Origin of the sequence: Streptomyces diastaticus subsp. diastaticus (assembly GCF_011170125.1) — a bacterium.
GTDB lineage: Bacteria > Actinomycetota > Actinomycetes > Streptomycetales > Streptomycetaceae > Streptomyces > Streptomyces diastaticus.
Map to the genome: position 1 here is coordinate 1,539,863 of NZ_BLLN01000003.1, position 111,975 is coordinate 1,651,837.

At 73.6% G+C, this 111,975-nt stretch carries 100 protein-coding genes and 5 pseudogenes (2 of these 105 only partly in view); 51 read left to right on the top strand and 54 right to left on the bottom strand.

Annotated features, from left to right (window positions below):
• From Sdia_RS15320 to Sdia_RS15335, 4 genes are all read left to right on the top strand, one after another.
• Positions 1-174, top strand: the 3' portion of a protein-coding gene (locus Sdia_RS15320; protein WP_100455676.1) for a polyprenyl synthetase family protein. 1,116 nt of this gene lie to the left of the window's left edge; the window shows 174 of its 1,290 coding nt (coding positions 1,117-1,290); its start codon lies beyond the left edge, outside the window; it ends in the stop codon at positions 172-174.
• Positions 149-1,684 carry a phytoene desaturase family protein gene (gene crtI / locus Sdia_RS15325; RefSeq protein WP_124288293.1) on the top strand — a complete coding sequence of 512 codons (1,536 nt, stop codon included), beginning with the start codon at positions 149-151 and terminating at the stop codon, positions 1,682-1,684. The genes Sdia_RS15320 and crtI overlap by 26 nt, the downstream gene beginning before the upstream one ends.
• On the top strand, positions 1,681-2,643 hold the full coding sequence (locus Sdia_RS15330) for a phytoene/squalene synthase family protein (RefSeq protein ID WP_100455678.1): 963 nt from the start codon (positions 1,681-1,683) through the stop codon (positions 2,641-2,643). Before crtI ends, Sdia_RS15330 begins: the two co-directional genes overlap by 4 nt.
• Before the next feature lie 62 nt (positions 2,644-2,705).
• Entirely contained in the window at positions 2,706-3,653 is a 948-nt protein-coding gene (locus Sdia_RS15335) for a DUF5914 domain-containing protein (RefSeq protein ID WP_124288410.1), read from the top strand.
• A 343-nt stretch (positions 3,654-3,996) separates the two neighbouring features.
• Here Sdia_RS15335 and Sdia_RS15340 read toward each other — a convergent pair whose 3' ends face one another.
• Positions 3,997-5,556 carry an FAD-dependent oxidoreductase gene (locus tag Sdia_RS15340; RefSeq protein ID WP_115068340.1) on the bottom strand — a complete coding sequence of 520 codons (1,560 nt, stop codon included), beginning with the start codon at positions 5,554-5,556 and terminating at the stop codon, positions 3,997-3,999.
• The gene (locus tag Sdia_RS15345; RefSeq protein ID WP_124288294.1) at positions 5,553-6,761 is read right to left on the bottom strand and encodes a lycopene cyclase family protein; all 1,209 of its coding nucleotides are present in this window, start codon (positions 6,759-6,761) and stop codon (positions 5,553-5,555) included. Before Sdia_RS15345 ends, Sdia_RS15340 begins: the two co-directional genes overlap by 4 nt.
• Before the next feature lie 175 nt (positions 6,762-6,936).
• Here Sdia_RS15345 and Sdia_RS15350 point away from each other — a divergent pair, with 175 nt between their 5' ends.
• Positions 6,937-8,274 carry a vWA domain-containing protein gene (locus tag Sdia_RS15350; RefSeq protein WP_189500329.1) on the top strand — a complete coding sequence of 446 codons (1,338 nt, stop codon included), beginning with the start codon at positions 6,937-6,939 and terminating at the stop codon, positions 8,272-8,274.
• 137 nt (positions 8,275-8,411) lie between these two features.
• Positions 8,412-9,134: a flavodoxin family protein gene (locus Sdia_RS15355; RefSeq protein WP_100455682.1), complete on the top strand. Its 723-nt coding sequence runs from the start codon at positions 8,412-8,414 to the stop codon at positions 9,132-9,134.
• Positions 9,135-9,141: 7 nt separating this feature from the next.
• Here Sdia_RS15355 and rpsR read toward each other — a convergent pair whose 3' ends face one another.
• Genes rpsR through rpmG form a run of 4 tightly spaced genes read right to left on the bottom strand, consistent with a single transcriptional unit; the run spans position 9,142 to position 11,053 of the window.
• Positions 9,142-9,381, bottom strand: a complete 240-nt coding sequence (rpsR, locus tag Sdia_RS15360) for a 30S ribosomal protein S18 (protein ID WP_115068337.1) — start codon at positions 9,379-9,381, stop codon at positions 9,142-9,144.
• Positions 9,382-9,427: 46 nt separating this feature from the next.
• Entirely contained in the window at positions 9,428-10,564 is a 1,137-nt protein-coding gene (locus Sdia_RS15365; RefSeq protein WP_115068701.1) for a CobW family GTP-binding protein, read from the bottom strand.
• A gap of 26 nt (positions 10,565-10,590) precedes the next feature.
• Entirely contained in the window at positions 10,591-10,845 is a 255-nt protein-coding gene (locus tag Sdia_RS15370) for a type B 50S ribosomal protein L31 (RefSeq protein WP_100455684.1), read from the bottom strand.
• Positions 10,846-10,888: 43 nt separating this feature from the next.
• Positions 10,889-11,053, bottom strand: a complete 165-nt coding sequence (gene rpmG, locus Sdia_RS15375) for a 50S ribosomal protein L33 (RefSeq protein ID WP_100455685.1) — start codon at positions 11,051-11,053, stop codon at positions 10,889-10,891.
• A 315-nt stretch (positions 11,054-11,368) separates the two neighbouring features.
• Here rpmG and Sdia_RS15380 point away from each other — a divergent pair, with 315 nt between their 5' ends.
• The gene (locus Sdia_RS15380; RefSeq protein WP_100455686.1) at positions 11,369-11,728 is read left to right on the top strand and encodes a UBP-type zinc finger domain-containing protein; all 360 of its coding nucleotides are present in this window, start codon (positions 11,369-11,371) and stop codon (positions 11,726-11,728) included.
• Between the two features lie 21 nt (positions 11,729-11,749).
• Here the strand turns inward: Sdia_RS15380 and Sdia_RS15385 are convergent, their stop codons facing one another.
• Positions 11,750-12,835 (bottom strand): PP2C family protein-serine/threonine phosphatase, encoded by a 1,086-nt coding sequence (locus Sdia_RS15385; RefSeq protein WP_189500325.1) that lies wholly within the window; start codon positions 12,833-12,835, stop codon positions 11,750-11,752.
• 278 nt (positions 12,836-13,113) lie between these two features.
• Between Sdia_RS15385 and Sdia_RS15390 the strand changes: the two genes are divergently transcribed.
• Positions 13,114-14,145: a zinc-binding alcohol dehydrogenase family protein gene (locus Sdia_RS15390; protein WP_185393716.1), complete on the top strand. Its 1,032-nt coding sequence runs from the start codon at positions 13,114-13,116 to the stop codon at positions 14,143-14,145.
• Positions 14,146-14,165: 20 nt separating this feature from the next.
• Here the strand turns inward: Sdia_RS15390 and Sdia_RS15395 are convergent, their stop codons facing one another.
• The 5 genes from Sdia_RS15395 to Sdia_RS15415 all read right to left on the bottom strand — a co-directional run bounded on the left by Sdia_RS15395 (position 14,166) and on the right by Sdia_RS15415 (position 18,471).
• Positions 14,166-14,483 (bottom strand): cytochrome P450, encoded by a 318-nt coding sequence (locus Sdia_RS15395; protein WP_371874254.1) that lies wholly within the window; start codon positions 14,481-14,483, stop codon positions 14,166-14,168.
• On the bottom strand, positions 14,480-14,680 hold the full coding sequence (locus tag Sdia_RS15400) for a ferredoxin (RefSeq protein ID WP_100455689.1): 201 nt from the start codon (positions 14,678-14,680) through the stop codon (positions 14,480-14,482). The genes Sdia_RS15395 and Sdia_RS15400 overlap by 4 nt, the downstream gene beginning before the upstream one ends.
• Positions 14,664-15,359 carry a TetR/AcrR family transcriptional regulator gene (locus Sdia_RS15405; RefSeq protein ID WP_371874255.1) on the bottom strand — a complete coding sequence of 232 codons (696 nt, stop codon included), beginning with the start codon at positions 15,357-15,359 and terminating at the stop codon, positions 14,664-14,666. Before Sdia_RS15405 ends, Sdia_RS15400 begins: the two co-directional genes overlap by 17 nt.
• Positions 15,356-16,576 (bottom strand): cytochrome P450, encoded by a 1,221-nt coding sequence (locus Sdia_RS15410; protein WP_100455690.1) that lies wholly within the window; start codon positions 16,574-16,576, stop codon positions 15,356-15,358. The genes Sdia_RS15405 and Sdia_RS15410 overlap by 4 nt, the downstream gene beginning before the upstream one ends.
• A gap of 452 nt (positions 16,577-17,028) precedes the next feature.
• On the bottom strand, positions 17,029-18,471 hold the full coding sequence (locus Sdia_RS15415) for an MFS transporter (protein WP_100455691.1): 1,443 nt from the start codon (positions 18,469-18,471) through the stop codon (positions 17,029-17,031).
• Positions 18,472-18,637: 166 nt separating this feature from the next.
• On the opposite strand from Sdia_RS15415, the gene Sdia_RS15420 reads away from it, so the two are divergent.
• From Sdia_RS15420 to Sdia_RS15430, 3 genes are all read left to right on the top strand, one after another.
• Positions 18,638-19,093, top strand: coding sequence for a MarR family winged helix-turn-helix transcriptional regulator (locus Sdia_RS15420; RefSeq protein WP_124288298.1), 456 nt, complete (start codon positions 18,638-18,640; stop codon positions 19,091-19,093).
• Positions 19,094-19,437: 344 nt separating this feature from the next.
• Positions 19,438-20,613 carry a type 2 periplasmic-binding domain-containing protein gene (locus tag Sdia_RS15425; RefSeq protein WP_185392763.1) on the top strand — a complete coding sequence of 392 codons (1,176 nt, stop codon included), beginning with the start codon at positions 19,438-19,440 and terminating at the stop codon, positions 20,611-20,613.
• Positions 20,614-20,626: 13 nt separating this feature from the next.
• Complete coding sequence (locus Sdia_RS15430) at positions 20,627-21,307, top strand: DUF1796 family putative cysteine peptidase (protein ID WP_100455694.1); 681 nt, start codon at positions 20,627-20,629, stop codon at positions 21,305-21,307.
• Positions 21,308-21,487: 180 nt separating this feature from the next.
• On the opposite strand, the gene Sdia_RS15435 is transcribed toward Sdia_RS15430, so the two are convergent.
• Positions 21,488-22,705 (bottom strand): IS110 family RNA-guided transposase, encoded by a 1,218-nt coding sequence (locus Sdia_RS15435; protein ID WP_191835357.1) that lies wholly within the window; start codon positions 22,703-22,705, stop codon positions 21,488-21,490.
• Between the two features lie 329 nt (positions 22,706-23,034).
• A complete protein-coding gene (locus tag Sdia_RS15440; protein WP_115069522.1) occupies positions 23,035-24,252 on the bottom strand; it encodes an IS110 family RNA-guided transposase in 1,218 nt (405 codons plus the stop codon).
• A gap of 261 nt (positions 24,253-24,513) precedes the next feature.
• On the opposite strand from Sdia_RS15440, the pseudogene Sdia_RS30150 reads away from it, so the two are divergent.
• Positions 24,514-25,140, top strand: a pseudogene (locus Sdia_RS30150) (PIG-L deacetylase family protein); the annotation flags it as partial.
• Positions 25,141-25,419: 279 nt separating this feature from the next.
• Positions 25,420-26,216: pseudogene (locus Sdia_RS15445) on the top strand (VOC family protein).
• A gap of 10 nt (positions 26,217-26,226) precedes the next feature.
• On the opposite strand, the gene Sdia_RS15450 reads toward Sdia_RS15445, so the two are convergent.
• The 6 genes from Sdia_RS15450 to Sdia_RS15475 all read right to left on the bottom strand — a co-directional run bounded on the left by Sdia_RS15450 (position 26,227) and on the right by Sdia_RS15475 (position 32,351).
• Complete coding sequence (locus Sdia_RS15450) at positions 26,227-26,964, bottom strand: 4'-phosphopantetheinyl transferase family protein (protein WP_100455696.1); 738 nt, start codon at positions 26,962-26,964, stop codon at positions 26,227-26,229.
• A gap of 1 nt (position 26,965) precedes the next feature.
• Positions 26,966-27,820 carry a metallophosphoesterase family protein gene (locus Sdia_RS15455; RefSeq protein ID WP_100455697.1) on the bottom strand — a complete coding sequence of 285 codons (855 nt, stop codon included), beginning with the start codon at positions 27,818-27,820 and terminating at the stop codon, positions 26,966-26,968.
• A 120-nt stretch (positions 27,821-27,940) separates the two neighbouring features.
• Positions 27,941-29,155 (bottom strand): D-mannonate dehydratase ManD, encoded by a 1,215-nt coding sequence (manD, locus tag Sdia_RS15460; protein ID WP_189500987.1) that lies wholly within the window; start codon positions 29,153-29,155, stop codon positions 27,941-27,943.
• 45 nt (positions 29,156-29,200) lie between these two features.
• Complete coding sequence (locus Sdia_RS15465) at positions 29,201-30,064, bottom strand: carbohydrate ABC transporter permease (protein WP_115068329.1); 864 nt, start codon at positions 30,062-30,064, stop codon at positions 29,201-29,203.
• A complete protein-coding gene (locus Sdia_RS15470) occupies positions 30,061-31,023 on the bottom strand; it encodes a carbohydrate ABC transporter permease (protein ID WP_100455700.1) in 963 nt (320 codons plus the stop codon). The genes Sdia_RS15465 and Sdia_RS15470 overlap by 4 nt, the downstream gene beginning before the upstream one ends.
• Entirely contained in the window at positions 31,020-32,351 is a 1,332-nt protein-coding gene (locus Sdia_RS15475) for an ABC transporter substrate-binding protein (RefSeq protein ID WP_100455701.1), read from the bottom strand. Before Sdia_RS15475 ends, Sdia_RS15470 begins: the two co-directional genes overlap by 4 nt.
• A gap of 216 nt (positions 32,352-32,567) precedes the next feature.
• Here Sdia_RS15475 and Sdia_RS15480 point away from each other — a divergent pair, with 216 nt between their 5' ends.
• The gene (locus tag Sdia_RS15480) at positions 32,568-33,485 is read left to right on the top strand and encodes a DUF6891 domain-containing protein (RefSeq protein WP_100455702.1); all 918 of its coding nucleotides are present in this window, start codon (positions 32,568-32,570) and stop codon (positions 33,483-33,485) included.
• 54 nt (positions 33,486-33,539) lie between these two features.
• Here the strand turns inward: Sdia_RS15480 and Sdia_RS15485 are convergent, their stop codons facing one another.
• Entirely contained in the window at positions 33,540-34,328 is a 789-nt protein-coding gene (locus Sdia_RS15485; protein ID WP_189500989.1) for a FadR/GntR family transcriptional regulator, read from the bottom strand.
• Between the two features lie 112 nt (positions 34,329-34,440).
• Here Sdia_RS15485 and Sdia_RS15490 point away from each other — a divergent pair, with 112 nt between their 5' ends.
• Positions 34,441-35,925 carry a condensation domain-containing protein gene (locus Sdia_RS15490; protein WP_100455704.1) on the top strand — a complete coding sequence of 495 codons (1,485 nt, stop codon included), beginning with the start codon at positions 34,441-34,443 and terminating at the stop codon, positions 35,923-35,925.
• A 72-nt stretch (positions 35,926-35,997) separates the two neighbouring features.
• On the opposite strand, the pseudogene Sdia_RS30155 reads toward Sdia_RS15490, so the two are convergent.
• Positions 35,998-36,282, bottom strand: a pseudogene (locus Sdia_RS30155) (3-keto-alpha-glucoside-1,2-lyase-like domain-containing protein); the annotation flags it as partial.
• Between the two features lie 167 nt (positions 36,283-36,449).
• On the opposite strand from Sdia_RS30155, the gene Sdia_RS15495 reads away from it, so the two are divergent.
• Entirely contained in the window at positions 36,450-37,556 is a 1,107-nt protein-coding gene (locus tag Sdia_RS15495) for a saccharopine dehydrogenase family protein (RefSeq protein WP_100455705.1), read from the top strand.
• Positions 37,557-37,564: 8 nt separating this feature from the next.
• Here the strand turns inward: Sdia_RS15495 and Sdia_RS15500 are convergent, their stop codons facing one another.
• The gene (locus Sdia_RS15500) at positions 37,565-38,917 is read right to left on the bottom strand and encodes a PP2C family protein-serine/threonine phosphatase (protein ID WP_100455706.1); all 1,353 of its coding nucleotides are present in this window, start codon (positions 38,915-38,917) and stop codon (positions 37,565-37,567) included.
• A 262-nt stretch (positions 38,918-39,179) separates the two neighbouring features.
• On the opposite strand from Sdia_RS15500, the gene Sdia_RS15505 reads away from it, so the two are divergent.
• From Sdia_RS15505 to Sdia_RS30160, 5 genes are all read left to right on the top strand, one after another.
• Positions 39,180-41,141: an acyl-CoA dehydrogenase family protein gene (locus tag Sdia_RS15505; RefSeq protein ID WP_100455707.1), complete on the top strand. Its 1,962-nt coding sequence runs from the start codon at positions 39,180-39,182 to the stop codon at positions 41,139-41,141.
• Between the two features lie 220 nt (positions 41,142-41,361).
• The gene (locus Sdia_RS15510; RefSeq protein ID WP_124288303.1) at positions 41,362-41,682 is read left to right on the top strand and encodes an alpha-amylase inhibitor; all 321 of its coding nucleotides are present in this window, start codon (positions 41,362-41,364) and stop codon (positions 41,680-41,682) included.
• 218 nt (positions 41,683-41,900) lie between these two features.
• A complete protein-coding gene (locus Sdia_RS15515; protein WP_189500991.1) occupies positions 41,901-42,794 on the top strand; it encodes a Vgb family protein in 894 nt (297 codons plus the stop codon).
• 223 nt (positions 42,795-43,017) lie between these two features.
• Positions 43,018-44,082: an alpha/beta fold hydrolase gene (locus tag Sdia_RS15520; protein ID WP_308692868.1), complete on the top strand. Its 1,065-nt coding sequence runs from the start codon at positions 43,018-43,020 to the stop codon at positions 44,080-44,082.
• A gap of 527 nt (positions 44,083-44,609) precedes the next feature.
• Positions 44,610-45,158: a hypothetical protein gene (locus Sdia_RS30160; protein ID WP_242537558.1), complete on the top strand. Its 549-nt coding sequence runs from the start codon at positions 44,610-44,612 to the stop codon at positions 45,156-45,158.
• Positions 45,159-45,494: 336 nt separating this feature from the next.
• On the opposite strand, the gene Sdia_RS15530 is transcribed toward Sdia_RS30160, so the two are convergent.
• From Sdia_RS15530 to Sdia_RS15545, 4 genes are all read right to left on the bottom strand, one after another.
• The gene (locus Sdia_RS15530) at positions 45,495-46,532 is read right to left on the bottom strand and encodes an ABC transporter ATP-binding protein (protein ID WP_189500995.1); all 1,038 of its coding nucleotides are present in this window, start codon (positions 46,530-46,532) and stop codon (positions 45,495-45,497) included.
• Positions 46,529-48,505: a dipeptide/oligopeptide/nickel ABC transporter permease/ATP-binding protein gene (locus Sdia_RS15535; RefSeq protein ID WP_100455711.1), complete on the bottom strand. Its 1,977-nt coding sequence runs from the start codon at positions 48,503-48,505 to the stop codon at positions 46,529-46,531. Before Sdia_RS15535 ends, Sdia_RS15530 begins: the two co-directional genes overlap by 4 nt.
• Positions 48,505-49,455 carry an ABC transporter permease gene (locus Sdia_RS15540; RefSeq protein ID WP_115068324.1) on the bottom strand — a complete coding sequence of 317 codons (951 nt, stop codon included), beginning with the start codon at positions 49,453-49,455 and terminating at the stop codon, positions 48,505-48,507. Before Sdia_RS15540 ends, Sdia_RS15535 begins: the two co-directional genes overlap by 1 nt.
• A gap of 77 nt (positions 49,456-49,532) precedes the next feature.
• Complete coding sequence (locus Sdia_RS15545) at positions 49,533-51,086, bottom strand: ABC transporter substrate-binding protein (protein ID WP_100455804.1); 1,554 nt, start codon at positions 51,084-51,086, stop codon at positions 49,533-49,535.
• A 184-nt stretch (positions 51,087-51,270) separates the two neighbouring features.
• Here Sdia_RS15545 and Sdia_RS15550 point away from each other — a divergent pair, with 184 nt between their 5' ends.
• The 7 genes from Sdia_RS15550 (at position 51,271) to nagB (ending at position 58,408) form a co-directional block, all read left to right on the top strand.
• Positions 51,271-52,023 carry a FadR/GntR family transcriptional regulator gene (locus Sdia_RS15550; protein ID WP_115068322.1) on the top strand — a complete coding sequence of 251 codons (753 nt, stop codon included), beginning with the start codon at positions 51,271-51,273 and terminating at the stop codon, positions 52,021-52,023.
• A 254-nt stretch (positions 52,024-52,277) separates the two neighbouring features.
• A complete protein-coding gene (locus Sdia_RS15555) occupies positions 52,278-53,300 on the top strand; it encodes an acetylxylan esterase (protein WP_189500998.1) in 1,023 nt (340 codons plus the stop codon).
• A 26-nt stretch (positions 53,301-53,326) separates the two neighbouring features.
• Complete coding sequence (locus Sdia_RS15560; RefSeq protein WP_189501000.1) at positions 53,327-54,796, top strand: exo-alpha-sialidase; 1,470 nt, start codon at positions 53,327-53,329, stop codon at positions 54,794-54,796.
• A gap of 80 nt (positions 54,797-54,876) precedes the next feature.
• A complete protein-coding gene (locus tag Sdia_RS15565; RefSeq protein ID WP_189501003.1) occupies positions 54,877-55,836 on the top strand; it encodes a dihydrodipicolinate synthase family protein in 960 nt (319 codons plus the stop codon).
• The gene (locus Sdia_RS15570; RefSeq protein ID WP_115068321.1) at positions 55,833-56,780 is read left to right on the top strand and encodes an ROK family protein; all 948 of its coding nucleotides are present in this window, start codon (positions 55,833-55,835) and stop codon (positions 56,778-56,780) included. Before Sdia_RS15565 ends, Sdia_RS15570 begins: the two co-directional genes overlap by 4 nt.
• On the top strand, positions 56,777-57,463 hold the full coding sequence (locus Sdia_RS15575) for an N-acetylmannosamine-6-phosphate 2-epimerase (protein ID WP_100455718.1): 687 nt from the start codon (positions 56,777-56,779) through the stop codon (positions 57,461-57,463). The genes Sdia_RS15570 and Sdia_RS15575 overlap by 4 nt, the downstream gene beginning before the upstream one ends.
• A gap of 159 nt (positions 57,464-57,622) precedes the next feature.
• A complete protein-coding gene (gene nagB, locus Sdia_RS15580) occupies positions 57,623-58,408 on the top strand; it encodes a glucosamine-6-phosphate deaminase (protein ID WP_100455719.1) in 786 nt (261 codons plus the stop codon).
• Positions 58,409-58,744: 336 nt separating this feature from the next.
• Here nagB and Sdia_RS15585 read toward each other — a convergent pair whose 3' ends face one another.
• The 7 genes and pseudogenes from Sdia_RS15585 to Sdia_RS15610 all read right to left on the bottom strand — a co-directional run bounded on the left by Sdia_RS15585 (position 58,745) and on the right by Sdia_RS15610 (position 65,793).
• A complete protein-coding gene (locus tag Sdia_RS15585; RefSeq protein ID WP_100455720.1) occupies positions 58,745-59,248 on the bottom strand; it encodes a nucleoside deaminase in 504 nt (167 codons plus the stop codon).
• A gap of 64 nt (positions 59,249-59,312) precedes the next feature.
• Positions 59,313-61,628 carry a xanthine dehydrogenase subunit D gene (gene pucD / locus Sdia_RS15590; protein ID WP_189501005.1) on the bottom strand — a complete coding sequence of 772 codons (2,316 nt, stop codon included), beginning with the start codon at positions 61,626-61,628 and terminating at the stop codon, positions 59,313-59,315.
• Positions 61,629-61,858: 230 nt separating this feature from the next.
• Positions 61,859-62,232, bottom strand: a pseudogene (locus tag Sdia_RS15595) (VOC family protein).
• Between the two features lie 251 nt (positions 62,233-62,483).
• Positions 62,484-62,692 (bottom strand): annotated as a pseudogene (locus Sdia_RS30745) (hypothetical protein); the annotation flags it as partial.
• Positions 62,693-62,736: 44 nt separating this feature from the next.
• Positions 62,737-64,242, bottom strand: a complete 1,506-nt coding sequence (locus Sdia_RS15600) for a tripartite tricarboxylate transporter permease (protein ID WP_115068317.1) — start codon at positions 64,240-64,242, stop codon at positions 62,737-62,739.
• 1 nt (position 64,243) lies between these two features.
• Positions 64,244-64,813, bottom strand: coding sequence for a tripartite tricarboxylate transporter TctB family protein (locus Sdia_RS15605; RefSeq protein WP_370464567.1), 570 nt, complete (start codon positions 64,811-64,813; stop codon positions 64,244-64,246).
• The gene (locus Sdia_RS15610; RefSeq protein WP_181843999.1) at positions 64,810-65,793 is read right to left on the bottom strand and encodes a Bug family tripartite tricarboxylate transporter substrate binding protein; all 984 of its coding nucleotides are present in this window, start codon (positions 65,791-65,793) and stop codon (positions 64,810-64,812) included. Before Sdia_RS15610 ends, Sdia_RS15605 begins: the two co-directional genes overlap by 4 nt.
• A gap of 202 nt (positions 65,794-65,995) precedes the next feature.
• On the opposite strand from Sdia_RS15610, the gene Sdia_RS15615 reads away from it, so the two are divergent.
• The gene (locus tag Sdia_RS15615; RefSeq protein ID WP_100455805.1) at positions 65,996-66,685 is read left to right on the top strand and encodes a response regulator; all 690 of its coding nucleotides are present in this window, start codon (positions 65,996-65,998) and stop codon (positions 66,683-66,685) included.
• 57 nt (positions 66,686-66,742) lie between these two features.
• Here Sdia_RS15615 and Sdia_RS15620 read toward each other — a convergent pair whose 3' ends face one another.
• The 3 genes from Sdia_RS15620 to Sdia_RS15630 all read right to left on the bottom strand — a co-directional run bounded on the left by Sdia_RS15620 (position 66,743) and on the right by Sdia_RS15630 (position 70,288).
• On the bottom strand, positions 66,743-67,591 hold the full coding sequence (locus Sdia_RS15620; protein WP_189501013.1) for an SDR family oxidoreductase: 849 nt from the start codon (positions 67,589-67,591) through the stop codon (positions 66,743-66,745).
• A gap of 306 nt (positions 67,592-67,897) precedes the next feature.
• Complete coding sequence (gene glpK / locus Sdia_RS15625) at positions 67,898-69,415, bottom strand: glycerol kinase GlpK (RefSeq protein WP_100455726.1); 1,518 nt, start codon at positions 69,413-69,415, stop codon at positions 67,898-67,900.
• Positions 69,416-69,442: 27 nt separating this feature from the next.
• Positions 69,443-70,288: an MIP/aquaporin family protein gene (locus tag Sdia_RS15630; protein WP_100455727.1), complete on the bottom strand. Its 846-nt coding sequence runs from the start codon at positions 70,286-70,288 to the stop codon at positions 69,443-69,445.
• A gap of 647 nt (positions 70,289-70,935) precedes the next feature.
• Between Sdia_RS15630 and Sdia_RS15635 the strand changes: the two genes are divergently transcribed.
• The 5 genes from Sdia_RS15635 (at position 70,936) to Sdia_RS15655 (ending at position 75,747) form a co-directional block, all read left to right on the top strand.
• On the top strand, positions 70,936-71,406 hold the full coding sequence (locus tag Sdia_RS15635) for a BatC protein (RefSeq protein WP_115068312.1): 471 nt from the start codon (positions 70,936-70,938) through the stop codon (positions 71,404-71,406).
• Positions 71,403-72,617 (top strand): cupin domain-containing protein, encoded by a 1,215-nt coding sequence (locus Sdia_RS15640; RefSeq protein ID WP_189501015.1) that lies wholly within the window; start codon positions 71,403-71,405, stop codon positions 72,615-72,617. Before Sdia_RS15635 ends, Sdia_RS15640 begins: the two co-directional genes overlap by 4 nt.
• Positions 72,614-73,510 carry a ferredoxin family protein gene (locus Sdia_RS15645; RefSeq protein ID WP_100455730.1) on the top strand — a complete coding sequence of 299 codons (897 nt, stop codon included), beginning with the start codon at positions 72,614-72,616 and terminating at the stop codon, positions 73,508-73,510. The genes Sdia_RS15640 and Sdia_RS15645 overlap by 4 nt, the downstream gene beginning before the upstream one ends.
• A 177-nt stretch (positions 73,511-73,687) precedes the next feature.
• Positions 73,688-75,064 (top strand): PE-PGRS family protein, encoded by a 1,377-nt coding sequence (locus tag Sdia_RS15650; RefSeq protein WP_189501017.1) that lies wholly within the window; start codon positions 73,688-73,690, stop codon positions 75,062-75,064.
• Between the two features lie 68 nt (positions 75,065-75,132).
• Positions 75,133-75,747 carry a hypothetical protein gene (locus Sdia_RS15655; RefSeq protein WP_189501020.1) on the top strand — a complete coding sequence of 205 codons (615 nt, stop codon included), beginning with the start codon at positions 75,133-75,135 and terminating at the stop codon, positions 75,745-75,747.
• A gap of 473 nt (positions 75,748-76,220) precedes the next feature.
• Here Sdia_RS15655 and Sdia_RS15660 read toward each other — a convergent pair whose 3' ends face one another.
• The 3 genes from Sdia_RS15660 to Sdia_RS15670 all read right to left on the bottom strand — a co-directional run bounded on the left by Sdia_RS15660 (position 76,221) and on the right by Sdia_RS15670 (position 77,718).
• Positions 76,221-76,475: a hypothetical protein gene (locus tag Sdia_RS15660; protein ID WP_189501022.1), complete on the bottom strand. Its 255-nt coding sequence runs from the start codon at positions 76,473-76,475 to the stop codon at positions 76,221-76,223.
• Between the two features lie 76 nt (positions 76,476-76,551).
• Positions 76,552-77,316 (bottom strand): IS5 family transposase, encoded by a 765-nt coding sequence (locus Sdia_RS15665; protein WP_185393684.1) that lies wholly within the window; start codon positions 77,314-77,316, stop codon positions 76,552-76,554.
• A gap of 66 nt (positions 77,317-77,382) precedes the next feature.
• Positions 77,383-77,718 (bottom strand): hypothetical protein, encoded by a 336-nt coding sequence (locus Sdia_RS15670; RefSeq protein WP_189500586.1) that lies wholly within the window; start codon positions 77,716-77,718, stop codon positions 77,383-77,385.
• Positions 77,719-78,090: 372 nt separating this feature from the next.
• Here Sdia_RS15670 and Sdia_RS15675 point away from each other — a divergent pair, with 372 nt between their 5' ends.
• From Sdia_RS15675 to Sdia_RS15685, 3 genes are read left to right on the top strand one after another with little or no spacing between them, the layout of a single operon-like run.
• Positions 78,091-78,867 carry a LamB/YcsF family protein gene (locus tag Sdia_RS15675; protein WP_189500588.1) on the top strand — a complete coding sequence of 259 codons (777 nt, stop codon included), beginning with the start codon at positions 78,091-78,093 and terminating at the stop codon, positions 78,865-78,867.
• A gap of 1 nt (position 78,868) precedes the next feature.
• The gene (locus tag Sdia_RS15680) at positions 78,869-79,483 is read left to right on the top strand and encodes a 5-oxoprolinase subunit B family protein (protein WP_100455734.1); all 615 of its coding nucleotides are present in this window, start codon (positions 78,869-78,871) and stop codon (positions 79,481-79,483) included.
• A complete protein-coding gene (locus Sdia_RS15685; protein ID WP_115068307.1) occupies positions 79,480-80,343 on the top strand; it encodes a 5-oxoprolinase subunit C family protein in 864 nt (287 codons plus the stop codon). The genes Sdia_RS15680 and Sdia_RS15685 overlap by 4 nt, the downstream gene beginning before the upstream one ends.
• A gap of 213 nt (positions 80,344-80,556) precedes the next feature.
• Here Sdia_RS15685 and msrA read toward each other — a convergent pair whose 3' ends face one another.
• Complete coding sequence (gene msrA, locus Sdia_RS15690; RefSeq protein ID WP_115068306.1) at positions 80,557-81,072, bottom strand: peptide-methionine (S)-S-oxide reductase MsrA; 516 nt, start codon at positions 81,070-81,072, stop codon at positions 80,557-80,559.
• A gap of 391 nt (positions 81,073-81,463) precedes the next feature.
• Between msrA and Sdia_RS15695 the strand changes: the two genes are divergently transcribed.
• On the top strand, positions 81,464-82,024 hold the full coding sequence (locus Sdia_RS15695) for a sugar O-acetyltransferase (protein ID WP_100455737.1): 561 nt from the start codon (positions 81,464-81,466) through the stop codon (positions 82,022-82,024).
• A gap of 109 nt (positions 82,025-82,133) precedes the next feature.
• Here the strand turns inward: Sdia_RS15695 and Sdia_RS15700 are convergent, their stop codons facing one another.
• Together Sdia_RS15700 and Sdia_RS30170 are read right to left on the bottom strand one after the other, a co-directional pair.
• On the bottom strand, positions 82,134-83,243 hold the full coding sequence (locus Sdia_RS15700) for an AI-2E family transporter (protein WP_164380160.1): 1,110 nt from the start codon (positions 83,241-83,243) through the stop codon (positions 82,134-82,136).
• Positions 83,244-83,366: 123 nt separating this feature from the next.
• A complete protein-coding gene (locus Sdia_RS30170) occupies positions 83,367-83,741 on the bottom strand; it encodes a dihydrofolate reductase family protein (RefSeq protein ID WP_262417690.1) in 375 nt (124 codons plus the stop codon).
• 464 nt (positions 83,742-84,205) lie between these two features.
• Between Sdia_RS30170 and Sdia_RS15710 the strand changes: the two genes are divergently transcribed.
• On the top strand, positions 84,206-84,508 hold the full coding sequence (locus Sdia_RS15710) for a sulfurtransferase TusA family protein (RefSeq protein ID WP_100455739.1): 303 nt from the start codon (positions 84,206-84,208) through the stop codon (positions 84,506-84,508).
• A 136-nt stretch (positions 84,509-84,644) separates the two neighbouring features.
• Here Sdia_RS15710 and Sdia_RS15715 read toward each other — a convergent pair whose 3' ends face one another.
• The 7 genes from Sdia_RS15715 to Sdia_RS15750 all read right to left on the bottom strand — a co-directional run bounded on the left by Sdia_RS15715 (position 84,645) and on the right by Sdia_RS15750 (position 94,493).
• The gene (locus Sdia_RS15715; protein ID WP_115068304.1) at positions 84,645-85,109 is read right to left on the bottom strand and encodes an NUDIX hydrolase; all 465 of its coding nucleotides are present in this window, start codon (positions 85,107-85,109) and stop codon (positions 84,645-84,647) included.
• Between the two features lie 475 nt (positions 85,110-85,584).
• Entirely contained in the window at positions 85,585-88,509 is a 2,925-nt protein-coding gene (locus Sdia_RS15720; RefSeq protein ID WP_189500585.1) for an FAD-binding and (Fe-S)-binding domain-containing protein, read from the bottom strand.
• Between the two features lie 639 nt (positions 88,510-89,148).
• Positions 89,149-90,537, bottom strand: a complete 1,389-nt coding sequence (locus Sdia_RS15730; protein ID WP_115068302.1) for an MFS transporter — start codon at positions 90,535-90,537, stop codon at positions 89,149-89,151.
• A gap of 52 nt (positions 90,538-90,589) precedes the next feature.
• The gene (locus tag Sdia_RS15735; RefSeq protein ID WP_124288308.1) at positions 90,590-91,513 is read right to left on the bottom strand and encodes an amidohydrolase family protein; all 924 of its coding nucleotides are present in this window, start codon (positions 91,511-91,513) and stop codon (positions 90,590-90,592) included.
• Positions 91,514-91,533: 20 nt separating this feature from the next.
• Complete coding sequence (gene ligK / locus Sdia_RS15740) at positions 91,534-92,217, bottom strand: 4-carboxy-4-hydroxy-2-oxoadipate aldolase/oxaloacetate decarboxylase (protein WP_100455744.1); 684 nt, start codon at positions 92,215-92,217, stop codon at positions 91,534-91,536.
• Positions 92,218-92,283: 66 nt separating this feature from the next.
• Positions 92,284-93,309 carry an amidohydrolase family protein gene (locus Sdia_RS15745; RefSeq protein WP_100455745.1) on the bottom strand — a complete coding sequence of 342 codons (1,026 nt, stop codon included), beginning with the start codon at positions 93,307-93,309 and terminating at the stop codon, positions 92,284-92,286.
• On the bottom strand, positions 93,306-94,493 hold the full coding sequence (locus tag Sdia_RS15750; RefSeq protein ID WP_189500584.1) for a 4-oxalomesaconate tautomerase: 1,188 nt from the start codon (positions 94,491-94,493) through the stop codon (positions 93,306-93,308). Before Sdia_RS15750 ends, Sdia_RS15745 begins: the two co-directional genes overlap by 4 nt.
• A 187-nt stretch (positions 94,494-94,680) precedes the next feature.
• Between Sdia_RS15750 and Sdia_RS15760 the strand changes: the two genes are divergently transcribed.
• Entirely contained in the window at positions 94,681-95,343 is a 663-nt protein-coding gene (locus Sdia_RS15760; RefSeq protein WP_100455747.1) for a GntR family transcriptional regulator, read from the top strand.
• A gap of 749 nt (positions 95,344-96,092) precedes the next feature.
• Here the strand turns inward: Sdia_RS15760 and Sdia_RS15765 are convergent.
• From Sdia_RS15765 to Sdia_RS15775, 3 genes are all read right to left on the bottom strand, one after another.
• Positions 96,093-97,058: a pirin family protein gene (locus Sdia_RS15765; protein WP_189500583.1), complete on the bottom strand. Its 966-nt coding sequence runs from the start codon at positions 97,056-97,058 to the stop codon at positions 96,093-96,095.
• A 48-nt stretch (positions 97,059-97,106) separates the two neighbouring features.
• A complete protein-coding gene (locus tag Sdia_RS15770; protein ID WP_100455749.1) occupies positions 97,107-98,204 on the bottom strand; it encodes a type III polyketide synthase in 1,098 nt (365 codons plus the stop codon).
• 87 nt (positions 98,205-98,291) lie between these two features.
• A complete protein-coding gene (locus Sdia_RS15775; RefSeq protein WP_100455750.1) occupies positions 98,292-99,506 on the bottom strand; it encodes a cytochrome P450 in 1,215 nt (404 codons plus the stop codon).
• Between the two features lie 340 nt (positions 99,507-99,846).
• Here Sdia_RS15775 and Sdia_RS15780 point away from each other — a divergent pair, with 340 nt between their 5' ends.
• The 3 genes from Sdia_RS15780 to Sdia_RS15790 are packed head-to-tail and all read left to right on the top strand — an operon-like array spanning position 99,847 to position 102,142.
• Positions 99,847-100,530 carry an ABC transporter permease gene (locus Sdia_RS15780; protein ID WP_100455751.1) on the top strand — a complete coding sequence of 228 codons (684 nt, stop codon included), beginning with the start codon at positions 99,847-99,849 and terminating at the stop codon, positions 100,528-100,530.
• Positions 100,527-101,198, top strand: coding sequence for an ABC transporter permease (locus tag Sdia_RS15785; protein WP_100455752.1), 672 nt, complete (start codon positions 100,527-100,529; stop codon positions 101,196-101,198). Before Sdia_RS15780 ends, Sdia_RS15785 begins: the two co-directional genes overlap by 4 nt.
• Complete coding sequence (locus Sdia_RS15790; RefSeq protein WP_100455753.1) at positions 101,198-102,142, top strand: ABC transporter substrate-binding protein; 945 nt, start codon at positions 101,198-101,200, stop codon at positions 102,140-102,142. The genes Sdia_RS15785 and Sdia_RS15790 overlap by 1 nt, the downstream gene beginning before the upstream one ends.
• Positions 102,143-102,150: 8 nt before the next feature.
• On the opposite strand, the gene Sdia_RS15795 is transcribed toward Sdia_RS15790, so the two are convergent.
• Positions 102,151-103,314 (bottom strand): betaine/proline/choline family ABC transporter ATP-binding protein, encoded by a 1,164-nt coding sequence (locus tag Sdia_RS15795; protein ID WP_100455754.1) that lies wholly within the window; start codon positions 103,312-103,314, stop codon positions 102,151-102,153.
• Between the two features lie 129 nt (positions 103,315-103,443).
• Between Sdia_RS15795 and Sdia_RS15800 the strand changes: the two genes are divergently transcribed.
• The 8 genes from Sdia_RS15800 to Sdia_RS15835 form a co-directional block, all read left to right on the top strand.
• A complete protein-coding gene (locus tag Sdia_RS15800; protein ID WP_100455755.1) occupies positions 103,444-104,757 on the top strand; it encodes an alpha/beta fold hydrolase in 1,314 nt (437 codons plus the stop codon).
• 55 nt (positions 104,758-104,812) lie between these two features.
• Positions 104,813-105,544 carry a PIG-L deacetylase family protein gene (locus Sdia_RS15805; protein ID WP_100455756.1) on the top strand — a complete coding sequence of 244 codons (732 nt, stop codon included), beginning with the start codon at positions 104,813-104,815 and terminating at the stop codon, positions 105,542-105,544.
• 67 nt (positions 105,545-105,611) lie between these two features.
• On the top strand, positions 105,612-106,247 hold the full coding sequence (locus tag Sdia_RS15810) for a helix-turn-helix domain-containing protein (protein ID WP_100455807.1): 636 nt from the start codon (positions 105,612-105,614) through the stop codon (positions 106,245-106,247).
• Between the two features lie 226 nt (positions 106,248-106,473).
• On the top strand, positions 106,474-107,442 hold the full coding sequence (locus Sdia_RS15815; RefSeq protein WP_100455757.1) for an NADPH:quinone oxidoreductase family protein: 969 nt from the start codon (positions 106,474-106,476) through the stop codon (positions 107,440-107,442).
• A complete protein-coding gene (locus tag Sdia_RS15820) occupies positions 107,439-108,623 on the top strand; it encodes an acyl-CoA dehydrogenase family protein (protein WP_100455758.1) in 1,185 nt (394 codons plus the stop codon). The genes Sdia_RS15815 and Sdia_RS15820 overlap by 4 nt, the downstream gene beginning before the upstream one ends.
• On the top strand, positions 108,620-109,741 hold the full coding sequence (locus Sdia_RS15825) for an acyl-CoA dehydrogenase family protein (protein WP_189500582.1): 1,122 nt from the start codon (positions 108,620-108,622) through the stop codon (positions 109,739-109,741). The genes Sdia_RS15820 and Sdia_RS15825 overlap by 4 nt, the downstream gene beginning before the upstream one ends.
• Positions 109,742-109,897: 156 nt before the next feature.
• Complete coding sequence (locus Sdia_RS15830) at positions 109,898-111,505, top strand: ABC transporter substrate-binding protein (protein WP_100455760.1); 1,608 nt, start codon at positions 109,898-109,900, stop codon at positions 111,503-111,505.
• 32 nt (positions 111,506-111,537) lie between these two features.
• Positions 111,538-111,975, top strand: partial view of an ABC transporter permease gene (locus Sdia_RS15835; RefSeq protein ID WP_189500587.1) — the beginning only. Its footprint extends 528 nt past the window's final position; 438 of the gene's 966 nt are visible here — the first part of the coding sequence; the start codon lies at positions 111,538-111,540; its stop codon lies beyond the right edge, outside the window.

Genomic DNA, 111,975 nt, shown 5'->3' on the forward strand with positions numbered 1-111,975 from the left:
CGCATCGACCGGCTGGCCGCCCGCGCCCTCGCCCGGCTGGACACCCTCGCCCTGGACGCGGCGGCGGGGGAGCGGCTGCGCGGTCTGCTCCGGCTCGTCGCGGGCACGCCGCGGCCCGGGCCCCACCACCCCGACCGAGAGGCTGGACATGCGGACACTGCACGGCCCCACTGACCACGTGGTCGTCGTCGGCGCCGGGCTCGCGGGCCTGTCCGCCGCCCTGCACCTGCTCGGAGCCGGCCGCCGGGTGACCCTCGTCGAACGTGCCGGGCAGCCCGGCGGCCGGGCCGGCCGCGGCGACCTCGGCGGTTACCGGATCGACACCGGGCCGACCGTCCTCACCATGCCGCACCTGGTCGAGGAGGCGTTCGCCGCCGTCGGCGCGCGTATGGCCGACCACCTCCGCCTCACCGAGCTGCACCCCGCCTACCGGGCCCGGTTCGCCGACGGCAGCCGCCTCGACGTCCACACCCGGCCCGCGCCGATGGAGGAGGAGATCCGCCGCTTCGCCTCCGACCGCGAGGCGGCCGGGTACCGGCGGCTGCGCACCTGGCTGGAGAAGCTGTACGCCCTCCAGATGCGCCGCTTCATCGACACCAACTTCGACTCCCCGCTCGCCCTGCTCACCCCCGACCTCGCCCGGCTCGCCGCCCTCGGCGGCCTCGGCCGGATGGACGCCCAGGTCGGCCGGTTCATCGCGGACGAACGGCTGCGCCGCGTCTTCACCTTCCAGGCCCTCTACGCGGGTGTCCCCCCGGCCCGTGCGCTGGCCGCCTACGCCGTGATCGCCCACATGGACACCATGGCGGGCGTCCACTTCCCGCACGGCGGCATGCACGCCCTGCCCCGCGCCCTGGCCGAGGCCGCCACCGCGGCGGGCGCCGAGATCCACTACCACCACACCGTCGAGGCGCTGGAACGCGCCGGCGAGCGGATCACCGCCGTCCGTACCGACCACGCCCGCATCCCCTGCGACGCCGTCGTCCTCACCCCCGACTTGCTGACCGCCTACCGGCTGCTCGGCCGCGCCCCGCGCCGCGTCGTCCCGCTGCGCCACTCCCCCTCGGCGGTCGTCCTGCACGCCGGGACCGACCGCACCTGGCCCGGACTGGGCCACCACACGCTCTCCTTCGGCCACGCCTGGCACACCACCTTCGACGAACTCACCCGCCTCGGCCGTCCGATGAGTGACCCCTCGCTGCTCATCTCCCGGCCCACCGCCACCGACCCCTCCCTGGCCCCGCCCGGGCGCCACCTGCACTACGTCCTCGCGCCCTGCCCCAACACCGACCTCGGCCCCGGCACACGGGAGTGGACCGCGCTCGCCCCCGCCTACCGCGACCACCTCCTGCGCGTCCTGGAACAACGCGGTCTGGACGGCCTCGGTGCCGCGGTCGAGGCGGAGGCGCTGGTCACCCCCGTCGACTGGACCGCCCAGGGCCACGCGGCGGGCAGCCCCTTCTCGGCCGCCCACACCTTCGCCCAGACCGGCCCGTTCCGCCCCCGCAACCTGGTGCGCGGCACCGCCAACGCCGTACTGGCGGGCTGCGGCACGACGCCCGGCGTCGGCATCCCCACCGTGCTGATCTCCGGCAAGCTCGCCGCCGCCCGCGTCACCGGACTCCCCGGCGGCCCGGCCCGGCCCCGCCGCGCCGCCGCCGCGACCACCGGAGGTACCCGATGAGCTCCCGCGAACTCGACGCCGCCGGTATCACCGACCCTGCCCTGCGCGCCGCCTACCGCTCCTGCCGCGCCCTCAACGCCCGCCACGGCAGGACGTACTTCCTCGCCACCAGGCTGCTCCCCGCCGAGCGGCGCCCTGCCGTCCACAGCCTCTACGGCTTCGCCCGCCACGCCGACGACATCGTCGACGACCTCGGCTCCACCGCCACCACCGGCGAACGGGCCGCCGCCCTCGACCACCTCGACCAGCGGCTGGCCGCCGGACTGCGCGAAGGCGCCAGCGAGGAGCCGGTGGTGCACGCCCTCGCCGACACCGTCCGCCGGTACGCCATCGACCACCGGCACTTCCACGACTTCATGGCCTCCATGCGCAGCGACCTCACCGTCACCGACTACCCGGACCTCGCCGCGCTGAGCCGCTACACGCACGGCTCCGCCGCCGTCATCGGCCTCCAGATGCTGCCCGTGCTCGGCACCGTCGTCCCCCGGGAGCAGGCCGCCCCGCACGCCGCCGCGCTCGGCGTCGCCTTCCAGCTCACCAACTTCCTCCGCGACGTCGGCGAGGACCTCGACCGGGGCCGTGTCTACCTGCCCGCCGACCTCCTCGCCGCCCACGGCGTCGACCGGGCGCTGCTGTGCTGGAGCCGCACCACCGGCCACCGCGATCCGCGCGTCACCCGCGCCCTGCGCGAGGCCGCCGCCGTCACCCGCGAGATCTACCACCGAGCCGCTCCGGGCATCGCCCTGCTCGATCCCGTCGCCCGCCCCTGCATCCGCACCGCGCACATCCTCTACGGCTCCATCCTCGACGCCCTCGCCGCCGACGGGTACGCCGCCCTCCACCGCAGGGCGGTCGTACCGCGCAGACGCCGCGCGGCCGTCGCCGCCGACGGCCTCGCCCGCCTGGCCGCCGCCCGGTGCCGCCACCGGCGCGACCGCACCCGGGAGGTTCCCGCGTGAGCACCGCCCGCGGGAACCCCCTCCCGCTCCGCCTGCGCCGCCGCCCCGTCCCCTGGGACCGGATGCGCCCCACCTGGCGCGAGGCCCGGCCCCGGCTCATCGCCGCCGCGCTCGCCCGGGCCCAGGCCGCCCCCAGCGGCAACTGGTACGTCATCGGCGCCTCCCGCGCGCTGCCCGAGGGCGGCGAACGCCCGCTCGGCCGTACCGTCGCCGGAACCGAGGTGGTCGCCTGGCGCGCCGCCGACGGCACCCTGGTCGCGGGCCCGGGCGCCTGCCCGCACCTCGGTGCGCCCCTGCGGGAGAGCCCGGTGCGGTGCGGCACCCTGATCTGCCGCTGGCACGGACTGCCCCTGGACGGCGCCCCGTCCGCCGGCTGGCGGCCCTATCCCGCCTACGACGACGGGGTGCTGCTCTGGGTGCGGCTCGACGAGGCCGGCGGCGAGACCCCGCTGGAGCGGCCGGTCGTCCCGGCCCGCCCGGACCCGCGTACCGCCGTCGACGCCGTCTACACCGCCGTCGGCCGGTGCGAGCCCGAGGACGTCGTCGCCAACCGCCTCGACCCCTGGCACGGGGCGTGGCTCCACCCGTACTCCTTCGTGGACCTGCGGGTCCTCGACGCCCCCGACCCGTCGGCCGAGGCGCCGGAGGACGGGTTCACCGTCGAGGTCTCCTTCAAGGTGGCGGGCCGCGCCGTCGTCCCCGTCCAGGCCGTCTTCACCGCGCCCGATCCGCGCACCGTCGTCATGCACATCACCGGCGGGGAGGGCACCGGCTCCGTCGTGGAGACCCACGCGACGCCGCTCAGCCCCGACCCGGCCGGCCGCCCCCGCACCGCAGTCGTGGAGGCCGTCGTCGCCGCCTCCGACCGCCCCGGCTTCGCCGCCGCCCGCCTGGCCGCCCCGCTCCTGCGCCCCCTGATGCGCGCCACCGCCGCCCGCCTGTGGCGCGACGACCTGGCCTACGCCGAACGGCGCTGGGCGCTGCGCGCGACGGGCCGCTTCCCGGGGTAGAGCTCGTCGCCCCGGCCCCTGCTCCATCTCCTCGTGGCGGGTCCGCACGGCGCCCCTGGCCGCCTGGCCCGCGGCGGAGGCGCAGGCGGCGCCGTCGTCCAGGCGTTCGCCGGACCGGGGGTCGCCCACGACCGGCCCGGCCCCGTCGCCGGTGGTCGTGCCGACCGGCCGTCGCCCCCCCCAGGAGCGAGGTGGCGGCCCTCCCCGGCGGCCGGCGGCGGTGGACCCGCCGCACCGAGGTCGGCAACGGGCCTGCCCGGCCGCACCGCCCACCCGCGGCTACCGCCCGCCTCGGCCACGGGCTGATCAGCCGCCTCGACGTCGTCCCCCGCGGGCGGGGCGCCTACCCCTCGCCGCGTCGCGCCAGCGCCCTCGTCAGTGCCGACCGTCCCCGGTTGGGCACCGTCCACAGCCGCTGCCCGCGCACCCCCCACCGCTGGAGCAGCGCGTTCGAGGCGAGGAAGCCGGAGGTCGCCGCGCGCTCCATCAGCGCCACCGGCAGCCCGGTGCGGACCAGGTCGCCCGCGACGACCACCGAAGGGTCCGGGGTGCCCACGGTGGGGCGGCCCGCGTACCCGCCGACCGGGAAGTGCGGGCAGTCCTCGAACCACAGGTCGCGCCGGTCGAGCACGAGCGCGTCCCGGGTCTCCGGGTAGACCCGTGCCAGCTCCTCGGTCAGACGCGCCTGTTCGGCCTTCCGGTCGCAGCCCGGAGTGGTGGCGTACGCGTGCAGTTCCACCACCGAGCCGCCGGTGCGGGCCGCCCAGCGCGCCGCCTCGCCCTCCCAGCGCTCCAGCACGCTGACGTTGTCCAGCGGCCCGTACCCGCTGGTGCCGAGGAAGCCGGGGCGGCCGGCCGCGACCGGGCGGTCCAGCCACAGACGGCTGACCAGGAACGGGGGCGCGGTCCGCAGCTCCGCCACTCGCCGCCGCCACCGAGCGTCGGCCAGGTCGGGCGAGGTGGCCGCCAGCCGGCGCAGCCCGCCGGTGTCCAGCGCCAGCACCACCGCGTCGACCGGCACCGTCTCCCGGCCGGCGCTCACCCGCAGCCGCCCGCCGCCCGCGGGCTGCACCCGCTCGACCTCGGTCCCGGTGCGGAACCGGACGCCGAGCCGGGTGAGGTAGGCGGCCAGCGGGTCCCAGAGCGCCTGCGGGTAGGGCTCGTCGGGGACGTCGAAGAGGAGGCCCTCACCGGAGCCGAGGAAGTAGATGTGGAACATCAACGCCAGCTCGGCGGCGGAGAGTTCGGCCGGGTCGACGAAGAAGCTGCGGGAGAACACCTCGAACGCCAGGTGCCGTGCCCGCTCGGGGAACCGCACCCGGTCCAGGAAGTCGGCCGCGCTCGTCCCGTCGAGCCGGGCGTACACCTCGGGAACCCGGACGTCGAGGAGCGGCAGCGCGGCCGACGGGTTCATCCCGGCCAGGTCCCGCACCCCGAAGCTCGGGCTGAGCGCGGCGAAGCCGAGGGCACTGAGCGGCGGGGTGCGCGGCACGTGGCGGAAGCTGTCGCGGGTGCCGTCACGGCCCAGCAGCGGGTAGTCGGGCAGACCACGCAGCATCTTGAGGGCGGGGTCGGCCCGGCGGAGCAGTCCCCGCAGGTTGTAGTACTGCCGGAAGAAGGCGTGGAACCCGCGGCTCATCGTCACCGGCGTGCCGTCGGACAGGGTGTCGGCCCACCCCGCGAGCCGTCCGCCGAGCCGCTCGCCGCGCTCCAGCAGCGTGACGCGGACACCGCGTTCGGCCAGGCCGGTGGCGGCGGCGAGCCCGGCGATCCCGCCGCCGATCACCGCGACCCGGGGCGCGTCGGCGCCGAACCAGGGTCGGCCCGGCCCTCCCGGCAGGGTCTCGGCCCGGCGGTCGCGGCCCCGGCGGGGCGCCTCGCGGCGTGCGGAACGCGTACTCATTTCTCTCCTCGGTGGGGCGGGGCGCCCGCCGGGCGGCGGCGCAGGAAGGGCAGTTCGAGGGCGGTGCGGGTCATCGGCCACCAGGGCACGTGACAACCGATCGCCAGGTCCTCGCGGAGCCCCGTGCCGCCGTCGAGGAACGTCAGGACCCGTTCCGGTGGCAGCGTGGCGAAGAGGCGGGCGAAGAACGCGGCACCGTCGACCCGCCCCCGGTCCAGGGCGCGCAGCAGCACCGCGTCCATCGCCCGCGACCGGCGCGAGTGGGGAGCCGGCGGCACCGGGGGCAGCCCCCGCCGGTACCGGTCGGCGACGTGGCGGGCCTGCCGCTGCACCGCCGCGAAGGTGTAACCGGTCGACGGCCGGGTGGCGCCCCCCGCCGTGCCGACGCGGAAGACGCCCGGCGCGCCGGTACGGGGGAAGCGGGCGTCGGTCATCGGGATGACGCCCTGTTCGGTACCGGTCACCTCGAACGCCCCGAGCCGCAGCACCTCCCCGGTGTACCCCCGCAGGGCCGCCTCGTACCCGGCGTCGTCCAGCGGGGCACGGGAGAACTCCGTGTACTCCACCAGCGCCCGGCACGGGCCGAGCGGCAGGACGTAGCCGAAGGAGAGGCCGTGCGCGGGCTGCGGCGTGCGGAAGTCCATCAGGTCCGCGCACCCGGTGTCGAAGCGCGGCTCGGCGGTGCGCACGAACCAGCCGCGGAAGTGCTGGAGGAGCGTGGTCCGGGCCGGCGGCAGCGCGTCCGGCGGGCGTGAGTCGAAGACCCACCGCGCCGTGCGCCGGTACGGCCGGCCGTGCGCGTCCCGCCCCTCGACCACCGCCCCGCCCGGCCCGCCGGCCACCCCGGTGACGGTGGCCGTCTCCCGGACGAAGCCGGCCCGGCCGCCCAGCCCGTCGAGCACGAACCGCTCGAACACGTCGGAGCGCAGCATCTTGTACCGCAGCCCGCGCGGCACGCCGACGGACGCGCGGCCCGCGCGGTCGCGCACCCGCAGCCGGTCCCACGAGGCGGTCAGCACCGCGTCGTACGGGCCGTCCGGCGGACCCCAGTGGCACCAGGTCCGCACGGCCGGGGACCGCGGGCCGGGCGGGGGCTCCACGAGCGCCACCGACGGGGCACGGGCGCCCGGCGGCGGTGCGCAGAGATGATGGGCGAGGGAGAGGCCGGCGGCACCCGCGCCGACGATCACGATCTCCGCGTCCACCGCCGCACTCCGCCCCGTACCGGTCCTCCCGATGCCCTGACGCTCAGCATCGTCACCCTCCCCGCGCCCGCTCGGCCGGACCACCGGCGGCGTGTCGCCTCCTTACGCCCGGCCGCACCGAGCGGCGGCCGCCCGGCAGCGCCCTGGCAGACTGGCCTCCGTGAGGACGATGAGCATGGGCGCCAACCTGCCGGTCGACGCCGACCGGGTCAGGCTCGAACTCGGCCGCGCCGGCGGCCCAGCGGTGAGCGCCGCAGCGCTGCTGCTGACCGGTGCCGGCCGGGTGCGCTCCGGCGCCGACCTCGTCGCCCGCGACCAGCCCGGCGCCCCCGGCGACGCCGTCCGCCACCTCGGCACACCGGACGGCGCCGAGTCCGTCGAGGTCGACCTGGCGGCACTCGCCGGGGGGACCGAGCGGGTGGCGCTCTGCGTCTGGACGGGTTCCGGCACCCTCGGCCAGGTGACGGGCCTCCACCTGCGGCTGGTCGAGGCCGCCTCTGGCGCCGTGCTGGCCCACTTCGACATGGCCCCGAGCAGTGAGACCGCCCTGGTCGCGGGCGAGCTCTACCGCCGCTCCGGGAGCTGGCGGTTCCGCGCCGTCGGCCAGGGTTACGACCACGGATTCGCGGGCCTCGCCGCCGACTTCGGTCTCACCCGAGCCCCGGCACGCCCCACCGCCCCGACGCCGCGGCCCGCGCCCGCTCCCCGCCCGGGCCCGTCCGCCCCCACCGCCTCGGCCGGCGGGCGGCGCGGCCGCGGCGAGGAACTCCTCCCCGCCGACATGGGCGAACGCCTCTCGCTGCGCAAGGAGCAGGTCGCGACGAGCCTGCGCAAGGGCGGCCTCACCGGCGTCACCGCCCGGGTCATCCTCGTCCTGGACGCCTCCGGGTCGATGAGCGCTCTCTACGCCAGGGGCACCGTCGCCCGGGTCGCCGAGCGGATGGCCGCCGTCGCCGCCCTGCTCGACGACGACGGCACCATGCAGGCGTGGACCTTCGGCTCCCGGCCCGCCCGCCTCCCCGACCTGCACCTCGGTGAACTGCCCGAGTGGCTGCTGCTGCACGTGCGGGTCGGCCAGCTCGGCGTCATCGGCCGGAAGAAGCGCCCCAAGTCCCGCGCGGACGGCCAGGTCGACATGCGCACCGTCGGCATCCAGAACGAGGAGCAGAAGGTCATCGCCGACGTGCGTTCCTACGTCCGCGACCACCCGATCGCCCTGCCGACGCTCGTGCTCTTCTTCTCCGACGGCGGCGTCTACCGCAGCAGGGAGATCGAGCGCGAGCTGCGTGCCGCCGCCGACGAACCGGTCTTCTGGCAGTTCGTGGGCCTCGGCCGGTCCCACTACGGCGTCCTGGAGTACTTCGACACGCTGCCCGGCCGCACCGTCGACAACGTCGGCTTCTTCGCCGTGGACGACGTCGACCAGGTGGCCGACCCTGAACTGTACGACCGGCTGCTCTCGAAGTTCCCCCTGTGGCTCGGCGCCGCCCGCGAGGCCGGCGTGCTCCGCTGACCGGCGCCGCGCCCGCCGGGGGCCGGGTCGTCCGGCCGCGTCAGCCGGGGCGTACCGCGTTCGCCGCGCAGTGGTGGCCGCACGCTCCCCGGTGCACCAGGCTCGTGGCACCAGCCGCCGCGAAAGGGACCTGAGCCATGCCGTCCGGTGACCCGCCCCGCTACGACGATCTGAGCGCCCTCTACCTGAACTGCACCCTGAAGCCGTCACCCGCGACCAGCAACACCGAAGGGCTGATCGAGCGCAGCACCGCGGTGATGCGCGCCGGGGGAGTGCGCACCGAGGTGATCCGTCCCGTCGACTGGGACCTCGCCGTCGGCGTCCAGCCCGACATGACCGAGCACGGCGCGGCCCGCGACGCCTGGCCCGAGTTGTACGCCAAGGTGATGGCCGCCGACATCCTGGTGCTCTGCGGCCCGATCTGGCTCGGCGACAACAGCTCCGTCGCGAAGCACGTCGTCGAACGGCTCTACTCCAACTCGGCCGAACTGAACGAGGCCGGCCAGTCCGCCTACTACGGGAGGGTCGGCGGCTGCCTGATCACCGGGAACGAGGACGGTCTCAAGCACTGCGCCATGAACCTCCTCTACAGCCTCCAGCACATCGGTTTCGCCATCCCGCCGCAGGCAGACGCGGGCTGGATCGGCGAGGCGGGGCCAGGACCCAGCTACCTCGAACCGGGCTCGGGCGGCCCCGACAACGACTTCACCAACCGGAACACCACCTTCGCCGCCTGGAACCTCATGCATCTCGCCGCCCTCCTCAAACGGTCCGGCGGCATCCCGCCGTACGGCAACCAGCGCCCCGAGTGGGACGCCGGCTGCCGTTTCGACGCGGCCAACCCGGAGCACCGGAGCTGACGCGCGCTCACCGCCCCGGGTACGGCAGCAGGGCCATCGCGCGGGCGTTGCGGACGGCACGGGCCGGTTGCCGCTGCTGCTGCGCGGTGACCCGGGTGACGCGGCGGCCGCGGATCCTTCCCCGGTCGGAGAGGAACTTGCGCAGCAGCTCGGTGTCCTTGTGGTCGACGTAGGTGACGCCGGCCGCGGTCAGCGGGTCGGGGCGGGGCGTGACCGGCTTTCGGCCGGTGCCGGAACGACGTGCCACAGCACGCTCCTCACTGGTTGAAGGGGAAGGGGGGATGGGCGCCGTCTCAACGGGCCGGGTCGAGGAACCGGGCGAACGGGTCGGGCAGCTCACGCCACCGTTCCCGTCCGGCCCGGTACTCCTGCTCGGTCAGCAGGCAGGAGTCCAGCAGCCGGACCAGGCCTTCGCTGTCGAGGCCCGGCGAGGTGAAGACCAGGTGCTGGCAGCGGTCGCCGTGCGCGGGGTGCCAGTCCAGCGCGGCCGCCGCCCGGCGGACCGGAGGCACCATCTCCCAGGCCGCGTCCGGCAGCGCGGCCAGCCAGGGACCCGCCTCCTCGACGCAGAGCGCTCCGCCAGCGCAGTCCCAGACCAGCAGGGTGTCCGGCCGGTCCGCGAGCCAGAACCGGCCCCGGCTGCGGGCCGCCGCACATGCCAGGTCCTCCAGCGCCGCGAAGAGCCGTCCCGGGTGGAAGGGCAGGTCGCGGTGCCACACCGTGGTGGCGACGCCCGCCTCGTCCGCCTCCTGCGGCAGCAGGGCGCAGGCGGGGTGCTGGGCGACGGAAGCCGCCTCCGGGTCGAACCCGGCGAAGACGGCGCGGGCCAACCGGCCCGCACCGATCGGCACCTGGCGTGCCGTCGGGTGGAGCTGGGCCAGCAGGGACCGGTCCTCGTCGTCGGCCTCGTCGCTCTCGGCGACGGCGAGCACCGGGGCGTACTCCAGTTGGCGCGCCCAGGTGTCGGCGACGGTGCGCTGGTCCGTACGGGCCGCGGCCAGGCCCGACTCGGCGAGGTCGTCGCCGTTGCCCAGGCAGGGCAGGACCAGGGCGGGGTCGACGGCGGTCAGGACGGCGGTGAGCGCCAGGTCCTCGCCACCGTGTGCGGCGACCACCTCGGCCATCGCCCGCGGTTCGACCGAGTCCCAGAGTTCCACCACCGCGAGCCGCGTCCGCCCGTCGCCGGCCAGCCGCCGCAGTTCGGGGACGAGGTCCTCGCGCAGGGCGCAGCAGGCGCAGTCGTCGACCAGCGGGGTGTCCGCCGTACCGAGACCGCCGGAGCCGTCGCGCACGGTGCGCCGCACGGTGCCGGTGGCCGCCGTGGAGAGGTCGTGGTGGAGGGCGACGCTCCCCTCGACGGTGCGCAGCAGTTCCTCGACGGCCTCGCGGCGGGCGTCGGCGTGCAGTCCGGCGACGATCGCGACCGGCATGGCGGCCGGGCGGGGGTGCGCGCCGGTCACCCTTCGGCCCGCCGCCCGTAGCGGCGTTCGAACCGCTCGACGCGGCCCGCGGTGTCCAGCACCCGCGCCTTGCCGGTGTAGAAGGGGTGGCTCGCCGAGGAGATCTCGACGTCGACCACCGGGTACGTGCGGCCGTCCTCCCACTCGACGGTGCGGTCGCTGGTGAGGGTGGAGCGGGTGAGGAAGGCGAAGTCGGCGGCCCGGTCGCGGAAGACGACGGGGCGGTAGGCCGGGTGGATTCCGGGCTTCATCGGATCTCCTTCGGAATGGGGAGGCGGGACGGTCAGGTGGCGGTCAGCGTTCCTCGCGGAAGTCGACGTGCCGCCGGGCGACGGGGTCGTACTTGCGCAGGACCAGCCGGTCCGGGTCGTTGCGGCGGTTCTTGCGGGTGACGTAGGTGAATCCGGTGCCGGCGGTGGAGCGGAGCTTGATCACGGGGCGTACTTCGTCGCGAGCCATGCGGACAGTATATGGAAATGGTTTTCATCTTCAAATCGAGGGTCCGCCCGGCTTCGTCAGCTCCGTCCCGCACCCGCACCGGCCCACCTCGCGCCGCTCCCGGCCTCCGCCGTCGGGCCCGTCCCGGCCGGCAGCCCGGACCGACACGCTGTCCGCCTCACCCTCAGCGGCGGCGGGCCCCGCCGGAGCCGGCCCCGGCCGCCGCGTTCCCCCGCTGGCGTCCCTCCCCGGCGGGGCGCAGCCTGGAGGCAGGGCGCCCGCCCCGCCGCCGCGCGGCCGTGCCGTCCGGCGCCGACCGAGCGAGGAGCGTCACCGATGGCTGAGCGAGAGATCCCCGGTATCGACCCGCAGGCCGCCCCGAGCGGGCCCGGCTGCGCCGACTGCCTGGCGGGGGACGGCCCCGGCTGGTGGTTCCACCTGCGGCGGTGCGCCGCCTGCGGGAACATCGGCTGCTGCGACTCCTCTCCCTCCCAGCACGGCACCAAGCACTCCCGGGCGGCCGGCCACCCCTTCATCACCAGCTACGAACCGGGCGAGGACTGGTTCTACGACAACGAGACCCAGCAGTTCCACGAGGGGCCGCCGCTCGCCCCGCCCACCTCGCACCCCGCCGACCAGCCCGTACCGGGCCCGGCCGGCGCGGTGCCGGCGGACTGGCAGCGGCGGCTGCGCTGACCGGGCCGTCCCGGCCGCGGCTCACCCGGCGGACCGCGGCCGGGACGGGAGCGTGACCGCCAGGACAGCCATGTCGTCGCTGAGCTTTCCACCGCTCCACGCGGTGACCTCACCGACCACGGCGTCCACCAGTTCCTGCGGCTCGTCGAAGGAGCGCCCCGCCAGCCCGGACACCGGATCGTAGAAGACCCCGTGCCGGTCGCGGGCCTCGGTGACGCCGTCCGTGGTCAGCAGCAGCGAGGCGCCGGGCGGCAGCGGGAAGCTGTCGGGCTCGGCGTCGTCGGTGCCCAGGCCCGCGCCCAGGGGAGTGCCGGGCGTGCCGCGGATCAGCGGCACCACCCGCCCGTCCGCCACCAGGTACGGCGGGAGGTGGCCCCGGCTCAACAGGTGGACCCGGTCGCCGCCGGGCGGGATCTCCGCGAACAGCGCGGTGGTGAACTCCTCTCCCAGGTCGGTGTCCTCCCCCTCGGCCCGTTCGGCCGCGACGTCCAGCCGCCGCGCCAGCTCCCGGAGGCTCGGCGCCTGCCGGGCGTTCTCCCGGAACGCCCCCACCACCACGGACATCGCGGAGACCGCGGGCAGCCCGTGACCCCGGACGTCCCCCATCATCAGCCGCACGCCGTACGGCGTCTCCTGCACCGCGAAGAAGTCGCCGCCGATCCGCGCGCCCTCGTGGGCCCCCTGGTACCGGGTGGCCACCAGCAGCGGGCCGACCCGGCGCGGGGGCTGGGGGAGGACCGCGAGCTGGGCGGCTTCGGCGATGTCCCTGGTCAGAGTCAGGCTGCGGTTGCGGCTGTCCATGAGCCGCCTGAGCCACACCCCGATCAGCGAGATGACCAGTACGTCCGCCACGTCCACCACCAGAGCGGTGGCCGGGCGGCCGAGAGCGAGATCGACGGCGACCGCGGCGACCACGCTGAGCACCGCCACGACGACCGCGCTCCGCAAGGAGAGCACGATGCAGGCGGCGAGCGGGGCCGCGGCCAGCAGGGGCAGCCCGGTGTAGGGCTGCGGACCCAGGACGTCGGCGAGGACACCGCCGACGATGAGCGCCGGAGGCAGCAGGGCCAGCGGATTCCCGCCCGCCCGCGTGGCCTCGCCGCTCATCGTTCCTCCCGTGGGCCGTCCGCCGCGCCTGCCGTGCCTCTTTGCCCCGCCCCGTCGGCCGGGACTCCCCGTCGACTCCAGCATGCCCACGGAGGGGGAGAGCGGCCAACGCGGCCGCCCGCCCGGAGCAGCCCGTCGTACTGTCCGCCCCCACCGATTGCGTCCGTGCCGCCGCGCTCGCACGCTGGCCGGAGGGGAGCGAGCGGCCCGGTGGGCGGAGAAACCGACGGGCCCGCACCGGGCCGGGAGGTGAGGTGAGCGGCGCCATGGACGTGACGATGCGCGCGTGGGAGGTCGGCGAACCGGGCCCCATCGAGGGGCGGCCCCTGCGGTACGTGGAGAAACCCGTCCCGGTCCCGGGCCACGGCGAACTCCTGGTGCACGTCCGCGCCTGCGGCGTCTGCCGCACCGACCTGCACATCGCCGAGGGCGACCTGCCGGTGCGCCGGCCGCACGTCACCCCGGGACACGAGGTGGTCGGTGTAGTCGCCGCCACCGGCCCCGGCGTGGAGGGCCACACCGTCGGCGACCGGGTCGGGGTCGCCTGGCTCCGCTCGACCGACGGCACCTGCGCCTACTGCCGGCGCGGCGACGAGAACCTCTGCCCGGCCTCCCGCCACACCGGCTGGGACGCCGACGGCGGCTACGCGGAGTACACCACCGTCCCGGCCGCCTTCGCCTACCCGCTGCCCGGCGGCGTGGGTGACACCGCCCTGTCCCCACTGCTCTGCGCGGGCATCATCGGCTACCGCGCCCTGCTGCGCACCTCGCTGCCCGCCGGCGGCCGTCTCGGCCTCTACGGTTTCGGTGGCAGTGCCCACCTCTGCGCCCAGCTCGCCCTCGCCCAGGGCGCCCGGGTGCACGTCCTGACGCGTGGCGCCGCCTCCCGGCGTCTCGCCCTCGACCTGGGAGCCGCCTCGGCGGGCGGCGCCGACGGCACCCCGCCCGAACCGCTGGACGGCGCCGTCCTCTTCGCCCCGGCGGGCGAACTGGTCCCGGTGGCACTGCGGGCCCTGGACCGCGGCGGCGTCCTCGCCGTCGCCGGGATCCACCTTTCCGACATCCCGCCGCTCCACTACCAGCGTGACCTCTTCCTTGAGCGGGAGCTGCGCAGCGTCACCTCCAACACCCGGCGCGACGGCCGCGAGTTCCTCGCCCTGGCCGAGTACCACCGGGTCCGGGCCACCACGCACCCCTACCCCCTCTCGCGGGCCCAGGACGCGCTGCGGGACCTGAAGGCCGGGCGGTTCGACGGGGCCGCGGTGCTGGTCAACGATCTGGCGCCGCGGGGGCCCGCGCCGCCTTCCTGAACCGTGGCACCCGCGCGGCGCTACCAGGTGACGGGCAGCGCGTGCAGCCCGTCGATCAGCGCGTCGTAATTGAACGGGATCCGGTCCAGCTCCTCGGCCGGGCGCAGGGCCGGAATCCGCCGGAACAGCGCGGGGAGGACGACCTGGAGTCCCAGGCGGGCGAGCGGCCGGCCCACGCAGTGGTGCGGACCCCCGCCGAACGCCTGGTGGTGGCGGGCGGCACGGGCCAGGTCCAGGCGGTCCGGGTCGGGGAAGACGGCGGGGTCGCGGTTGGCCAGTTCGCCCGGGAGGATCCCCCCGTCACCGGCGCGCACCAGGACACGGCCGGGCGGGTTCACGTGTCCTGCGTCACCTGGATCGCCGCGGCCGGGCACACCTCGGCCGCCTCGCGGACGCCGTCGTGCTGTCCGGCGGGGGGTGTGGCGTCGAGGAGGGCGACGATGCCGTCCTCGTCCCGCTGGTCGAAGACCTCGGGCGCGATCAGCACGCACTGGCCGGCGCCGCAGCACTTCTCCTCGTCAACGGTGATCTTCATGGTCCGTTCCCTTCCGGTCGCTTACGGGTGTGGTGACGGGGGCGGCGAGCAGGCCGGTGATCGCGTCGCAGAGGGCGGCCGCGAGCGCGTCCCACGAGGGGTGCAGCGGGGCCGTGTGCTCGGCGAGTGCCCGTTCGCGCTCCGCGCAGGTGTGGACGATCAGGTGGCGGGCCATGTCGCCGCGCGCGGCGCGCACCGGGGCGGGCAGCGTCGCCAGGCGGCGGCCCAGGCCCTCCACGGTGCGCCGCAGGTGCGGTCTGACCAGTGCTTCCCCGGTGGTGAGGGCGCGCGTGCGAGGGTCGGTCAGGACCTGCACGGTGAAGCGGGCGTGCCAGGAGGGCACGCCGAGCGAGCCCAGGTACTCGGGCACCGGGCGCACCAGGCAGTCGACCCAGGCGCGCAGCCCGTCGTCGTCCGTGAGTCGCTCCAGGTGCCGTTCGCGGATCTGGTCGACACGCGTCCCGTGGGCGTTCATGATCGCCTGGACCAGCCCGTCCCTGCCGCTGAAGTGGTAGGCGACGGCGGACACGTTGCCCTGTCCGGCCGCCTCGCTGATCTGCCGGTTGGAGACGGCGGACAGCCCGTGCCCGGCGTAGAGCCGCTCGGCCGCCGCCATGATGGCCTCGCGCGTCCCGACGACCCGCCCGGACCGCGACCCGGCGCGCGCGGTGCCGGTCACCAGGTGACGGGGAGTTCGCGCAGCGGGGTGGTGAGCAGCCCTTCGTGACGGCGCAGCTCCCGGGGGCCCACGGCGAGGTCCAGAGTGGGCAGCTCCCGCAGCAGCACGGTGAGAACCGCCTGCAACTCCGTGCGGGCGAGCGGCTGCCCGAGGCAGGAGTGCGGGCCGACGCCGAAGGCCAGGTGCGGGTTGGGGGAGCGGCCGAGGTCCATGGCCTCCGCGTCCTGCCAGGCGTGCTCGTCCCGGTTGGCGGCGGCCATGCTGCACACCACGGTGGTGCCGCGCGGGACGGTGCCGCCGGAGAACTCGGTGTCCTCGTGGACGTAACGCAGCATGCCGAAGCCGCTGCCGTTCGGGTCGAAGCGCAGCAGCTCCTCGACCGACCGGCGCACCAGCGACGGGTCGGCCACCAGGCGCTCCCAGCGGGAGCGGTCGGAGAGCAGATGGGCCGTCATCATGGCGATGAACCCGGCCGTGGTCTCGTGGCCCGCCAGGAGCAGGGCCTGCCCCGTGGCGACCAGCCCGGCCCGCGACATCGGCCGGCCCTCCGGGTCGGCCCCGGCCAGCAGGTGGCTCAGCAGATCGTCCCCCGGCACCGCCCGCTTCGCCTCGACCAGCTCACTCATGTACGCGGCGAAGTCGCGGTGGGCCGCCTCGGTCTGGGCCCTGGTGTACCGCGTCGTGTTCAGGAACGTGTCCGACCAGCCCTTGAAGGCCTCGCGGTCGCTCTCCGGCACGCCCAGCATGGAACAGATCACCAGGACGGGGAGGGGGAAGGCGAGGTGGGTGACGAGATCGGCGGGGCTGCCGTGCTCCCGCATCCGGCCGATGAGTTCACCGGCGAGTTGTTCCATGCCGGGCCGCAGGGCGGACATCCGGCGCGCGGTGAACCACCGGCCCACCATGCGCCGCCACCGCTCGTGGCCCTCGTCGTTGAGTGCCCGCGCCATCGGGCTGGCGAAGATGCCGTCCGTGTCACCGGCGGAGACCCGCGCCGCGTCCGGCCGCGCCAGGCCCTCCCGGCTCAGCCGGGGGTCGGAGAGTGCCGTCCTGACGTCGTCGTAGCGGGTGAGCAGGGTGGCCTCGTCACCGCTGGGCAGCGTGATCCGGGCGACCGGGCAGCGCTCCCGCAGCCCCGCCCACTCGGCGGGCGGCTCCAGGGCCGTGGCGGAGGTGAGGGGATAGCTCAGGGGCGGGGTCTCGGTGGGTCGCGCCATGCGGGGCCTCCTCGATGGGTGCGGACGCGGGCGCCGGGCGAAGGCTTCGCCGAAGTGCGCCGGAGGCCGAGTAAAGCAGGTGACTTAACTCTTCGGGGCTCTTACCGGCCATTCGTCCGGCGGGTCTCGGGTGGGCGCACGCATTTCCACCTGCGGGGAGAGGTGGCGCACTGGCCAGGGTTTTCTCGGTCACTCCCGAGGTGGTTCGTATCGACGCACGCACGGATGTGCGACGGTCCTGTGGAGAAAGTGACGCGTTCACGTCCTCGGCAGTGGTGAGGGTTTCGTTCATTCGGCTGGTAATCGACGCGTGCGATCGCGTGGGAGGGGCTGGGAAAGCGCTCCGAACGGGGCGTGGAAAAAAGAAACGGCCTGGTGGGCGGTGCTTCGAGGCACCGTTCACCAGGCCGTTCGCGCCGCGTGAATTCCCGGTCGTGAAGCCGGGGTCCGTCTCACACTCCGGCGGGTGACCTCTGCGCCGCCGGTGCCGCCTCGTCCCGGATGCCACGCATCGCGGGAATGGCTGAGGCGACGGCCGCGGAAACGAGCGCGACACCGCAGCCGATCAGCAGCCCGGTACGGAATCCGCTCTCGGAGGTCAGAGCGGTGCCGCCCGTTTCCACCGTCATCTGGGAGAGGACCACCCCCATCACCGCGGCCCCCACGGATGTGCCGAGCGAACGCATCAGGGTGTTGAAACTGTTGGCCGCGGCGGTCTCGGAGAGCGGTACGGAACTCATGATGAGGGCGGGCATCGAGCCGTAGGCGAGACCGACCCCACTGTTGATCACCATGATGGCGAGCATGACGCCCCACGCCGAGCCCATCAGGGCGACCGAGAGCCCGTAACCGGCGGCGATCACCAGGACGCCGGTGATCAGGGTGAACTTCGGGCCGCGCGCGTTGGTGAGCTTCCCGCCGTACGGCGAGACCACCATCATCATGATGCCGCCCGGGGCCATCCAGAGCCCCGCCGCGAGGATCGACTGACCCAGGCCGTACCCGGTGGCCTCGGGGAACTGGAGCAGCTGGGGCATCACCAGCATGCTCGCGTACATGGCGAAGCCGACGAAGACCGAGGCGAGGTTGGTGAGCAGGACGCGCGGCCGCCCTGCCGTGCGCAGGTCCACCAGGGGATCGGTGATCCGTAGTTCCCACGCCCCCCAGCTCAGCAGGATCAGGACGGCGGCCGTGAACAGGCCCAGCGTGGTGGCCGAACCCCATCCCCACTCGGCTCCCTTGGAGACGGCGAGCAGGAGGCAGACCAGGCCCGCGCCCAGGCCGGCCGCGCCCACCCCGTCGAACCGCTGGCCCTTGGCGGAGGCGGGCACGCTCGGGACGAGGAACCAGATCAGCGCCGCGATCACCGCGGCCAGGGCGGCCGAACCCCAGAAGAGCGCCCGCCAGTCGGCGTACTGGGCGACGGCCGCGGCGAGCGGCAGGCCCAGTCCGCCGCCGATCCCCATGGAGGCGCTGACCAGGGCGATCGAGGAGCTGAGTCGTTCCTTGGGCACCACGTCGCGCAGCAGGGCGATGCCGAGCGGCACCATCCCCATGCCCATCCCCTGCAAGCCCCGGCCGACGATCATCGGCACCACCGAGTCGGCGAGCGCGCAGACCACGGACCCGGCCATCAGCGGCACCGAACAGGCCAGCAGCATCCGGCGCTTGCCCAGCAGGTCGCCGAGGCGGCCGACGACCGGCACGCACACCGCGGAGACCAGGAGGGTCACCGTGATCACCCAGGTCGCGTCGGAGACCGACGTGGAGAGGATGCGGGGCAACTCCGCGATGAGCGGGGTGACCAGCGTCTGCATGATCGCGGCCGTGGTCCCGGCGAACGCCAGAGTGGCGACGACCGCGCCGGGCCGGGTGGTGGGCTGCGGGGCGGCCATGGGCGGAGCTCCTGGGGGTGGGGAGGGGTCGGGCGGCGATGTGCATCGTACACATCGAATGTGTCGCGCATGCCGCATGTGCCCTGCACGTCCGTGAGACGATGCCCGCAGGGGACGGGGCGGGGTACGGCGAGGCTCACGGGGGTGAAGGAAGGCGGCAGGGCGGATGGGCAAGGCGACGCACGAGGTCGAGTACGAGCAGATGCTGCTGAGCCGCCACTCCTTCCTTCACCAGCGAGGTGGGCGGCGCCGGGACGGCGCGCTGGAGCGCAGTGCCTACGTCCTGCTCAGCCGGCTCGAGGTGCAGGGCCCGATGTCCATCGGTGAACTGAGTGAGGCGTTCGGTCTGGACGCCTCCACCGTCAACCGGCAGACGGCCGCCGTGCTGCGCGCCGGACACGTCGAGCGCATCCCCGACCCCGAGGGCGGCATGGCCCGCAAGTTCCGCCTGACCGAGGCCGGGGCGCGCGCCCTGCGGGAGGAGCGCGAGGGCATCGTGTCCTCCCTGGAGCGGGTGATGGGCGACTGGGCGGAGGAGGACATCGCCGCCTTCGCCGCCTACCTGCGCCGCTTCAACACGGGGATCGAGCGGCTCGGCGCCCGCCCGTGGCCGCGGCCCTGAACCGCGGGCCCCGGCCCGGCGGCGGTCCGGCGACCGGCACCCCTTAGCGCCTGACGCCCTCCCTCCGCCACGCCCCACCGGCCGGAACGAGCCATCCGGCGCGGGCTCGTCCGGGGCGGCCGCCGCCGGTCAGGCGTGTGGCGGTTTTCTCCGTCCGGCACCGGCCAGGAAGGCCAACGGCCGGGCCGGGGTGCGGATCGGACCGGAAAACACGCCAACCCCGGGGTGCCGCCCGGTCACCGTGATAGGTCTAGTCCTGTTGGCGGAGACCGCCGAAGCTCGTCCCGCTCGCGCCCCCGGGCCTTCTCCCCGACCGGTCGGCGCACGCGACAGACAGGACTGCCGTGATCGATGTCTTGGTGTGCGTCCGTGTCGAGGACGCCGTACTCGAATTCCTCACCGTACTGAGCCGGGAACCGCGCGACGAGGCCGTGGTGGTGCTGGCCGATCCCGACCTCACCGTCACCCTTCCCGCCCGCGCGGGCACCGCCGAACGGCTCGCCCTGCTCGCGCCGCACCTGCGTCCCCCCGTGCAGCCGCCCTCCTCAGGGCCCCGGCACCTCGCCGAGCGCGTCCGTGCCGCGACCGCCGGACGCGAGGCGACGGTGTGGACGCATTCCCCCGCCGACAACCGGGAGGCGCGCGCCCGGCTGGGGCGGGACACCGTCCGTGCCGCGCACGGCCTGCCGGTGCGCCACGCGGTCGGCCACTCGCCGTACCTTCAGGTGGTCAGCGACGAGGACGTACCACTCACGCCGGAACTCGCCGAGGCGAAAAGGGAGTTCGTCAATCATCACGGGCAGTCCCTGCTCGCCTCCGGCTCCCCGCAGTACCGGGTCGACACCGCGCGTGTCCCGGCCTCCGAGCGCTTCTTCCGCTCGGACCCCGCCGAGGCCGTCCGCCTGTACGCGCTCCTGGCCAGCCTGGGAGAGGACGCCGCGGAGGTCGACGACCCGTGGGAGTTCGCTGCCTCGCCGTACGAACGCGCCCGGCTGGACGCCACCCTCGCCTGGACCGGGCGCCACTGCACGCCGGGGACGGAGCCGCTGATCGAGGTCGGCGCCTGCGAGGGCGCTCTGACCCGCCGTCTGCTCGCGGCCGGTCACCGGGTGCACGCCACCGAACCCAACGACCGCTTCCGGCGCCGCCTGACCGCCGCCCTCGCCGCGGCCAAGCGCGTGCGGGTCTCGGCAGCGGGGCTGAAGGAGCTGGCCGACGGCGCCGGACCACACGGCCCCCACCTCTTGATCGAGATGCTCTACTACGGCCAGGAGCCGGCCCTCATCGACCGGCTCCCGGCCGACCTCGTCCTCCTCGCCCTCGAACCCGAGGCCCTGCGCGCCACCGTCCGGCCCTGGCTCGCCGTCTCCCCGCACTGGGAGGTGACCGACGAGACCGTCCTGGTGCCGCCCCGCCTCGAAGCGGTCTGCGGTGGCCGCGCCTACCTCACCAAGCGCGGCAGCCACGGCCTGGCCCTGCGCCGGACCAGTCCGCCCACCGCCGGCCACGCGCCCCGCTGACGACGGCGCCACCGTGGACCCCCACCGCACCCACGTACCGGCCGGCCCCGGCGACCGCCCCTTCGACGCCTGCGTCGGCCTCGGCTACCACTGCGAGACCACCTACCAACTCCGCCGCATCACCGGCGTGGACCGCGCCCACTTCTTCGACTGGCTCGACCTCGACCTGGACGCGGTCACCGAAGCCGTGCGGGGCGACTTCCGTGACGTCCTGCGCCCCGGCGCCGTCGAACCCTTCGGCGACGGACGGTGCGCACTGGACCGGGGCAGCGACATCCGCTTCTTCCACGACTTCAGCCCGAGCGACGGAGAGCGGCTCACCCAGGCCGACATCGACACCCAACTCCCGGGCGTGCGAGCCAAATTCGCTGCCCTCGCGGAACGCTGGCGAGAACTGGCGGCCTCCCCGGCACACGTCCTCCACGTCCACCTCGACGCCTTCGACGAGGCGAGCGCCGACGACGTGCGGCGGCTGCGCGCGGTCCTCGCCGCCCACCACCCCGGCCACGCCTGCACCCTCCTGTGGCTGCGCCGGACCCCGCCCGCCGACGCGGACGCCCTGCCGCCCGGCATCCTCCCGCGCACCGTCGCCGCCGCCCCGGGCCGCTGGCAGGGCGACGACCACGCCTGGGACGCCGTCTTCGGCGGCCTGCGCGTCCCCCGCCCCGCCCTCCCCGAAGCAGGTGACGTATGACCCCGCCCTGGCGCACCGTCGTCCTCTCCCCCCACTTCGACGACGCCGCCCTCTCCGTCGCGGCCCTCGTCCGCCGGCTGGAGCGCCCGCTCGCCGTCGTCACCGTCTTCGGGGGGGGTGCCTCTATGTCCTTCGTCAAGGCGTCCCTGTCAGGTTTGGGGTGGTTCAGGGTTGCTGCGGTTATGCGGCGAGCTCGACGTCGTTCGGTGTCCGGGATTGGTAGAAGGTGCCGTCGCGGAGCATGGCGAACAGGACGCTGACGCGTTGGCGGGCGAGGCGGAGGAGGGCCTGGGTATGGGTCTTGCCGCGGGCTCGTTGCTTGTCGTAGTAGGCACGGGAGGCGGGATCGGCGTTCATGCAGGCGAAGGCGGACAGGAACATCGCCCGTTTGAGTTGCCGGTTGCCGCCTCGGGGTGCGTGTTCGCCGTGGATGGAGGTTCCCGACTGTTTCGTGGTGGGGGCGAGGCCGGCGTAGGAGGCCAGGTGGGCGGCGGTGGGGTAGCTGGTGCCGTCGCCGACGGTGGTCAGCAGGACGGCGGCGGTCCTGACGCCGACGCCGGGCATCGAGGTCAGGACCGGGGAAAGAGGGTGGGCCTCCAGCAGCGTGTTGATCTGGGCTTCCATCGCCCTGCGCTGGGTGTGCACGGCGGTCAGGGAAGCGGCCAGGGAGGGGACGACGATGTCCAGGGTGCCGGTGCCCGGGACGACGACGGTCTGCTCGTCGAGCGCGTCGAAGACGTCATCGATCAGTCGGGCGGCCATGCGCGGGGCCTTCGGGCGGATCAGTTCCACGAGCCGGCGGCGGCCGGCCTTGCGCAGGGCGGCCGGGGAGCCATAGCGCTCCAGGAGCCAGGTGATTGCCTGGTGGTCCAGACGTGGTCCGAGGACGCGTTCCAGGCTGGGGTGGAACTGGGTGAGCAGGCCGCGTATCCGGTTGCTGGTGCGGGTGGCCTCGGCGGCGAGGTCCTGGTCGAAGCCGACCAGGACGGTCAGCTCGGCAGTGATCTCGTCGGTCAGTTCCAGGGAGCGCAGGGTGTGCGGCATCGTCCGTGCGGCGTCCGCGATGACGGCCGCGTCCTTGGCGTCGGTCTTGGCCTCTCCGGGGTAGAGGTCGGCGATGCGGCGCATGGCCAGGCCGGGCAGGTAGGCGACGCGGCAGCCCGCGTCGCGGGCGACGGTCAACGGCAGGGCGCCGATGGAGGCGGGCTGGTCCACGATCACCAACACGGTGCCGAACTTCGCGGTCAGCTTGTCGAAGACGGCCCGCAGTTTCGGCTCGCTGTTGGGCAGCGGCTTGTCGAAGACCTTTTTGCCCGCCAGGGTGAGCCCGTGGCCGTGGTGAGCGGACTTGCCAACGTCCAAACCGAGGAACACGCCCACGTCTTCGATCTCGAACATCGTGCCCCTTCCAGGGGTGTTGACGGTGCCGGCCTCGGCTCGGGTGTCGTGCTCGCGCATCCACGTTATGCAGACCTGCCGCCCGCGAACTGCCCGGCATTGCACCGGACCGGACGGTGGCCGGACCTCTGATCAGCGTCTCCGACGAACACCCCCGGACCCGGTGACACCACCCCCCAGGTCATTCCTTCGACAGGGGGACACAGTCATGCCGAACCCGGAGGCCAGCGGCCCTCTTGCAGGACCGCGAAGAACATAACGGGGGGGTGCCTCTATGTCCTTCGTCAAGGCGTCCCTGTCAGGTTTGGGGTGGTTCAGGGTTGCTGCGGTTATGCGGCGAGCTCGACGTCGTTCGGTGTCCTGGATTGGTAGAAGGTGCCGTCGCGGAGCATGGCGAACAGGACGCTGACGCGTTGGCGGGCGAGGCGGAGGAGGGCCTGGGTATGGGTCTTGCCGCGGGCTCGTTGCTTGTCGTAGTAGGCACGGGAGGCGGGATCGGCGTTCATGCAGGCGAAGGCGGACAGGAACATCGCCCGTTTGAGTTGCCGGTTGCCGCCTCGGGGTGCGTGTTCGCCGTGGATGGAGGTTCCCGACTGCTTCGTGGTGGGGGCGAGGCCAGCGTAGGAGGCCAGGTGGGCAGCGGTGGGGTAGCTGGTGCCGTCGCCGACGGTGACCAGCAGGACGGCGGCGGTCCTGACGCCGACGCCGGGCATCGAGGTCAGGACCGGGGAAAGAGGGTGGGCCTCCAGCAGCGTGTTGATCTGGGCTTCCATCGCCCTGCGCTGGGTGTGCACGGCGGTCAGGGAAGCGGCCAGGGAGGGGACGACGATGTCCAGGGTGCCGGTGCCCGGGACGACGACGGTCTGCTCGTCGAGCGCGTCGAAGACGTCATCGATCAGTCGGGCGGCCATGCGCGGGGCCTTCGGGCGGATCAGTTCCACGAGCCGGCGGCGGCCGGCCTTGCGCAGGGCGGCCGGGGAGCCATAGCGCTCCAGGAGCCAGGTGATTGCCTGGTGGTCCAGACGTGGTCCGAGGACGCGTTCCAGGCTGGGGTGGAACTGGGTGAGCAGGCCGCGTATCCGGTTGCTGGTGCGGGTGGCCTCGGCGGCGAGGTCCTGGTCGAAGCCGACCAGGACGGTCAGCTCGGCAGTGATCTCGTCGGTCAGTTCCAGGGAGCGCAGGGTGTGCGGCATCGTCCGTGCGGCGTCCGCGATGACGGCCGCGTCCTTGGCGTCGGTCTTGGCCTCTCCGGGGTAGAGGTCGGCGATGCGGCGCATGGCCAGGCCGGGCAGGTAGGCGACGCGGCAGCCCGCGTCGCGGGCGACGGTCAACGGCAGGGCGCCGATGGAGGCGGGCTGGTCCACGATCACCAACACGGTGCCGAACTTCGCGGTCAGCTTGTCGAAGACGGCCCGCAGTTTCGGCTCGCTGTTGGGCAGCGGCTTGTCGAAGACCTTTTTGCCCGCCAGGGTGAGCCCGTGGCCGTGGTGAGCGGACTTGCCAACGTCCAAACCGAGGAACACGCCCACGTCTTCGATCTCGAACATCGTGCCCCTTCCAGGGGTGTTGACGGTGCCGGCCTCGGCTCGGGTGTCGTGCTCGCGCATCCACGTTATGCAGACCTGCCGCCCGCGAACTGCCCGGCATTGCACCGGACCGGACGGTGGCCGGACCTCTGATCAGCGTCTCCGACGAACACCCCCGGACCCGGTGACACCACCCCCCAGGTCATTCCTTCGACAGGGGGACACAGTCATGCCGGGCCCAGAGGCCAGCGGCCCTCTTGCAGGACCGCGAAGAACATAACGGGGCCACCGCCCGACGGCAGCCCCGTCTCCTGGTGGGACGCCACCTGCGGCTTCTCCTCGCCCGCCGAGGCGTACGCCTGCCGCCGCGCCGAGGACGCCCGCGCCTGCGCCCTGCTCGAGGCCGAGCAGACGCTGCTGCCGAACCCGGACGGCCCCTACGGCACGGGCGGGCCACTCGACGGACTGGACGCCCTGCTGGCCGGACTCACCCCGGACACCACGGTCCTGGTCCCGCTCGGCACCAACCAGCCCGACCACGAGCGGGTACGCCACCAGGCCCTGGCCGCCCTCGACAGGGCCGACGCCCCGCACGCCCTCGTCTACGCCGACCTGCCCTACACCGGGCACCTCGCCGCATGGGCCACCGACGGCGCGTCCACCGCCCTGGCCACCAGCCGGAAATGGGGTCTCGCCCACCAGCAGCTGACCCGTGAGCGCCCCTGCACCGTCGCCCACGACATACGCCTCGACGACGAGGAGTGGGCCCGCAAACGCGCCGCCGTCCTCTGCCACGCCTCCCAACTCGCCCCGCTCGCCGCCGACCACGGCAGTCTGGTGGCCCGCTCGGGCCCGCTGCGCGCGGAGCTGGCCTGGGCGGTCGGCAGACGCGGGGCGCCCGGCGCGTAGGCGGCAGGCCCCCGCCGGGCCGGGCGCCGCAGGAACGTCAGGCGGCCTTTGGGCCCGGCGCCGGCGCGCTGCCAGAGCCGGCTGCGCCCCCTGCCGTCGGCACGGGCTCGGTCACGGCCCCGTCCGCCCGTTCACGCAGGTCGCGGACGAGTGCGCGAGAGCCGGTCGGTGCCGTCGGCTGCTCCCGCCCGGGCGACTCGCGGGCCCGGAAGTGCGGCGGCCGTCCGAGGCGCGCCATCATCGAGACCGCCCGGTACCTCACCGACCCACGGAGGACACATGCCCCCGCCGCCGTCGGCACCGCCGCCCGCGATCCGCTGGACCCACGTCTTCGCCGACCGCCCCCGGCCGCGGGAGGAGGCCGTCCGCGCCTTCTGGGCAGCCGTCACCGGGAGCACCGCCTCCCCGGCGCGCGGGGAGCGCGGGGAGTTCGCCACCTTCCTGCCGCCCGGTACGGCGGGTCCCTCCGTCAAGCACCGGACGGTCGCCGACGGTTCGGGCTGGGCCCACGTCGACCTGTGCGTCGAGGGCGTTCCGGGCTTCGTACGGCACGCTGTGCGGGCCGGTGCCGAAGTGGTGTCCGAGGAACGCGGTCTCAGCGTGCTGCGCTCGCCCGCCGGGCTCGGCCTCCGCGTCGTCCGGTGGGCGGGGGAGCGGACGCCTCCGCCTGTCGTCGACGACGAGCGCCTGGACCAGATCTGCCTGGACATCGGCCCCGCCGCCCACGACCGGGAACTCGCCTTCTGGGCCGCGGTGACCGGCTGGCGGGCGGCGCCCACCACCCAGCCCGAGTTCCACCGGCTCCGGCCGCCCCCGGACTGCCCGTGCGGTTCCTCGTGCAGCGGCTCGACGACGAGCAGCCGGCCCGCGCCCACCTCGACCTGGCCGTGCTGAGCCCGGCCTCGGCCCGGGCGCGGCACGAGGCGCTCGGCGCGCGGTTCGTGGCCAGAGGCAAGGAGTGGACCGTCATGCGCGACCCGGCGGGCGCGGTCCACTGCCTCACCGACCGGGACCCGCGGGTCCCCACCGGCGGGGACGAACCGGCCGGCGGGGCCCGCGGCGTCTTCGGCCGCTGAGCGCGCGCCGCTACGGCTGGGGCGGCGTCGTCGGCGCGGCGGAGGACGGGCCCCGGCGGGGAACCGGGGGCTTGCTCCGCGCGGGCGCGGGGACGGCGATCGCCGTGCAGACCACGCCCGCCTCCACCCGCCACCGGCCGGAGAACCCGGTGAGCGCCTCACCGGACGTGGTGTGACCCGGTACCAGCAACCGGACGGCGAAGCTTCCGGTGGGACCCGTCCCCGGCTCGACGACGATGTCGGCCTCCGAGAAGTCCAGCCAGCGCCCCGTCAGAGGGAACCACGCCTTGTACACGCTCTCCTTGGCGCTGAACAGCAGCCGGTCCCAGTGCACTTCGGGGCGGTCGTGGCACAGGGCCGTGTGCCGCTCGCGCTCGGCGGGCAGGGCGATCATGTCGAGGACGCCTTCGGGCAGCGTGTCGTGGGGCTCCGCGTCGACCCCCACCGAGCGGAACCGGGAGGCCAGGCCGACCACCGCCGCCCGGTAGCCGGCACAGTGCGTCATGCTGCCCACCACTCCGCCCGGCCACCGCGGAGCCCCACGCTCGCCGGGGAGCAACGGCGCCGGAGGCAGCCCCAGTTCCGCCATGGCCCGGCGCGCGCAGTGGCGCACCGTGGCGAACTCGGCCCGCCGCTTGTGCACGGCGCGGGCGACGACAGCCGCCTCCTCCGGGTACAGCGTGGCCTCCGGGGCCTCCTCGCGGGTCTCCACCACGCTCAGCCCTTCGGGCAGGATCGTCCCGAGCATGTCAGCGCTCCTTCCCGGCCGGGGCGGGCAGGATGGTCCGCAGGCGCCCCGGTGGGGTCGGGCGGCGCCGCCATTCGCGCGGGTAGCCGACGGAGACCTCCTCGAAGCGGACTCCGTCGTGCCAGGTGGTCCGGGGGATGTGCAGGTGTCCGTAGACCATGGCGGCGGCCTCGTACCGCAGGTGCCAGTCGGCGGTGAGCTCGGTTCCGCACCACTGGGCGAACTCCGGGTAGTGCAGGACGCGGGTGGGCTCGCGCACCAGCGGATAGTGGTTCACCAGGACGGTCGGGCGGCCCGCCCGCTCGGCGTCGAGCCGCCGTTCGGTGAGGGCGACTCGGGCCCGGCACCAGTCGTCCCGCCCCGGATACGGGTCCGGATGCAGCAGCACCTCGTCGGTGCAGACCACTCCGGTCTCGTGCGCGTAGGCGAGGGCCTGCTCCTTGGTGTGGGTCCCGGCCGGCCGCCAGGTGTAGTCGTAGCCGAGGAAGAGCGGGACGATCAGCGTGGACGTGCCGTCCGCGCCCTCCCAGACCGGGTACGGGTCCTCCGGGGTGACCACGCCGAGGCGGCGGCAGAGGGCGACCAGATGCTGGTAGCGGGCCTCGCCGCGGAGTTGGACCCTGTCGTCGCGCGGCGTCCACAGCTCGTGGTTGCCGGGCGTCCAGATCACCTTGGCGAAGTGCCGGCTGAGCACTTCGAGGGTCCACTCCACGTCGTGGACGAACTCGCCGATGTCCCCGGCGACCAGCAGCCAGTCGTCCTCGCCCGTCGGGCGGAGCCCTTCTACGATCTCGCGGTTCTCCGCGTACCCGATGTGGAGGTCGCTGATCGCGACCAGCCGCCTGCTCACGGACATCCGCACCCCTGCGCTCGCTCCCCAGGGGCGTGGCGACGCCCGCCCCCCGTCGGGGCAGAGCCTACGGAGCCGGACCGGCGGCGTACACCCCGGTCCGGCCCGGTCCGGGCACGGCCGTGCTCACCAGTCGTGCAGGGTGCCGTCCTGGAGGCGGTTGACCGGCAGGTACGCCGCCTCGTAGGGGTGGGCGGCGGCCAGTTCCTCGTCGAGCCGGACACCCAGGCCGGGGGCGTCACCGGGGTGGAGGTGGCCGTCGGTGAAGGTGTAGGCGTGCGGGAAGACCTCGTGGGTGAGCGGGGTGTGGCCGGAGTACTCCTGGATGCCGAAGTTGTGGACGGCCAGGTCCAGGTGGAGGGCGGCCGCCATGCCCACGGGCGAGATGTCCTCGGGTCCGTGGATCGCGGACTTGACCTGGTACTGGGCGGCGAAGTCGAAGAGTTTGCGGAGCGGGGTGACGCCGCCGAAGTGGGTGACGGCCGAGCGGGCGTAGTCGATGAGCTGCTCGGTGATGAGGGTCTGGTAGTCGTGGACGGTGTTGAACACCTCGCCGACCGCCAGCGGTGTGGTGGTGTGGTGGCGGACCAGGCACAGCGCCTCCTGGTTCTCCGCCGGGGTGCAGTCCTCCAGCCAGAACGGCCGGTACGGCTCCAGGTCCCTGCCGAGACGGGCCGCCTGGATCGGCGTGAGCCGGTGATGGGCGTCGTGCAGCAGCGGCAGCTCGGGGCCGAACTCCGCGCGGACCGCCTCGAAGACGGCCGGCAGGTGGCGCAGGTACGCGTCGGTGTCCCAGTCCTCCACCAGCGGGCGGGCCTGCTGGTGGAGGACGGCCGAGCCGTCGCCGTCGGTGGTGTGGACGCCGTACACGGCCCGCAGGCCCGGGACGCCGGTCTGGACGCGGACCGCGGGGTAGCCCTCGGCGAGCCGGGCGCGGACGGAGTCGAGCAGTTCGGGGATGTCGCGGCCGTTGGCGTGGCCGTAGGTGCCGATCCGGTCGCGGCTGGCGCCGCCCAGGAGCTGGTACAGGGGGAGTCCGGCGGCCTGTGCCTTGATGTCCCACAGGGCGACGTCGACGGCGGCGACGGCGGCCATGGTGACGGGGCCGCGCCGCCAGTACGCGCCCCGGTACAGGTACTGCCAGGTGTCCTCGATCCGGTGCGCGTCCAGGCCGGTCAGCAGCGGCGCGACATGGTCCGTCAGGTAGCTGGCGACGGCCAGTTCGCGCCCGTTCAAGGTGGCGTCACCGAGTCCCGTCAGGCCGTCGTCGGTCGTCAGCTTGAGCGTGACGAAGTTGCGTCCGGGGCTGGTGACGACGACCTTGGCGTCGACGATCTTCATGCGGTGGGTGCTCTTTCCGTGTGGGGCGGTGCGAGGGGAGGCCGGTCAGCCCTTGGAGGCACCGGAGGTGAGTCCGGCGACGAGGTACTTCTGGCCCAGCAGGGCGGCCAGGACCACGGGCACGGTGATCAGGGTCGTGGCGGCCATGAGCCCGCCCCAGTCGGTGCTGGCGTAGGAGATGAAGTTGAAGAGGGTCACCGGCACCGTCTGGGTGCTGTCGTCGGCGAAGACCAGGGCGAACATGAAGTTGTTCCAGCTGAAGACGAAGGCCAGCAGGGAGGCGGTGGCCGTGCCGGGTGCCGCGAGGGGCAGCGTGATCCGCCAGAAGGCACCGAAGGCGCTCAGGCCGTCCACCTGTGCCGCCTCCTCCAGCTCCACCGGCAGTCCGGCGAAGAAGCTGATCATGATCCACATGATGAGCGGCACGGAGACGAACATGTGGCTCAGCACGAGCGCCGTGTAGGAGCCGACGAGGCCCAGTTGCGCGAACAGGTAGTACCAGGGCACCAGCAGCGAGATGGCCGGGACGATGCGGGCGACCAGGATCACCGAGGCCGTGCGGTGCATCGCGAAGCGGCCCACCGCCCAGGCGGCGGGAACGGCGATCACCGCGGACAGGACCGTGGAGACCACGCCGACCAGCAGCGAGTTGCCCATCGAGCGGACGATCTGCCCGGCCTCGAAGACGGCCCGGAAGTTCTCCAGCGTCGGGGTGAACCACAGGCCCACTGACGGGTCGGTGACCTGCACGTTGGTCTTGAACGCGGCGGCGAACATCCACACCATCGGCAGGGCGAGGACGAGCACCACCAGGACGACGGCGGTCAGCCGGGCGGCGGAGGCGGCCCGGCGGCGCCGGTCGCGGGCCGTGGCGGTGGGCGCCGGAACGGGTCCGGTTGCAGTGGTCATGCGTTCTTCCCTCCGCCCCGGCGGCGCATGAGGACGACGACACCGATGATGAACAGCGTGAACAGCACCAGGACGGCGGCGGCGAGGCCGTACTCCTGGTAGTCGAAGGTGAGGCCGTAGGCGTAGACGTTGAGCGTCTCCGCCTCGAAGTCGGAGCCGCCGCCCGGCCCCTTCGTCGCGTACAGCAGGTCGAAGGTCTTCAGCGCGTCGACGGCACGCAGGACGAGAGCGGTGGCCAGGGTGGGCGCGAGCATGGGCAGCACCACGTACCGGAAGCGCTGCCAGGGGCCGGCGCCGTCCACCAGGGCGGCCTCCTCCGGCTCCTGGGGGAGCGTGGTGAGCCCGGCGAGGAGCAGCAGCGTCATCATCGGTGTCCACTGCCAGACGTCGATCAGCATGAGGGTCGGCAGGGACTGCCCGACCGAGCCGAGGAACTCCTGACGGGGCAGGCCGACGGAGGCCAGCAGGTGGTTGGCGATGCCGTTGGTCGGGTCCAGGATCAGCAGCCACAGAATGCCGATCGCGACCGGAGCCGCGAGCAGCGGCACGATCAGGACGGTGCGCACCCAGCGCATCCCGCGGAACGGCTTGCGCAGCAGCATCGCCAGCGCGAGACCGAGCACGGTCTCCAGCAGCACGGCGCCGACGGTGAAGGAGACGGTACGGCCGACGGCCGGCCAGAACCGCCGGGTGTCACCGAGCGCGTCGGTGAAGTTGGTCAGTCCGGTGTACCCCTTGCCCGCGTTCACCGCGCCGAAGGCGTCACTGGCGCTCAGGTCCAGGGTGAAGACCAGCGGAAAGATGATCATGGCGCCGACGAACAGCAGGGCGGGCGCGAGCATGGCCCACTTCAGCCGCCGGTTGGCCTGCTCGAAGGTGCGGGTGCCCCGCGGCGGGGCCGGGCGCGGCGCCGGCGGGGTGGCCTCGGCCGGAGCCGGGGCGAGTCCGGTGGTGCTCATCGGGACTCCTTGTGGCGGTTGTCGCGGACCAGGAAGTCGGCGAACTCGGCATCGGCGTCACGCGCGGCCGGTCCGACCGGCTCGCCGAGGATGCCCGCGACGAGCGGGCGGCCGATGATGTCCCGGGCCCGGCCCACCTGGAGGACGCGGGGCCGGTCGTAGCCGAGACCGCGCCGGGCGTTGACCCGCATCGACTCGGCCAGTTCGGCGGGGAACTTCTTGAGGGAGCGCGGGTCGGACCAGACCGACGCGCGCGCTCCGGGTATCCCCGCCTCCTGGAGCTTCCGGGACTGCTCGACCCCGGCCGCCCACCGGATGAACTCCCAGGACTCGTCCCGCAGGCGGGAGAAGGCGTTGATGCCCAGGCTCCAGGAGGGGATGTTGTGCGGCCGGGCCCCGGCGGGTCCGGCGGGGAACGGGGCGAACCCGACCGACTCACGGACCTGCTCGGTGGCCACCTTCGGGTCCAGGAAGCTGCTGTAGACGGCGTCGGCGTCGATGTAGAAGGCGGCCCTGCCCTGCGCGAAGACCGGCATGGCCTGCTCCAGGCTCATGTTGGTCGCCCCCGGCGGACCGGTGCGGCCCAGCAGCCGCCCGTAGTACGTGTACGCCGCGAGCGCCTCCCTGCTGCCGATGCCCGAGGCGCCGTCGACCACGAAGTCGCCGCCGTGCGAGTAGAGGAAGCTCGACCACTGGGAGACGGCGCCGCTGCGCTGGCCGCGTCCGACGAACCCGTACCGCCCCCGGCGCCTGTCCGCCGCCTCCAGCGAGGCGGCCATCAACGCGTCGAGGGTGCCGGGGACGCCGCCCAGTTCCTCGGCGAGATCCTTCCGGTAGTACAGGACAGGCCGTTCCGTGACCACGGGCACGCTCAGCACCTTGCCCCTGGTCGCCGAGGCGGCACGCGGGGCGTCCTGGAAGTCGGACCAGTCGAAGCGCGCGTCACCCTTGACGCGGTCGGTCAGGTCCACCAGCCAGCCGTTGTGCGCGAACAGCGTCTGCTCCTGGAGGGCGCGCACCATCATGACGTCCACGTCCGAACCGGAGGCGTTCAGCTTGACGTTGTAGCTGCTGGCGAGCTGGTCGGCGGTCAGCAGTGTCATGGAGACCCGGCGCCCGGCCAGCTCCTCGAACTCGCCCAGTCGCCGCTTGACCGCCTGCGACCACACGTGGTTGATCGCCATGATGCGCAGCGGCGTGCCGGACGACGCCCCGCCCTTCCCCGGACCGCAGGCGCCGAGCGCCGTGGTGCCGACCGCGGCCGCCGCCGAAGCGGCGGCGAACCGGCCGAAGGAGCGCCGGCTCAGAAGGTGGCTGCTCGTGGACATCGCCGTCCCTTGCCTCTCTGCACGAACGTACGCGACCCTTCGGACCACGTGGTCCAACTGGTAGGACCAGTTGGGTCGTGCAGAAACGTAACAGGCGGAAACGTCGCCGCGACACCCCTCAGGCAGAGAATCTCGCCGGCCGGACCGCGAGGAGAGGCCCGGCCGGGGGAAGCGGACCGGCGTACGGCGGTCGGAGGGGTGTGCCAAAGTCTGAACATGCTCGAGATCGTGGTGATGACGGAGAACGGGGAGCGGCACGTCCGCGTCTCCGCCGGGGGGCTGGCGGGGCTGGTCCGGCGGATCGGCGGTGACGGCGACCGGTTCCTGGTGGCCCAGCGGATACCCGACCTGCCTGATGTCTTCACCCAGGTGTGGCACGAGGCCGGTGGCGACTACACGCTGGAGTACCGCGACGGTGCCGCCGGCCGGCAGTTCCAGGCGAGGGTCGGCGAGCCCGAGGCCGTGATCGCGGCAATGACCGGCTGGGCACGCCAGGAGGCCGGATGGGACGGTGGTCCGGCCTGGTCGCTGCTGGACCTCGGCCCGGCCCGCGAGGTGCCGCCGCTCAGCCTCGGCGAGGACGAGCGTGAGAAGTTGGAGAAGCAGGTCCGGGAGACGCTGGCCGGCGGCTACGTCTCCCGCGCCGAACTGGCCGAAGTCGCCGAGGAGTACCTGGTCACCGAAGACCGCCGGCCCGTCTCGCGCGAGCAGGCGCGGGCGCTGGCCGACCGCTTGTGGCTGGAGCGGGTCGCGGAGACGGCCACGTGGCAGGGCGAGACGGACCCTGAGCGGGTGACGCGGGCGTTCACCGCCCTGGCGGACACCGGTATCACGGCCCGCGAGAACTTCACCTGCTGCCGTGGCTGCGGCCACTCCGAGATCGGCGGCGAGGGGGAATCCGACGCGCGCGGCTTCGTCTACTTCCACAGCCAGTGCACGGACTCCGCCGTGGCCGGCCACGGCCTGACACTTTTCCACGGCGGCTTCGACGGCTCCTCCGCGACCGCCGCGGCCATCGGTCACGAGGTCGTCGCCGCGCTCCAAGCGGTCGGTCTCCACACCGAGTGGGACGGTACCCCCGGCCAGGCCATCACCGTCGCCCCGCTGGACTGGCGCCGCCGCCTGATCGGCTGAAGGTGCCTCCACCCCGGCCGTGACCCACTGGTCAGGGCCGCCGCGAAGACGCCCTCAAGCCCGGTCGCCCTGTCCGAGCAGGGCCTCGATGTGGTTGCGCGCCATGAGGTCCACCTGGACGTCCAGGTCGGCGCCGTAGGTCCGCAGGCCCAGCATCAGGTGCTCCCGCATCCGCTCGGTGGCCAGCTCCTCGTCGCGGGCCTCCAGCGCCTCGAAGATCTCCGGATGGTGCGGCACGCCCGGCGCGCCGATCGACGGGTCGGAGTTGGAGCGGAGCATCAGCTCGAACATCATCCCGCTGATCGACGAGAGCATGATCCGCAGCACGGGGTTCTTGCTGGCCACCGCGATGGCGTCGTGGAAGGCGAGGTCCGCCCGCGCCTTGTCGACCACGTCGTTCGCTCCCTCCAGGTCGTCGCGCGCCGTACGCAGCGCCAGGAAATCCTCGTCGGTGGCGCGTCGGGCGGCCAGCCGCACCATCTCCGTCTCCATCGGGATACGCGCCTCGATGAGCTGGCGGACCGTGGGCCGGCCCGCCCGGTACAACGCGTCGTAGTCCCGGGCCTGCCCGGAGGTCTGCTCGCGGACGAACGATCCCCGGCCCGGCGCCACCTCGATCAGGTGCTGGGCCTCCAGCCGCCGCAACACCTCGCGCACGACGCCGCGGCTCGCCTCGAACTCGGCGGCCAGCTCGCGCTCCGAGGGCAGCTTCTGGCCGACCGCGATCCGCCCCGAACGGATGTCGTGTTCCAGCTGCCGGGCGATCCGCTCCTTCAACAACCCGTGCTGCGCCGGGCCCGACGGCGGGACGGAGGAGGGGGACGAGTGACCGGAGGACCGCATGCGGGCAATCCTACTGGCTGCCGCCGTCCGGCCAGGGGGCCAGCGCGGGCGTGACGTGGCGGGGACGGCTTCGTTGAGCACGGGTCGGCTCTGAGCGGAAAGGCGAACCGATATGCGGCAGTTCCCCCTGGAGACGCTCCGAGTGGCCCCGGGCAGGCTCGTCGAGTGGCGGCTGCGCTCGCCGGACGCACGGCAGGCGCCGGACGGCGGCCCCGGGAGCGCCCGGCGGGCCTCCTCCAACCAGGACAAGCACTTCACCTCCGCCGAACAGAGCCGGGGATCGGACGACCAGGTGGCGTCCTGGGTCGCGGTCACCTTCGAACTGTCCGGTCCGCTGGACCGCACGGCGCTGGAGGCGGCGCTGCTCGCCTTCGTCCGCCGGCACGAGGTCCTGCGGTGCGCGTTCCAGCGCCTCGCCGGTGACCTGTCCTGCGCCTCCTACCCGCCCGAGAACCTGGCCCTGGACACCGCCGAACTGGGCGAGTTCACCACCACGGAGGCGGTCCGCTCCTTCCTCGCCGACCGGTTCCGCGCCACCATCGACACCCTCGGCTGGCCCCTTTTCACGATGGGTGCCGTGGTCCGCGACGCCTCCAGCACCGTGTACCTGGCCTTCGACCACATCGTCTGCGACGGCGTGTCGATGCCCAACGTCGTCCACGACATCGCCCGGGCCTACACCGCCGCCCTGGACGGCCGGGAGCCCGAACTGCCGCCGACCGGCAGCTACCTGGACTTCGCGGACACCCAGCGCCGCCGCTTCCTCGCGCTGACCGCCGAGGACGCCGGCCTGGACCACTGGCGCGCGTACACGGAGCGGGCCGGGGCCTTCTTCCCGCCCTTCCCGCTGGACCTGGGGGTCGAGCCGGGCCGGATGTACCCGATCGTCAACGAGGCCTGCACCCTGCTGGACGCGGCCGGAGCGGCGGCGTTCGACCAGGTGTGCCGGGACGCCGGGGGGAAGCCCTTCATGGGCGTGATGGCCGCGCTCGCCCGGTCGCTGCGCGAGGCCGGCGGACCGGAGGTCTACCGCGCCCTCATGCCCGTCAGCGAACGGGGCGACGGGCCCTGGCGGCACGCCGTCGGCTGGTTCGTCAACACCATGCCCATCGAGTTCCCGGTCACACCAGGTACGGACCTCCCGGAGCTGATGGCGCACGTGAAGGCCGCCTTCACGGAGATGATCCGCCACGTCGACGTGCCCTTCGTCCGCGCCTGGGAACTGCTCGCCCCCGAACACTTCGCCGCCCCCGCGTGGCCCTACCCGGTGAACTTCTTCTCCTACATCGACATGCGCCGGTGCCCCGGCGCGGACCACCACGAGGTGTGGCGCCCCACCACCCACGTCTGGTCCTCCCGCGCCAACGGGGCCTGCCTCTGGTTCCAGCGGGACGACGAGGGACTGCACATGAACGTCATCCACGTCGACACGCCGCAGGCCCGCCGGACCATGACCGGCCTGGAGCAGATCCTGTCCCGCACCGTCCTGGAGATCTCGGGCACCGTCGTGGCACGCCGGCCCTCCGTGTCGACCCTGGCCACCCTGGGCACGCTGCGCCAGCAGGCCGGCGTCGCCCCGGTGGGCGCGGCCCGTTAGGCAGCCGCCGGCTCCGGCGCGGCAGGCGTGTGCCGCCCCGGAGCCGGGGTGCCCCTCGTGTCCCCGCCGGGTTCAACCAGGCTGTTCCACCCACACGTTCCGGTAGGGGATCCCGCAGCCGGGGGCCTGGAGGCGGATCGCCCCGGCCGCCGGGCCCTCGGCCGCCCCGCCGCCCGCCCGTCGGGCCGTCGACGGCCACGTCGTCGTGGACGGTGACGCCGCTCCACACCACGGTGATCCTCGCGTCCTCCGGCTTCTTCCCCGAGGCGTCGTACCGGGCCGCGCGGAACGTGATGCCGTACGTCTGCCGGGGCCCGGGAGCGTGGCGGCGTTCACGTCCGGAGCGTTCTTGCTGTGGGCCGAGACCAAGGCCGGCCAGAGGCGAACGCGGTCCGGGCGGGACCGACGTGCGGGCCTGGACGGCGCACCTGCCATCCTCGGCACAGCCGCCGCGACCGCCGGTGGCCCGCACCCGTCCGCGTCACGAGGGGCGGCGCGGACCCGGAAGAAGGAGCCGTCCACCGATGTCCAGCCGCGTCATCCTCCTCGGCGCCACCGGCTACACCGGCGGCCTCGTCCTCGACGCCCTGCTGCGCCGCGGCCACGATCCGACCGTGGCCGGACGCGACCGGGCCGCACTGACGGCGCTCGCCCAGCGCTCCGGCGGCCTCGACCACCTGGTCGTCGACGCCGCCGACCCGGCCCCACTCCGCGCCCACCTGGACCGTGGGGACGTGCTGGTCACCACCGTCGGCCCCTTCGAACGCTTCGGCCACCCCGTCGCCCAGGCCGCCGCCGAGGCCGGCGCCCACTACGTCGACTCCACCGGCGAGGTCGGGTTCGTCCGCGCCCTGCGCGCCCGGCACCACGAGCGTGCCCGGGAGAGGGGCGCGGTGATGCTGCCCGCCTTCGGCTACGACTACGTCCCCGGTCTCCTCGCCGGAGCACTCGCCGCCCGGGAGGGCGGCGACACGGTACGGACGCTGGACATCGGCTACTTCGCGGCCGGCCCGTTGCGGCGCGGCATCAGCCAGGGCACCCGCGCCACCATGCGTGACGGCCTGACCCTGCCCTCGCCCCGCCTGCACCGGCGGCGGCTCGTCGACGAGCGGACCGCCTCCCGCGTCCGCCGCTTCACCGTCGGCGGGCGCCGCGGCTCCGCCTTCCTGGTCTCCGGCACCGAAGTGCTGTTCCTGCCCGACACCCTCCCCGACCTGGCCGACATCACCGTCCACAACGGCTGGTTCGCCGCCCTGAGCCGCCCCGTCTCCCTCTTCTCGGCCCTGGCCAACACCCTCGTCCGCCTCCCCAAGGGCGCACCGGTGGCGGCCGCGCTCACCCGCCCCCTCCTCTTCGGCCCGCCCGGCGGCCCCGACGCCGCGCTGCGCGCCCGCATCACCTCGCACGTCGTCGCCGTCGCCTCGACCGGCACCGCGGGCGACCCGCCGGCCGCCGAGGTACACCTCGCCGGCCCCGACCCGTACGGCCTCACCGGTGAGCTCATGGCCTGGGCCGCCGACCGGCTCGCCAACGGTTCCGGCGCCACGCCCGGGGTCGTCGGCGCCCTCGAAGCCTTCGGCCTCGACCCCCTCCGCGACGCCTGCGCCGGCATCGGTCTGCGCGCCGTCTGAGCCGAGCCCTACGGATGCTCCGGCGTACGCAGGAGCAGCACGGCCATGTCGTCGTGGCCGTCGCCCGGCCGGTCGGCCACCAGGGCGTCGCGGAGCTGGTCGAGAGAGCCCCCGGCATGGCGGGCGACGGTCGTGGCCAGTGCCTCCAGGCCCCGGTCCAGCGGCTCGTCGCGGCGTTCCACCAGCCCGTCGGTGTAGAAGACGACGGTGCTCCCGCCCGGCAGCGCGCAGGTGTGGTCGGGGCGGGCGGCGTCCGGGTCGACGCCGAGCGGCAGACCCGGTTCGGCGTCGAGGTACCGCGTGGTGGCGTCCGGGAGGACCAGGAGGGGCGGCGGGTGTCCCGCGTTCGACCAACGGAGCGTCCAGCCGCCCTCCCCGGCAGGTTCGAACCGTGCCACGCAGGCGGTGGTGAAGAGCCGCTCGTCGGTCATGTGGGCGATCCGGTCGAGCCCGGTGAGGGCGTAACTGGGCGACGTGCTCTCCCCGAAGGACAGGGCCCGGAGCATGCCCCGGATCTGGGACATGGCCGCCGCCGCGTTCAGGTCGTGACCGACCACGTCCCCGATGATGGCGGAGCAGGATCCGTCGGGCAGTTTGACCGCGTCGTACCAGTCGCCGCCCAGGTGGCCGGGTGAGGCGGCGGGACGGTAGATCGTGCGTGCCTCGAAAGGGCTCACCTCCAGCAGGCGGGGCAGCAGCAGGCGCTGGAAGTGCTCGGCGCCGGCGCGCTCCTGCTGGTACAGCCGGGCGTTCTCGATCGCGACGCCCGCGGTGCCGGCGAGCGCAAGGATCACTCCCTCGTCGTGGTGGTCGAAGGGCCGGCCGTCCTCACGGTCGCACAGGTAGATGTTGCCGTAGACCCGGCCCCGGACGGAGATGGCGACGCCGAGCAGGGAATGCATCGGGGGGTGGCCGGGCGGGAAGCCGGCGGACTGCGGGTGGTCGGCGATCTCGGCGACGCGCAGCGGCTCCGGGTGGTGGATGAGGTGGCCCAGCAGCCCCCGGCCGCGCGGCAGCTCCACCCCTGAGAGGTTGGCCAGCTCCTGAGAGTTCAGCCCGAGCGGGACGAACTCGGCGAGGAACTCGCCCTCCTCGTCGAGCACGCCGAGGGCGCCGTAGCGCGCGCCGGACAGGTCCATGGCGGTCCGTACGATCCGCCGCAGCACCGCCGGCAGCTCCAGCTCACCGGTGATGCTGAGTACGGCCTCCAGCAGCCCCTGCAACCGGAGCTGGGCCTGGGCCAGGGCGTGCATCTGCTCAGCGATCCGGTCCAGATCGGAACTGAGCGGGAGATTGAGCAGTGACATGTACGGCACCTCGGCCGATCCGTCGCCGGCGCCGCCCGGCGGTTCCCGCGTCACCCGTCCGCTTCCTCCCGTCGCCGGCACGTCCGCGCGGCTTCGGCCTTCCGCCCGCTCCGCGACGCTCCTCGCCGGCCCTTTCGTGGCCAGAGGAGAGACAATCACGTATCGGCAGGGGGACGGGGCAGGCCGCCCGGTGCGTCGGCGGAGTCGCCTCGTCGGGAGCCGGCGAGGCGACTCGGACGCGGGACGGCCCGCTTGGGGCGGGCCCGTCGCCCGATCGGCCTCGGTTGATCGTCTCCGGGCCGGGTAGCGGAGTGTCATGGTCAACGACGACACGTCCACCGGGCCGAGCGGGTACGTGCAGCCCCGGATCGACGTCCCCGCCCTGACGGCACTGCTCGACGGCGAGTACGCCGAGATCCGCGACCTGGTCCGGACCAACCTCGCGGCCCACGCCTCCGTCCTCGACGAGGCCGACGAGCTCGGCGTCGACGCGTTCCGCGAGCGGGTGCGGGAGGTCGTGGTCGAGATGGCCGCGACGGGCCAGACCGGCATGGGGTTCCCTCCTGAGTACGGTGGGGGAGGCGACGTCGGGGCCTCGATCGCCGCGTTCGAGACGCTGGCCTTCGGCGACCTCTCGGTGCTGGTGAAGGTCGGGGTGCAGTTCGGCCTCTTCGGCGGAGCCATCCTGCAACTGGGCACCGAACGCCACCATGACGCCTACCTCCCCGACCTGGTCACCGGGAAGCTGATGGGCTGCTTCGCGATGACCGAGACCGGCCACGGCTCCAACGTCCAGGCGCTCGGCACCGTCGCGACGTACGACCCGCGGAGCCAGGAGTTCGTCGTCACCACCCACGGCGAGCAGGCCCGCAAGGACTACATCGGCAACGCCGCCCGCCACGGCGAGGTGGCCGTCGTCTTCGCCCAGCTGGAGGTGGGTGGCAGGTCCGAGGGCGTGCACGCCCTCGTCGTACCCGTCCGGGTCGGGGGCGAGCCGGCCCCCGGCGTCCGGATCGAGGACGACGGCCGCAAGATGGGGCTCAACGGCGTCGACAACGGCCGCATCCACTTCGACGGAGTGCGGGTGCCCCGCGAGGCGCTGCTCAACCGGTTCGCCGACGTCACTCCCGAAGGCGTGTACGAGAGCCCCATCGCCCATCCCAACCGCCGCTTCTTCACCATGCTCGGCACCCTCGTGCAGGGCCGGGTCAGCGTCGGCGGCGCCGGGGTCAACGCCGCCAAGGTGGCCCTGACCATCGCCACGCGCTACGCCGACCGGCGCAGGCAGTTCGAGGCGGCTCCCGGCGCCCAGGAGCAACTGCTCCTCGACTACGGCCTGCACCAGCGGCGGCTGCTGCCGCTCATCGCCCGGACGTACGCGCTGCACTTCGCACAGGACGTCGTGCGTGGCCAGCTCCACGAGGTGTTCTCCGGCCCCGGGACCGACGACCAGGCGCGGCGCCGCCTGGAGTCGCGGGCCGCGGGTACCAAGGCGCTCGGCACCTGGCACGCGACCCGCACGATCCAGGAGTGCCGCGAGGCGTGCGGCGGCGCCGGCTACCTCAGCGTCAACCGGTTCGCCGCCCTCAAGAGCGACAGTGACATCTTCACCACCTTCGAGGGCGACAACCACGTACTGCTCCAACTGGTGGCCAAGGGGCTGCTCACCGACTACGCGAGCGACTTCGAGGACCTGGACCAGCTCGGCATGGTCCGCCACGTCGCGGGCCTCGCCGTCGAGACCGTCCTGGAGAAGACCTCGGCCCACAAGCTGCTGGAGCGGGTCCGCGACCTGCTCCCCGGCGGCGACGAGTGGGACCAGGAGGCCGGTCTGCTCGACTCGGACTACCAGCTCGCCATGGTCCGCCACCGGGAGGAGCACATGCTCGCCGGAGCGGCCCGGCGGCTCAAGCGCGGCGTCGACCAGAAGCGCGACCCGGGCACCGTCTTCTCCCAGGTGCAGGACCACGTCATCGCCGTCGCCCGCGCGCACGTCGAGCGGCTGGTGCTGGAGGCGTTCGTCGAGAAGGTGCGCGGGCTGCCCGAGGGCGGCGAGAAGGTCGCGCTGGGACTGCTGTGCGACCTGTTCGCGCTGTCGACGATCGAGGCGGACCGCGCCTGGTTCATGGAGCACGGGCGGCTGACCGTGCAGCGTTCCAAGGCGATCAGCCGCGAGGTGAACGACCTCTGCCGCAAGATCCGCCCGCTCGCGGTCGACCTCGTCGACGCCTGGGGCGTCCCGCCGGAGATGCTGCGGGCGCCGGACCTCGCGGGCTGAGCCGGCCGTGCTCCGTCCCAGCGTCCCACCGTCCCGCCGAGCGGTGGGTCGCCGCAGGTCGGCGGCTGGGACGGTCCGACTCCTCCGGGGACGGCAGACAGCTCACCGGGGTGCGTGCCCTACTGGAGACGTGCGGCGACGGGCCCGGTGACGGCACCTCAGGTGCCGGTGGCCCGTGCACGCCGCAGACCACATCGTCGAGCAATCGAAGGGGAGCATCATGACCTCACGTAGGTCCCTCACAGGCACTCTCACGGCAGTCGCGGTCCTCGGTGCCGGGCTGGCCGGCATCGCCACCCCCGCCCAGGCCGCCCCGGTGGAGGCGGCCGGCAAGAAGGTGGCGAGCTGCGTCAAGACCAAGACCTTCAACCAGGCGAGCGTCTACACCGTGCAGGTGCGCAACACCTGTAAGTCCGCGGTCAAGGTGAAGATCGTCATGCGGCTCGGCAAGGACAGCCCGTGCACGACGATCAAGAAGGGCGGCTACTACCACCGCAACACCAAGGGGCTCGCCACCTGGAAGGCCACGGTGAAGTGCTGACGTAGCGGCACCCGGGACCGGCGGGACGCGGCAGCGCCGACGCTCCACGGCCCGCCGGCCCGCCGGCGGTCGGGGGTGCTGCCGAACGGGGAGGCCGCGAGGTCCGGCCGGGAAAGCAGTGGCGGCCGGTGCGCGGGTGTGGTTCCCTCCCACCGCCCACAGGCTTCCGTGACCATGGACGCGGAGGCCGTCCGTGCCGACCGCCACGAGGAGCCGCCATGCCCCCGTCCGACACCCCCGCCGTCCGCGAGATCCCCGTGACGGACGACAAGGCGGGGCCGTACGGCATCACGGCCGGACCTGACGGGGCGCTGTGGCTCACCCTCGTGCACAGCGGAGGCATCGCGCGCCTCACCCTGGACGGCGAACGCGCCGTCCACCCGCTGGACCCGTCCGGCTGCCGACCCACGGTCATCGCTCCGGGGCCGGACGGGGCGCTGTGGTTCACCCGGTACCTGGACCACAGGATCGGCCGGATCACCACCGGCGGAGCGGTGACGTCGTTCGCCGTTCCGACCCCGGACAGCGGCCCCTTCGGCATCACCGCCGGGCCGGACGGTGTCATGTGGTTCGCGCAGATGAACAGCGACCGCATCGGCCGGGTCACCGGGGACGGCCAGATCACCGAGTTCCCGCTGCCCGTCACGGGCGGCCTGCCCTCGGCCATCACGGCGGGCCCGGACGGAGCCCTGTGGTTCACCCTCAACCAGGCGAACGCCGTCGGCCGCATCACCGTGGACGGGGACGTGGTGACGTACCCGCTGCCCACCCCCGGCGCGGCACCCGTGGGCATCGCGAGCGACGGGGACGTTCTGTGGTTCGTGGAGATCGCGGCCGGGCAGGTCGGCCGCGTCTCGGTGGACGGCCGGATCGAGGAGTTCCCCCTGCCGGACCGCGCGGCCGGACCGCACGCCATCGTCGCCGCCTGCGCCGGAGAGTGCTGGTTCACCGAATGGCGAGCCAACCGCGTCGGCCGCGTCACCGCCGGCGGCGAGATCACCGAGTACGAGCTGCCGTCGCCGTCGTCCGAACCGCACGGCATCACGCTGGGCCCCGACGGCGCTCTCTGGGTGGCCCTGGAGACGGGCGGGGTCGCGCGGGTGGAACGGTAGGGGGTGTCCTCGCGGTGCGGTGCGGTGTCCGCGTGTCCGGTGCGGGCTCCCGGCGCGCCTGCCGCAGCCCTCGACATGACGCCGTCGAGGTGCCCGAACCGGGCCGCGCCGTGGGCATGGTCCTGCGCGGCCCGGCCGTCGCCCGCCACGCCGACCGCTGGTCGCCGTCCGCGCCGGCCCGGAGGTGGCCGGCGGCCCGTCCAGCACCGTCCTCGCGACCGACTTGATCCGCGCGTCGTACGGCGCCGAGACGGAGATCCTCACCGCCTCGTCCGGCGGCGACCCCGTGGCCGTCCCGACGGGCCGGACCCCGGCGGCGACCTCACACAGGCGAACCGGAGAGCGCGGCACGGGCCTGAGCCACCCGATATCTCCTGGCGGTGAGCGCGGTGAGGGCGTCACGATGGTGGCCATGGACTACGGCGTGACGGATCCCGCGCGGCTCGGACAGACCCGGATGCCGGACGGCCGACTCCTCGGCTGGGCGGAGTGGGGGCCGGCCGACGGCACCCCGGTGCTGCTGTGCCCCGGGGCGGCGACCAGTCGGTGGCTCGGTTTCGGCGGTGGCGTCGTCGACTCGGCCGGGGCCCGGCTCATCAGCGTGGACCGCCCGGGACTCGGCGCCTCGGACCCGGACCCCGGCCGCACGCTGAGCAGTTGGGCGGCGGACATCGGGCAGCTCGTCCAGGAGCGGGCCCTGCACGCTCCGGCGGCGGTGGGGTTCTCCCAGGGCGCTCCGTTCGCCCTCGCCCTGGCGGCGGGAGGGCTGGTGGACGCGGTGGCGGTGGTGTCCGGCAGCGACGAACTCGCCCACCCCCGCTTCGCCCGCTCGTTGGCGCCCCGGGTGCGGGAGATGGTGGCCGCGGTCGCGGCCGACTCCCTCGGCGCCGAGGAAGCGTTCGCCGGCCACGGCGGCCCCGAGGCGCTGTGGGAGCTGATCGTCACGACGAGTGCCGAGGCCGACCTCAGGGTCTACACCGATCCTGTCTTCCGGCCGGCCTTCCGGCGTGCGTCGCAGGAGGCGTTCAGCCGAGGTCCGGCAGGCTACGCCCGCGACACCGTACTGGCCATGGGCCGCTGGCCGTTCGACCCGGCCGGCATCGCCGTACCGGTCGATCTCTGGTACGGGCAGCGGGACACCAGTCCGGTCCACTCACCGGACCTGGGCGCCTCACTGGCCCGAATGATCCCGGGAGCGACCCGGCACGTGCTGCCGACCGCCGGGGGTTCCCTGCTGTGGACGCACGGGGGCACCGTCCTCCGTACCGTGCTGGGCCACGTCCGCTGACCGTGCGTCGGGGCGGCCCACAGCCTCCTCGCCGGACCGCGCGTCCCCGGACAGGAGATGCCGGCGGGTCCGGACGCGCCGGCACCACGACCACCGCGTGCGACGACAGAGAAGGCCCGAGCGCCCTGGCGAGCGAGTACGGACCGAAGCGGTGCTTCGACGGCGAGGCGGCCCGTCTCCTCGGCGGCCGGATCCGCGCCCGGCATCCCGGGTTCGACGTCGAGGGGTACGCCGCCGAGGCCGAGCGACGCGTTCCCGGAAAGGAGCTCAAGGGCCGGGTGCCGGCCCTGGCCGGGGGACTGCGCCCCGGCTCCCCGAGGGCCACCCCGCCGCCGTGCCGCTCCTCCTGGCCACCCTCGGTGATGAACTCGCCAGGAGCGACGGCTCGTTCACCGCGAGCTGGTTCCTCATGCCGGTGGCCATGTTCGTGGAGGAGCACGGACTCGACCCACCCGGAGCTGCACCTCGACGCCATCGAGGCGATCACCCGCCGCCACACCGGTGAGTACGCCGTCCGGCCCCACCTCGTGCAGCACCGTGCCCGGACGCTGAAGCGCGTCGCCGAGTCGGCGCGCAGCCCGAGCCACAACGTGCGGCGTCTGGCGAGCGAGGGGATCCGCCCGCCTGCCGTGGGCCCGCACCCTCGACACCCACGTCCAGGACTCGGCGCCGGCCTGGACATCCGCGGACCGCTGCGCAGCGACCCTTCGGAGCACGTCCGCAAGTCCGTCGCGAACAACCTCGACGACATCGCCGGGGACCACCCGGGCGCCGTCCTCGCCACCGCGCTGCGCCGGCTGGAGAAGAGCCCCACCCCTGAGACCGGGTGGACCGCCAAGCACGGTCTGCGCACCCTGGTCAAGAAGGGCGACCGGCAGGCGCCGGCCCTCCTCGGCGCGAGCGGCGGCGAGCACGTCGAGGTCTCCCGGCTGCCGGTCACCCGCGCGGTGGCCGTCGGAGAGACCGTCGTCATCGACCTGGTCGACACCGACGAGCGGTCCCACCGCGTCACTGCCGACCACGTCGTCCACCACGTGCGGAGGAACGGCCGCGGCGCCCCGAGGTCTTCAAGCTGACGACGCTCGGACCCGCCCCCGGGGAGCGGCGGAACCCGCGCAGGTCACACCCGGTCGGGCAGGTCCGACCCGCGCGTACCACCCCGGCGAGCATGTCGTCGACATCCAGGCCGACGGCCTGGCCAAGGCCACGGAGAGGTTCGACCTGCGCACCTGAGCAGCCTGCCCGGAGCCCGTCCGGAAGGCTCAGGGCGCGCCCTTGCGCGCCGCAGTCCGGCGCCCTCGACCGGCCGGGTGCGCTCCACGGCGACGAGGCCCGAACTCCTGGCTGCCCGCGCCCGGCCCCGAGGGCCGGGCGCGGGCACGCGGGAAGCAAGGCCGGAGGGGACCTCCGGGTCAGCCGTCGGCCGCCGTGCCCACCACCGCTTCCCGTGCGGCCGCCTTCGCGGCCGGCTCCGGGTGGACGCAGTGCCAGCGGTGCCCCGCCGTGTCCTCGGTGGCCGTCGGGAAGGCGGTGGCACAGGCGTCGTCCGCCTTCCAGCAGCGGGTGCGGAAGGGACAGCCCGAGGGCGGGTTGGTGGCGGAGGGGACCGGGCCGTGCAGCACGATCCGCTCGGGCCGCTCCAGCAGGCTCGGGGTGGCCGAGAGCAGGGCCTCGGTGTAGGGGTGGCGGGAGTCGGCGGTGACCTGGGAGGCGGCTCCCTCCTCGACGACGCGGCCCAGGTACAGCACCGCGACGCGGTCGGCGAGGTAGCGGACCGTCTGTACGTCGTGGGAGATGAACACCATGCCCAGGCCGAGGCGTTCGCGCAGGTCCACCAGGAGGTTGAGGATCTGGGCACGCACCGACACGTCCAGGGCGCTGGTGGGTTCGTCGGCGACGATCAGCTCGGGGTCGAGCGCGAGCGCGCGGGCGATGGCCACCCGTTGGCGCTGGCCGCCGGAGAGCTGCCCGGGCAGCGCCTCCAGCGTGTGGCCGGGCAGGCCGACCAGGTCGAGGAGCTCCCTGACCCGCGCCTCACGTTCCTGGGGTGTGCCGCGCCGGTGCACGTCCAGCGGGTCGCGGATGACGCGGCGTACGGAGAGCCGGGGGTTGAGCGCGGTGGACGGGTCCTGGAAGACGACGCCGACCGCCGGGCCGAACTGCTCGCGCCGCTGGGCGGGGCTCAGGCTCCACAGGTCCTGCCCCCGGAAGCGCACCTGCCCTTCCGTCGGACGCTGGAGGCCGGTGACGACACGCGCGAGGGTGGATTTCCCGCAGCCCGACTCGCCGACCAGGCCGAGGATCTCGCCCCGGCGGATCTCCAGCGAGGCGTCGGTCAGCGCGTGCACCGCGTCCCTGCGGAACAGACCGCCGCTGCGCGCCTTGTGGCGTACGTGGACGTGGTCCAGCCGGATGAGGGAGTCCATCGAGGCGTCCTTCGGTGCGGTCATCGGGCGTTCTCCAGTCGCTTGGCCGGCGGGTCGGCGGGCGCCGGGTGGTGACAGGCGAAGTGATGGTCCGGCGTTCCCTCGCGGGCGGCCGGCGCCGGCGGCGTGGTGGCGCACAGTTCGGTGGCGGCGGCACAGCGGGAGGCGAAGCGGCAGCCGGTCCCGAACGCCTTGGGCGCGGGCACCACGCCGCGGATCTGGTGCAGCCGTTCGGCGCCGGACTCCAGCGAGACCACCGACCCGAGCAGGCCCCGGCTGTAGTGGTGGGCGGGGTCGGTCAGCAGGGCACGGGTGCCGCCGGCCTCGGCGACCTGCCCGGCGTACATCACCGCGACGCGGTGGGCGAGGTCGCCCACCAGGGCCAGGTCGTGGGAGACGAGGACCATGGCGAAGCCGAGTTCGTCCCGGAGCCTGATCAGCAGCTCCACCACCTGGGCCTGCACGGTGACGTCGAGCGCGGTGGTCGGCTCGTCGGCGATGAGCAGGCGGGGGCTGCGGGAGAGGGCCATGGCGATCAGGACGCGCTGGCGCTGGCCGCCGGAGAGTTCGTGCGGGTAGCTGCGCAGGGTCCGCTCGGGGGAGAGGCCGACCAGTTCGAGCAGTTCGGCGGGGGTGCGGGTGCCGCCCCGGGAGGTGAGCCGCCTGAGCTGGGTGCCGATCAGGACGGAGGGGTTCAGGGAGGACATGGCGTCCTGGTAGACCATCGCGATCTCCGGCCCCATCAGGGCGCGGCGCTCCTTCGCGGTCATCCCCAGCAGGTCGCGCCCCCGGTAGCGGATCTCCCCCTCGACCTGGGCGTTGCGGGCCAGCAGGCCCATGATCGCGAGGCTCGTCACCGACTTGCCGCAGCCCGACTCGCCGACCAGGCCGAGGGTCTCCCCCTCGCGGACGGTGAGGTCGATGCCGTCCACGACGCGGGTGTCGCCGTAGCGGTCCGGGAAGCGGATGGTGAGGTTGCGTACGGTGAGGAGTTCGGGGGCGTCCTCGGGCAGGGGCGTGACGGCCGGCCCGGTGGCCCTCAGCCGGGTGGCGAGCGCCGTGAGGGCGACGTCCACCCGCGCGTCGTGCGCGGCCGGAGCGACCGCGGCGAGCTCCTGCCCGGTGTCGTCGCCGCCGGTACGGGAGGTGTCGGGCGAGGCCGCGGCGTCCGTCATGCCCTCCGAGAGGACGTTCAGCGCGAGCACCGTGACGAGCAGGCAGAGACCGGGGAAGAGGGTCGCCCACCAGCCGCCCGACAGCAGGAGCTGCCGGCCGTAGGCGAGGACGCTGCCCCAGCTGGGGTCGGGGTCCTGCACACCGGCGCCGATGAAGGAGAGGCTCGCCTCGAAGATGATGGAGTCGGCGACCATCACGGTGGCGAACACCAGGACGGGAGCGGCGCAGTTGACGGCGACGTGCCGCGCCACGATGTAACCGCGGCGGGCGCCGATGACCTGCTCGGCCGCCACGTAGTCCTCGCCGTACTGCTCCAGCACATTGGCCCGGACGACGCGGGCGAGTGAGGGCGCGTACACGAACGCGATGGTGAAGATGATGACCGGCACGCTGGGCCCGAAGACGGCGACCAGCACGGCGGCCAGCGCGATCGGCGGGAACGACATGACGATGTCGAGGGTGCGCATGACACCCTCGTCGGCGAGCCTGCGCGAGGTCGCGGCCAGCGCGCCCAGCAGCGACCCGATGACCAGGGCGAGCAGGGTCGCGCCGAGGCCGATGACGAGGGAGTACCGGGCGCCGTGCACCACCCGGGCGAAGACGTCGCGGCCGGCCCGGTCGGTGCCGAACCAGTGGTCGGCGCCTGGCGCCTGGGCGGGTACGCCGGTGGCGAGCGGGTCCTGGGTGAGCAGCGGCGCGAAGACCGCGCCCAGCACGACCACCACGAGGACGGCGAGAGCGATGCGGGAGGGCACGGGCAGGCGGCGCAGGCGGACGCCGGGCCGGGCCAGCCGCGCGGCGAGGGAACTGGGGGCGAACATCACACCGTCCTGATGCGCGGGTTGACGAGCAGGTAGAGCAGGTCGACGACGACGTTGACCACGAGGAAGGCGACCGCGATGGTGAGCACGGTGCCCTGCACGAGCCCGACGTCGCCCCCGGTGACGCCTTCGAGGATCAGCTTGCCCATGCCGGGCAGGTCGAAGATGGCCTCGATGACGACGGCGCCACTGAGCATGTAGCCGACCTTGACACCGAGCACGGTCAACGGCGTGACCAGGGCGTTGCGGAGTACGGACCGGATGATCAGGAAGGGCGGCAGACCGCTGCCGCGCGCGGTGCGCACGTAGTCCCGGTCGAGTTCGGAGACCATCGAGGTGCGCACCAGCCGGGCCAGGGAGGCGGCGACCGGGAGGGCCAGCGCCACGGCGGGCAGGGTCATGCTCTCCAGCCAGCCGGAGAAGGAGTCCGCCGGGTTGACGTAGCCACCGGTCGGAAAGAGGTCCATGGTGAGGGCGAACTGCTGGATGAGGAGCACGCCGAGCCAGAACGAGGGCAGGGCGACCCCGGCCATCGACAGGACGCGGAAGACCTGGTCGGGCCAGCGGTCCCGGTACATCGCGCTGAGGACGCCCGCGGTCAGGGCCAGGGCGACGGCCAGCGCGAGGCCGAGCACCGTGAGCTGGAGGGTCAGCGGGAACGCGGTGGCGATACGGTCGGCGACGGGCTGGCTCGGCGGCACGGTGACGCCGAGATCGCCGCGCAGCAGATCACCCAGGAAGGCGAAGTACCGGACGAACATCGGGTCGTTGAGGCCGTGCGCCTCGGCGAACGCGGCGCGCGCCGCGGGGCTGGCGGAGTCGCCGAGCGCGTTGTACGCGGGGTCGGCCGGCGAGAACTGGAGGACCACGAAGACCAGCAGCGTGATGCCGAGGACCATCACCGGCATGATCGCGACGCGGCGCAGCGCGAGCCGGAGGAAAGCAACCATCCTGGTTTCCTAGGGATTGGGGCGAGGGCCGCCGCCGCGGCGAGGCGGCGGCGGCCGACGGACCGGGGCGGTGCGGCTCAGGAGCGGCCGACGTCGACGAAGGACAGCCCGGTGGTGGGCAGCGGCTTGAACCCGGTGAGCGCTCCGCCCTGCCAGGCGGTGGGCAGCTTGCGGTGCAGTACCGGGTAGAGGGCGGCCTCGTCGGCGACCAGGTCGGTCACCTCGGCCCACAGCTCCTTGCGCCGGTCCGCGTCCGCCTCCCTCGCCGCGCGGTCCAGGAGCGACTTGGTCTTCTTGTAGACGGGCGAGCCGGCCCAGCCGTACCGCTTCTCCGGCCAGAACCCGTAGTAGAACCAGCGCAGCAGCAGGTCCGCGTCGTTGCCGAAGACGGAGGGGTCGCCCGGGGCCGCCAGCACGTCGAAGTCGCCCTTGTCGACCTTGGCGTACTGGGCGGGGGACTGGGCGATGTCGAGGCGGGCCTCGATGCCGGCCGCCGCCCAGCTCTCCTTGAGCAGCGGGGCGATGTCCTTGACCCAGCCGGTGTCGGTGACCAGCAGGGTGAAGGAGAGCTTCGTCGCGCCCGCCTCGGCCAGGAGCTTCTTGGCCTTCGCCACATCGTGCCGGTAGACGGTGGCGGCCTTGTGGTAGTCGGGGTGGGTGGGCGGCACGTAGCCGCTGGCGGCCTCGGCGTTGCCCAGCAGCGCCGTCGAGATGATCTTCTCGGTGTCGAGGGCGTAGTGCAGGGCCTGGCGCACCCGCTTGTCCTCGAAGCGCTTGTCCGAGCAGTTGAACATGAGGAAGAGCAGCCCGAACGACTGGACCGACTCGACCTTGTTGTCGCCGGTGAACCCCTTGACGTCGATGTAGGGGACGTCCTCGATCGCCTGCACCCGGCCCGACTCCAGGGCGCTGACCCGCGCGGACGGGTCGGACATCAGCCGCCAGATCATCTTCTTGGCCTTGGCGGGATGCGGCCCGTTGTACTTGTCGTACGCCTCCATGACGATCTTGTCCTCGCGGACCGCCTGGACGAAGCGGTACGGGCCCGAGCCGACGGGCTTGGCGTCGAACGCCTTGGGGTCGGCGCCCGCGATCTTCTTCGGCACCACCCGCACCACGGAGATGCGGGAGGGGAAGAGGGCGAAGGGGTGCTTCAGCTTGAACTCGACGGTCGACGCGTCGACGGCGTCGACCTGGTCGATGAACGGCACGAACTGGGCCATCAGGGAGGCGTTCTCCGGGTCCAGGACCCGTTCGAAGCTGAAGACCACGTCCTCCGCGCGGACCGGCGAGCCGTCGTGGAAGGTCGCGCCCTCGCGGAGGGTGGCCCGGTAGGTGGTCGCGTTGATCTTCTTCGGCATCTCGGTCGCCAGCGCGGGCCGCGCGACGAGCGTGGCCGGGTCGAGGTCCACCAGCCCTTCGAAGATGTGCATGTTCGCGGCGTACGGGGTGGCGCCGGAGGTGATCATCGGGTCGAAACCCGTGGAGAGCGGATACGAGAGGCCGGCTTCGATAGTGTCGCCGCCGGAACCCGCACCGCCGGCGCCTCCTCCGCTGGAGGCCGGCCCGCCGCAGGCCGTCAGGCCCGTGGTGGCCGCGGCCGCGACGCCGATGGCACCGGTGAGTCTCATGAAGGTGCGGCGATCCACGCCGGCTGCGCTGCGCGAGGGCAAGGGGTCCTCCAGAAGGAAGATGAGGGATGGTCGAACGGAGAGGAGGCGAGACGGTCGGCGCTCCACCACGGCACATCAGACGTCTGATGTATGATGCTCAATAACAGGGGAACGTAGCTTGCTGAGTGAAAGGGGTCAAGAGGTGGCGGTGGGACAGGAGGCGGCAGGGCATACGGTCCCTGGGCCCAAGCCGGCGCGACAGTCACTGCGGCAAGAGGTCGTGGACGGCGTCAAGGGCTACATTCTGCGCAACCAGCTACGCCCCGGTGACCCCCTGCCGAGCGAGTCCGCCCTGTGCGAGGCGCTCGGAGCGAGCCGGTCCAGCGTCCGCGAGGCGATCAAGATCCTGGCCGCGCTCGACATCGTCGAAGTGCGGCACGGGCACGGCACGTACGTCGGCCGGCTCAGCCTCTCCGCGCTGGTGGAGAGCCTGACCTTCCGTGGACTGCTCAGCCCCGACGACGACTTCCAGGTCATGTCCGACCTCGTCGAGGTGCGCGAGCTGTTCGAGCGGGGCATGGCCGAACAGCTCGTCGCCGCCCCCGACCAGGGGCAGATCGACCAGCTCGCCTCCCTGGTCGAGGAGATGCGCAAGGCGGGCGGCGGCAAGGGTGACGGCTTCGTCGAGGCGGACCGCGCCTTCCACGCCCTGCTCGTCGCCCCGCTCGGCAACGACCTCATCGGCCAGTTGTCCATGGCCTTCTGGGACGTCTACGTGATCGTCGCCCCGCACCTCGACGTCTTCACGCACGAGCACGAGGAGGCGACCATCGCCAATCACCAGCGCATCGTCGACGCCGTGCGCGACCGCGACCCGGCCGAATTCGCCACCGCGCTGACCGAGCACTACGCGCCGGTGCGGAAGCGGATCGCGGAGGCCCGCGCCCGCCGCTGACCGGCTCCCGCGCTCGGACGAAGGCACCCCTCGGGCAGGGGTGCCTTCGTCGTGCCCGAAGAGGGCGGTCGCGGGGGCGGGGGTCGGGCGGCCGGGCGGGCGGGGGCACTTGACGGTCGCCGCCGGGATCTCTAGTGTCCCGGAAACAAGGACATCAGACGTCTGATTTCCCTGGCCGGTTGTCGGCTCGGCCGACTCCGCCACCCCCACCCCAGCGGCGCGCCACGCGCCCGCCTCACCCACCGGGCCCCCTCATGCCACTGACGGACCTCACCCTCGCCGAGTGCCTCGCGCTCCGCCCCGACCTCGAAGAGCCCGCCGACCTGGACGCCTTCTGGGACAGCACCCTGGACACGGCACGCGCCCACGGGACGCCCCCGCGGTACACCCTCGTGGACACCGGACTGGTCCAGGTGGCCACCTACGACGCGGTCCTCCCCGGCTTCGCGGGCGAACCCGTCCGCGGCTGGCTGCACCTGCCCGCCGACGCGCGGGAACCGCTCGGCTGCGTGGTGGAGTTCCTCGGCTACGGACGCGGGCGCGGCCTGGCGCACGAGCAGGTGCTGTGGGCCAACGCGGGCTACGCGCACTTCATCATGGACACGCGCGGCCAGGGCTGGTCCACCGCCGCCGGGGACACCCCCGACACCGCCCCGCTCGCCGGCAGCGTGCCCGGCTTCCTGACCCGGGGCGTCGAGAACCCCCGGGACCACTACTACCGACGGGTCTTCACCGACGCCGTGCGCTGCGTGGAGGCCGTCCGCGCCCACCCGGCCGTCGACCCGGAGAAGGTCGTGGTGACCGGCGTCAGCCAGGGCGGCGGCATCGCCCTGGCGGTGGCCGCGCTCACCCCCGGCCTCGCGGGCGTCATGCCCGACGTCCCGTTCCTGTGCGACATCCGGCGGGCCGTACGCGTCGCGGGCCTGCCGCCCTACACCGAGGTCGCGGAGTACCTGAGCCTGCACCGCGACCGTACCGGGACCGTGCTCACCACCCTCTCCTACCTCGACGCGGCGCTCCTGGCAGCGCGCGCCACCGCCCCGGCCCTCTTCTCCATCGCCATGATGGACGAGGTCTGCCCGCCCTCCACCTGCTTCGCCGCCTACCACCGGTACGGCGGCCCCAAGGACCTTCGCGTCTACGAGTTCAACGGACACGAGGGCGGCGGCGGCCACCACCGGCGCGAACAGCTCACCTGGGTACGGGAGCTGCTCACCACCCCGCGCCCGACGGACGCCGACGCTCCCCCCACCCCGCACGCCCCCCAACTCGCCTGATCCGCCCACCGAGAAGAGGTCCGACCATGCAGCGCCGCACCGTTCTGGCCGTCGTCCCCGCGACCCTCGCCCTCCTCACCGCCACCGTTCCCGCCGCCCACGGCGCCACCGTCCAAACCACCGCCGGCTTCACCTCCCAGGACATCGCCACCGCGGGCACCGGCTCCCCCCACTACCGCATCCCCGCCCTGACCAGGACCACCAAGGGCACCCTGCTCGCCGCGTACGACGCCCGTCCCACCCTCGCCGACCTGCCCGGCAACCTCGGCATCGTCCTGCGGCGCAGCACCGACGGCGGCGCCACCTGGCAGCCCCAGCAGGTCGTCCGCAAGGACGCCGCGCCCAAGGGGTACGGCGACCCCAGCCTCCTCGTCGACCGGGAGACCGGAAGGATCTTCGTCTTCTACGCGGCCTCCGTGAACCAGGGCTTCTTCGGCTCCGCCACCGGCAACGACGAGAACGACCCCGACGTCCTCCAGGCCGACTACAGCTACTCCGACGACGACGGCCTCACCTGGAAGCACGAACGGATCACCGCCGACATCAAGAACCCCGCCTGGGCCGGCATGTTCGCCGCCTCCGGCGAGGGCATCCAACTGCGGCACGGCGCCCACAAGGGCCGCCTGATCCAGCAGTACGCCATCCGGCACAACGGCGCCAACTACGCCGTCAGCGCCTACAGCGACGACCACGGCGCCACCTGGAAGATGGGTACCCCGGTCGGACCGGGCGGCGACGAGAACAAGACCGTGGAGCTCTCCGACGGCCGCGTCCTCCTCAACAACCGCTCCGCGCCCTACCGCACGGTGGCCTACTCCACCGACGGCGGCGTCACCTACACACCCTTCCAGCAGGACACCGAACTGCCCGACCCCGCCAACAACGGCTCCATCGCGCGGTTCGCCCCGGACGTCCCCGCCTCCCATCCGCGCTCCTCGTGGCTGCTGTTCAGCAACACGGCCACCACCGGCAGCCGCAGCAACCTCACCGTCCGCCTCTCCTGCGACAACGGCGAGAACTGGCCGGTGCGCAAGACCGTCGAGGCCGGCTCCGCCGCCTACTCCACGCTCACCCCGCTCAGCGACGGCACCGGCGCCAACCCCCGCGTGGGCCTCCTGTGGGAACGCGCCGATTACCAGCACATCACCTACTCCTCCTTCGACCTGGCCTCGCTCGGAGGAGTCTGCGCCCCCGTCACCGTCACCCCGCCCACCGCTCTGCCCGCCGGCGCCACCACCGACGTCACCGTCCGCGTCGTCAGCCAGAACGACGTGGACCTGCCCGCGGGCAAGGTCTCCCTCTCCGTCCCCGAGGGCTGGAGCGCCCCCGCGGTCACCATGCCCGCGCTCAAGCCCGGCCAGGGCGCCAACGTCAAGATCCCCGTCACCGTCCCCGCGGGCACCGACGCGGGCGGCGTCCAGGCCACCGCCACCTACCAGGTACGCGGCTCCCAGCACGCCTACGGCGACACGACGCTCACCGTCACCGCCCCCTGACCGGCCACGGCCCGCCCGTCCCGACCCGGTACGGGCGGGCCGTCCACCCGTACCACCCTTCGCACAGCCCAGGAGTCCTCATGTCCCCGTCCCAGCCCCTCCGCGGTGTCGTGCCGCCCGTCTGCACCCCCCTCGACGCGTCGGGTGAGGTCGACACCGCCTCGCTCGCCCGGCTCGTCGAGCACCTCGTCGGCGGGGGAGTGCACGGGCTCTTCGCCCTGGGCTCCAGCAGCGAGGTCGCCTTCCTGACCGACCCGCAGCGGGAGGTGGCCCTGCGAACGGTGGTCGAGGCCGCCGCCGGCCGCGTGCCCGTCCTCGCCGGTGCCATCGACATGACCACCCCCCGGGTGCTGGCCCACGCCGAGGCGGCGCGCAAGGCGGGCGCGGACGCCCTGGTGGCCACCGCCCCCTTCTACGCCCGCACCCATCCCCGGGAGATCGCCCGCCACTTCCGCACCGTCCGCGACCGCGTCGACCTGCCGCTCTACGCCTACGACCTCCCCGTCTCCGTCCACAGCAAGCTGTCCTCGGCCCTGGTGCGCGAACTGGCCGAGGACGGCACGCTCGCCGGTCTCAAGGACAGCAGCGGCGACGAGGGCTCCCTGCGCCGGCTCATCGTCGAACTCGGCGGCCGCGACGGCCGCGCCGAGGGACCGGCCCCCGCCTTCAGCATCCTCACCGGCTCCGAACTCACCGTCGACGCCGCCCTGCTCGCCGGGGCGGACGGCGTCGTCCCCGGCCTCGGCAACGTCGACCCCGCCGGATACGTGCGCCTGTACGACGCCGTGCGCGCCGGTGAGCTGGACCGTGCCGTGGCGGAGCAGGAGCGGCTGGTCGCCCTCTTCGGCCTGGTCGACGCCGGGCCGGAGAGCGAGATGGGCCGCAACTCCTCCGCGATCGGCGCGTTCAAGCACGCGCTGAGGCTGCTCGGGGTGTTCACGCACGGCGCCACCGCGGTCCCCCAGATCCCGCTCGACGAGACGTCGGTCGCCCATGTCGAGCGGCGGCTGCGCGCGGCCGGCCTGCTGCCCGTCCGATGACGGCCCGGCACGGCGCGCGGCCGGTGATCGGCCTCGACCTCGGCGGCACCAAGATCGCCGCCGCCCTGGTCGGGCCCGACGGCACCGTCCTCGCCCGGCACACCGGTCCCACCCCGGCCACGCGGGGCGCCGAAGCGGTGCTCGACGCGCTCGCGGCCGCCGCGCAGGCGGTCGGTGCCGACGCGGCGGGCGCGATCGGCGTCGCCGCCGCCGGGGTGATCGACCCGGTCTCCGGGACGGTCGTCAGCGCCACCGACACGATCCGCGGCTGGGCGGGGACCGCACTGGGCCCCGGCCTCACCGCCCGCACCGGGCTCCCCGTCGCCTGCGACAACGACGTCCGGGCCGCCGCCGCGACGGAACTGGCGACCCTCTCCGACGACGCCGTCCTGCTCTACGCCGCCGTCGGCACCGGGGTGGGCGGCGCCGTCGCGGTCTCGGGACGGCTGCTCCACGGCACCGCAGGGGTCGCCGGACACCTCGGGCACCTCCCCAGCCCCGAGGCGGAAGGACTGCCCTGCACCTGCGGCGCCACCGGTCACCTGGAGGCGATCGCGGCGGGGCCCGCCATCACCGCGTACTACCGGCGGATCAGCGGCGAGTCCGCCGACAGCCTGCACACCGTCGCCGAGCGCGCGGCCCGCGGCGACGGGCTCGCCCGGTCCGCCGTCGTCCACGGCGCCCGCGCCGCCGGCCGGACGCTGGGCGGCCTCGCCAACGTGCTCGCCCCGCACCGCGTCGTCGTCGCCGGCGGCGTGCCGCGCATCGGCGCCCTGTACCGGGACGCCCTGTGCGACGCCTTCGCCGCCGAACTCATGCCGCCGCTGCGCGGACTGCGCCCGGCCGCACCGCTCGGCGGCGCCGACGCCGCGGTCCTCGGGGCGGCCGCCCTGGCGCGCACCCTCTCCCCGCGACCCGCCCACACCACCGGAGCCCAGCCATGACACCCCCGCCATCCGCCTCCCCGCTCGCGGCCCTGACAGGCCGTCTGATCGTCTCCTGCCAGGCCCCGCCCGGTGACCCCATGCGCCACAGCGACACACTGGTCCGCATGGCCCGGTCCGCGCAGGCCGGCGGCGCGGCGGCCGTACGGGTCAACGAACCGGAGGTCGTCGCGGCCACCGTCGCGGCCGTCGACGTACCGGTCATCGGCCTCTGGAAGGACGGCGACACCGGCGTCTACATCACCCCGAGCGTCCGTCACGCCCTCGCCCTCGTGGACGCCGGGGCGGCCATCGTCGCGGCGGACGCCACCGGGCGCCCGCGCCCGGACGGCAGCACCTTCGCCGACCTCGTCGCCGCCGTCCACGCCGCCGGCGCCCACGTCATGGCCGACGTCGCGACCCTGGACGAGGGACGCGAGGCAGCCGCCCAGGGCGCCGACCTCGTGTCGACGACCCTCTCCGGCTACGCACCGGGCTCCCCGCGCCAGACCCTGCCCGACCTGCGACTGGTCACCGACCTCGCCGGAGCCGTCGACGTACCGGTGGTGGCGGAGGGCCGCGTCGCCACTCCGGAGCAGGCGGCCGCGGCACTTGCCGCCGGCGCCTCGAGTGTGGTGGTGGGCACCGCGATCACCGCGCCCACCGCCCTGACCCGGCTGTTCGTGGCGGGCCTCGCGTCCTGACACGGCACCCGGGACGAAGGGAGGGGAGCGCGCGGGCCCCACACCGCCGCTTCCCTCCCTCTCGCGGGCGGCATCGGACGCCCCCGCGCCTCCCCAGCCCTCCGGTGCCGCCCCGGCTCCGGTGCGGCGGCGCCCCTTCCCCGAATCGGTTGGACCAGCATGGAAGTTGTCATCGTCGAGGACGCTGCTAAGGGCGGCGCCCTCGTCGCCCAGGCCATCGCCCGACTGCTCGCCGGCAGACCCGACGCCCTGATCGGCGTGGCCACCGGCTCGACCCCGGTCCCCGTGTACGAGGCGCTCGCGGCCCTCGCCCGGCGCGGCGAGGCGGACCTCTCCCGCGCCCGGGTCGCCCAACTGGACGAGTACGTCGGGCTCCCCCCGGGCCACCCCGAGTCCTACCGGTCCGTCCTCGCCCGCCAGGTGCTGGAGCCCCTGGGTATCCCCGAGGGGTCCTTCCTCGGTCCCGACGGGACGGCCGGCGACATCAGGGCCGCCTGCGAGGCGTACGACCGCGCGCTCGCCGCGGCAGGCGGGGTGGACCTGCAACTGCTGGGGATCGGCACGGACGGGCACATCGGCTTCAACGAGCCGTGCTCCTCGCTGACGTCCCGCACCCGGATCAAGACGCTCACCGAGCGGACCCGCGCCGACAACGCCCGGTTCTTCGGCCACGACGTCGGCCAGGTGCCGCGCCATGTGATCACCCAGGGCGTCGGCACCATCCTGGAGGCGCGCCACGTGGTCCTCCTCGCCACCGGCGAGGCCAAGGCCGAGGCGGTGGCGGCGACCGTCGAGGGGCCGCTCTCCGCGAGATGCCCGTCCTCCGCCCTCCAGCTCCACCCGCACGCCACCGTCGTCGCCGACGAGGCGGCGGCCTCCCGGCTGGAGCTGGCCGGCTACTTCCGCCGCACCTTCGCGGGCAAGCCGCCGTGGCAGGGCATCTGACCGGCGCCCGGACCCGTCGGCGGCGCGGCGGCGGACCCGTGGCACGCGCACCAGCCGCTTCCTGCCGCGAGGCGCGTTCTGCTGTGGACCGGTCGGCAACGAGAGCCGTTCGCGGGGGCGTGGAACACCTCGCGTAGGTGTTGACCCGGCGGCGCGGGAGGACGGGGCGGCGCTTCTCGTGCCCCTCGCCGCCGTCCCGCGTCCCCGGCCGGGGAGCTTGTCCCCGAGACGGGCCGCCGTGCGGGTGCGGCCGGGCCCGGTGCGCCCGGGAGCGTCATGTCCGGCCCGGTACGGACGGGAGGGCTGCCGGGGGCACTTCGGCAGCCCTCCCGTCCGTCAGTAGGCGACGCGGTCGCTCTTGGCCAGCCAGGTGTCGAACGGCCGGGTGCGTGCGGGCAGGTCCAGGTGCTCGACCGCCAGCGGCCAGCTCGCCCGCGGCTTCTTCTCGAACAGGTCGTAGAACTCGCGGTCGTCGAAGCCGGCCACGGCGGCGTCGTGCCGGTCGGCGCAGTACACGACCCGGTCGACGCGGGCCCACAGGGCGGTCGAGAGGCACATCGGGCACGGCTCGCAGGAGGTGACCAGCACGCAGCCGTCGAGGGAGAAGGTGTTCAGCTCCCGGCAGGCCGCGCGGACCGCGCCGACCTCGGCGTGCGCGGAGGGGTCCAGCGCGGCGGTGACCTGGTTGCGGCCGGTGGCGACGACCCGGTCGTCCTTGGCGATCAGCGCGCCGAACGGGCCGCCCCCGCTGCTCGCGCTGGTGGTGGCCAGGTCGATCGCCTGCTCCATCCAGACGCGTTCGAGGGGGTGGACGCCGTCTTCCTGGGCACGGGTGGTCATCGTTCTTCCTTCGGGAGTTCGGGAGTCCGGGAGCGCGGGGAGCGGGCCCCGGAGACGGGCGCGCTCAGGAGCCGCAGAGCTGCTCGGGGGAGACCGGGGTGTGGGTGAGGTTCAGGCCGGTGGCGTCGCGGATGGCGTTGACGACGGCGGGGGTGGCCGAGATGGTGGGCGGTTCGCCTACGCCGCGGACGCCGTACGGCGAGTGGGGGTCGGCGCGTTCGAGGACGTCGATCCGCATGGGCGGGGTGTCGAGGATCGTCGGGATCAGATAGTCGGTGAAGGAGGGGTTGCGGATCTTGCCCTCCCGCACCTTGATCTCCTCCATGACGGCGAGTCCGAGACCCTGCGTCGACCCGCCCTGGATCTGCCCGACGACGGCGTCCGGGTTGACGGCCTTGCCGACGTCCTGGGCGCAGTCGAGCTGGACGACCTTGACCAGGCCGAGACCGGTGTCGACCTCCACGACGGCGCGGTGTGCGGCGTAGGCGTGCTGGACGTGCACCCGGCGGCTCTGGCCGGTGACCGGGTCCATCTTGTACGTCCGGAGGTGGTGGTACTCGCGGGTCTCCTCGATCGCCTCCTCACCCAGGACCTCCACGAGGTCGAGGACGGCGCCGGTGGCGGAGACGACCTTGCCGCCGGTGAGGGTCAGCCCGGCAGAGTCCTCACAGAAGCGTCGCGCCACCCGATCGAAGACCGCCTGCCGCACGGCCGCGCAGGCGTCGCGGACGGCGCCGCCGGTGATGTACGTCTGGCGCGAGGCCGAACTCGACCCGGCGTCCCCGACTTGGGTGTCGGCCGGGTGGATGGTCACCCGTTCCACGCCGAGTTCGCTGCGGGCGATCTGCTGGTGCACGGTGATCAGACCCTGGCCGACCTCGGCCGCCGCGGTGTGCACCAGCGCGACCGGCGCGCCCCCGATGACCTCCAGACGCACGCGCGCCGTGGAGTAGTCGTCCACGCCCTCGGCGTACGAGACGTTCTTGATGATCACGCTGTAACCGACACCCCGGACGACGCCCTCGCCGTGCGAGGTGTTGGAGAGCCCGCCGGGCAGCGTGCGGACGTCCCGGGGCGTGGTGGTGTCCTCCGGCGGAAGCGGCATCCGCGCCAGGCGTTCCAGGAGCTCGGCGACCGGGGCGGGGGAGTCCAGCACCTGCCCGGTGTGCAGCGACGCGCCCTCCCGCACCGCGTTGATCTGCCGCAGCCGGACGGGGTCCATGCCGAGGGCGCCGGCCAGCTTGTCCATCTGGAGTTCGTAGGCGAAGGCCGGCTGCACGGCACCGAGGCCGCGCATCGCGCCGCAGGGCGGGTTGTTGGTGTACACGCCCCACCCCTCGATCCTGACGTTGGGCACGACGTAGGGACCGGTACCGAGCGAGGTGGCGTTGGAGACGACGACGGGGGTCTTGGAGGCGTACGCACCGCCGTCGAAGTACATCCGCGCCTTCACGTAGACGAGCTTGCCGTCCTTGGTGGCGCCGTGCTCGTAGTACATCTTCGCGGGGTGGCGGTGGACGTGGCCGTAGAAGGACTCCAGCCGGTTGTAGACCATCTTCACCGGCTTGCCCGTGTGCAGGGCCAGCATGCAGCAGTGGATCTGCATCGACAGATCCTCGCGGCCGCCGAAGGCGCCCCCCACACCGGACATGGTGAAGCGCACCTTGTCGAGGGGGAGGCCGAGGGCGCGGGCGGTCTGCTTCTGGTCGACATGCAGCCACTGGGTGGCGAGGAACAGGTCGACGCCGCCGTCCTCGCCGGGGATCGCCAGGCCCGACTCGGGCCCGAGGAACGCCTGGTCCTGCATGCCCATCGTGTACACGTCGGAGACCACGACCTCCGCCTCGGCCTCGGGGTCGCCCTGGACGACGGGCTGGTAGCGGACGATGTTCCCCCCGGGATGCAGCTCGGGGAGGGTGTCGTCGTGTGCGGCGCGCTCGGGGTCGGTGACCGGCTCCAGGACCTCGTACGCCACGACGATCTTCGCCAGCGCCCGGCGCGCCGTCTCGGGGTGGTCCGCCGCGACGAGGGCGACGGGCTCGCCCTGGTGGCGGACGACGTCCACGGCGAGCACCGGGGTGTCGGAGACCTTCAGGCCGTAGACGTTCTCGCCCGGTACGTCCTGATGGGTCAGGACCGCGTGCACCCCGGGCTGCTTGAGCGCCTCGGAGACGTCGACGGACCTGATCCGGGCGTAGGCATGGGGACTGCGCAGGGTGGAGCCCCAGAGCATGTCCTCGGCCCACAGGTCGGAGGAGTAGGCGTACTCCCCGGTGACCTTCAGGGTGCTGTCCGGGCGCGACGGGCTGTCGCCGATCCCCCCTGTGACGGCGTCGTCGAGACGTTGGGGGGAGCGGGTGGGGGAGGTCGGTCGGGTCATCGGGAGTCTCCGTCCTGGTGACGAGGCATGGCCGGGAGCGAGGCGCCGGTCCCTGCGCCGGAGGGGAGGGGTCTGCGACGTGCCGTGCGTCGTCGCACCGCGTACCTGGAGTAGACAGTTCCGGGACCACGCACAACCAGGCGTGGAAGACCTGAAAGCAGGCCTCGGACGCCACACGATCTTCGTCGCTTCCTACAGGCGGAGCCTGGGCGCGGAGCCTGAGGAAACGCCTACGCGGCCCGGCCGGAGGCGCTGCGCGGCACGCAGGACCCGGTGCCCTCCGGTTCGGCGAGGACCGCCCCCCCGGACCGTCGGACTCGCGGCGGTCGGCGACGAGTATCGCGCCGAGGCCGAGGAGCCGCTCCACCTCCGGCTCGCGCGTGGTCTCCGGCCGCAGGCACAGGTGGAGCCGGTTCTTGACCGTCCTGGACTCGGGCACCTGGTGGAAGCGGGATGCCGGGCCCACGGCCTGCGTCCCCTGGACCTCCGGATCATCCGGGCGGTCCCCGGGCCCCGGCGGAGTCCCCGTCGTCTCGCTCCAGAAGCACGCCAGACCGTACGCGTCCGCACAGTCGATCGCCACGTTCCGCACCACGGAAGACATGCCGCCGATCCTTCCTCGCTCCCGTCCCGTACGCCGGCGCGCCCTCCCTCGTCTCCCGGCCGCGCCGGTCGTGGTGGTACGCGGGCGCGAGGTCCGCGACCGTGGGGCGAGTCCGGCCAGGTGGTCCGGAGTCCCGGGCCGTCGTGGCGCGGGACTCCCGGACGGCCGGGCGCGGTGTCGCCGTGCCGCGCTCCTTCCGGCGGGTGCGCGCGGACTCGGTCACCGGGGTGCGCCCCGCGCTCTCGTCTCCGTCACCAGGGTGCACCCGCCGGCGCCGGCGGGTGCACCGGTCCGGCCGTGCCGGTCGGAGACTGAAGCGTTCTGCGGAGGGGGCGTACGCGGGAGTGGAACCCGCCGGTGCCGAAGGGGCGTCGGAGCAGGCCGGGGCGGAGAGCGAGGCCAGGGCCGCTGCGGTCATGCCCTGGTCGAGGGCGAGGAAGAAGTCGGTGACCCGCCCGGTGCGCGAGGTGCCACCGGGCGGGCCGCTGTCGGGTGGGCGCGGGGTCAGTCCTGGCGGGCCGAGGCGGGCGAGCGGGCGGGGAACAGCCCGCGGAGCAGGGGCCAGGCCAGGATCAGCAGGATCAGCGCGTAGACGGTCACGGAGAACGGGGTGTCGACCAGGCCGGTGACACTTCCGTCGCTGATCTGAAGGGCGCGGCGCAGTTGCTGTTCGGCGGCCGGGCCGAGGATGACGCCGATGACGGCGGGCAGGACGGGCAGCCCGTACCGCCGCATACCGAAGCCGATGAGGCCGATGACCAGCAGGATGACCAGGTCGACCGACTCGCCGCCGACCGCGTAGGCGCCGACCGCCGCGAAGAAGAGGATGCCCGCGTAGAGGTAGGGGCGCGGGATGCGCAGCAGCTTGGCCCAGACCGGGGCGAGCGGCAGGTTCAGGGCAAGCAGCAGCACCATGCCGACGAAGAGCGAGGCGATCAGACCCCACACAAGGTCGGGTTCGCGTTCGAACAACAGCGGGCCCGGCTGGATGCCGTACTGCTGGAAGGCGGCGAGCATGACGGCGGCGACGGCCGTGGTGGGCAGCCCCAGCGTCAGCATGGAGACGAGGGTGCCCGCGGCCGAGGCGGAGGCGGCCGACTCGGGGCCGGCGACGCCCTCGATGGCACCCTTGCCCCACTCGTCCTTGTGCCGGGAGAGCCGCTTCTCGCCGACGTAGGAGAGGAAGGTCGGGATCTCCGCGCCGCCCGCCGGGATCGCGCCGAAGGGGAAGCCGATGAACGGGCCGCGCAGCCACGGCTTCCAGGTGCGCTTCAGGTCCTCGCGGCCGAGCCACGGGCGGCCGACCGGGATGGCCTCGGCGCTCGTGCGACGCAGGTGGGCGGCGACCCACAGGGCCTCGCCGATCGCGAACAGCCCGACCGCGACGATGACCACGTCCACGCCGTCGGCCAGCTGGAGCGAGCCGAAGGTGAGGCGTTGCTGCCCGGTCATCTGGTCGAGGCCGACCAGGCCGATGGTGAGGCCGATGAGGAGCGAGGCGAGGCCGCGCACCCGGGAGGAGCCGAGGACGGAGGTGACGGCGATGAAGGCCAGCACCATGATCGCCAGGTAGTCGGGGGCGCCGATGTCGACAGCCAGGCTCGCCACGGTCGGGGCCAGCACCACCAGCAGGATCGTGCCGATCATGCCGCCCGCGAAGTGGCCGATGGCGGCGGCCGCGAGGGCCTGGGATCCCCGGCCGGCCTTGGCCATGGGGTTGCCCTCCATGGCGGCGACGACGGCCGCCGACTCGCCGGGGGTGTTGAGCAGGATGGAGGTGGTCGAGCCGCCGAACATGGCGCCGTAGTAGATCCCGGCGAACATGATGAAGGCGCCGGTCGGGTCGAGACCGTAGGTGACGGGCAGCAACAGGGCCACGGCCATCGCCGGGCCGATGCCCGGCAGCACGCCGATGGCGGTGCCGAGCAGGACGCCGACGGCGGCCCACAGCAGGTTGACCGGGGTCAGGGCGGTGCCGAAGCCGTCCATCAGGGAGGTGAGGGCGTTCATGTCACAGCACTCCCATCAGTGGTCCGCCGGGCAGCGGCACGCCCAGCAGGTTGTTGAAGACCACGTAGGTGAACAGGGCGAGTCCGGCGGCGATCAGCGGATCCCGGTCGACGCGGCGGCTGCCCAGGGCGTAGGCGGTGCCCCAGAAGAGCAGCGCGCCGGAGACGGGGAAGCCCAGCGGCTCGATGAGGACGGCGGTCGCCAGGAAGACCCCGGTGAGCAGCAGGACGGTGCGCAGGTCGGCCGGTTCGGCGAGGTCGACGTCCTCGCCTCCCTCGGCCTCACCTCGACCCCCGCGCAGCACGTCCACCGCCAGGAGCAGCGAGACGACCAGCAGGCCGCCGCCGATCACGAGCGGGACGGTGCGCGGGCCGACCGGTCCGCGCTGGGCGATGTCGACCTGCATGGTGAGGGCGTCGGTGAGTACGAGGACGCCGAGCGCCAGCAGCAGCACGCTGACGCCGAGTTCGGAGTGGTCGCGCAGCCAGGCCCGGCGGCCCGAGGGGGAGGGCTGCCCGTTCTCCTCGGGCACGTCGCCCGGGACGGTGCCGGGGGTGGGTCCGGTGGTCACAGTCCCAGCTCCTTCAGTACGTCGACGACCCGCTGGTCCTCGGCTGCCAGGAAGTCGCCGAAGGCCTCGCCGGTCAGGAAGGCGTCGTCCCAGCCGTTGCGCTTCATCGAGTCGCGCCACTCGGGCGTGTCGTGGAGTTCCTCCAGCAGCGCGACGAGCTTGGCGCGTTCGGTCTCCGAGAGGCCGGGTGGAGCCACGACGCCCCGCCAGTTGGTGAAGTCCACGTCGTACCCCGCCTCCTGGAGGGTCGGAGCGTCCAGGCCCTCGGCGCGCTCGGGGCCGGTGACGGCGAGCAGCCGCAGCTCGCCGGACTCGATCTGGTCGAGGTATTCACCGACTCCGGAGACGCCGAAGCCGATCTTGTCGCCCAGGATGGAGGCGAGCAGTTCGCCGCCGCCGTCGAACGGCACGTAGTTGACGTCCTTCGGCGGGATCTTCGCCGCCTGCGCCATCTGCATCGGCGCGAGGTGGTCGGGGCCGCCGGGCGCCGAGCCGCCGCCCACGGAGACCTTCCCCGGGTTCTTCCTCCAGGCGTCGATGAGCTGGTCGATCGTCTTGTACGGCGAGTTCTTCGCGACGACCACGACGTTCGGCTCCTCGGTGAGCCGGGCGATGGGGGTGGTGTCGGCGAGCGTGCTGGGGGAGTGGTTGGAGCGGGCCGCGCCCACCACGCCCAGCCCCATGGACATGGCGAGTTTCCCGTTGCCGCGCTCGGAGACCAGCCGGCTCAGGCCCACCGTGCCGCCGGCCCCGGGGAGGTTGAACACCTCGACGTTTCGGGTGAGTTCCGCGTCCTCGGCGTCCTTGACCAGGGTGCGGGCGGTGATGTCGTACCCCCCGCCGGGGGTGTTCGGAACCATGACGCGGAGGCCGGGTATGTGGGTGCCGGTGCCGGCGCCGCTGCCCTGGGTGAGCAGCGGCGGCCCCGCGAGCACCAGTAGCGCGGCCCCGAGCAGGGCGAGGGGGGTGCGCAGACGCACGTGTGCCACCACCTGTCGGTCGATCAGGGGGACCCGGGGCTTGAGCCGAGGGTCCGGGGGTTCGTTCGTGAGAGGCTCAAGTCCGCTCCGTGACGGGCGAAGCGGCGAGGTGGCCCACATGTTGCCCGCGTGCGAACGCGCTGTCGCCCTTAGGGAACCAACGGACGTTGTGGTCGTTGTGGTCGCGCCCTACGCTGGCGCGATGCTCAAGGTGCTGGTGGTCGACGACGACTTCATGGTGGCGAAACTGCACAGCCGGCAGGTGGCCGCGACGGAGGACTGCACGGTCGTCGGCGTGGCCCACACCGGGGCGGACGCGCTGCGCGCCGCCGAACGGCTCCGCCCCGACCTGCTGCTGCTCGACGTCTACCTGCCCGACATGGACGGCATCAGGGTGCTGCGTGAACTGCGCGCCGCCGAGGAACGCGCACTCGCCTCGGGCCCCGGCGTCGACGCCCTGTTCATCACGGCGGCGCGCGACGGCGCCACCGTCCGGTCGGCCCTGCGCGCCGGGGCCCACCACTACCTGCTCAAGCCCTTCCACCAGGCCGCGCTGCGGGAGCAGTTGCGGCACGTGGCGGCTGCGCGCTCCCGGCTGGGCGCGCTGGAGACGGCCCGGCAGGAGGACGTCGACCAGCTCTTCGGCACCCGGCCGCCGGGCTCGCGGGAACTCCCGAAAGGACTGGCGGCGCACACGGCCGAACTGGTCGAGCGGACCCTGCGGGACCACCCGGCGGGGCTGTCCGCCGCCGAGTGCGCGGGCGCGGGCGCGCTCTCCCGCGTCAGTGCCCGCCGCTACCTGGAGTTCTTCGCCGAGACCGGCCGCGCCCGGGTGAGCCTGCGATACGGGGGGACGGGCCGCCCCGAGCGCCGGTACACCTGGGTGGCGTAGGCCGCCGCACACCGCCGGGGCGGGCGGCCGGAGGGGCGGCGGTGCGCCTCCGCCGGGTCAGTCCTGCCGCACCGGCGTCGCCGGGACGATGTCGTGGGCCTTCTGCACGAGGGCGGGGCGGCGCCCGTCGTTGAGTTCCCGGTCCCATTGGGCGGCGACCTGGTCGCGCGCCTGTGGCTCCATCTCCTCGGGGAGCAGGTGGCGGTAGCGCCTGTCCTCGCCGAGCAGCACCCGGACCGTGGTGGCGTACACCGGCTCCGGGTCGTACTGCTCGTGCGGGAACGCGAGCCGCTCGTAGTCGAAGAGGCGCCCGGCGGGGTCGTCGCGCCACTCCTTCCACGTCTCGAACATGGTGTCGTTGAAGCCGGTGAGGAACGGGCCCGGGTTGATCGTGGCGACCGTGACGCCGAACTCGGCCAGCTCCTGGTCGAGCGCGTCCGCGAACGCCTCCACCGCGTGTTTGGAAGCCGCGTAGGCGCCCGTGAACGGATCGACGGTGAGCCCGGCCACCGACGACATGAAGACGATCCGGCCGCTGCCCCGCTCGGCCATCCGCTTGGCGAGGGGCTGGGTCAGCAGGACGGGGCCGATGACGTTGACCTCGAACTGGCGGCGGAGGCGTGCGGCGGGGATGTCCACGGTCGAGCCGCCCTCGGCGACACCGGCGTTGTTGAGCAGCACCTCGACGTCCCAGTCGAGCGCGCGGGCCGGGTCGCCCGGGTCGGTGACGTCGAGCTTCTCCACCCGCAGCGTCACACCCCGCTCCCGGGCCTCCGCCCGTACCGGGCTGACCTGGGCGATGATCTCCACACCCGCGATCACGTCGTGCCCACCCGCCGCGAGCCGCAGCGCGACCTCCTTGCCGAAGCCGCTGCCCGCTCCCGTGATGAGGATCGTTCCCGCCATCGCCGTCCCGCCTTTCCGGCCCTCGCCGTCCGTGTCCTTGGCGCCGCCGCCACGAGAGGTGGGCCTGGGCCGACGATAAGGGCGCCGCCGCGAAGGTGCGCCGGGGGAGCGGGCCGGCCGGGTGACACGGGGGCCCGTTCGAGGGGCGGCCGCGGTGTGGGACAGGACCACGCGGCCGAGGGGCGGGCGGCCGGGAGCGCTTCCGTCCGGGCAAAAGCGCTCCGGGAGCGTGCGCGTCGCGGCCCGGCCGCCCGCCCCGGGGACGGGACGGGCGGCCGGGCCGCGGAGCCGGTGGCGGGCTCGCTGTCAGGGCACCCGTACCCAGTCCAGGGTGCGCTCCACCGCGCGTTTCCAGTCGGCGTAACCCTGCCGGCGCTGTTCCTCGGTCCACTCCGGCTGCCACCGCTTGGACTCGTGCCACTGGGTGCGCAGTTCGTCGGTGTCGCGCCAGAAGCCGACCGCCAGCCCCGCCGCGTAGGCGGCACCGAGCGCGGTCGTCTCGGCGACCACCGGCCGGCTGACCGGTACGCCGAGTACGTCGGCCTGGATCTGCATGCACAGGTCGTTGGAGGTGACGCCGCCGTCGACCTTGAGTACGTCCAGGTGGACACCGGAGTCCTGCTCCATCGCCTCCACCACGTCGCGGCTCTGGTAGCAGATCGCCTCCAGCGTCGCCCGCGCCAGGTGGCCGCCGCTGTTGTACCGGGACAGTCCGACGACGGCGCCGCGGGCGTCCGAGCGCCAGTAGGGGGCGAAGAGGCCGGAGAAGGCGGGGACGAAGTACGTGCCGCCGTTGTCCTCGACGGTCCGCGCCAGTTCCTCGCTCTCCGGCGCCGACTTGATGATCCTCAGTTGGTCGCGCAGCCACTGCACGGCCGAACCGGTCACCGCGATGGAGCCCTCCAGCGCGTACACCACCGGCTCGTCCCCGAACTTGTACGCCACCGTGCTCAGGAGGCCGTTCTCGGAGCGGACCAGCTCCGTCCCCGTGTTCAGGACGAGGAAGTTGCCCGTGCCGTACGTGTTCTTGGCCTCGCCGGGGGCGAAGCAGACCTGGCCGACGGTGGCCGCCTGCTGGTCGCCGAGGACCCCGCCGATGGGCACCGCCCCGCGCAGCGGACGCGAGGTGCGGGTGGACCCGTACGCGGTGGCGTCCGACGACGGGTTGATGGTGGGCAGCATCGACCGGGGGATGCCGAAGAAGCTCAGCAGTTCGTCGTCCCAGTCGAGGGTCTCCAGGTCCATGAGCATGGTGCGGCTGGCGTTGGTCACATCGGTGGCGTGGATACCGCCGTCGGGGCCGCCGGTCAGGTTCCACAGGACCCAGGCGTCGGTGTTGCCGAAGATCGCGTGCCCCGCCTCGGCCGCCTCCCGCACACCCTCGACGTTCTCCAGGATCCACTGGATCTTGCCGCCGGAGAAGTACGTGGCCGGGGGCAGCCCGGCCTTGCGGCGGATGATGTCGCCGCGTCCCGTCCGTTCGAGGTTGGCCGCGATGGCGTCGGTCCGGGTGTCCTGCCAGACGATCGCGTTGTAGTAGGGACGCCCGTTGCGCGGGTCCCAGACGACCGCCGTCTCGCGCTGGTTGGTGATGCCGATGGCGGCCAGGTCGCTCGCCGAGAGACCGCCGTACCGCAGGGCGTTCTGCATCACCGAGTTGGTGCGCTCCCAGATCTCCACCGGGTCGTGCTCCACCCAGCCGGAGCGGGGCAGGATCTGCTCGTGCTCGAGTTGGTGCCTGGCGACCTCGTTGCCGCCGTGGTCGAAGATCATGAACCGGGTGCTGGTGGTGCCTTGGTCCACCGCACCGATGAAGTCCGCCATGGTGTCTCGCCTCTCCGGCAGGTGCCGTCAGTCCTGGGGTTCGGGGACGCGTCCCACGGGTTCGGGTTCCGCCGAGGGCATGAATCGCTCGATCATGAACTTGTACATCCCCGCCCCGATCACCCCGCCGACCAGCGGGCCCACGATGGGCACCCAGAAGTAGAGGTTTCCGTACTGGTCGCGCCACGCGTCGTCGTATCCGGTGAGGAAGCTCGCGAGTCGCGGGCCGAAGTCGCGGGCCGGGTTGATCGCGTACCCGGCGTTGGTGCCGAACGCCATGCCGATGGCGACCACGACCAGGCCGATGACGAACGGGGCCAGGTTGGCACCGGGCGGCGTGTTGAGCAGGTCGGTGAGGGCCATGATGAGCAGCAGCAGGATGGCGGTGCCGATCACCTGGTCCCGGAAGGCGCCCCACTCCGACACCGGCAGCCCCGGGTTGCCGTTGGACGGCAGCGTGGAGAAGACGATCTGCGTCGTGAAGGTGTGCAGGGGATCGGCCTTGGCCAGGGCCTCGCTGTAGTTCCAGCGGACCAGGAGCGCGGCGACGAACGCACCCGCCGTCTGGGCCAGGCTGTAGGGCAGCACCTTCGCCCAGGGGAAGCCCCGGAACGTGGCCAGGGCCACCGTCACCGCGGGGTTGATGTGGGCACCGCTCAGCCGGGCCGCCACGTAGACGCCCAGGGTGACGCCCAGGCCCCACGCCCACGCGATGCTGTCGTGATCCCCGAGGCCGCCCGGCGGGTCGGTCAGAGCACCGCCCGCGATCACCTGGGCCACCACACCGCAACCGAAAAGAATGAGGATCATCGTGCCGACGAACTCCGCCGACAACTCTCGCAAAAGTCCCGACTTCGTACTGGGCCCACCCATCGAAGCTCGCTCTCCGCCGCCGTACCGGCTGTCGACTACCCGAGCAGTGGGAGCGTATGGTTCCGCGTCAATCTGCGCATACCGGGACGAACTTTGTAGGGCGGACGAGTGAAGTGCCGGAAGGGGGCCCGGCCGCTCAGGTGGCGTCCGGCACCGGCACCCCGGCGGGCGCCGGGGTGTGTGCCCCGCGGCGCCGCAGGGTCTCCTCGTCGGTGCGGGCGTCGTGCGTCACGAGCCTGGACAGGGCGGCGGTGGGCAGGCCCGCCCAAGGCGAGGCAGGCGAGGCCGCCGGTCCGGATGGCGGAGCGGGTGCCGGTCCAGCCCGCCATCACCCCGCCCGCGCCTGGCCGAGCTGGGGGCCGATGCCGCAGGAGGGGATCTCGGTCCCGGTCAGACGCCCGCCGACGCCCCGCCGTGCAGCCCGGAGGCCGCGAGCAGGCCCAGCCGACCGCGCCCATCGCCCCGACCGTCAAGCGGTCCGGGTGCCTCTGCCCGGCCCGTCCCGGACCCGGCCGACCTCCCCAATCGCCCACATCGTGACATTCGCCCCATAGCGGTACGCTGGTTCGGACGGTGCCGCCGGGGGTGACGCTGCCCCACGTCCGGGCACCGGTACAGGCGCCCAGTCCCACCACGCGGGAGGAACCATGACCAACCCCGAGCAGGACCGGAAGCAGCAGGAAGGCCCGGCGGACGGGGGCGCGGCGGGGACGCCGGGCGTCCACGACGGCGGTGCGGACGGGGCGGCCGAGGGGCCCGCGGACGGCGGCGCCGCCGGTACGCCGGGCGTCCACGACGGCGGTGCCGACGGCGGCGCCGAGGGCCCGGCCGACGGTGGTGCGGCGGGTACGCCCGGTGTCCATGACGGGGGTGCGGACGGGGCGGCGGAAGGTCCCGCGGACGGGGGCGCGGCGGGGACGCCGGGCGTCCACGACGGCGGTGCGGACGGTGCCGCCGAGGGGCCCGCGGACGGCGGGGCCGCCGGTACGCCGGGCGTCCACGACGGTGGTGCGGACGGGGCGGCGGAAGGTCCCGCGGACGGGGGCGCGGCGGGGACGCCGGGCGTCCACGACGGTGGTGCCGACGGCAGCGCCGACGGGCCCGGCCGAGGCCGTTGACGCCCTCCCGGACCACGCGTGAGGACCCCGGCGTCGACGGCACCGGGGTCCTCGAAACGCGTCTGACCGGGCTGACCCGCGAGGAGTTCGCCCGCGACGTCTGGGCACGCACCGCGCTGCTCACCCGCCGGGCCGGTGACTTCGCCGATCTGTTCTCGGCCGGCGCCGTCGACGAGCTGATCGCCCGCCGAGGACTGCGCACCCCCTTCCTGCGCGTGGCCAGGAGCGGAGCCACGCTCCCCGACTCCGCCTTCACCGGGCCCGCCGGCGTCGGCGCCACCATCGCCGACCAACTCGACGACACCGCCCTGTGGCGCGAGTTCGCCGACGGCGCCACCCTCGTCCTCCAGGCCCTCCACCGGACCTGGGAGCCGGTCGCGGCGTTCTGCGCCGGGCTCAGCACGGAACTGGGGCACCCCGTCCAGGCCAACGCCTACGTCACCCCGCCGCAGAGCCGCGGCTTCGACGACCACTACGACGTCCACGACGTCTTCGTCCTCCAGATCGAGGGCACCAAGCGCTGGTCCGTCCACCGGCCCGTCCACCCCGACCCGCTCCGCGACCAGCCCTGGACCGATCGCCGGACCGCCGTCGCCGAGGCGGCCGAGGGCGAGCCCTACCTCGACACCGTGCTCGAACCCGGCGACGTCCTCTACCTCCCCCGGGGCTGGCTGCACGCCGCCCGGGCACAGGGCGAGGTCTCGGTCCACCTGACCCTCGGCGTGCACACCTGGACGAGGTACGCCCTGGCCGAGCACCTCGCGCAGGCCGCCCTGGCCGTGCTGCGCGAGGACCCCGCGCTGCGCGGCACGCTGCCGCTGGGCGTGGACGGCCCCGACGGTGAACTCGACCTGGTGCGTGAACGCCTGGCCGCCGCCGTGACCCGGGCCGATCCCGCCCCGCTCTTCCACCGGGCCCGGCGCGCGCAGGGCCGCCCCGCCCCCCTGGGGCCGCTGGCGCAGCTCGCGGCCGTCGACAGGCTCGGCCCCGGCACGTCCGTACGCCTGCGCCCCGCGCTCGCCCCACGGCTGGAGGGCGGACGCCTCACCACCCGGGTCGGCTGGCTCGACTTGCCGGACGACGAACTCCCCTCGGTGGCAAGGCTGCTCGACGGCGTGGCGCGTCCCGCCGGAGAACTCGGCGTCCCCCTCGTCGCGCGGCTGCTGCGGGCGGGTGTCCTGGTCCCCGGCGAGCAGGGCCCGCCGCTGTGACGCGGCCGCCCCGCTTCTTCTGCGCCGCCGCGGCCCGCCACCGGGGCGACCCGCTGGCGGGGACCGCCCCGTTCGGCCTCGTCTGGGTCCTCATCGAGTACCCGGGCGGCTGGCCGCCCAACGGGTTCGACGGCCTGGACCTGGAACCGGGCGTCAAGGCACTGGTGTTCTCCGCCGCCCAGGCGGTCAGGGCCCGCATCCTCCTGATCAGACGCCACGGCCGCCGCAGCCCCGGGGGGCCGTGGCGCTGGGCCGTCCTGCGGTACGGCGGCTCCGGCGGCCACCGCCAGCGGTGGGGCACCTGGAGCCAGGACGAGGACCTGGCGGGGATCGTCGCCGCCCTCGGCGCGCCGGGCGAGACGGGTCTGCCACCGGCCGTCCTCGTCTGCACGCACGGCCTCCACGACACCTGTTGTGCGATGCGAGGCCGGCCCGCCGCCCGCGCCCTGAGCGAGCGTCGGCCGGAACTCGTGTGGGAGTCGACCCACGTCGGCGGCGACCGGTTCGCCGCCAACGTGGTCGTCCTGCCCGACGGCGTCTACTACGGCGGACTCGACGCCGCCTCGTCCGTCACTGCGGTCGAGGAACACCTCGCCGACCGCGTCCACGCCGACCACCTGCGCGGCTACACCGACCTGGTCCCGGCGCAGCAGGTCGCCGTCGCCGCCGCGCTCCAGCACCTCGGCCCGGCCGGCCGGCACGCCTGGGCCGTCACCGCCACCACCCGCCTCGGCGACCTCTGGCACGTCCAGCTCGCCGGGCGGCCGCCACACCCTTTGACGGTCGAGGTGGAGGTCCGCTCCGCCCGCACGCCCCCACGCCAACTGACCTGCCGAGGACTGGCGCCGAGCTCGGCGGTCGTCCACGAGGCCACCTCACTGCGCCTGGGCTGACTTCTCACCTTCTCGACGGCGAACGCGCTGCCGCACGCGCCGATCGCCGGGCCCCCACGCCGACGAAGCCCCGCTTCGCGTGGCCGGACGCCGCTGGCCTGCCCTCTCCCCGCCGCCCTCGGCGCGTATGATCCTCTTCGCGCAGCGCGAGGGGAGGGGGCGCGGTATGTCGTTCCGATGGCAAACCCCGAAGACCTGGAGCACCTGGCGAAGCTCCTGGACGGACGCGGTGGTCTGGAAGAGCGCCTGGACGAGGCGTTCACCCGGGCCTCACAGCTCGGGGTGAGTGGGCACTTGACCGCGCTGAAGCCGATGAGGCCCTGGGCCCGCGACCAGGCCAGGGACCTACGGATGAGAGCCCTCCGCCTGCGCCTGGAGAACGGCGACCCGACGGCCGGGCTGCTGATGGCGGGTGCCACCCGCGAGGATCTGGAGAAGGCCGGCCCGCAGATCAGCCCCGAGACGTGCCTACTGGCCAACTCGGTTGCCGCCAGCGTCGATCCGGAGGCCGAAGGGCTGGCGCGCCGGAAGGGCGAGATGTTCGGCGACTGGATCGTGCGCCTCGAGGCCCACGCGCTCCTGAAGATCCCGGGCCTGGAGATCCACGAGAAGACCCTCGCCGAGATGATCAGCGCAGGGAGCGACGCTCTCAACGTCGCCGCCGCGACACAGACGGCGGTGGGGAGCGGCTTCTCGCTGGCCAACGTGCAGTGGGGGAACTCGGTGAAGACGGGCAGAATCCGCCCGATGAAAGCCGGCCTTGAGGCGAGCTGGCTCGCCAGGGACCGTAGCCCCTTCCTGCGTCGCGCGGGCCTGATCCTCCAGAAGTACGACCCGCCAATTCGCTCGTTGTCCGCTCCCGGAAGCTGGCTGCCCGGGCAGCTCGGCAACATGGCCGGCCGGAGTTCTCTGTATCAGACGACGGCCAACGTGCCCTTCGCGTCCGGTGTCCTGGCAGACCGCTGGGGCAGAGGGCTGGACACGGCACGCCGTAACCGCTTGATGAACACTCGATTTCTGCGCTTCACCCCCAACCAGGCTCTCAACTTCTTCGTAGGCTCCGACGAGATCGCGAAGCTGCACGGAGGTACGACGCATTCGGGGCAGGCCGTCAGCAGGGCGGGACAGGCAAGTCTCCTGAAGGTCGGCCGGAGCGGCGGTTTCCGTGCCGCCGTGAAGACCGCCGGTCTGTGGCGAGGGGCAGGTGTGGCCGGGTCGCTGACGGCGACCGGCTTCTCCGTCGCCAACATCGTCACCATGGACCACGGGAAGGAGTGGAAGAAGAGCACGGCCGGCTACGTGGCCAACTACGCGGAGGCCGGATTCAACGCCTCTCTGACCGCCGCGACGGTGGCTCCCAACCCGGTCACCATCGGCCTCGCCGTAGGCACCGGCATCGTCTACGGCGGGCTGAAAGTGGTCGAACGCTGGGACGGCGTCAAGGAAGGCGCCGGCAGGGTGGGGGAGTGGGCCGCGGAGAAGCTGGATGATGCCACCGAGGGGCTCGTGGACGGTGCGAAGAAGATCAGCAGTGCGCTCAATCCGTTCGACTAGCAGCGGCGTGCCAGGGCGCCGCATGGACCAAAAGGCACCGTGATGGCAAGCAGTAGTCAGGAGTACGAGTGGCCGTCGCGAGGAAGATCAGGGGTCGCGTGGTGAGGTTCGAGCTGATGGCGTACGGGAATGACGACAAGGCCCGTGATGCCAAAGAAGGGCTCCGTGGAGAGGTGGGAACCTTCGGGCAGGTACGTGTCGAGCACACCAAAACCTACCGGCGGGTGGGCGACGGCATGGACACCGTCAGGCTGAGCGGCCCCGCCTTTCCGTTGACGGTTTTTCGGGGGAGGCGCAGGAATGGTCAGCCTTCGTTGTCGAAGGCGGAGCTGACTCTTGACGGGGACCCGGCGGAACTGCGATTCAATGCGCGTGCCCTCCGTAAGCAGAGTCGTGCCCTGCGTGTCGACTACGGCGGGAGGGAGTACGTCTACTCCTCGGACGGGATGGGTAAACCGAACTCCTTGGTTCGGGACGGCGTACGCGTCGCCCTGCGACTCGGCGAGTTCGTTCCGTCGCTCGGCGTGGGCCGGATCGGTGAGGTGGTGGGGCCGGGTGACGCCGTGGACCTGGCGATCGCCATCGTCCTGGAGGAGGTGGACACCGATCTGCTCACTGTGACCGGGACCGCTCTGTCCTCTCCCTTCGCTCTCCTGCACCACCTCTCGGACACAGCGGAATAGGCGACCGAGAGGGGAGTGGCAGGCGGTGAAGCGCGAAGCCGCGCATCGCGCACGAGGCATGGAGCAGGCGCACCGGACGGAGAGGCTGAGCCTGCCGGAGGCGCTGGACCGGGAGAGGCCCGGGCGCAGAGCGAGGTTCGGTCAGTACGTCACCGCGCCTGGCCGCACGCGCCTCCCTCACCTTCGGGGAGAACCGGGGATGAGGGAGGCGCGCGCGGCCAGGGGTGCTCCCGAGCGGCACAATTCGACGGTGCCGAGCGCTCTCGCACTCCCGTCAAACTCGTGCTGCATGGGGACGTGAGGGTAGGACATCAGCTCCCCCACAGCGAGGACACCTACAACCACCACGGCTGAACACCACACTCGGCGGCCAGCCATCCATCAGCCGCGTCAACAACCCTGCGGGTCAATACACCTGGGAGAACGCCGCCACCGTGTCGCTCTGGGCCGTCCGGCGACCCGAACCAAACCGTTCACTTCTCCTGATCTCCCGTGTCGGACAGGTAGTGCATGAGGGCGAACGGCGAGGACATCGCGGTCCCGACCAAGGTCAGGACGTCGGTGTCCACCTCTTCCAGAACTATGGCGATTGCCAAGTCCACCGCGTCGACCGAACCGGTCGCCGTGCCGGGGCTGACGTAGCCGGTGGGCGGCATGTGCCGGGAGATCTCGATCTCGACCTTGGCGCCCTCGCGCTCCAAGACCCTCGGCTTGCCCGGACGTTCCACCGAGTAGACGTACGTCCGGCGCTCGTAGGCGATGTGCAGGCGCCGCGCCTCCTTACACAGGGAGCCTTTTCCATCCTCACTCCGAGCTGGTCAGATGCAGGGTGAGGGTGGCTTGGACGAGGCTGGTGATCCGGGTGGTCGAGCACCGTAGCCTGCGGAGGAGTCGCCAGGACTTGAGGGTGGCGACGGCCTGTTCGACGAGGGCCCGGATCTTTGCGTGGGACCGGTTGACCGCCTGCTGGCCTGTGGAGAGGGTTTCCCACCGTCCCCAGCATGGGATGCGGACCGTGCCGCCGGTGCCTCGGTATGCCTTGTCGGCCCAGCATGGGACGTCTGCCTCGGCGAGGGCGTCGATGATCCCGTGTTCGCGGGCTGCGCGGATGTCGTGGACGGCGCCGGGCAGGGCGGGTGAGGCCCACAGCAGCCGGCCGAAGGGGTCGGCGAGGATCTGCACGTTCATCCCGTGCTTCTTGTGCTTGCCGGAGTAGAACGGCCGGTCCGCGGCGATGCGGTCGATGGGCAGGAGGGTGCCGTCCAGGATCAGGTACGCCTTCGCCGATGCGGTCCGCACCGCGTCGGTCAGGCCGGGGGCGAGAGCGGCCAGGAGCTCGACCGCCTCGGTGACGTAGCGGTAGGCCGTCGTGGTGCCGATGCCGAACCCGGCCGCAAGCTGGGCGTAGGTGTGGCCCATCCGCAGATGGGCGAGGGTGAGCAGGGCCTGGCGGCCGGCGGTCAGGCGCCGCCACCGGGAGCCGATCGCGCGGCGGTGGCGCCGCAGCTGCTGCGTGAGGAAGCGGAGGGCGGAACTGGACACGTCGACACCCGACGGGTAAACAAGCATGCGAAGCCTCTGGTGGAGACGGTTCTCTTGGTCGAAAACCCATCTACCAGGGGCTTCACCACCTTGTCAGCCCAACTGTGGTACTCCAGCAGCAGGTTGGAAAAGGCTCAGGGCCCGGGAATTGAAACGCAGTTCGGCCGGCTTTCCGGCCAGCGTCAGCTCCGCTTTGTGGAGGGAAGGCTGACCCGATCTGCGCTTGCCTCGGAAAACCGTCTTCGGAAAGGCAGGGCCGCTCAGCCACGCCGTTTCCATGCCTTTGTTCAGGGGGGTGTAGAGGGCTGAGCGTTCCACGGCGACGGGACCGAAGACGCCGATATCTCCCGTGACCCCTGATTTCTCATCCCTCCGCTTGCCGCTGCTCCGGTACTCCACCAATTCGAATTCCCACGAATCGCCCACCATGCCCCGTTACTCTCTTCCTGCGCTCCAGCTTCGGGAGGTGCGTTCCAGTGTCGCCGGCCCCACCACTCCTAGGCAGTTTCGTTCGGATCATCGGGAGGACCAGAGGAAGATGCCTGCGATGTGGAGTCCCGCCAGGTAGATGGTGGCGGTCTTCTGTTGCGGGGATCAGCGGAACCCGCCCACCGGGGTACCGGGGCGCCGGGTGCCACGAGTATCAGGGTGGCCCAGCGGGCGGTGGGTGAACGCGGCGGGTCGCCTGCCGCCACGGCCTGGACGGCGGCGTCGGGCGCGGTGGCGATCACCTGTGGTGGACTGGGGGGCAGCCCGGTGCTCCGTCCGCGCCCGGCCCGTTCGCCGCCCTGACCGGAAGTGGTGGTCCCCATCCGCATCGACCTCAACGCCGACCTCGCCGAGGGCTTCGGACGCTGGGAACTCGGCGACGACGACGCCCTGCTGACGGTGGTCACCAGCGCCAACGTGGCCTGCGGCTTCCACGCGGGCGACCCCACCGTCATCCGGGGCGCCTGCCGCCAGGCGGCGGCCGGGCGCGTCGCGGTCGGCGCCCAGGTCGGCTACCGCGACCTCGCCGGCTTCGGCCGGCGCTTCATCGACGTACCGCCTCGCGAACTCGCCGACGACGTGCTCTACCAGATCGGCGCCCTCGACGGGCTGGCCCGCGCCTCCGGCACCCGGGTGCGGTACGTGAAACCGCACGGCGCGCTCTACAACGCGATCGTCCACCACGAGGAGCAGGCCGCGGCCGTGGTCGCGGCGGTCCGCGCCTGGGACCCGGAGTGCCCCGTGCTCGGGCTGCCCGGGTCGCGCTGGCTGGCCAAGGCCGAGGAGGGCCGGCTCCCCGTCTTCCGCGAGGCGTTCGCCGACCGCGCGTACACGCCCTCCGGCACGCTGGTCCCGCGCCGGGAGCGCGGCGCGGTGCTGCACGACGCGGAGCTGATCGCCGAGCGGTGCGTCCGGCTGGCCCGCGGCGAGCCGATCGCGGCGATCGACGGCACCCCGCTGGTCGTCCACGCCGACTCGCTCTGCGTGCACGGCGACACCCCGGGCGCGGTGGTCGTCGCCCTGGCCGTCCGCGAGCGGCTGGAGGCCGAGGGGATCACCTTGCGCGCCTTCACCGGGGAGGGCCGCTGACGTGCGGTTCCTGCCCTGCGCCGACCAGGGACTGCTGGTCGGGACCGGCTCGCTCGACGAGGCCCTGGCGCTCTACCGCGCCCTGGCGGCCGGCCTGCCGCCGGGCGTCGAGGACCTCGTCCCGGCGGCCCGCACGGTCCTGCTGAGACTGGCGCCCGGAGCCGACCCGGCCCGCGTCGAACGGCACGTGCGCCGCCTGGAACTGAGCGGCACGCCGACCGGGAGGGGTGAGCTGGTACGGATCCCCGTCGTGTACGACGGGGAGGACCTGCCCCGGGTCGCGGAGCTGACCGGGCTGCCTGCCCGGGAGGTCGTGCGGCTGCACACCGGGCGCGAATGGACCGTCGCCTTCGGAGGGTTCGCCCCAGGCTTCGGCTACCTCATCGGCGGTGCACCGGAGTTGGCCGTCCCGCGACGCGCGGAGTCGCGTACCCGCGTGCCGGCGGGAGCGGTGGGCCTCGCCGGGGAGTTCAGCGGCGTCTACCCGCGCCCCTCGCCGGGCGGCTGGCAGCTCATCGGCCGCACTCGGCTGGAGATGTGGCGCGAGGACCGCACGCCCCCGGCCCTGCTGCGCCCCGGGGTGCGGGTGCGGTTCGAGGAGGTGGGGCGGCCGTGACGCGGGGCGGGGACGCGCTGGAGGTGCTGGCCACCGGGCCGCTGGCGACCGTGCAGGACCTGGGGAGGCCGGGGCTGGCACCCATGGGCGTGGGGGCGTCGGGGGCGGCGGACCGCTCCGCCCTGCGCCTGGCCAACCGGCTCGTCGGCAATCCGGAGGGCGCCGCCGCCGTCGAGGCGACCCTCGGCGGCCTCGCGGTGCGGGCGCTGCGGCCGGTGACCGTGGCGGTGACCGGCGCCCCGGCGCCCCTCAGTACCGGGGCGCCGTACGGGGTGATCCAGCTGGCCGAGGGGGAGCGGCTGGAACTGGGGGCGCCCCCGGTGGGGCTGCGGAGCTACCTCGCGGTGCGCGGAGGGCTCACCGTGGCCGAGGTGCTGGGGTCGCGCTCCCGCGACGTCCTCGCCGCCCTGGGCCCCGCCCCCCTGGCCGTCGGCGACGTCCTGCCGGCCGGGCCCGCGCCCGACGCTCTCCCGCACGTCGACCTGGCACCGGTCCGTACGCCGGCCGGCGGCGAGGTGGTGCTGCGGGTGGTGCTCGGACCGCGCGACGACTGGTTCGTCCCGGAGGCCGCGAGGCGCCTCCTGGCGGAGCCGTGGACGGTGGGGCAGGCCAGCGACCGGGTCGGTATGCGGCTCGACGGGCCGGCCCTCGGACGCGCCGTCGACGGGGAGCTGCCCAGCGAGGGCATGGTCCCGGGCGCCGTCCAGGTCCCGCCCGGAGGCCGGCCCGTCCTCTTCCTGGCCGACCACCCGGTGACCGGCGGCTACCCGGTGATCGCCGTCGTCCTCCGCGCCGACCTGGACCTCGCCGCGCAGGTCAGGCCGGGGCAGACGCTGCGGTTCCGTACGGCACCGAGCTGACCCGCCCGGGGCCGCTCGTCGCCGGAGGGCACCTGCGAGGAGCAGGCGGGTGCCGACGGGGCGCTGACACGGACGCTGTCCCAGCGGCGCCGGCCCTGCCCGCGGCGTCGCGGCGCCGAAGAGGGCCGGGACCCGGCATGGTCCCGGCCCCCTCGGGTCAGCGGTCCCGGCCCTCTCGGGTCAGGTGTGGAGCGGGCCGGCGGGCCCGCGCGGTCAGGCGGTCCGGGCCCGGCGCGGCAGCTTCCAGCCGGGGCGCGGGAAGTGGCAGGTGTAGCCGTTCGGGTAGCGCTCCAGGTAGTCCTGGTGCTCCGGCTCGGCCTGCCAGAAGTCGCCCAGCGGCTCCACCTCGGTCACCACCGGCCCCGGCCACAGGCCGCTCGCCTCCACGTCGGCGATGGTGTCCCGCGCCGTGCGCAGCTGGTCCTCGTCGGCGTAGTAGATCGCCGAGCGGTAGCTGCGGCCGACGTCGTTGCCCTGCCGGTCGAGGGTGGTCGGGTCGTGGACCTGGAAGAAGAACTCCAGCAGGTCGCGGTAGCCGGTGCGCTCCGGGTCGTACAGGATCTCGATCGCCTCGGCGTGATCGCCGTGGTCGCGGTACGTGGCGTTCGGTGTGTCCCCGCCGGTGTAGCCGACCCGGGTCGACACGACCCCGGGCTGCTTCCGGATGAGGTCCTGCATGCCCCAGAAGCAGCCTCCGGCGAGTACGGCCTTCTGCGTTCCGGTGTCCATACGCTGTGCTCCCGACTGGCATCGACGCGCGCCCGGCCGCCCTCGCGGCGCCGGGGCCTCTCGGCTGGCGTAACGATCCCGGGGGCGTCGACATTCCCGCCCGGACCCCGGTGCGTAGGGCCCGGTGGCGGGCCGTTCCGTGCGGACGGCCGTGCGAGCTCCCGGGAGGCGGCCTCCCCATGCCGGTACCCGGGGCCCGCGGGCCCCGGGAATTCCTCCGCTGACGGATCCCGCCGCCCCCCGCCCGCCCCGCCCCGGCCAGGCAGGCCCCTTCAGGACGCTCGCCCGGTCGGCGACCGCGCGGATACCTGCGCGAGGCCGCCGGGACGGGGCAGAGTGGGCCTGTCACTGTCACAGCGAAGGGACCGTAGTGGCCAGTCAGAAAGAACGCATGCTCGCCGGTGAGCTGTACCAAGCCGACGACCCGGAGATCCAGGCCGACGCGGCCCGGTCCGCGAAGATCAGCGAACGGTTCAACGCCTCACCGTCCGACGACCCCCAGGCACGCCGCACGCTCCTCGTCGAGCTGCTCGGCAGCGTGGGTGAGGACGTGGACGTACGGCCGCCGCTGCGGGTGGACTACGGCACCTACATCACCCTGGGGCGCGGCACCTTCATCAACTTCGGGGCCGTCCTCCTCGACGTCGCGCCGATCACCGTCGGGGAGGACGTGCAGTTCGGCCCGCACGTCCAGTTGCTGACGCCGACGCACCCCGTGGACCCGGTGGCGCGGCGGGCCAAGTGGGAGGCGGCGGAGCCGATCACCATCGGCGACAACGTGTGGCTCGGCGGCGGAGTCATCGTCTGCCCCGGGGTGACCATCGGGGAGAACACCGTGGTCGGCGCGGGCGCCGTCGTCACCAAGGATCTGCCGCCCAACGTGGTGGCGGTCGGCAACCCCGCCAGGATCATCCGTGAGATCCCCCTCCCCGAGGCCCCGCCGGCTCCCTGACCCGGCGGGTCCGAGTGAGCCGCGCGGGAGACGACCGCTCGGCGCCGGAGTACAGGAAGAGCCGGCCGCTCCCGGTACCCCGGCCCGCCGAGCGGTGCGCACCACCCGGTCAGACGGCCGTGGCGCCCTGAGGCTCACCGGGGGCCGCGTCCTGAGGCGGTTCGGCGAGCTGCTCGCGTACGTACCCCCACACCACCCCGATCAGCGCGGCGGCCGGAACGGCGAGCAGGCTGCCGACGATGCCGGCCAGGCTGCCGCCGAGGGTGACGGCGAGGAGGACCACCGCCGCGTGCAGGCCGAGCCCCCTGCTCTGGATCATCGGCTGGAAGACGTTCCCCTCCAGTTGCTGCACGACGATGATGAGGGCGAGAACGATCAGGGCGTCGGTCAGGCCGTTGGAGACCAGAGCGATCAGGACCGCGACGAAACCGGCGAAGAACGCGCCGATGATCGGCACGAACGCGCCGACGAAGGTCACCACCGACAGCGGCAGCACCAGCGGGATTCCCAGGATCCACAGACCGATGCCGATGAAGACCGCGTCGATCAGGCCGACGAGCGCCTGCGAGCGGATGAACGCCCCCAGCGTGTTCCAGCAGCGCTCCGCGACGGTCGGGACGTCGACGGCGAGCCGGCCCGGCAACTGGCGGGTCAGCCACGGGAGGAATCTGGGCCCGTCCTTGAGGAAGAAGAACATCAGGAAGACGGCGATGACCGCCGTGACGACGCCGTGGACCACCGTGCCCACCCCGGTCGCCACCGTGGAGACCGTGGTGCCGAGACTGTCCTGGAGCCGGGCGACGGCCGAGTCCATCGCCTTCGTGATCTCGGCGTCGCCGATGTTCAGCGGCGGTCCGGCCGCCCAGTCACGCACCTGGTCGACCCCGGCGATCACTCCGTCCGCCAAGGTCCCCGACTGGGAGGCGACCGGCACCGCGACCAGGGCCACGATGCCGGCCGCCACGGTGAGGGCGAGTACCGTCACGGCCGAGGCGGCGAGCGCCGGGGGCCAGGAGTGGTTGCGCAGGAAACGGGCCAGCGGCCAGGTGAGCGTGGTGATCAGCAGGCCGATCACCAGCGGCCACACCACCGGCCACATCTGGCCGACCAGCCACAACCCGGCCGTGACGGCGACGGCCACCAGCAACAACTGGGCAGAGGTACGCGCCGATGTGTGCAGGGCGGCACGGGACTTGGTGGAACTGAGCCTGGTGGACATGCGGCCACCCTACTGACCGGCGGCCCCGGGCCTGCCCGGTCAGCCGTGCGGCGCCTGCCGGTGGAAGGCGGCGAGCGCCGTGCCGACGGGGTGCGGCTGGGGCCGGGTGGTCCCGGTCGCCGCTCAGCCGCCGTCGCGCTTGCGGTGGCGGACGTGCGTGGTCAGCGGTGAGTGCAGAACCTCGACGGGCTCGAAACCGAAGGTTCCGACGCCGTCGAAGAGGCGCTCGCCGCCGCCGAGCAGGACGGGCGCGATGTCGAGGGTGAGTTCGTCGATCGCGCCGGCGCCGAGGGCCTGGCGCACCGTCGAAGCGCCACCGGCGATGTCCACGCCCTTGCCGTCGGCGGCTTCGAGCGCCTGCGCGTAAGCGGTGCCGAAGCCCTCGGTGACGAAACGGAAGGTGGCCCCTCCGCCGGCGTGACCGGTCCGCGGGCGTAGGGGGTGAGCACGAACACCGGGGCGTGGTACGGGGGCTCGGGGCCCCACCAACCGTTCCACGGCCCGTCCCACTCGCCTCGGACCGGTCCGAACATGTTGCGGCCCATGACATGGGCACCACGCGGGCGCGTCAGCCGGCCGCTGGCCGTCTCGTCGGCTCCGGTCGCGCGCGGGTCGCCGATGTGCCAGCCGTGCAGCTCCTGGCCGCGCTTGCCAGCGGATCGTCCCGGCTCTGCTCGGGTCCGGCGACGAAGCCGTCGAGCGAGACCGACATGTGGCAGGTGGTGTCGGTCATCGGCTTCTCTCCGCAGGCGGCAGGTGCGGGGGTCGTGGGGTCGTCGGACCGCGCGACGGGCGTACGGAGTGTCAGAGCCGACCGGACTCGTCGCGTCACCGCGCAGCCGTCGGAGGCCCGGCTGCCGCGCCCCCGGCCCCGGGGCGCCACCGGTGAACCGCCGGGCGCGGCACCGCCTTCGGCCGGGCCGGCCGAAGGCGGCGGACCGCGCTGAACGACGATGAGCGGTATGACCTCTGACCCCCGCCCGCCCGGCCGCACCGTCGACGGCACCGGACTGCTCTGCGTCACCCTTCTGCTGCGCCTGCGCAAGGAGATCGAGGGCGCCGAACCCGGCACCCTCGTCCATGTCATCGCCACCGACCCCGCCGCGCCCCTCGACCTGCCCGCCTGGTGCCACCTGACCGGCCACCAGTACCTCGGCCCCGTCGGAGGGGACCGCCGCTCCGTCTACGCCCTCCGGCTCACCGCCCGGGCGCGATCCACCCGCTCCGACGCGCCGTGGCACCGCGCCGAGCCGGGTGGCCCGTGACCGGCTCGGAGCTGTGGCGGAGCACGGCGACGGAGCGCGCCGCCGCTCACGTACCGGTTCTCTCCCGAACCGGCGGGACCCCCGGCCCGGCAGGTGAGCGGCGTGCGGGACGGCCCTCGCCGCGCCCGGCCCGCCGTCAGTGCCGGAGCAGCAGCCCGTCGACCGGGACCGGCGGGACGTGGCCGGTCGCCGGGCGGCTCCCGGCCAGGGCCAGGCCGACGTCGACGAGGGAGGACCGCCGGAGCCCGGCCACCTCGGACACCGGAACCCAGACCGAGGTGAGGGTGTCGCCGTTCGGTTCGGGGCGCGGCCGGCCGCCGGTGACACGCACCTCGTAGAAGATCCCGATGTTCTGGTGGTCGGGGCCGCCGGGCACGGTGCGCTCCGCCGAGGGGATCAGCCGCGAGTCCACGCCCAGCAACCGTTCGACCACCCCCGTCAGCCCGGTCTCCTCGGTGAGCTCCCGGCTCACCGTGTCGAAGGGGTCCTCCCCGGCCTCGACCCCGCCACCGGGGAGCGTCCAGGTACCCGAACCGTGCTGGGCGAGCAGGACACGCCCGTCCGCGCAGCACAGGGCGTACGCCGCCAGTCGTCGGCTCATCGGGATGCTCCTCGGGGTGTACGGGGACGGGGACGGGGACGGGACGGGCGGTGTGCCGCCGACCCTGCTCGCACGGGGAGGCCCGCGGCCGAGCCCGCACGGAGCCCGCCCTCACTCCGCAGCCACGCCTTGTCGGGTCCGGCGTGCGGCACGCCCTCGGGAGCGGCGTCCGCCGCAAGCGACGGCCCGGTGTCCCGGTGCCCCGCCCTGACCACCAGTGAGCGGGCATCCCGTGCGGCACAGGTCGTCCTGGTGGCGAGAGGATCCAGACACACGCCCCCGGGGAGCGGCACGCGGGAACCGGAGCGTTTCGAGGGGGCGCCCGCCGGTATCCCGCCGACGGGCGGGTCAGGCGGGGCATGGCCGTGAGTGCCGCGGATGAGGGAGCCGCACTGGCGAAGAGTTCTGTGGGGGCGGGCCTCGCGGGCGGAGCGGCCCTCCCACCCCGAGCGGCGCGGGGTGGGAGGAGACACGTTCAAGGGCGGGTCGCCCGGTCCAGTTCGATGAGGACCGAGTAGTACTCGCGGCCCGTCGCGCGGTCCATGCCGATCTCGCACATGCGGTTGGCGGACAGGTGGGCGTCGTACGCGCGTGAGGTCACTTCCGCGGCCTCCTTGGCCGTCGCGGAGGCCGTCAACTCCTTGTGTAGCATGCCCCGGTCACCGGCGAACGCGCAGCATCCGGCGTCGTCCGGGACGACGACCTCGTCGGCGACCGCCCCGGCCACCTCGCGCAGGTGGCCGACCTCGCCCAGGTGGTGCATCGAGCACGTCGGGTGCAGTACCGCCGAGCCGGCCGTGCGGCGGACGGTCAGCCGCGGCAGGAGCTCCTCGGCCGCCCAGACGACCGAGTCGACCACCGTGAGCTGCCCGTGCGCTTCGCGGTTGGCGTCGGTGAGGTAGGGGACGACCTCGTGCTGGATGCCGAGCGTGCACGACGAGGCGTCCACGACCAGCGGCATCCGCCCGCCGTCGGTCCACGCCCAGGCGGCCTCGACGACGCGGTTGGCCATCACGGTGGTGGCATCCTCGTAACCCTTGGAGTGCCAGATCGTCGAGCAGCAGGTGCCCGTGACGTCGTCGGGGATCCACACCGGCCGCCCGGCGCGGGCCGAGACGTCGACCACGGCCTGCTGGAGCGAGGGGGTGCCGTCGTCCTCGGGGCCGCCGAAGATCCGGTTGACGCACGCCGGGTAGTAGACGGCGCTCGCCCCCGCCCGGGACGTGGGCGGCACGGCGCGGGCGGCGGCGCCGGGGATCTCCGGCAGCCACTCGGGCACCAGGTCGGGGCGTACGGCCTTGCGGGCGAGGCCGGTGGCGGCGGTCAGCAGCCGGTCGCTGATCTTGTCCGCCGCGCCGACCGCGAGCCGCGCCGACGCCTCCACGGCCTTGAAGCGCCGCGCGGTGAGCGTGGCGATCCGCTCCTCGCGAGGCGCGTGCCTGCGGTGGCGGAAGTCCTTCATCATGGCGCCGGTGTCGATGCCGACCGGGCAGGCGATCGCGCAGGTGGAGTCGCCCGCGCAGGTGTCGACGGCGTCGTAGCCGTAGGAGGCGAGGAGTTGCTCCTCGACGGGGGAGCCGGCGGGCTGCCGCAGCATCTCGCGGCGCAGCACGATGCGCTGGCGCGGGGTGGTCGTCAGGTCGTGGCTCGGGCACGTGGGTTCGCAGAAGCCGCACTCGATGCAGGGGTCGGCGACCGGCTCGATGCCGGGGATCGTCTTCAGCCCGCGCAGGTGGGCCTTCGGGTCGCGGTCGAGGACGATCCTGGGAGCCAGTACGCCCGCGGGGTCGATGACCTGCTTGACGCGCCACATCAGCTCGGTCGCCCGGGGCCCCCACTCCAGCTCCAGGAACGGGGCGATGTTGCGGCCGGTGGCGTGCTCCGCCTTCAGCGATCCGTCGAACCGCTCCACGGTCATCCGGCAGAACTCGTCCATGAACGCCGCGTACCGGTCGACGTCGGAACTCTTCGACGCGTCGAAGGCGAGCAGGAAGTGCAGGTTGCCGTGGGCGGCGTGGCCGGCGACGGCGGCGTCGAAGCCGTGCCGCGCCTGGAGCTGGAGCAGGTCCTCGCAGGCTTCGGCCAGCCGGGAGGGCGGGACCGCGAAGTCCTCCGTGATCAGGGTGGTGCCCGCCGGGCGGGAGCCGCCGACCGCCGTGACGAAGGCCTTGCGGGCCGTCCAGTAGCCGGAGACGACCTTGGGGTCGCGGGTGAAGGCGTTGGTCACCGAGGCGACCGGGGCGACCAGGTCGAGCCGCTCGACGACCCGGGCCGCCGCCCGCTCGAAGGCAGCCTGCCCCGCCTCGTCGGGTGCCCGGAACTCCACCAGCAGCGCCGTCGTCTCCCGGGGCAGACCGGCCCAGTCGGCCGGCACCCCCCGCACGCTCACCGAGGCGCGCAGGGTGTTGCCGTCCATCAGCTCGACGGCGAGGGCGCCCGCCTCGTTGAACAACGGCACCGCGGCCGCGGCGGCGGTCAGCGAGGGGAAGAAGAGCAGACCGCTGGAGACCCTGCGGTCCAGCGGCAGGGTGTCGAAGACGACCTCGGAGATGAACCCGAAGGTGCCCTGGGAGCCGACCATGAGGCCGCGCAGGATCTCGACGGGCGTCGCGCCGTCCAGGAAGGCGTCCAGCCGGTAGCCGTTGGTGTTCTTGATCTCGTACTTGGCGCGGATGCGGGCGGTGAGTTCCTTCTCCGCCTCGATCTCCGCCTTGAGCGCGAGCAGGTCCGCGCACAGCTCCGGTTCGGTGCGTGCCAGGGTCTCGTCCGCGTGCGGGTCGGCGGTGTCGACGACGGTCCCGCTGGGCAGCACGAAGGTCAGCGAGGCCAGCGTGCGGTACGAGTTGCGGGTGGTGCCCGCGGTCATCCCGGAGGCGTTGTTGGCGACGACCCCGCCGACCGTGCAGGCGATGGCGCTGGCCGGGTCGGGCCCCAGGACTCGGCCGTACCGGGCGAGGGTGGCGTTGGCCCGCACGACCGTGGTGCCGGGGCGGACGCGCGCCCGGGCCCCGGCGTCCAGAACCTCGATGCCGGTGAAGTGCCGTCGCACGTCGACCAGGATGTCCTCGCCCTGGGCCTGGCCGTTCAGGCTGGTGCCGGCGGCGCGGAAGACGACCTGGCGGCCGTGGCCGCGTGCGTACGCCAGGATCGCGGAGACGTCGCCGATGTTCTCGGGGAGCACGACGACCTGCGGCACGAAGCGGTAGGGGCTGGCGTCGGAGGCGTACTTCACCAGGTCGGAGATCTTCCACAGGACCTTGTCCGGGCCCAGCAGCGCGGTCAGCCCGGCGCGGAGCGGCTCAGGCGCCCCCGTGGCGCCGCCGTCGGCGACCCGGTCGGCCGCCTCGGTGCGGGCCGCCGTGGGACGGAGGGTTTCCGGCTTGGGCTCCAGCAGGGGCATGGCGTTCGTCTCCCGGGCAGTGTCGAGCGGTGCGGTTCAGCGTACGACCGCGCGTCCCGGCCAATCCGGCGGGTGCGCGGGGGGCGGCCGGTGTGGCAGGGGACGGCTTCGAAGTCCCGTACGGCGCCCACGGCGCCCGGCACGCACGCTCGCCGCACCGGGCGACAGCCCGAGCACGTCCGGTACGACAGCTTCCGCCAGACGTGCCGAGAGCACGCACCGGACACCGCGGACACCGCCCAGGACCTCGAAGGCACCCCCTGGCCGGTCCCGGCCGGGACCGGCGGGCACACCGGTGATCAGCCGGGCAGGGCCGGGCCCGGCAGCAGGGCCACCACGTCGATCTCCACGAGGATGCCCATCAGACCGGAGCCGACCGTGGTGCGCACCGGGCACGTCTCCGCGAAGAAGGCGCGGTACGCCTCGTCGTAGGCGGCGAAGTCCCGCTCCAGGTGTCGCAGGTGGGGCCGTGACCTTCACGACGTCCCGCATGGACAGGTCCCGGGCCCCGAGGACCGCGCCGACGTTGCGCCGTGCCCTCTCCCTTCGTGGCTCAGCACCTCGACGCCATCCGCGAGGTCCTCCTGACCCCCGCGCCTCGTCAGCCGGTGACGTCGGAAGCCGTTCCGCCGGGAGTGGTCAGGGCGTCGTGGCGGCCGGCCGCGACCGCGTCGGTGTGTCGGCCTCGCTCGCGGCCGCCAGCCTCTGGCGGCGCGTCGCGGGTCCGAAGAAGGCCAGGACGAGGGCGCCGAGCGTCCAGGTGCCGGCGATGAACATGAAGACCGCCTCGTAGCCGATGCCGTTGTAGATGCCGGCGATCATCAACGGGCCCACCGCGTTCGACAGGCGCCCCAGACCGTAGGCGATGCTGGTGCCCAGCGAGCGGCCGCTGGTGTTGAACAGTTCGGGGGAGTACGCGTACGCCAGGGCGGTGTAGCCGCGCTCGAAGAGGTTGACCAGGAAGCCGAAGACGACGATGAGCACCGGGGTGAACGTCAGCCCGTACATGAGCCCGGCGGCGGCGATGACCACGCCGAACACCACCAGGCACCACTTGCGTTCGAACCGGTCGGTGACCATCGCCGCGAGGAACGAGCCGAGCGGGGCGCCGACCGTCGTCAGGGCGACGTAGAAGATCGAGTCCTCCACGCTGACCCCCTCCGCGGCCAGCAGCGTCGGGGCCCAGCTGGAGTAGCCGAAGAAGCCGATGGTCTGGGTGACCCACAGGACCGAGAGCAGGATCGTCGGGTACAGGAACTTCTTGTCCTTGAGCATCCCCAGCCCCGGTTTGACGGCCGGAGCCTGGGGCACGGGCTCTCGCGCCTCGGGGAGGGCGCCGTGCTCGGCCGACGCGCTCGCCTCGATGCGCGCCAGGACGGCCTCGGCCTCCTCATGGCGGCCTCGGGCCTCCAGCCACTGCGGGGACTCCTCCAGTTTGCGCACGAAGAGCAGGAAGAAGACGCCGAGCGTGCCCCAGAGGTAGACCAGACGCCAGGACCAGTCGGCCATGGGCACCACCGCGGAGGCGATGAGGTTGGTGGCGGGGGTGCCGCAGATGCCGATGACGATGGCGTACGCCTGGAACTTCCCGCGTTTGGCGCTGGGGAACAGCTCGCTGATGTAGACGACGGCGACCACGGTCATGGCGGACAGGCCGGCCGAGGTCAGTACGCGGAAGACACCGAGGGACCAGATGTCCCAGGCGAAGACGCAGGCGAAGGACCAGAGGGTGAACCAGAGCGTGGTCCAGGTCAGGGTGCGCTTGCGTCCCAGCCTGTCGGCCAGCCCGCCGGCCACGACGGCGCCGATGAACATGCCCACGAAGGACGTCGAGGTCACGTAGGCGATGTCGTTGACCTCGGCACTCCACTGCTCGCGTACCACCGGCGCGGTGATGGCGAAGGTGTTGATGTCCGCGAACTCGAAGAAGTAGGCGAACGCCACCGCGAGGAGAGTGGTCTTGTGGAACTTCGAGATCGGCAACCGGTCCAGCCGGTTCGCCGCGTTGGTGGTGCGGATGTGCTGCACTGCACGCTCCTGGAATGGGGGGCTCGGGCGTCGGCGCCGGGCCGGGGTGACGTCAGCGGGCCTCTTCCGGCCAGTACAGACGCATGGGGTTGTCGACCAGCAGGGCCTGCCGCCGGTCCGGCGTGGTCGCCACACGGGGGATGTGGTCGACGAGCAGACCGTCGTCGGGCATGTGGTCCTTGAGGTTCGGGTGGGGCCAGTCGGTGCCCCACAGGACCCGGTCGGTGAAGGTGTCGACGACCTTCCGGGCGAAGGGCACCACGTCCCGGTAGGCGTCGCGTTCCCCGTCCAGGGCACGCGGCCCGGTCGCCGTCAGCCGCTCGGGGCAGGAGACCTTCACCCAGACGTCGTTGGCCTCCACGAAGCGCAGGAAGCGGGCGAACTCGGGGCCGTCCGCACTCCTGGTGACGTCGGGGCGCCCCATGTGGTCGATGACGAGCGGCACCGGGAGGGAGGCGAAGAAGCTCTCCAGGCCGGGCAGGTCCGCCGCCTCGAAGTACAGGACGACGTGCCAGCCGAGCGGCGCGACACGGCGGACGACCGCCTCCAGTGCCTCGGTGGGCGCCGCGTCCACCAGGCGCCGCACGAAGTTGAAGCGCACCCCGCGTACGCCGGCGTCGTGCAGGCGCCGCAGTTCCCCGTCGCTGACGTCGGGGCGCACGGTCGCCACCCCGCGGGCCAGGTCGCCGGCGGTGCGCAGGGCGTCCACCAGGGCGCTGTTGTCGGCCCCGTGGCAGGTGGCCTGGACGATGACGTTGCGGGTGACACCGAGGTGGTCGCGCAGCGCGAACAGGTCGTGCTTCGAGGCGTCGACGGGGGTGTACTTGCGCTCGGGGGCGAAGGGGAACTCGGCAGCGGGGCCGAAGACGTGGCAGTGGGCGTCGACGGAGCCCGGTGGCAGGGCGAAGCGGGGCTTCGACGGGCCGCGGTACCAGTCGAGCCAGCCGGGGGTGACGGGGAAGGGCCGGTCAGTCATCGGGGGTGCTCCTCGGGGCGTCAGTCGACGTAGGTCAGGCCGAGGTCGGCCAGGGGGCCGCGCATGGCGTACATGTCGAGACCCAGTTCGCCGTCGCGGAAGCGCTGCCGCTTGCCCTCCTCCGCCGCCTCGCGCCGCGCGGCGGCCTCGGCGACCTCGGCGGCCCTGGCGGCGGGCACGACCACCACGCCGTCGGTGTCGGCGACGATCACGTCACCGGGGGCGACCAGCGCGTTGGCGACGACGACGGGGACGTTCACCGAGCCAAGGGTGGCCTTGACGGTGCCCTTGGCGCTGACGGCGCGCGAGAAGACGGGGAAGTCCATCCGGCGCAGGTCGTCCACGTCGCGGCAGCCGCCGTCGATGACCAGGCCCCCGGCGCCGCGGGCGCGCAGCGAGGTGGCGAGGAGTTCTCCGAAGAAGCCGTCCTCGCTCTCGGTGGTGCAGCCCGCGACCACGATGTCGCCCTCCCGGACCTGTTCGGCGGCGACGTGCAGCATCCAGTTGTCACCCGGCTGGAGCAGCACGGTGACCGCCGTGCCGCAGAGCCTCGCGCCCTCGTAGACCGGGCGGATGTAGGGGCGCATGAGGCCGAGACGGCCCATCGCCTCGTGCACGGTGGCGACGCCGAACGCCGACAGTGCCTCGACGGCCGCGCGATCGGCGCGTGCGACGGTGCGGTGGACGACTCCGAGGTGGTGCATGGTGCTGCTCCTTGCTCTGTGGAGGGGGACCGCGTCGCCGACGCCCTCGCCGGCGGACGGTGGTTCTCAGCGGCCCTGGGCGGTCAGGCGGGCGTCCAGAAGCGGGTAGACCCGGCGGGCGTTGCCCTCCAGGACCGCCGTCAGGTCCGCCGGGGTCAGGCCCGCGCGCTCGACGTAGCGGCGGGTGTCGTCGAAGTGGTGACCGGTGCGCGGGTCGACGCCGCGGACGGCGCCGACCATCTCCGAGGCGAACAGGACGTTGTCGACCGGGATCACGTCCAGCAGCAGGTCGATGCCGGGCTGGTGGTAGACACAGGTGTCGAAGTAGACGTTGCGCAGGAGGGACTCCTCCGGCTCGGGCCGGCCGAGTGCCTGCGCCAGGCCGCGGAACCGGCCCCAGTGGTAGGGCACCGCTCCGCCGCCGTGCGGGACGACCAGGCGCAGTCCGGGGAAGTCGGTGAACAGGTCGCCGGTGAGCAGTTGCATGAAGGCGGTGGTGTCCGCGTTCAGGTAGTGCGCTCCCGTGGTGTGGAAGGCCGGGTTGCAGCTGCTGGAGACGTGCACCATCGCGGGCACGTCCAGTTCGACGAGCTTCTCCCACACCGGGTACCAGGAGCGGTCGGTCAGCGGGGGAGCGGTCCAGTGGCCGCCACTGGGGTCAGGGTTGAGGTTGACGGTCACAGCGCCCAGCTCCCTCACGGCCCGCTCGATCTCCGGGACCGTGGTGGCCGGGTCCACCCCGGGCGACTGCGGCAGCATCGCTCCGGGAGCGAAGCGGTCGGGGTACAGCTCCGCGACGCGGTGGCACAGGTCGTTGCAGATGCGGGACCAGGCCGAGGAGGTCGCGAAGTCGCCGATGTGGTGCGCCATGAAGGAGGCGCGGGGGGAGAAGACGGTGACGTCGATGCCGCGCTCGTCCATCAGCCGCAGCTGGTTGGCCTCGACCGACTCGCGGATCTGGTCGTCGCTGATGACCGGACCGGCCGGGTCCGGTGCCTGTACCGGGTCGGTGAGCGCGGCGGCCTGGGCCTCGCGCCAGCGGCCGAGCGGGGCGGGGGCGGTGGTGTAGTGGCCGTGGATGTCGATGATCACGAGGACTTCTCCTGAACGGTGGGGGCGGGGTCCCAGACGGAACGGGGGACGAGCACGTCCCCGGCCATGAGCAGGCGGGCGGTGCGCAGCAGCGCGGACCGCGTGACCTGCCGGGGGTCCTCGGGGTCGCGGGCCAAGGTGACGTCGAAGGCGCCGGACGGGTGCTCGACGCGGACCGTGGGCTCCGTACCCGGCACAGCGGCGGCCAGTTCACGGGCGACACTGCCGTCGAGCACGCAGGCGGTGGCGGCCGTGACGGCGGCCAGCACGCCGATGGACTGGTGGCAGACCCGGGGGATGAGGCTGCGGGTGGAGAGGGTGCCGCCGTGCCGGGGCGGCGCCACCAGCGTCATCTTCGGATAGTTCCGCTCCGACACGTCGCCCAGTCCCATGGCGTGGCCGCACACCAGGCGCAGCGCCTCCACCCGGCCCCGCAGCTCCTCGTCGGCGTCGATCTCGGCCGGGGTCTCGTATCCGGTGGCCCCCAGGCGCTCGGCCGCGACGATCACCAGCGGCTGGCCGTTGTCGATCAGCGTGACGTCGACGGGGCCGGTCCCGGGCACCTCGACGGTGTCCCGCACGCGCCCGGTGGGAAGGAGCGAACCGGCGACGGAACCGGCGGTGTCCACGAAGCCGATCTCGACGGGAGCGGCGGTGCCGGGGACACCGTCGATGCGGGCCGGGCCTTCGTACGCGACGTGCCGGACGCCGGTCCGGCCGGCCGGGGTGGAGACCGTGATCTCGGCGACCATGCCGGTGTTGCGGGTCAGGACGCGGGCCGTGGTGCGGTCCCCCGTGGGCACGAGCAGGCCGGTCTCGACGGCGAACGGCACCACGGCGGCGAGCATGTTCCCGCAGTTGGACGAGGTGTCGACCTCCGTTCCACCGGGTTGCACCTGGGCGAAGGTCCACTCCAGGTCGACATCGGCCGTCGCGCCCGGGCGCACCAGGCCGATCTTGCTGGTCAGGGGGTGCGCACCGCCGACACCGTCGATCTGCCGCGCGTCCGGTGAACCCATCGCCGCCAGCAGGACGGCGTCCCGCAGACCCGGGTCGTCGGGCAGCAGCCGAGCGTCGAAGAACGGTCCCCGCGACGTCCCGCCGCGCATGAACAGACACGGGACGGCGGTCTGGGAGCCGCGTCTGGTGACCGCCGGGGTTCCGGTGGCTGCAACGGCAGGCATGGCCGCTCCTTCGTGGTCGGGGTGTGCGAGGAAGCTAAATCATCAACGAGATTGTTGACAAGATGTTTCGCGAAATTGTCGATCCTTCGTGTCCCGGGTGCGGGGGCGTCAGATCCGCCCACTAGGGTTCTCCCTGCGGGAATGCCGCCACGGGCGGCGACGGGCGACGACGGAAGAGGACGACCGAGTGACCGACAAGCTCACGGGTGCCGCGGGCCGCCAGTACGTGGCGGACGCCATCAGGCACGCTCTGCGCTCCGGGGACCTGGTCCCCGGGCAGCGGCTCGTCGAGAACGACCTCGCCGAGTCCTACGGGGCGACCCGCGGGGCCGTCCGTGAGGCGCTCCAGGACCTCGCCGCAGAGGAGATCCTGGAGATCGTCCCCCGTAGAGGGGCCAGGGTGCGCATGGTCTCCGTCGAGGAGGCGATCCAGATCACCGAGTGCCGCTCGGCCCTCGAGCAACTGTGCGCCCGCAAGGCGGCCACCCTGGCCACCGACGCGCAGCGCGGGGAACTCGACCGGATCGGGGCGGACATGCGGCAGGCCGTCGCCGACGGCGCGTGGGACGCCTACTCGGCGCTCAACCAGCGTCTGCACGAACTGGTCATCGAGGCCAGCGGCCAGGAGGTCGCCCGGCGCACCCTCGACCGGCTCAACGGGCCGATGGTGCGCTTCCAGTTCCGGCTGGCCCTGCGCCCCGGACGTCCTGCCCGGTCCCTGCCGCAGCACCTGGCCATCATCGAGGCGGTGGTGGGAGGCGACGCGGCGGCGGCGGCCGAGGCGGCGGCCGCGCACCTGGACGACGTGATCGAGCAACTGCGCTCGCCGGCCGCGTCCGCCCGTACCTGATCGGTGGCGGCCTGTCCGGCCGATGGCCCGCCCGCGGGCCCGTCCTGGCGACAGACGGCACCGAGGAGGGGCACCCCGGGCACGGCGGCGTCGGCGAGGGGGAGCGGAGACGGCATCGGCGCGCTGGTCGCAGCAGGGGGCGAGTCCTCAGCCGGCGGTACCGGCTTCCGGGCAGGGCCTGTGTGCCCAGGTCAGGCGATGGAGGGTGGCCGGGCCGAGGCCGAGCCCGATCGCGGCGCACACACGGCGGGGGCGCGCCGACGACCACCAGGTTCAGGGGCCGCGCCGACGCCGTCCGGCCGGGTGGCCCACGGCGGACCTCGGCCCCCGTGCCCGCGCCCGGCGACAAGGGCTGAGCCCGGCCCCCCCCGCCGCCCCGCCTCGCGATCAACGTGTTCGGCCGCCGAGGCAGGGCGCACACCCAGGTCCTCGGTGCCGCGCGGGTACCGGGGCGGTGCGGCCCTTCTCTCCCAGGCCACCGTGGCGGGTCTCGGCCGGCGACGGCCGGCCCCCACCACCTCGTCCCGGTGCCTTCGGGACACCAGCCCGTCCACGTGGTGCCCACCCGGGGGCCGGGGCGGTCCACCCGGGCGCGCCTCGCGTCCCCGCACCAAGCCGAGCCAGGCGACTGAGGTCGGGGACTTCCCCTGGTCACGTGGGCCGGCCCGCCCACGTGACCACTCCGCCCGCCCGGGCCGGCCCGCTCACGTGGGCGGACACGTCCAGCCGCTCCGCGTCCCAGATCCGGTTCAGCGCACCCGGCCCCGTGCCTTGAGGGGAAGGGGCGGGAGCTGCGGCGCGGGCAGCGGGTCGCCGTCGTAGCCGTGCACCTCGCCGAACCGCGACCCGTTCATCCAGTCCTCGCGGGCCCGGCTGATGTCCTCCTGCGTACGCCCGACGAAGTTCCACCACATGATCAGCTTCTCCTCGAAGGGCTCGCCGCCCAGGAGCATGAAGGTGGCGTCGGAGGTCGCGCGCAGGGGCAGTTCGCGGCGGCCGCAGCCGAGGTAGAGCAGGGAGCCGGGCAGCAGGGGGACACCGTCGGCGTGGAGTTCCCCGGACATGGTGAGGACGCCGTACTCGAAGTCGGGTTCGAGGGGGAGCCGGGCCTCGGCGCCGGCGGCGAGACCGACGTCGAGGCCGACCAGCGGCGAGTAGGTCGTACCGGGGGAACGGGCGCCGTCGACCTCGCCGAGCACCACGGTGCCGCTCAGGCCGGGAGCGGTGACGACGGGCAGGTCGGCGTGGTGCTCGAAGCGCGGGTCGACGTGCCGGTGGGCGTCGGGCAGGGCGACCCAGAGCTGGGCGCCGTGCAGGAGGCGGGCGTGCGGGCGCGGGCTCTCCTCGGAGTGCGAGATGGCCCGGCCGGAGGTCATCAGCCCCAGTTCGCGCGGCCGGATCGTCTGGAGGCTGCCGGTCGAGTCGCGGTGCAGGACCTCGCCCTGGTGGAGCCAGCTGACGGTCTGGAGCCCGATGTGCGGGTGGGGCGGGACCTGCATGCCGGGCTCGTCGGCGATGTCGTCCGGTCCGTAGTGGTCCACGAAGGCCCAGGCGCCGATCATGCGGCGGCCCAGGCTCGGGAGCAGCCGCCGGACCTCGGTCGACTCGCCGAGCTTGACCCGGCGCGGGGGCAGCAGTTCCCGCACGGGCTCACCGACGACATCGCCCCGGCCGCCGCAGAGGGTGGGCACGGCCTCACGTTCCAGGTTGCTCATGCCCGCCAACCTAACCGCGGACCGTGCCCCGGGCGAGGGCGCCCCGGCTCAGGCCGGACGGCGTGCCTCGGCGCCGGTCAGCGCGGCCGGCCGGGCCGGGCCCGTCGCCCACGTGCCCAGCGAGATCTCGGCGGTGATGCCCGGGCCGAACCCGGCGAGCATCCCGCGGGCGCCCTCGGTCGCCCTCCCCGTGGCGAAATAGCGGTCGAGGGCGTCCAGGACGACGCAACTGGCGATGTTGCCGCGCTCGGTGAGGGTCTCGCGGCTCTGCGCGAACATCTCCGGCGGCAGCTCCAGGTGGGTGCAGAGGTCGTCGAGGATGCGGGGGCCGCCCGCGTGGATGATGTAGAAGTCCAGCTCGCCGACGTTCCACTCGTGCTGCGCGGAGAGCGCCGTCAGTGCCGGGGCCAGCATCGACATGGTGCCCGGCACCCGCTTGTCCAGCTGGAAGTGGAAACCGGTCTCGCGCACCGCGTAGGAGATCCACGCCTCGGTGTCGGGGACCAGGTGGGAGCCGTTGCGCTCCAGGCGGAGCCCGGTGCCGCCCTCGCCGCGGACGACGACGGCGGCCACCGCGTCGCCGAACAGCCCGTTGGAGAGCAGCGAGCCGACGCCCAGGTCGGTGGGCTGGTAGAGCAGGGAGCAGAACTCGCAGGCCACGATGAGGACGTTGCTGCCCGGGTAGGCCGCGGTGAAGTCGTGCGCCCGGTTGACGGCCGCGCCGCCCGCCGCGCAGCCCAGTTGGGCGATGGGGAGCTGGCGGGTGTCGGAGCGGAAGCCCAGCGAGTTGATCATCCAGGCCGTCATCGAGGGCATCATGAAGCCGGTGCACGAGACGTAGACGATCAGGTCGATGTCCTGCGCGGTCAGCTCCGCCTCGGCGAGCGCCCGGTGGACGACCTGCGGGACGCGGGCCTTGGCCTCTCGCTCGTAGACCTTGTTGCGGGCCTCGAAGCCCGGGTGGGCGAGGGTCTCCTCGATGGGCTGCACCAGGTGCCGGGTGGCGACCCCGGTGTTGCGGATCAGCCGCAGCACCAGGCCGAGCTGGTCGTGGTCGGCGTGGGTGCTGCGGGCCAGGTCGAGGGTCTCCTCCATGGTGATGACGTGCGGCGGGACGGCGACGGCGGGGCGGCAGAGAACGGCCATGGGATTCTCGTCATCTCTTCAGGGCGCGCGAACGCGTGTCGGGATGCGCGAAGGCGCGGGTCCGCGCGAACGCGAGGGGGGAGGGCGTCACCAGGTGACGGGCAGGGCGAGCGGGTAGCGCCAGATGGAGGTGGCGTTCCACTCGACGTCACCGGCCGGCACGGCGAGCGCCAGGTCGGGGAAGCGACGCAGCAGCGTGGAGAGGGCGATCTCCAGCTCCATCACCGCGAGCGGTGAGCCGAGGCAGTGGTGAGAGCCCCAGCCGAAGGTCATGTGCGGGACGGCGGGCCGGTCGAGGTCGATCTCGTCGGGCCGCTCGAACTTCTCACCGTCGCGGTTGGCGGTCAGGTACGACACGTGCACCGTGTCCCCGGCGCGGATCAGGGCGCCGCCCAGCTCCACGTCCTCGGTGGCGATCCGGGGGATGCCCACGCCCTTGCGGAACGGGATGTGGCGCAGCAGCTCCTCGAGGACGCGGGGCAGCGAGCCGGGGTCGTGCCGCAGCCGCTCGCGGATGTCGTCGCGGGTCAGCAGCAGGTAGGAGATGTTGCCCAGCTGGTAGGTGGTGGTGTCCTGGCCGGTGATGAGCAGCACCATCGCCATCACGGTCAGCTCGTCGTCGCCGAGCATCTCGCCGCCCTCCCGGGCGGTGGCGAGGGTGCTGATCATGTCGGCGCCGGGGGAGCGGCGGCGCTCGGCGGTGAGGCGCGCGAAGTACTCCCGCAGCTCGCCCTTGGCACGGACGGCGGCGTCCTTCCCGGCCGGGCCCATGTTCATCATGGTCATCGCGTGGGCCCGCAGCCAGTGCCGGTCGGCCTCCGGGATGTCCAGTACCTCGCAGATCGTCACCAGCGGCAGCGGCAGCGCCAGGTGGGCGAAGAGGTCGGTGGGCGAACCGGCCCGCGCCATGCCGTCGAGCAGACCGTCGACCACCGACTGGGTGCGGCCGCGCATCCGCTCCAGGTGGCGCGGGGCGAACGACTGCCGTACCAGCCGCCGCAGCCTGCTGCTGTCCGGCGGGTCCATCAGGTTGATGGCGCCCGACTGGACGATCGGCTCCGGAGTCATCCGGGGGAAGTCCTTGCCGGTGACGGCGTTGCGGCTGAACCTGCGGTCGGTGGTGACCGTCCGCACGTCCTCGTACCGGGTCACCAGCCAGGCGTCGCCCTCGCCGTACGGCATCCGGATCCGCGCCACCCGCTCCTCGCTCCGCAACATGCCGAGCAGTGCCGGATCGAAGTCGAGTCCCTCGGCGAAGTCGAACGGACACGTCGGTACGTCGGGTACGGCTTCAGTGCTCACGGCGGCGGCCCTTCAGTCGGTCCTGGATGTGCTCACGCGGATCAGGCGTGTCCTTCTCGACGCCGCACCGGGGACGGGAGGGGTATGCCACGCGGGGCCGGTGGCGATACCTGACGTCCCACGGACAGCCGAACACGCGCCATCCGGTAGGGCCTGGTGTACCCCTGCCCCGGCCGTGAAACCGGCGGACGGGCCGGACTCCCTCCCCCGGAGGAGCGCACCACGGCACACCGGCCCGCCACCCGCGCGCCCTTGCCGGGAACGGGTCCGCGCCGCCGTCGAACACCCGCCCGGGCCAACCCGGGGCGCAGCCCACCCCCGAGGACGGTCCAATGGACCGATGAGCACGCCCGCGCCGGACGACTGCCTGGCCCGCAACACCTGGATCTGCGGCGAGTACCTGAGCACCCGCCGCACCATCCTTCTCGACGCCGTGCTCGAACACCTCCAGCTCACCGCCGTGCCCGTGGCGATCGCGCTGGTGCTCGCCGTGCCGCTGGCCGTCGTCGCCCGCCGGTGGAGCAAAGCGGCCGGGCCGGTGCTGGCCGTGACGACGGTCCTGTACACCATCCCCTCGCTGGCGATGTTCTCCCTGCTGCTGCCGCTGTACGGGCTGTCCGCCTCGCTGGTCGTCGCCGGGCTGGTCCTCTACTCGCTGACGCTGCTGGTGCGCAACATCCTCGCCGGACTGCGCGCCGTCCCCGAGGAGACCCGGCAGGCGGCACGCGGCATGGGGTACGGGCCCGTACGGCTGCTGCTCACCGTCGAACTGCCACTGGCGCTGCCGGCCGCGATGGCCGGACTGCGGATCGCCACCGTCTCCGCCGTCTCCCTCGTCACGATCGGCGCCATCGTCGGCTTCGGAGGGCTCGGCAACCTCATCTACGCGGGGATGAACACCTACTTCAAGGCGCAGGTCCTCACCGCCTCGGTGCTCTGCGTGGTCATCGCCGTCGCCGCCGACCTGCTCCTCCTCGGCGTCCAGCGGCTCCTCACCCCCTGGGCCAGGGCGGGTGCCCCGTGACCACCCTCGCCGAGGCCTGGCGCTGGCTCACCGACCCGGCCCACTGGAGCGGCGACGGCGGCATCGCCCAGCGGCTCGTCGAGCATGTCGTCCTCACCGGCGTCTGCCTCGCCGTGAGCTGCCTGCTCGCGCTGCCCGTCGCGCTGGTCCTCGGCCACCTCGGCAAGGGCGGCGCCCTCGCCGTCAACCTCGCCAACATCGGCCGGGCCGTCCCCACCTTCGCCGTCCTCGTGCTGCTCCTGCTCACCCCCGTGGGCCGCTGGAGCGAGGGCCCCACCGTCGTCGCCCTCGTCCTCTTCGCGATCCCCCCGCTGCTCACCAACGCCTACGTCGGCATGCGCGGCGTCGACCGGGACACCGTCCGGGCCGCCACCGGCATGGGGATGACGGGACGGCAGGTGCTGACCGGGGTGGAGCTGCCGCTCGCCCTGCCCATGATCATGACCGGTGTCCGGATCGCCGCCACCCAGCTCGTCGCCACCGCCACCATCGCCGCGCTCGCCGGAGGCGGCGGCCTGGGCCGCGTCATCACCGCCGGGTTCAACCTCGCCAGCACCCCGCAGGTGGTCGCCGGAGCCGTCCTCGTCGCCGCCCTCGCCCTCGCCGTCGAAGGCGCCTTCGTCCTCGCCGAACGGCTCTCCCCGCCCTGGGCCCGGGGGAGTGGCTGATGCGCGCCCGCGCCCTGTTCACCGCACTGCTGCTGACCGCCTGCACCGCCTGCGCGAGCGGGCCCACCCTGGAGGACCAGGGCGAGGTCACCGCACCGCCCGGCGACAGTTCCCGCCTCACCGTGGGCTCCGCCGGGTTCACCGAGTCCGACCTGCTCGCCCAGATGTACTCCCTGCTGCTGCGCCAGGCCGGCTACGAGACGCAGATCATCACCGTCGCCAACCGAGAGCTGTACGAACCCGCGCTGGAGAGCGGCCGCGTCGACGTCGTCCCCGAGTACGCGGCGACCTTCGCCGACTGGCTCAACGCCAAGCAGAACGGACCCGACGCCGAGCCCGTCGGCTCGCCCGGCCTCGCCACCACGATGAAGGCGCTGCGCCGCCTCGCCACCCCGCGCGGCCTCACCGTCCTCGAACCCGGCAAGGCCGTCGACCAGAACGCCTTCGCCGTCACCCGCGAGTTCGCCGCCGAGCACTCCTTGCGCACCCTCAGCGACCTCGGCGCCTCCGGCGTCCCGGTCCGCCTCGCGGCGGGCGACGAGTGCGTCTCCCGGCCGTACTGCCGGCCGGGGCTGGAGAGGACGTACGGCATCGACGTCACCGCCGTCGACCCCAAGGGCGTCGGCACCACCCAGGCCAAGCGGGCGGTGCAGAGCGGCCAGGACCACATGGTGCTCACCACCACGACCGACGCCACCCTCGACGCCTTCGGTCTGGTCCTGCTGGAGGACGACAGGAGACTCCAGAACGCCGACGCCGTCGTCCCCGTCGTCAACCGCGCCCGCGCGGGGAACGAGCGGGTCGCCCGTTCCCTCGACGCCCTCGCCCCGGTCCTCACCACCGCCGACCTCGCCGACCTCAACCGGCAGGTCGACAGCTGGCGGCGGCTGCCCGAGGACGTGGCCCGCGCCTACCTGGAGGAGAAGGGGCTGCTCGGCTCCTGAGACCCGTCTCAGGCGTCCGTCACCGAGTCGAACGCCACCTCGCCGCGCGGCACGCCCTTCGCGTCCGACTCCACCGAGCGGCGCAGCGCCTCGTGCAGCTTGGCCGGGGTCAGCACGCCGAGGAAGCGGTCCCCGTCGAGCACTGCCACCCACCCGGCGTCGTGCTGGAGCATCACCCCGAACGCCTGCTTCAGCGGCACCCCCACCGGCACCCACGCCCCCATCCGCCGGGCCAGTTCCCGCACGGTCCGCCCCTCCGGCGCCGAGCCGAGTTCCTCCAGCCCCACCCAGCCGTGCAGGTGCCCGCCGGGGTCCAGCACCACCGCCCACCGCGCCCCGCGCTCCCGCAACCGGGCCGCCGCCCGCCGGGCCTCCTCGTCGCTCCGCGCGACCGGCGGCTCCTCCACGTCGCCGGGCTCGACCGCGGTCACCGACAACCGCTTCAGCCCCCGGTCGGCGCCGACGAACTCCGCGACGTAGCCGTCCGCGGGACGGCCGAGCACCGCCGCCGGGCTGTCGTACTGCTCGATGCGGCCCCGGCCGTAGACGGCCATGCGGTCGCCCAGGCGGACCGCCTCCTCGATGTCGTGGGTGACCAGCAGCACCGTGGTGCCCAGCGAGCGCTGGATGGCGGTGAACTCGTTCTGCAGCCGCTCGCGCACCACCGGGTCGACGGCACCGAACGGTTCGTCCATCAGCAGCACCGGGGGGTCCGCCGCCAGGGCACGGGCCACGCCCACCCGCTGCCGCTCGCCGCCCGAAAGCTGCGCCGGATAGCGGTCCGCGAACTCCGCCGGGTCCAGCCCCACCAGCTCCAGCAGCTCCTTCGCCCGGTCCCGCGCCCGGCTCCGCCGCCACCCCGTGAGGGCCGGCACCGTCGCCGTGTTGTCCAGCACCGTGCGGTGCGGGAACAGGCCGACCTGCTGGATCACGTAGCCGATGCGGCGGCGCAGGCGGACCGGGTCGAGGGCCATGACGTCCTCGCCGTCGACCAGGACCCGGCCCGAGGTGGGCTCGGTGAGGCGGTTGACCATCATCATCGTGGTCGTCTTGCCGCACCCCGACGGCCCCACCAGCGTCACCAGTTCGCCCCGCTCCACCTCGAAGGAGAGCCCGTCGACCGCCACCGTGCCGTCCGGGTAGCGCTTGGAGACCTCCTCGAAGCGGATCATGGCCTCACGCTAGCCGCGCCCCACCGGCCGCGCCGCCCGGTGGCACCCGTACGGCCGCGGCCGGCGGCCCTGTGCTGAACTGGGCCCGGGTACCAGCCGCACCACCGCACCACCTCCAGGGGAGACCACGTGTCCGACACGCGCACCGCCACCTACCGCCAGCCCGGCGTCGTCCTCACCGACCACCGCTTCAGCGTCCCCCTGGATCACGACGAGCCCGACGGCGAGCGGATCGAGCTGTACGGCCGCGAGGTGGTCGCCGCCGAACGCGAGGGGATGCCGCTGCCCTGGCTCCTCTACCTCCAGGGCGGCCCCGGCTTCGGCGCCCACCGTCTCGTCGGCCGCCCGCACTGGCTCGGCCGCGCCCTCAGCGAGTTCCGGGTACTCCTCCTCGACCAGCGCGGCACCGGGGCGTCCACCCCGGCGAACCGGCAGACGCTCCCGCTGCGCGGCGGCCCCGAGGAGCAGGCCGACCACCTCACCCACTTCCGCGCCGACTCCATCGTCCGCGACTGCGAGGCGATCCGCCCCGGCCTCACCGGCGGGGCCCCCTGGACCGTTCTCGGCCAGAGCTTCGGCGGCTTCTGCACCACCACCTACCTCTCCACCGCGCCCGAGGGCGTCGCCACCGCCCTGTTCACCGGCGGCCTGCCCGCCCTCGACGGGCACGCCGACGACGTCTACCGCGCCGCCTATCCGCGCGTCATCCGCAAGAACGAGGCGCACTACGCCCGCTACCCGCAGGACGTGGAGCGCGCCCGACGCATCGCCGCCCACCTGCTGGAGAAGCCGGTCGAACTCCCCGGCGGCCACCTGCTGACCGCCGAGGCGTTCCAGTCGCTCGGCATCCTGCTCGGCTCCGGCGACGGCAGCCACCACCTCCACTTCCTCCTGGAGGACGCCTTCGTCCGGGTCCCCGGCGGCCACGCACTCTCCGACGCCTTCCAGGAACAGGTCCGCGGCCACCTCTCGTACGCCGCCAACCCCCTGTACGCCCTCCTTCACGAGGCGATCTACGCCCAGGACGACCGGCCCACCGCCTGGGCGGCCGAGCGGGTGCGCGGTGAGTTCCCGCGCTTCGACGCGGCCCGCGCCCTCGCCGGGGACGAGCCCGTCCTGTTCACCGGGGAGACCATCCACCCCTGGCAGTTCACCGCCGACCCCGCGCTGCGCCCGCTGCGCGAGACCGCCGGCATCCTCGCCGCCCGCACCGACTGGACCCCGCTCTACGACCCGGAGCGGCTCGCCGCCAACGAGGTGCCCGCCGCGGCGGCCGTCTACCACGAGGACATGTACGTCGACACCGCCGACTCCCTGCGCACCGCCGCCGCCATCCGCGGTCTGCGTCCCTGGGTCACCAACGAGTACGAGCACGACGGCGTGCGCGCCGGCGGCCCGCGCGTCCTCGACCGCCTCCTGGCCCTCGCCCGCGACCGCGCCTGACGGCCGAAGGGGCTCAGAGAGCGCGCCCGCCGCCCGCCCGTCCTACGCTTGCCCCATGGCCGAACAGCTCGCCCCCATGCCCGAGGACTGGCAGCGCGCCCTCGCGGTCGTCGCCCACCCCGACGACCTGGAGTACGGGTGCGCGGCCGCCGTCGCCCACTGGACCGACGGCGGCCGCGAGGTCACCTACGTCCTGGCGACGCGCGGGGAGGCCGGGATCGACAGCCTCGAACCGGACATCAGCGGCCCGTTGCGCGAACAGGAGCAGCGCGCCTCGGCCGATGTGGTCGGTGTCGGCGCCGTGGAGTTCCTCGACCACCGCGACGGCGTGATCGAGTACGGCCCCGCGCTGCGCCGCGACATCGCCGCCGCCATCCGCCGCCACCGCCCCGAACTCGTCATCACCCTCAACCACCGCGACACCTGGGGCGGCACCTACCGCAACACCCCCGACCACGTCGCCGTCGGCCGTGCCGCGCTGGACGCCGCCGCCGACGCGGGCAACCGGTGGATCTTCCCGGAGCTGGGCGCCGAGGGCCTGGTCCCGTGGGACGGGGTCCGCTGGGTCGCCGTCTTCGGCAGCGACCGGCCCACCCACGCGGTGGACGCCGGGCCCGGTCTGGAACGCGGCATCCGCTCCCTGCTGGCCCACCGCACCTACGTCGAGGCGCTCACGGAGGAGGAGCCGGAGCAGTACTGCCGCAAGCTGCTCACCGAGGGTGTCCGGCGGGCCGCCGACCGGTTCGGCGGAAAGCCCGCCGTCACCTTCGAACTCTTCCCCTGCTGAGCCGCGCCGGGAGCTCCGCCGCTTGCCGGAACGGCACCCCCTGTTGCCGATGCGGCACCATGGGTCCATGAGCCCCCGCGCGCACCGCCCCGCCCTGCCCGAGCCCACCCCGTCCCCGGCCGACACCGACACCGTCCTCGCCGGGGTCGGTCCGCGCCTGCGCGCCCTGCGCAAGGAGCGCGGCGCCACCCTCGCGGGCCTCTCCGCCGCCACCGGCATCTCGGTCAGCACCCTCTCCCGCCTGGAGTCCGGCAACCGGCGCCCCAGCCTCGAACTGCTGCTGCCCATCGCCGCCGCCCACGACGTCCCCCTCGACCGCCTGGTCGGCGCGCCGCCGGCGGGCGACCCGCGGGTCCGCATGGAACCCATCGAGCAGGGCAACCGCACCGTCATCCCGCTCAGTCGCCGCCCCGGCGGCCTCCAGGCGTTCAAGTGGGTGCTGCGCCCGGGCGAGCGGTGCGACCCCGCCGAGGAGCAGCGCACCCACGAGGGGTACGAGTGGCTCTACGTGATCTCCGGGCGGCTCCGGCTGCTCCTCGGCGAGCACGACTTCGAACTCGGCGAGGGCGAGGCCGCCGAGTTCGACACCCGCCTGCCGCACTGGTTCGGAGCCGTCGGCGACCACCCGGCCGAGGTGCTCAGCCTCTTCGGACCGCAGGGGGAGCGGATGCATGTACGGGCGCGCCCGAAGTCGGCCCGCTGACGTCCCCGGCCGCACGCGCGGCGAGCCCGGCCGGCCACCGCGTGTGCCCGGGGCCGATCGGTGGGCGAGAACGGTTCCCCTCGGCCAAGCGACCGCTTAGTATGCGGCGGAGTCCGGTGTGCCGTCCGCGCCACCCGCCCGGGGCGCGGACCGTGCGTGCCGGACGGGGGCGCCCGCGTCCCCGCATCCGAGACGCCCGCGACACGTACCGCAGTGGAGGCCCGCAATGCAGGCATGGCAAGTGCACCGGAACGGTGAGCCCCGCGAGGTGATGACCCTGTCCGACACCGCCCGTCCCGAGCCGGGCCCCGGGCAGGTTCGCCTGAAGGTCCGGGCCGCCGACGTCAACTTCCCCGACGCCCTGCTCTGCCGCGGCGAGTACCAGGTCCGCCCGCCGCTCCCGTTCACCCCGGGTGTGGAGATCTGCGGGGAGACCGAGGACGGGCGCAGGGTGCTCGCCACCACCGCCCTGCCGCACGGCGGCTTCGCCGAGTACGCCCTCGCCGAGGAGGCCGGACTGCTGCCCGCGCCCGACGCCCTGGACGACGCCGAGGCCGCCGCCCTGCACATCGGCTACCAGACCGGCTGGTTCGGGCTGCACCGCCGGGCGCACCTCCAGGCCGGTGAGACCCTTCTGGTGCACGCCGCCGCGGGCGGCGTGGGCAGCGCCGCCGTCCAGCTCGGCAAGGCCGCCGGCGCTCGCGTCATCGGCGTCGTCGGCGGCCCCGAGAAGGTCCGTGTCGCCGAGGAACTCGGCTGCGACCTGGTCGTCGACCGCCGGCAGACCGACTTCGTCGCCGCCGTGAAGGAGGCCACCGGCGGCAAGGGCGCCGACGTCGTCTACGACCCGGTCGGCGGCGAGGCCTACACCAAGTCCGCCAAGTGCGTGGCCTTCGAGGGGCGCATCGTCGTCGTCGGCTTCGCCAGCGGCAGCATTCCCGCCCCCGCCCTCAACCACGCCCTGGTGAAGAACTACGCGATCCTCGGCCTCCACTGGGGCCTGTACGCCGTGAAGGACCCCGCCTCGATCGGTGCCTGCCACGCCGCCCTCACCGAACTCGCCACCAAGGGCAGCGTCAAGCCGCTGGTCAGCGACCGCGTCCCGCTCGCCGACGCCGCCGACGCGGTCCAGCGCGTCGCCGCCGGCACCACCACGGGCCGCCTCGTCGTCCTCCCGGAAGGAGCGGCCGCGTGAGCGACGCCGACGACCTCCGCGCCCGTACCCGCGCCCTGCTGGCCGGCCACCCGCCCGCCGCCACCTCCCGGGCCGACTTCCTCGCCGCCCGCTTCGACGCCGGACTGGCCTGGGTCCACCACCCGGAGGGGCTCGGCGGACTCGGCGCCGCCCGCAGCCTCCAGGCGGTCGTCGACGCCGAACTCACCGCCGCCGGCGCCCCGGACAACGACCCCCGGCGTATCGGCATCGGTCTCGGCATGGCCGCCCCGACCATCCTCGCCCACGGCACCGAGGAGCAGAAGCGCCGCTTCCTGCGGCCGCTCTGGCTCGGCGAGGAGGTCTGGTGCCAGCTCTTCAGCGAGCCGGGGGCGGGTTCCGACCTCGCCGCGCTCGCCACCCGGGCCGTCCTCGGCGACGACGGCGTGTGGACGGTCACCGGCCAGAAGGTGTGGACCTCCAGCGCCCACCTCGCCCGCTGGGCCATCCTCATCGCCCGCACCGACCCCGCACAGCCCAAGCACGGGGGCATCACCTACTTCCTCTGCGACATGACCGACCCCGGTGTGGAGGTGCGGCCCCTGCGGCAGATCACCGGCGAGGCCGAGTTCAACGAGGTCTTCCTGACCGGTGTGCGCATCCCCGACTCCCACCGCCTGGGCGAGGTCGGTGACGGCTGGCAGGTCGCCCGCACCACGCTGATGAACGAACGCGTCTCCATCGGCGGCAGCACGGGCCCCCGCGAGAGCGGCATGATCGCGCCACTGGCCCGCACCTGGCGCGAACGCCCCGAACTGCGCACCCACGCCCTGCACCAGCGGCTGATCCCGCTCTGGGTGGAGGCCGAGGTGGCCCGGCTCACCGGCGAACGCCTGCGACAGCAACTCGCCGCGGGCCGGCCCGGCCCCGAGGGCAGCGGCCTCAAGCTCTCCTTCGCCCGTCTCAACCAGCAGATCAGCGGCCTGGAGGTGGAACTCCTCGGCGAGGAGGGCCTGCTGTACGACGACTGGACCATGCGCCGCCCGGAGCTGGTCGACTTCACCGGCCGCGGCCCCGGCTACCGCTACCTGCGGTCCAAGGGCAACAGCATCGAGGGCGGTACCAGCGAGGTGCTGCTCAACATCGTCGCCGAACGCGTCCTCGGGCTGCCGACCGAACCACGCACCGACAAGGACGTCGCCTGGAAGGACCTCGCCCGATGAGCGCCACCCCCCGCCTGCTCGCCACCGAGACCGAGGACGACCTGCGGGCCGCGGTCCGTTCCCTGCTCACCGCCGGCCGCGTCCCCGGCCGCGTGCTCTCCCGCGCAGAGAGCGGGACTCCGTACGACCGGGAGCTGTGGAAGACCCTCACCGCCTCCATGGGCCTGGCCGGACTGCTGGTCCCGGAGGCCGACGGCGGCCAGGGCGCGAGCCACCGGGAGGCGGCCGTCGTGGTGGAGGAGCTGGGCCGCGCGGTCGCCCCCGTGCCCTACCTGACCGGCGCCGTGGTCACCCCGGCCGCCCTGCTCGCCCTCCCGGACCGCTCGGCGGAGGCGTCGGCGCTGCTCACCGAGGTGGCCGCGGGCACCACCGTCGCCGTCCTGGCCCTCCCGCTCACCACGGCCTCCGGCGACCCGCTGCCCGAGGTCACCAGCGCCGACGGCGCCCTGCACGGCTCCGTCCGCTCCGTCGCCGACGCCGCCGGGGCCGACGTGCTGCTGGTCGCCGCCGACTGCGGCCTGTACGCCGTCCCGGCCGGCGCACCGGGCGTCACGGTCACTCCGCTCACCGCCCTCGACCTGACCCGCCCGCTCGCCGCCGTCCACCTCGACGGTGTCCGGGGCACGCTGCTCGCCCCGGCCGCCGACGCCCTCGCCGCCGTCCGCGCGGGGCTGCTCGCCGGGGCGGGACTGCTGGCGAGCGAACAACTCGGCCTCGCCGAGTGGTGCCTGACCGAGACCGTCCGCCACCTGAAGGACCGCCACCAGTTCAACCGGCCGCTCGGCTCCTTCCAGGCGCTCAAGCACCGCCTCGCCCAGCTCTGGCTGGACGTCGCGGGCGTGCGCCCCGCCGCGACGGCGGCCGCCGACCGCCTCGCCACCGGCGAGGGCGGCCCCGCCGAGGCCGAACTCGCCGTCGCCGTCGCCCAGGTGTACGCCTCGCCGGTCGCCGTCCGGGCCGCCGAGGAGGCGCTGCAACTCCACGGCGGGATCGGTATGACCTGGGAGCACCCGGTCCACCTCTACCTCAAGCGGGCCAAGGGCGACACGGTCGCGTACGGCGGCGCCGGCCGCCACGGCGAGGTCGTCGCCCGCCTCGCGGAGCTGCCCGCCCCCTGACCGTACGCACGCCATGTCTGCCGGAAAGTCACCCGGTCCGCCGAAATCCCCAGGTGGGCCGGGTGTTTCGGGGTTGGTGCCGCTGATGCATAATTGCGAACCAGGCGCAATAACAAAGGATCTTCAAATGGATCCACGACCTGGGGTGGAATGCGTATGACGAGCAGGACCGACCGCCGGCCCGTACGTCTGGCCGGAACCCTCGCGGCGACCGCGGCCCTCACCGTCGTCACCGCCTCCTGCTCCGCCCCCGGCGGCGGCACCGAGTCCAAGGGCCCGGCGGCCGGCACCGCCGTCGTCGGCATCGCCTACGAACCGGACAGCCTCAGCCCGTTGCTGGGGTACGGCAAGGACGGCAACTCCAAGATCTTCGACGGGCTCCTCACCCACGACGAGAAGCTCGACCTCAAGCCCGCACTCGCCACCGCCCTCCCCGAGATCTCCGAGGACGGCCGCACCTACACCTTCCAGCTCCGCGAGGGCGTCACCTTCACCGACGGCAAGCCCTTCACCGCCCGCGACGTGGTCTTCACCTACGAGACGATCCTCGACCCGAACACCAACAACGCCAGCCGCACCGAACTCGACGCCCTCGACCGCGTCGAGGCCGAGGGTGACCACACCGTCGTCTTCCACCTGAAGTACCCCTACGCGCCCTTCGCCGAGCGCACCGTGCTGCCCATCGCCCCGGCCCACATAGCCGGCGAACAGGACGTCAACTCCGGTGACTTCACGACCAAGCCGGTCGGCACGGGCCCTTACGAGCTGGTCAGCTGGTCCAAGGGGGAGAAGCTCACCTTCAAGGCCAACCCCGACTACTGGGGCGGCGCGCCGAAGATCAAGAACTTCACCATGGCCATCATCAAGGACGACGACGTGCGCGCCACCCGGCTGCGCTCCGGCGACCTCGACGGCGCCATCCTCCCGCCCAACCTCGCCAGGGCCTTCAAGGGGGAGGGCGACGAGACCTACGCCGCCAAGAGCTTCGACTACCGCGTCGTCACGCTGCCCACCGGCGACAAGGTCACCGGCGACACCGACATCCGCCGTGCCCTCGACCTCGCCGTCGACCGTGAGGCGATGGTCGACTCCATCCTCGACGGCGCCGGCAAGCCCGCCTACGGGCCCGTCCCCACCGACAGCCCCTGGTTCACCCAGGGCACCGAACGCGCCCACGACCTCGACGCCGCCGCCGGCATCCTGGACAAGGCCGGCTGGAAGAAGGGCAAGGACGGCGTCCGTGCCAAGGACGGCGTCCGCGCCGCCTTCCCGCTCTGGTACCTCTCCGGCGACAAGCTCCGCCAGGACCACGCCCTCGCCTACGCCTCCGACGCCAAGAAGCTCGGCGTCGAAATCGAGGTCCAGGCCGGCACCTGGGAGGTCATCCAGCCACGGATGTCCAAGGACGCCGTCCTCGCCGGCGGCGGCTCCCCGGCCGACCCCGACTTCGACCAGTACACGCTGCTGAAGTCCTCCCTGGCCGGGGACGGCTTCAACAACATGGCGCACTACGACAATCCGGCCGTCGACAAGGCCCTGGAGAAGGGCCGCCGCAGCGGTGACCACGCCGAGCGCCAGGCAGCCTACGACACCGTCCAGCGCGAGCTGGTGAAGAACCCCGGCTACACCTTCCTCACCCACATCGACCACGTCTACGTCGTCGACGACCGCTTCGGGCCCCTCACCACCCAGGTCGAACCGCACGACCACGGTCTCGCCTCCGGGCCCTGGTGGAACATCGAGGACTGGAAGCCCGCCACGTGAGCAAGGCCCGCCCCGGCCTGCCCTGGACACCCATGGCGCGCATGACGGGGCGGCGGCTGCTGTTCGCCGTCCCCGTCCTGCTGGCCGTCACCTTCGCCGTCTTCGCCGTCGCCGACGCCTCCCCCTTCGACCCCGTCAAGGCGTACGCAGGAACCGCCGGACTCACCGCCTCGCAGGAGAACCTCGACCAGCTCCGCGCCAACCTCGGCGTCGACCAGCCGCTCGCCGTCCGCTGGTGGGAGCGGATCACCGGGGCGCTCACCGGCGACCTCGGGCACTCCGCCGTGATGCGCCAGCCGGTCGCCGACGTCATCGCCGAACGCATCGGCTGGTCCGTGCTGCTCGCCGCGCTCGCCTTCGCGGCCGCCGTCCTCGCCGGCACCGCCCTCGGCGTCCTCGCCGCCCGCCGCCGCGGCTCCCTCCTCGACCGGGCCGTCACGTCACTCGCGTACACCCTGGAGGCCGCCCCG

Excerpts from the sequence above, each read along its gene's own strand:
- crtI (WP_124288293.1), top strand. The coding sequence starts at position 149 with ATGCGGACACTGCACGGCCCCACTGACCACGTGGTCGTCGTCGGCGCC.
- Sdia_RS15330 (WP_100455678.1), top strand. The coding sequence starts at position 1,681 with ATGAGCTCCCGCGAACTCGACGCCGCCGGTATCACCGACCCTGCCCTG.
- Sdia_RS15335 (WP_124288410.1), top strand. The coding sequence starts at position 2,706 with ATGCGCCCCACCTGGCGCGAGGCCCGGCCCCGGCTCATCGCCGCCGCG.
- Sdia_RS15340 (WP_115068340.1), bottom strand. The coding sequence starts at position 5,556 with ATGAGTACGCGTTCCGCACGCCGCGAGGCGCCCCGCCGGGGCCGCGAC.
- Sdia_RS15350 (WP_189500329.1), top strand. The coding sequence starts at position 6,937 with ATGGGCGCCAACCTGCCGGTCGACGCCGACCGGGTCAGGCTCGAACTC.
- Sdia_RS15355 (WP_100455682.1), top strand. The coding sequence starts at position 8,412 with ATGCCGTCCGGTGACCCGCCCCGCTACGACGATCTGAGCGCCCTCTAC.
- Sdia_RS15365 (WP_115068701.1), bottom strand. The coding sequence starts at position 10,564 with ATGCCGGTCGCGATCGTCGCCGGACTGCACGCCGACGCCCGCCGCGAG.
- Sdia_RS15370 (WP_100455684.1), bottom strand. The coding sequence starts at position 10,845 with ATGAAGCCCGGAATCCACCCGGCCTACCGCCCCGTCGTCTTCCGCGAC.
- rpmG (WP_100455685.1), bottom strand. The coding sequence starts at position 11,053 with ATGGCTCGCGACGAAGTACGCCCCGTGATCAAGCTCCGCTCCACCGCC.
- Sdia_RS15380 (WP_100455686.1), top strand. The coding sequence starts at position 11,369 with ATGGCTGAGCGAGAGATCCCCGGTATCGACCCGCAGGCCGCCCCGAGC.
- Sdia_RS15385 (WP_189500325.1), bottom strand. The coding sequence starts at position 12,835 with ATGAGCGGCGAGGCCACGCGGGCGGGCGGGAATCCGCTGGCCCTGCTG.
- Sdia_RS15390 (WP_185393716.1), top strand. The coding sequence starts at position 13,114 with ATGCGCGCGTGGGAGGTCGGCGAACCGGGCCCCATCGAGGGGCGGCCC.
- Sdia_RS15400 (WP_100455689.1), bottom strand. The coding sequence starts at position 14,680 with ATGAAGATCACCGTTGACGAGGAGAAGTGCTGCGGCGCCGGCCAGTGC.
- Sdia_RS15410 (WP_100455690.1), bottom strand. The coding sequence starts at position 16,576 with ATGGCGCGACCCACCGAGACCCCGCCCCTGAGCTATCCCCTCACCTCC.
- Sdia_RS15415 (WP_100455691.1), bottom strand. The coding sequence starts at position 18,471 with ATGGCCGCCCCGCAGCCCACCACCCGGCCCGGCGCGGTCGTCGCCACT.
- Sdia_RS15420 (WP_124288298.1), top strand. The coding sequence starts at position 18,638 with ATGGGCAAGGCGACGCACGAGGTCGAGTACGAGCAGATGCTGCTGAGC.
- Sdia_RS15435 (WP_191835357.1), bottom strand. The coding sequence starts at position 22,705 with ATGTTCGAGATCGAAGACGTGGGCGTGTTCCTCGGTTTGGACGTTGGC.
- Sdia_RS15440 (WP_115069522.1), bottom strand. The coding sequence starts at position 24,252 with ATGTTCGAGATCGAAGACGTGGGCGTGTTCCTCGGTTTGGACGTTGGC.
- Sdia_RS15450 (WP_100455696.1), bottom strand. The coding sequence starts at position 26,964 with ATGCTCGGGACGATCCTGCCCGAAGGGCTGAGCGTGGTGGAGACCCGC.
- Sdia_RS15455 (WP_100455697.1), bottom strand. The coding sequence starts at position 27,820 with ATGTCCGTGAGCAGGCGGCTGGTCGCGATCAGCGACCTCCACATCGGG.
- manD (WP_189500987.1), bottom strand. The coding sequence starts at position 29,155 with ATGAAGATCGTCGACGCCAAGGTCGTCGTCACCAGCCCCGGACGCAAC.
- Sdia_RS15465 (WP_115068329.1), bottom strand. The coding sequence starts at position 30,064 with ATGACCACTGCAACCGGACCCGTTCCGGCGCCCACCGCCACGGCCCGC.
- Sdia_RS15470 (WP_100455700.1), bottom strand. The coding sequence starts at position 31,023 with ATGAGCACCACCGGACTCGCCCCGGCTCCGGCCGAGGCCACCCCGCCG.
- Sdia_RS15475 (WP_100455701.1), bottom strand. The coding sequence starts at position 32,351 with ATGTCCACGAGCAGCCACCTTCTGAGCCGGCGCTCCTTCGGCCGGTTC.
- Sdia_RS15480 (WP_100455702.1), top strand. The coding sequence starts at position 32,568 with ATGCTCGAGATCGTGGTGATGACGGAGAACGGGGAGCGGCACGTCCGC.
- Sdia_RS15485 (WP_189500989.1), bottom strand. The coding sequence starts at position 34,328 with ATGCGGTCCTCCGGTCACTCGTCCCCCTCCTCCGTCCCGCCGTCGGGC.
- Sdia_RS15490 (WP_100455704.1), top strand. The coding sequence starts at position 34,441 with ATGCGGCAGTTCCCCCTGGAGACGCTCCGAGTGGCCCCGGGCAGGCTC.
- Sdia_RS15495 (WP_100455705.1), top strand. The coding sequence starts at position 36,450 with ATGTCCAGCCGCGTCATCCTCCTCGGCGCCACCGGCTACACCGGCGGC.
- Sdia_RS15505 (WP_100455707.1), top strand. The coding sequence starts at position 39,180 with ATGGTCAACGACGACACGTCCACCGGGCCGAGCGGGTACGTGCAGCCC.
- Sdia_RS15510 (WP_124288303.1), top strand. The coding sequence starts at position 41,362 with ATGACCTCACGTAGGTCCCTCACAGGCACTCTCACGGCAGTCGCGGTC.
- Sdia_RS15515 (WP_189500991.1), top strand. The coding sequence starts at position 41,901 with ATGCCCCCGTCCGACACCCCCGCCGTCCGCGAGATCCCCGTGACGGAC.
- Sdia_RS15530 (WP_189500995.1), bottom strand. The coding sequence starts at position 46,532 with ATGACCGCACCGAAGGACGCCTCGATGGACTCCCTCATCCGGCTGGAC.
- Sdia_RS15535 (WP_100455711.1), bottom strand. The coding sequence starts at position 48,505 with ATGTTCGCCCCCAGTTCCCTCGCCGCGCGGCTGGCCCGGCCCGGCGTC.
- Sdia_RS15540 (WP_115068324.1), bottom strand. The coding sequence starts at position 49,455 with ATGGTTGCTTTCCTCCGGCTCGCGCTGCGCCGCGTCGCGATCATGCCG.
- Sdia_RS15545 (WP_100455804.1), bottom strand. The coding sequence starts at position 51,086 with ATGAGACTCACCGGTGCCATCGGCGTCGCGGCCGCGGCCACCACGGGC.
- Sdia_RS15555 (WP_189500998.1), top strand. The coding sequence starts at position 52,278 with ATGCCACTGACGGACCTCACCCTCGCCGAGTGCCTCGCGCTCCGCCCC.
- Sdia_RS15560 (WP_189501000.1), top strand. The coding sequence starts at position 53,327 with ATGCAGCGCCGCACCGTTCTGGCCGTCGTCCCCGCGACCCTCGCCCTC.
- Sdia_RS15565 (WP_189501003.1), top strand. The coding sequence starts at position 54,877 with ATGTCCCCGTCCCAGCCCCTCCGCGGTGTCGTGCCGCCCGTCTGCACC.
- Sdia_RS15570 (WP_115068321.1), top strand. The coding sequence starts at position 55,833 with ATGACGGCCCGGCACGGCGCGCGGCCGGTGATCGGCCTCGACCTCGGC.
- Sdia_RS15575 (WP_100455718.1), top strand. The coding sequence starts at position 56,777 with ATGACACCCCCGCCATCCGCCTCCCCGCTCGCGGCCCTGACAGGCCGT.
- nagB (WP_100455719.1), top strand. The coding sequence starts at position 57,623 with ATGGAAGTTGTCATCGTCGAGGACGCTGCTAAGGGCGGCGCCCTCGTC.
- Sdia_RS15585 (WP_100455720.1), bottom strand. The coding sequence starts at position 59,248 with ATGACCACCCGTGCCCAGGAAGACGGCGTCCACCCCCTCGAACGCGTC.
- pucD (WP_189501005.1), bottom strand. The coding sequence starts at position 61,628 with ATGACCCGACCGACCTCCCCCACCCGCTCCCCCCAACGTCTCGACGAC.
- Sdia_RS15600 (WP_115068317.1), bottom strand. The coding sequence starts at position 64,242 with ATGAACGCCCTCACCTCCCTGATGGACGGCTTCGGCACCGCCCTGACC.
- Sdia_RS15615 (WP_100455805.1), top strand. The coding sequence starts at position 65,996 with ATGCTCAAGGTGCTGGTGGTCGACGACGACTTCATGGTGGCGAAACTG.
- Sdia_RS15620 (WP_189501013.1), bottom strand. The coding sequence starts at position 67,591 with ATGGCGGGAACGATCCTCATCACGGGAGCGGGCAGCGGCTTCGGCAAG.
- glpK (WP_100455726.1), bottom strand. The coding sequence starts at position 69,415 with ATGGCGGACTTCATCGGTGCGGTGGACCAAGGCACCACCAGCACCCGG.
- Sdia_RS15630 (WP_100455727.1), bottom strand. The coding sequence starts at position 70,288 with ATGGGTGGGCCCAGTACGAAGTCGGGACTTTTGCGAGAGTTGTCGGCG.
- Sdia_RS15635 (WP_115068312.1), top strand. The coding sequence starts at position 70,936 with ATGACCAACCCCGAGCAGGACCGGAAGCAGCAGGAAGGCCCGGCGGAC.
- Sdia_RS15650 (WP_189501017.1), top strand. The coding sequence starts at position 73,688 with ATGGCAAACCCCGAAGACCTGGAGCACCTGGCGAAGCTCCTGGACGGA.
- Sdia_RS15665 (WP_185393684.1), bottom strand. The coding sequence starts at position 77,316 with ATGCTTGTTTACCCGTCGGGTGTCGACGTGTCCAGTTCCGCCCTCCGC.
- Sdia_RS15670 (WP_189500586.1), bottom strand. The coding sequence starts at position 77,718 with ATGGTGGGCGATTCGTGGGAATTCGAATTGGTGGAGTACCGGAGCAGC.
- msrA (WP_115068306.1), bottom strand. The coding sequence starts at position 81,072 with ATGGACACCGGAACGCAGAAGGCCGTACTCGCCGGAGGCTGCTTCTGG.
- Sdia_RS15695 (WP_100455737.1), top strand. The coding sequence starts at position 81,464 with ATGCTCGCCGGTGAGCTGTACCAAGCCGACGACCCGGAGATCCAGGCC.
- Sdia_RS15700 (WP_164380160.1), bottom strand. The coding sequence starts at position 83,243 with ATGTCCACCAGGCTCAGTTCCACCAAGTCCCGTGCCGCCCTGCACACA.
- Sdia_RS15710 (WP_100455739.1), top strand. The coding sequence starts at position 84,206 with ATGACCTCTGACCCCCGCCCGCCCGGCCGCACCGTCGACGGCACCGGA.
- Sdia_RS15715 (WP_115068304.1), bottom strand. The coding sequence starts at position 85,109 with ATGAGCCGACGACTGGCGGCGTACGCCCTGTGCTGCGCGGACGGGCGT.
- Sdia_RS15720 (WP_189500585.1), bottom strand. The coding sequence starts at position 88,509 with ATGCCCCTGCTGGAGCCCAAGCCGGAAACCCTCCGTCCCACGGCGGCC.
- Sdia_RS15735 (WP_124288308.1), bottom strand. The coding sequence starts at position 91,513 with ATGACTGACCGGCCCTTCCCCGTCACCCCCGGCTGGCTCGACTGGTAC.
- ligK (WP_100455744.1), bottom strand. The coding sequence starts at position 92,217 with ATGCACCACCTCGGAGTCGTCCACCGCACCGTCGCACGCGCCGATCGC.
- Sdia_RS15750 (WP_189500584.1), bottom strand. The coding sequence starts at position 94,493 with ATGCCTGCCGTTGCAGCCACCGGAACCCCGGCGGTCACCAGACGCGGC.
- Sdia_RS15765 (WP_189500583.1), bottom strand. The coding sequence starts at position 97,058 with ATGAGCAACCTGGAACGTGAGGCCGTGCCCACCCTCTGCGGCGGCCGG.
- Sdia_RS15770 (WP_100455749.1), bottom strand. The coding sequence starts at position 98,204 with ATGGCCGTTCTCTGCCGCCCCGCCGTCGCCGTCCCGCCGCACGTCATC.
- Sdia_RS15780 (WP_100455751.1), top strand. The coding sequence starts at position 99,847 with ATGAGCACGCCCGCGCCGGACGACTGCCTGGCCCGCAACACCTGGATC.
- Sdia_RS15790 (WP_100455753.1), top strand. The coding sequence starts at position 101,198 with ATGCGCGCCCGCGCCCTGTTCACCGCACTGCTGCTGACCGCCTGCACC.
- Sdia_RS15795 (WP_100455754.1), bottom strand. The coding sequence starts at position 103,314 with ATGATCCGCTTCGAGGAGGTCTCCAAGCGCTACCCGGACGGCACGGTG.
- Sdia_RS15805 (WP_100455756.1), top strand. The coding sequence starts at position 104,813 with ATGGCCGAACAGCTCGCCCCCATGCCCGAGGACTGGCAGCGCGCCCTC.
- Sdia_RS15810 (WP_100455807.1), top strand. The coding sequence starts at position 105,612 with ATGAGCCCCCGCGCGCACCGCCCCGCCCTGCCCGAGCCCACCCCGTCC.
- Sdia_RS15815 (WP_100455757.1), top strand. The coding sequence starts at position 106,474 with ATGCAGGCATGGCAAGTGCACCGGAACGGTGAGCCCCGCGAGGTGATG.
- Sdia_RS15825 (WP_189500582.1), top strand. The coding sequence starts at position 108,620 with ATGAGCGCCACCCCCCGCCTGCTCGCCACCGAGACCGAGGACGACCTG.
- Sdia_RS15830 (WP_100455760.1), top strand. The coding sequence starts at position 109,898 with ATGACGAGCAGGACCGACCGCCGGCCCGTACGTCTGGCCGGAACCCTC.